Below are 115,343 nucleotides of genomic sequence, written 5' to 3' on the forward strand. Positions count from 1 at the left end.
CGACGGCGCTGGCGGTGTATCGACAGGCAACGGAATGAAAGCGTACTTGAAAGAAAGCAGGATACACCTGCTATCTAACGTAAGAGGACAGTATGAGGCTCGTTAAAACCCTCCCTATTTTGCTCAGTCTGGGCGCAGCACTGGGAAGCGTGAGCGCCTGGGCTCTGCCGAACGATCAAGAGCAGCCAATCCGCATTCAGGCCGACGATGCCCAACTGGACGACAAGAATGGCGTTGCCACCTACAAAGGTGACGTGATCATTACCCAGGGTTCGATGATCGTTAAGGGCAACACCGTGACCATCACGCGTACGCCGGCAGGCGACATCGACGTGGTGACTTCGGTGGGCAACCTCGCCTACTTCGAGCAACTGCAGACCGCTGGCGACACCAAGCCTGTGCAGGGCTGGGGCGTGACCATCCAGTACCACGCCGCGCAAAACCGCGTCGTGCTGATCGACAAGGCAAAAGTTGTCGACAAGGATAACAACACCACCCAGGGCGAGAAAATCGTCTACGACACGGTCAAGAAGCTTGCGAGCGCTGGCCGTGCGACAGGTAACAAGGTCACCGAGGCGCGTCCACGCATCGACATGGTGATCCAGCCGAAGAAGAAAACCGACGAGCAGAAGGCCCAGTAATGGCAACTCTGAAAGCTCAGCATCTGGCCAAGAGCTACAAGAGCCGCCAGGTCGTGCGTGACGTCAGCCTGTCGATCGACAGCGGTCAAATCGTCGGCCTGCTGGGTCCCAACGGCGCCGGCAAGACCACCTGCTTCTACATGATCGTCGGCCTGGTGCAGGCTGATCAGGGCCGCGTACTGATCGACGATCTGGACGTCAGCCACCAGCCCATGCACGGTCGTGCAAAGGCTGGTATCGGCTATCTGCCGCAAGAAGCATCGATCTTCCGCAAACTCTCGGTGGCCGACAACATCATGGCGATCCTCGAGACCCGCAAGGAACTCGACAAGGCCGGGCGTCGCAAAGAGCTGGAAAGCCTGCTGCAGGAATTCCACATCAGCCACATCCGCGACAACCTCGGCATGAGCCTGTCCGGTGGCGAACGCCGCCGCGTGGAGATCGCTCGTGCACTGGCCACCAATCCGAAATTCATCCTGCTCGACGAACCTTTCGCCGGCGTGGACCCGATCTCGGTTGGCGACATCAAGCAGATCATCTACCACCTCAAGGCCAAGGGCATTGGCGTGCTGATCACTGACCACAACGTCCGAGAAACCCTGGATATCTGCGAAACCGCCTACATCGTCAACGATGGCCAGCTGATCGCCGAAGGCGACTCCGCCACTATCCTGGCCAACGACCTGGTTAAAGAAGTTTATCTGGGCCATGAGTTCCGCCTGTAAGCGTTGAGGTGTCTGGCTAGTCGACTGAGCGCTTACGGCGATAAAAATCAACAGGTTTTTATTGTTACAGCGCTCTAGGCAAACACTTCAGTTTCAGGCATATAATTTGCTTATGTTTGGCGCTCCGGCGCCCTGTAGTGGATGGCGCATGTGCGCCGGCGAATAAGGTGTTAAGCCCCTGCCATGAAACCATCGCTAGTCTTGAGAATGGGCCAGCAGCTGACGATGACACCGCAGCTGCAACAGGCCATCCGCCTGCTCCAATTGTCGACCCTGGACCTGCAACAGGAAATCCAGGAGGCCCTGGAGTCCAATCCGATGCTCGAACGCCAGGAAGAAGGCGACGACTTCGACAACGCCGACCCCTTGGCCGACAAAGCCGAACAGCAACCCAATGCCGATGTTTCGGAACCCTCCTACCAGGAAACCGCCCCGACGGTGGACAACCTCGAGGAAGGTGACTGGAACGAGCGCATTCCTAACGAACTGCCCGTCGACACAGCCTGGGAAGACGTCTACCAGACCAGCGCCAGCAGCCTGCCGAGCAACGATGACGACGAATGGGACTTCACCACTCGCACATCGGCCGGCGAGAGCCTGCAAAGCCACCTGCTCTGGCAACTGAACCTGGCACCGATGTCCGACACCGATCGCCTGATCGCCGTGACCCTGATCGACTGCATCAACAATCAGGGCTACCTGGATGAAACCCTCGAGGAGATCCTCGAAGCGTTCGATCCGGAACTGGACATCGAACTGGACGAAATCGAAGCCGTCCTGCACCGCATCCAGCAATTCGAACCGGCCGGCATCGGCGCGCGTAACCTGGGCGAATGCCTGCTGCTGCAATTGCGCCAATTGCCCGTCAAGACACCTTGGCTGACCGAAGCCAAGCGCCTGGTCAGCGACTACATCGATTTGCTCGGCAGTCGTGACTACAGCCAGTTGATGCGCCGCATGAAGCTCAAGGAAGATGAACTGCGCCAGGTTATCGAACTGGTCCAGAGCCTCAACCCGCGCCCCGGCTCGCAGATCGAATCCAGCGAAGCCGAGTATGTCGTCCCCGACGTAATCGTGCGCAAGGATAACGAACGCTGGCTGGTGGAACTGAACCAGGAATCGGTGCCAAGGCTGCGGGTCAACGCCCAATACGCCGGGTTTGTTCGTCGCGCCGACACCAGCGCTGATAACACCTTCATGCGCAATCAGTTGCAAGAGGCCCGCTGGTTCATCAAGAGCCTGCAAAGTCGCAATGAAACCCTGATGAAAGTTGCCACCCAGATCGTCGAGCATCAGCGCGGCTTCCTGGAATACGGCGACGAAGCCATGAAGCCGTTGGTCCTGCATGACATCGCCGAAGCGGTAGGCATGCACGAATCGACGATTTCACGGGTGACCACGCAAAAATTCATGCATACCCCTCGAGGTATTTATGAGCTGAAGTACTTTTTCTCCAGTCACGTCAGCACCTCCGAAGGCGGCGAATGCTCGTCCACGGCGATCCGCGCGATCATCAAAAAACTGGTTGCCGCGGAAAATCAGAAAAAGCCGTTGAGTGACAGCAAGATCGCTGGTTTACTGGAGGCACAAGGCATTCAGGTGGCTCGCCGCACCGTCGCCAAGTACCGCGAATCCTTGGGGATCGCGCCTTCGAGCGAACGCAAGCGGTTGATGTAGAGCCACGCCACAGCGTTCCAGTGGTAGATCATCTGATCTACCGCTTTATGCACTGGCAACGAAGGAGAAGCTGTATGCAAGTCAACATCAGTGGACACCAACTGGAAGTGACCGAACCCCTGCGCACCTACATCGGCGAAAAACTCGAACGATTAGAGCGGCATTTCGACAAGATCACCAACGTGCAGGTCACGATGACGGTCGAGAAGCTGAAGCAGAAAATCGAAGCCACCCTGCATATTCCCGGCAATGAAGTGGTCGCCAACGCGGAACATACCGATATGTACGCGGCGATCGACGCACTGACCGACAAGCTGGATAAACAACTCAAAAAGCATAAGGAAAAGACCCAGAGCCTCCTCCAGGGTGCAACCGGTCGTTAACACTCCCAACCCATGATCCGACTTGAAAACATCCTGACCCCCGGCCGTTCCCTCGTGAACGTGCCGGGCGGCAGTAAAAAGAAAGCCCTCGAACAAATTGCCAACCTGATCGCCCGGGAAGTGCCGGATCTGGAGATGCAAGATGTCTTCGAGGCTTTGATTGCCCGTGAAAAACTCGGCTCGACCGGTTTTGGCAACGGCATCGCCATCCCCCACTGCCGCCTGAAGGGTTGCGAGTCGCCCATCAGCGCCTTGATGCACCTCGACGCCCCTATCGATTTCGACGCCATCGACGGCGCTCCGGTTGACCTGCTGTTCGTATTGCTGGTCCCGCAAGCCGCTACCGATGTGCACCTTGAACTGCTCCGCCAGATCGCCAGCATGCTCGATCGCAAAGAAGTCCGTGATCGTCTGCGCAGCGCCCCGAGCAACGAAGCCTTGTATCAGGTTGTCCTGGACGAGCAAAACGGTCCGTAACCATGCGCTTGATCATCGTCAGTGGCCGTTCCGGCTCAGGTAAAAGTACCGTACTCGATGTTCTCGAGGACAACGGCTACTACTGCATCGACAACCTGCCCGCCGGCTTGCTGCCGGAACTGGCCGAACGCGCACTGATTCATACCGAACTGGCACAGCCGCTGGTCGCCGTGTCCATCGATGCGCGCAACCTGCCGAGCCACCTGTCACGCTTTCCCGAACTGCTCGAAGAAGTCCGTAGCCGGCATATCAAGTGCGATGTGCTGTACCTGGACGCCGACGAAGAAACCCTGCTCAAGCGCTTTTCCGAAACCCGTCGACGTCACCCGCTGAGCACTGCCAACCGTTCATTGGCCGAAGCTATCGAGGACGAAAGCAATCTGCTGGGTCCGATCGTCGATCTGGCCGACCTCAAGATCAATACCACGAACCTGAACCTGTACCAGCTGCGCGACACCATCAAGCTGCGCCTGCTGAACCAGCCGGAAGCCGGTACTGCATTTCTGGTCGAGTCGTTCGGATTCAAGCGTGGCATGCCCGTGGACGCGGACCTGGTGTTCGACGTGCGCTGCCTGCCCAACCCTTACTGGAAGCCGGAGCTGCGTGCGCAGTCCGGGCTCGATCAGCCGGTGGCCGAGTACCTCGCCGCTCAACCGGACGTCGAAGAAATGTTCCAGGACATATCGTCGTATCTGCTCAAGTGGCTGCCGCGCTTTGCCGCCAGCAACCGCGCTTATGTCACCATTGCCATTGGCTGCACCGGCGGGCATCACCGCTCCGTCTACCTGACCGAACGTCTGGGCCAGGTTCTGCAACAATCCCTGAAGAATGTCCAGGTCCGCCACCGCGACCTCAGCTAAAGGATTCACACCGCGATGCCTGCTCTGGAAATCGAAATCATCAACAAGCTGGGCCTGCATGCCCGTGCTTCTGCAAAATTTGTCGGCGTCGCCGGTGAATTCAAGAATTGCACGATCAGAGTAGGACGCACGCCGGAATCCACGGTCGATGGCAAAAGCATCATGGCCATGATGATGCTCGCTGCGGGCAAGGGCACCAAAATCCACCTGAGCACTGAAGGTGAACAGGCTGACGAAGCGATGCAGGCATTGGTGGACTTGATCAACAGATATTTCGACGAAGGTGAATAAACGCTCGCCTAGGCGAGCGCCGTATCCATCACCATCATCAAACAAAACCCGATCAGCAAACCAAGACTCGCCAGTTTGTCGTGACCGTTACGTCGCGACTCGGGGATGACTTCATGGGTGACCACCAGCAACATCGCCCCCGCCGCCAGTGCCAATCCCAAAGGTAACAACAGCTCCGCAAGACTCACCAACCACGCACACAACAGCGCAAATACCGGCTCGACCAAACCTGACGCCGCACCGATCAGGAACGCCTTGACCCGCGACATCCCCGCCCCGGCCAACACCAACGCAATCACCAGCCCTTCCGGGACATCCTGCAACGCGATGCCCATGGCCAGACTGTCCGCTTCCGGCATTCCACCGCCCGCCGAAACACCGACCGCCATGCCTTCAGGAATGTTGTGGGCGATGATGGCAAAGACAAACAACCAGATCCGCGGTGGAATCACTGGCCGCTCCAGCGTCCCGACCAGCATTTCCGGCGATGCGCCAGACACCTTGCGATCCACCAGAAACAATCCGAATGCCCCCAGCATGATGCCGAAGCTGATCAGGCCGCTGGAAGCCCAAGGCGTCAGCCCCAGGCCTTCAGCGGCGGAAATACCCGGGACAATCAACGAAAACGCCGTTGCAGCGAGCATCACCCCGGCTCCAAAACCGAGCAACGTATCGCTGACCACCTGAGGCATCCGACGTATCACCAACACGGGTACCGCACCCAACGCGGTGCCCAAGGCACAAATCGCCCCGCCTTGCAGTGCACGCGACAGTCTTGGTTCGAGGTCCAGCCACGCCAGCCCATGGCTGACCAGCAATGTCATGCCCGCCAGCAGTAACAGCGATCCGAATGCATAACGAAACATCCGTCCACTTCCGATCGCCAGTGTTTCAGTGCCCATAGTCAGCCTTGGAATGTTTTTATAGAGGACTTAAACCAGCGCAGCCTGATAGCGCGCGGCGACTTCAGGCCAATTGATCACGTTGTAGAACGCGTTGATGTATTCAGGACGGCGGTTCTGGTAACGCAGGTAATAGGCGTGTTCCCACACATCCAGACCCAGAATCGGCGTGTTGCCGCTCATCAACGGGCTGTCCTGATTGCCGCTGCTTTCAACGACCAGGGTCTTTTGCGGCGTCACACTCAGCCACGCCCAACCGCTGCCAAAACGGGTCAGCGCAGCTTTGGTGAAGGCTTCCTTGAAACTGGCCAGGCCACCCAGTTGCCAATCAATCGCGTCGGCCAGCGCACCGTCAGGGTTGCCGCCGCCATTGGGCGCCATCACTTCCCAGAACAGCGAATGGTTGGCATGCCCGCCGCCCTGATTGATCACCGCTGCACGAAGGTTTTCCGGCAGTTGCTGAACGGCGGACACCAGTTTCTCCACTGGCCAATCGGCAAATTCAGTGCCTTCGACCGCCGCGTTGAGGTTGTTGATATAGGTCTGGTGATGCTTGGTGTAATGGATTTCCATGGTTTGCGCATCAATGTGCGGTTCCAGGGCATCGTAGGCGTAAGGCAAGGCAGGCAAGGTAAAAGCCATTTCAATGAACTCCATGATGTTGAGGCGCAGGCGAGGCTGCATCGATGTGCAGCAGCCGATGGGTGCGCGGGTATTCACCGTGCTCGCTGATGAAATTCAACAGCTCGACATAGGTCTTGCTGCTTTGGCGTAGCGCAGCATCGCGCAGGGCCGGTGCCAGACGCGGGTTTTGCAGGGTCTGCAACAGCCGTTGATGGATCGCGCACAAATATTCGGCGCTCTCCTCCGGCTGGTTCAGACGCAAATGCAGGTCCGCCAGGTTGTGGTGGGAAATCACGCAGGCCGCCACCGCTTCGTCGGCATCCGCCCAGCGCTCGAACAACACCTGGGCCAGAGCCAGTGCCTGTAAGTAAGCTTCGCGGGCATCGACGTATTCGCCCAGCATGAAACAGCGATTTGCCCGTTCGATCGTGCGTTTCCAATGTTCCATGGTGAGCCTCCAAAGCGGATGCGGTGATTAGATGGACCAGAGAGACGCTGCCCGGCCCGCTCGCTAATGCGATTGATTATTAGATGATAATGAGAACCAAAACAACCCCGGCGACATGCAACGGAATTATTGTGGGAGCGAGCCTGCTCGCGAAATGCGGAGTGCCAGTTGACATGGTGGGTGGATGTTTCACTGCTATCGCGAGCAAGCTCACGCCTACAGGGGCCGGTGCAAGACGCATAAAAAAGGCGCGCCATCCGATGGGATGGCGCGCCTTTTTTGAAGCGGTGAGGTTTAGCTACCCGCCACCGTCATCCGCTCGATCAGCACCGAGCCGGTGCGAATGTTGCTGCGCAGTTCCAGGTCATTACCGACCGCAACAATCTGCTTGAACATGTCGCGCATGTTGCCGGCGATGGTCACTTCCTGCACGGCGAACTGGATTTCGCCATTCTCGACCCAGTAACCCGCCGCCCCACGGGAGTAATCGCCGGTGACCATATTCAGGCCCTGGCCCATCAACTCCGTGACCAGCAGGCCACGGCCCATGCGCCGCAGCAACGCCGCCTGGTCTTCATCACCATGGGTGACGAACAGGTTGTGCACGCCGCCAGCGTTGGCCGTGCTTGGCATACCGAGTTTGCGCCCGGAGTAGGTGCCGAGAATGTAGGAGACCAACTCGCCCTTTTCGACGAACGGTTTGGCGTAGGTCGCCAGGCCATCACCATCGAACGCCGAACTGCCCATGGCGCGCATCAGGTGCGGACGCTCGTCGATGGTCAACCATTCCGGGAACAGCTTCTGACCCAGCGTGCCTTCGAGGAACGACGATTTGCGGTACAGACTGCCGCCGGAAATCGCCGACAGGAAGCTGCCGAACAAACCACCCGCCAACTCGGCGGAAAACAGCACCGGCACCTCGCAGGTCGGCACCGGTCGCGCGCCCAAACGGCTCGCCGCCCGTTGCGCGGCACGCTGGCCGATGCTCTCCGCAGAGGCCAGCAAATTGCCCTGACGGTTCACGTCGTACCAGTAATCACGCTGCATCTGGCCATCGGCCTCGGCGATCATCACGCAGCTCAGGCTGTGGCGGGTCGACGCATAGCCACCGATAAACCCGTGGCTGTTGCCGTACACCCGGCAGCCCTGATGGGTGCTGAGGGTAGTGCCATCAGCATTCTTGATCCGGCTGTCCGTGGCAAACGCCGCGGCTTCGCAGGCCAGCGCTTGTTCGATGGCTTGCTCCGGGGTGATGTCCCATTGGTGGAACAGGTCAAAGTCCTGCAGATCGCGAGCCATCAGCGCGGCATCAGCCAGGCCCGAGGCTTCGTCTTCGGAGGTGTGCTTGGCGATGGCCAGCGCCGCCGCGACGGTTTCGCGAATGGCCTCAGGGCCGCTCGCCGAAGTACTGGCCGAGCCTTTGCGCTGGCCGACGTACAAGGTGATGCCAAAGCCCTGATCGCGGTTGAATTCGACGGTTTCGACCTCACGCTGACGCACCGACGTGGACAGGCCCTGCTCCAGGGACACGGCGACTTCGCAGGCGCTGGCGCCCTGACGCTTGGCTTCAGCGATGATCTGCTCGACTTGTTCTTGCAGTGCCGGCAACGCTTGTGGGCCGACGCTTTCAACTGCACTCATGCTGTTCTCCACTCAAATTCTGCTTTCGGTAAGGCCTTCGAGCGACCGGGCCGGACAAGCGGCCCCCGACTGGTTATCATGGCGGCGTTTCTTTGCGGACGGCCACCATGGTTGATTCTTACGACGACTCCCTCGATACGGGAGAAAAAAGCAAATCCCAGGTTAAACGCGAGCTTCATGCTCTGGTTGACCTTGGCGAGCGCCTTACAACACTCAAGCCTGACTTGCTGGCAAAACTGCCGTTGACCGACGCTATGCGCCGGGCCCTGGCCGATGCGCCGAAGCACACCGCGAATATCGCGCGTAAACGGCACCTTATGTTCATCGGCAAACTGATGCGCGATCAGGACACTGACGCCATTCTGACCTTGCTCGATCAACTCGATGCCTCCACCCGGCAGTACAACGAACGTTTCCATGGCCTGGAACGCTGGCGCGATCGCTTGATCGCGGGCGACGATGCAGTCCTGGAGAAGTTCGTGATCGACTACCCGGAGGCTGATCGTCAGCAATTGCGCTCCCTGATCCGTCAGGCCCAGCACGAACTGGCGACCAACAAGCCACCGGCATCGAGCCGTAAAATCTTCAAGTACATCCGTGAGCTGGACGAGACTCAACGCGGTCTGCGTTAAGTCCCTTCTCGGGTGAGCCGCACGCGGCTCACCCGAAGCTCCATCCCTGCTTACGATCCTGTGCCACCCACAGTGATCGCATCGATTTTCAGCGTTGGCTGGCCGACACCCACCGGCACCGACTGCCCATCCTTGCCACACGTCCCCACGCCGCTGTCCAGCGCCAGATCGTTACCGACCATCGACACCTTGCTCATGGCTTCCGGACCGTTGCCGATCAACGTCGCGCCTTTGACCGGCGCGGTAATCTTGCCGTCTTCGATCAGGTACGCTTCGCTGGTGGAGAACACGAACTTGCCGCTGGTGATGTCCACCTGGCCGCCGCCGAGGTTGGCGCAGTAGATGCCGCGCTTCACCGAGGCGATGATTTCCGCCGGATCGCTTTCGCCCGCCAGCATGTAGGTGTTGGTCATGCGCGGCATCGGCAGGTGCGCGTAGGATTCGCGGCGACCGTTACCGGTACGGGCCACGCCCATCAGGCGCGCATTGAGCTTGTCCTGCATGTAGCCTTTGAGTACGCCGTTTTCGATCAGCGTGGTGCACTCGGTCGGGGTGCCTTCGTCGTCGACGCTCAGGGAGCCACGACGACCGGCCAGCGTGCCGTCATCGACGATGGTGCACAGCTTGGAGGCAACCATTTCGCCCATGCGCCCGCTGTAGGCCGAGCTGCCCTTGCGGTTGAAGTCGCCTTCCAGACCGTGGCCGACCGCTTCGTGCAGCAGCACGCCGGACCAGCCGGAACCCAACACCACTGGCAACGTGCCGGCCGGCGCCGGAATGGCTTCAAGGTTGACCAGTGCCTGACGCAACGCTTCGCGGGCGTAGCCCATGGCGCGGTCATCACTGAGGAAGTAACGGTAATCGGTACGCCCGCCACCGCCATGACCACCGCGCTCGCGACGACCGTTTTGTTCAACGATCACGCTCACATTGAAACGCACCAGTGGCCGTACATCCGCGGCCAGGCTGCCGTCGGTGGAGGCCACGAGGATGCGCTCCCAGACACCGGCCATGCTCACGGTTACTTGCTGGATGCGCGGGTCAAGGGCGCGGGTGGCGACGTCGATACGCTTGAGCAGGTCGACTTTTTCGGCCCGGGTCATCACTTCCAGCGGGTTGTCCGGCCCGTACAACTGGGCGACGTCCTGAGTGGTGAACGCCTGCACCGTGCCGTTCTGCCCGGCGCGGGAGATCGATCGTGCAGCACGGGCCGCGGCACCCAGGGCTTCCAGGGTGATGGCGTTGCTGTAGGCAAAACCGGTTTTTTCACCCGATTGCGCCCGCACGCCGACGCCTTGGTCGAGGTTGAAGCTGCCTTCCTTGACGATCCCGTCTTCCAGCGCCCAGGACTCGGAAATCTGCCCCTGGAAATACAGGTCGGCGGCATCGATGCCCGGGCCGGCCAGATCACCGAGCACGCCTTGCAGGCTCTCGATCGTTACGCCGCCGGGCGCCAGAAGGTGTTCACTGACTGAGGACAACAACTCGCTCATATGCTTTACGCCTTAAATTCATCGTTCTGAGGCAGGTCGCTGAGCGCCCTGCGAGAAAAAGCGCCGGTGACTGGACACCGGCATCCGCGCCCTGATGGACGCCTGTTCGCTGCTATCGCGTTCGGCCAGCAGCACGGCCTCGCCTTGATTCTGCTGTGCCAGCACCCGGCCCCAGGGGTCGACGATTGCGGCATGCCCCCAGGTTTCTCGCGGCCCTGGATGCGTTCCACCCTGAGCGGCCGCCAGCACATAACATTGAGTCTCGATGGCCCTGGCGCGAATCAGCACATCCCAATGCGCCGCGCCGGTCACCGCCGTAAACGCCGACGGCGCGGTAATCAATTGCGCCCCGGCAGCCCGTAATTCGCTGTACAGCTCCGGGAAGCGCAAGTCGTAACACACCGTCAGGCCGACTCGACCGACCGGCGTATCCGCAACCACCACGCCACTGCCATAAGCATAGTCATCGGACTCGCGATAACGCCCGCGATTGTCCGCCACGTCCACATCAAACAAGTGCAGCTTGTCGTAGCGCGCTACCGTTTCGCCATGATCGTTCACCAACAGCGAGCAGGCATGCACCTTTGCCGTCGGTTGATCCACCGGCGGCAACGGCAATGTGCCGGCCACTATCCATAACTTGAGGTCGAGGGCGGTCTGTTTCAACCATGGCAGGATCGGGCCTTCACCCAACGCCTCGGCGCGCCCGATGTCGGCGATGTCGCGACGGCCCATGGCGGCGAAGTTTTCCGGCAGCACGGCGAGTTGCGCACCACCGGCCGCTGCCTGCTCAAGCAGCCGGCGGGCCTGGGCCAGGTTGGCCAGCACATCGCTTTGGCTGACCATTTGAATCACCGCTACGGACATGGAGCGCTCCTGCATCGCATTTCATGAGAACAGGCGCCCATGCTACTCCATCCTTGACGAGTGCTTTTTCAAAAAACGACTTAAAAAGGTTTGTCGTAGGTAATCTGCGGCTCTTTCCACGGGCCCTTGACGGTGTACTTCACGCTGGCAAAACGGGAGACACGGTCACCGATCAGTTTGTCGATCAGGAACAGCGCACCGCCGACAGCCGGCGCACCCACAATCAACGCCGCAATCGGCAAGTTGTTGGTCACAGGCAAGGTCACCAGCAACTTGGCGTCGATCTGATCACCCACCAGGTTCAAGGTGCCATCCAGTTCGACGTTGCTGGACGGACCGGTCATCCGGATCGGCTCGCGGGTGACGTAGACGCCATTGGTCCCGACCAGCAATCCCTTGACCCGGTCATAGCTCAGGCCTTTGCTGAACAGGTCGGAAAAGTCCAGGCGCAGACGGCGGCCGATGGAGTTGAAGTTAAGCAGGCCGAAGACCTTCAGGGCCTGGGCACTGCCCTCGACTTCAACAAACTGACCCTTGGTCAGCGACGCATCAAGGGTGCCGGAGAAACGCTTGCTGGCCAGCCAGGCCGGCGAACCGGGCCAGCGACCGTCAACATCCATATGAAACTCTTCACTGGTGACGCTCGGCGCAAAGCCCCAGCCTTTGAGCACATCAGCGAGATTCTTGCCGCTGATCCGCCCCTTGTACCAACTGCTGGAGTTGCCGGGCATACCTTCCCAGCCGCCACTGCCTTGCAACAAAATCCCTTTGAGGCCCATATCGAGGTTGTTGAGCGCGATACCTTTGGCAGTCGGACGAATTCTCAGCGACCAGCCACCCACCAGGTCCTGGCCCTGGAACAGCTGGTTGATAGTGATGTCCAGTGCCGGAATCTTTGTCGGGTCGACCGTGGCCAGTGGATCGGGCGAGTTCTCGTCGGCCACTACCTTCGGGTCCGGCGCGGGCAGGCGCACGTATTGCAGATTGACCGTGATTGGTGCGCCTTTCGCATCGGGAACACCGACGGTGCCCTTGACCTGCTGGCTGTCGAGTTGCAACGCCCAACTGGCGGGCTTTCGGTTCACCTGTACGGAAGCCTGATCGAGGGTCGTGCCCAGAGCACTGAGCTTGCCAATCTGTAAGTCTGCACTGCTGAAAAACTGCTTGGCACTGCCACCCGGATCCTGACCGGCGTACTTGCTCACCAGATCCTGCCAGGGACCGACATCCAGTTCCGTCAGCGCACCGCGCACCCGCAGGCCTTTGGCGCCGGGCAATACGGCTTCGCCACCACCGAGGAACAACTCACCACGACCTTCGGCAAAACTACCGCTGGGGGCTGCAAACGTGAAGTTTGCCAACTGACCATAGTTGACCCAGTAACGCCGCTCCGGCCCTTGCAAGGTCATGCGGAACGTCGTGTCACGGCTGTCATCGGCCGTCATGCCAAATGGGGCCGGTAGATCGACCTTCACGCCTTTCAGGTTGGAATTGACCATCAACTGGCTGTCAGCGCCGTCCAGGTTCAGTTGCAACTGATACGGGATCACCCCGGAAACCGGCAACGGCTGAGTCACGCTCAACCAGTCCGTGAGTTTCTTGACCTCGACCTGACCGGAAGCCGTAACGCGTGTCTTGATGTTACCCGCGTTGCCGTCGGCGAAAATCCGCGCGGTGACAGGCTTGTCAAAAGCGCGTGCGCTGATGTTCTGTCCGCTCAAGCCCTTGGTGCTGTCAAAGCGAAAATCACCCTTGAGTTGAGTCAACTCCAGCGCTGGATCGGCCAGCTTCAGACGCGCCTTGGCGGTCTTGAAGTCGACGAGAATCTTCGGCTGCTCGCCTTTGGCCAGCGGGATATCCAGATTCAACGTGCCTTGCAGGTCGCCCTCACCTTCCCACTTGGCAAACGTCTCAGCGGTGCCGATCGGCGCTTCCTGGAGAATTTTCAGGCCATCGCCCAAGCCGCCAGCGAATCCGCCGTCGAGAAACAGATGGACATTCTTGCCATCGGGGACATGGGGGATATTGACGTAAATGTCGCGCACCTGGGTGTCGAGCAACTGGCCTTTGCTGGCCAAAACCCGCACGCCACTGTCTTCCACAAACACATCACCGGTGACCTTGCTCACATGCGGCCAGCCCGGCTGGAACGCCAATTCGGCATCGTGCACCTTGAAGAACAGGCTGATGCTGCGGGCGGTATCGGTCGCACCATGGTTCAGCGAGCCCTGATACTGGAAGAAACCTTCATCCACCGCGCCTTTTAGAATGGCCGTACGCAACCATTCGTCGAGCGCCGGGCTGAGCATGCTCGGCAGGTACTTGGCGGTGTAGCGACCGTCCCCCTCGACCATGCCGACCCGCAGGTCCATGTAATCTTCCTGAGTGTGATCGAAATGCAGGCGAATCAGGAAGTCACCGGCAATCTTGCCCTCTTCGCCGAGTACCTTGAGGTACGGCGCAATCAAGGTGAAACCTTCTTTGTCGAGCTTCCAGGTCAGCGTCGCGTTGGCCTGGAGGTATTGCCATGGCTTGGCGAAAATCGGGGCCAGGTGCAGGACAAAGTCCTTGCTGTCCATGCGCAGTTCGCCCTTGCCGAGGTCACCGCTGATGCTGCCGCTGACATTTCGTGCCGCCGGTGCGCCGTGATAGGCATCAAAACCGACCCGGTCGAGGTTCGCGGCGAAGCTGAACTTGCTGTCGTCGGTGGCATTGGGGCGCAAGTCGATCAGCACATTGCGCAGCCCACCGGTCACCTTGAGTTTTTCGACCGCCGTGGCGACACCTTCAGGCAGTGGGCCCAGGGCATTCAGCAACGGCGTGAGCGGGGTGAGGTCGACGCGGTCGGCTTGCAGGTGCCAGAGTTCTTCGACTTTGTCGGTGGCTGAGGTTTGCGTGAGTTGCAGATGCGATTCCCAGCGCGTCTCGCCGAAGTTCATGGCCAGGGAATCCAGCGTCACCACAACGCCTTCAGTGCTGCGCTGGAAATAGCCATTGAGCGCCAGATTGTTGATCTGGATCGGCTTGCGTTCGGCGTAGGCGCCTTTGACTTGCGGGGCGTTCAAGCGAATGGCCGCAGATTGCAGTGCACCCTTGCCCCAGTTGATCCAGAGCTCGCCACCGGCCTTGATCTCGGAAAAATTCCATTGCTGGGTGAGGCGCTCGGGCAGCCATTTCGACCAGTCGCTTTGCGGCAGGCTCAGGTAAGCCTCGGCTTCACCGTCCTGCCACTGGCTGGCCTGGATACGCGTGCGCAGGCTCATGGCCACTGGCTGGCCATCGGGCAAGGTCATTCGCGCATCGAGGCGTTGACGGGAAGCGCCGGTTTTGAGATTGAAGCCGACATAGGTCAAGGTCAGCGGCGGCTGGTCGAGGGGCTGCAAGGTCACCTGACTGTCGATCACCGACAACTGCTGGACCATTTGCATGCGATTGAGCAGTTGTTCCGGATCAAGCGGCTGATCCTTCTGCACCGGCAGTCCTTCCAGCGACCACTTGCCGTCGTCGCCTTCCTTGAGACTGATCTTCAGGCCGTTCAACTCCAGATGAGCGATGCGCACCTGGCGCGCCAACAGGCTTTCCAAAATGTCCGGCACTGCACGCACCTGGTCCAGGCGCAGGGCATTGGCGCCTTCGCCGACGGTCACGTCATGCGCCAGCAGGATCGGCGCAAAACCACTCCAGTTGCCTTCCAGCTTGCCGATTTGCAGCGGCATGCCCAAGGCCTCGGTGGCTTTGGTTTCAACGTCGACACGGTATTCGGCCACCAGAGGCGTCAGCTCTCGGCCGAGGCTGACGTACAACGCCATCAACACCAGTACCAACGCGCACAGGCCCAGACCCCAGCGGGTCAGTGCAACCAAAATGCGTGTCAGACGTTCCATGTCAGGTGGCTCCCATGGCAAAAATGCTGCAAAAAGCTGAGGCCAGCCGTTCTAGTAAGGTTGAAACACCGCGATTCAGAGCAACACCACGTCGTATTGTTCCTGGGAATACATGGTTTCCACCTGGAATCGGATGGTGCGTCCGATAAACCCTTCCAGCTCGGCAACGTTGCCTGACTCTTCATCGAGCAAACGGTCGACGACTTTCTGGTTCGCCAATACACGATAGCCTTCCGCCTGATAGGCGCGTGCCTCGCGGAGGATTTCACGGAAAATTTCGTAGCAGACCGTTTCCGGCGTCTTCAACTTGCCGCGGCCCTGACAGCTGCTGCACGGTTCGCACAGCACTTGTTCAAGACTTTCGCGGGTGCGCTTGCGGGTCATCTGCACCAGGCCCAACTCGGTGATGCCGATGATGTTGGTCTTGGCGTGATCGCGTTCCAGTTGCTTCTCGAGCGTGCGCAATACCTGGCGCTGGTGTTCTTCGTCTTCCATGTCGATGAAGTCGATGATGATGATCCCGCCCAGATTACGCAGGCGCAGCTGACGGGCAATGGCGGTGGCGGCTTCGAGGTTGGTCTTGAAGATGGTTTCTTCAAGATTGCGATGGCCGACGAAGGCACCGGTGTTGACGTCGATGGTACTCATGGCTTCCGCCGGGTCGACCACCAGGTAACCGCCGGACTTGAGCGGGACTTTGCGCTCCAGGGCTTTCTGGATTTCGTCTTCGACGCCATACAAATCGAAAATAGGCCGCTCGCCCGGGTAATGCTCCAGACGATCGGCGATTTCCGGCATCAATTCGGCGACGAACTGCGTGGTTTTCTGGAAGGTTTCCCGGGAATCGATGCGGATCTTCTCGATCTTCGGGCTCACCAGGTCACGCAGGGTGCGCAACGCCAGGCCGAGGTCTTCGTAGATCACACTCGGTGCGCTGATGGTTTTGATCTGTTCGTTGATCTGGTCCCAGAGACGACGCAGGTAGCGGATGTCCATGAGAATCTCATCGGCGCCTGCCCCTTCGGCAGCGGTGCGCAATATGAAACCGCCAGCTTCCTTGATGCCTTCTTTGGCCACGCAATCGGTAACCACTTGCTTGAGGCGCTCGCGCTCGGCTTCGTCTTCAATCTTCAGCGAAATACCGACGTGAGCGGTGCGCGGCATGTACACCAGATAGCGCGATGGAATCGACAGCTGCGTCGTCAGGCGTGCGCCTTTGGAACCGATCGGGTCCTTGGTGACCTGAACCACCAGGCTCTGGCCTTCATGGACCAGGGCGCTGATGCTCTCGACCGCCGGGCCTTCGCGCAGGGAGATTTCCGAGGCGTGAATGAATGCTGCGCGGTCCAGGCCGATGTCGACGAACGCCGCCTGCATGCCTGGTAAAACCCGTACGACCTTGCCTTTATAGATGTTGCCGACGATCCCGCGCTTTTGCGTACGCTCGACGTGGACCTCTTGCAGAACACCGTTTTCGACCACCGCCACGCGCGATTCCATCGGCGTGATGTTGATCAGAATCTCTTCACTCATGGCAGGGTCTCGTTCAGGCATGTTCACGATAATGGCTGCATCTTGTCAGTACGACGCTCAGCGCGCGTTAAGTGTTTGCCAACAGGGTATGCCGAAATGGCCGAGCAGTTCTGCGGTTTCGCACAGCGGCAGCCCGACCACCGCCGAATAACTGCCATTGAGCCCGGCAACAAATACCGCACCCAGGCCTTGAATGCCGTAGCCACCCGCCTTGTCGCATGGCTCGCGGCTGGCCCAGTAGGCTGCCGCTTCGTCGCGACTGATGTTGCGAAACCGCACCAGGCTGCGCACCACCCGAGACTCGCAGCGGTCGGCGTCGAGTACGGCGATGGCGGTCAGCACTTCATGTTCACGACCAGCCAACAGCATAAGCATGGCGCACGCATCCGCTTCGTCCACCGGTTTGCCAAGTATTTTGCCTTCGAGCACCACGGCAGTGTCGGCGCCCAACACACAAAAATCGGCGTCGGACACGACTGCGTCACGCCCGGCCTCGGCTTTGCCGCGCGCGAGGCGCTCGACATAGGCCGACGGGGATTCTTCAGGTAAGGGGGTTTCATCGATGTCCGCGCTGATGGCGGAGAACGGCACGCCGATCTGCGTGAGCAGTTCACGCCGACGCGGCGAGCCTGAGGCGAGGTATAGCTGTTTCATCAAGACATCTCCCTGTCGTGGTGCGGGCTAATGCCTGACCGAATTAATTGATTTTGTAGCGCCGACGCAGACCACGCAAACCGTAGCTGACCCAAGGCCACAACAACGCGCTGACCAGTGCCGGGAGCACCAGCGCCAGGGTTGGCTGACGGTTACCGGTCAAGGCACTCAGCCACAACTGAACCAGCTGCGCGAGGCCGAAGATCACCAGGATCACCAGGCTCTGTTGCCACATCGGGAACATGCGCAAGCGCTGTTGCAGCGACAGGACCAGGAAGGTAATCAACGTCAGGATCAATGCGTTCTGGCCAAGCAACGTGCCGTACAGCACGTCTTCGGCCAAGCCCAGGCACCAGGCGGTGGCCATGCCGACTTTTTGCGGCAGGGTCAGCGCCCAGAACGCGAGCAGCAACGCCAGCCACAACGGGCGGAGGATTTCCATGAATTGCGGCAGCGGTGAAACGCTGAGCAACAGGCCGATGGCGAACGTCACCCAGACAATCCAGCTGTTTCGGGAGGCTTTGACGCCGACCATTATTCTTGTCTCCCAGTGGCAGCCGGTTCGGGGACAGGCGGTTTGGCAGCAGGCTTCACGGCCGGCGGTTTACTGGCGGCAGGTGGCTTGGAAGCCGCGGGTTTGGCCGGTTTGGCCGGGGTTGCAGGAGCCGGCGTTGCTGGAGCCGGTGCAGCGGCCGCCGGCGTGGCGGCAGGTGCAGCATTGGCCGCAGGCACAACGGTGGTGACAGGAACCGGTTTAGGAACGGTGGCGGGAATGATCGGGCCGCCGCCATGCTGATCCAGTGCCTCTTGTGCCTGGGCCGCTTCGTTGGCGCGCTCTTCGGCCGTGCGGCCATCGCTGAACACCAGCAGCAAATAACGGCTGCGGTTCAACGCGGCAGTTGGCACGGCGCGAACAATGGCAAATGGCTGGCCGGAATCGTGAATCACTTCCTTGACCGTCGCCACCGGGTAACCCGCCGGGAACCGCTGACCCAGGCCGGAGCTGACGAGCAGATCACCTTCCTTGATGTCGGCGGTATCCGCTACGTGACGCAGCTCCAGGCGCTCCGGGTTACCGGTGCCGCTGGCAATCGCCCGCAGACCGTTACGGTTCACCTGCACCGGAATGCTGTGAGTTGTATCGGTCAGCAGCAAGACACGGGAGGTGTAAGGCATCAACTCGACCACCTGCCCCATCAGGCCACGGGCATCGAGCACCGGCTGACCAAGGATCACACCGTCGCGCTCACCCTTGTTGATGATGATGCGATGGGTGAAGGGGTTGGGGTCCATGCCGATCAACTCGGCCACTTCGACCTTCTCGTTGACCAGCGCGGAAGAATTGAGCAACTCGCGCAGCCGAACGTTCTGCTCGGTGAGGGCGGCAAGCTTCTGCATGCGACCCTGCAACAGCAGGTTTTCGGTCTTGAGTTTTTCGTTTTCGGCGACGAGCTCGGTACGGCTGCCAAATTGGCTGGCCACACCCTGCCATAGCCGCTGCGGCAGGTCGGTGATCCAGTAAGACTGCATCAGCACCAGCGACATCTGGCTACGCACTGGCTTGAGCAGTGTGAAGCGGGCATCGACCACCATCAGCGCGACCGATAGCACGACCAGCACCAACAAGCGCACGCCCAGTGAAGGCCCTTTGGTGAAAAGCGGTTTAATAAGCCGCTCCTCCCAGGCAAATGTTCTCTTTATTCATACGGCATCAAACCGGCCTGGATGCAGACTGACAGAAGATAAACGCCAACAGGCAGCACTGCAAAGTGCTGCCTGCGCGCCAACAGCATAGATGCAACCGGCGAGATCACTCGCTGGAAAGCAGGTCCATGGTGTGTTTATCCATCATTTCCAATGCACGGCCACCGCCGCGAGCAACGCAGGTCAGCGGGTCTTCGGCAACGATCACCGGCAGACCTGTTTCCTGGGCCAGCAACTTGTCGAGGTCGCGCAGCAAGGCGCCACCACCGGTCAGTACCAGGCCGCGCTCGGCGATATCGGACGCCAGTTCCGGAGGCGATTGCTCCAGTGCACTTTTCACAGCCTGAACGATGGTGGCCAGGGACTCTTGCAGAGCTTCCAGCACTTCATTGGAGTTCAGGGTGAAAGCACGTGGAACGCCTTCGGCCAGGTTACGGCCACGAACGTCGACTTCACGCACTTCGCCGCCCGGGTAGGCCGTACCGATTTCCTGCTTGATGCGCTCGGCGGTGGATTCGCCGATCAGGCTGCCGTAGTTGCGACGCACGTAGGTGATGATCGCTTCGTCGAAGCGGTCGCCGCCAACCCGTACGGATTCGGCGTAAACCACACCGTTCAGGGAGATCAGGGCGATTTCGGTAGTACCGCCACCGATATCGACCACCATCGAACCGCGCGCTTCTTCAACCGGCAGGCCGGCACCGATCGCAGCAGCCATTGGCTCTTCGATCAGGAACACTTCACGAGCACCGGCACCAAGGGCCGATTCACGGATGGCACGACGCTCAACCTGGGTGGATTTGCATGGAACGCAGATCAGTACCCGAGGGCTAGGCTGCAGGAAGCTGTTTTCGTGAACCTTGTTGATAAAGTATTGCAGCATCTTTTCGCAGACGCTGAAGTCGGCAATCACGCCGTCCTTCATCGGACGAATGGCAGCAATGTTGCCCGGCGTTCGGCCGAGCATGCGCTTCGCCTCGGTGCCGACAGCTACGACACTTTTCTGGTTACCGTGTGTCCGAATAGCCACAACCGATGGCTCATTCAGGACGATACCGCGCTCGCGCACGTAAATAAGGGTGTTGGCAGTGCCCAGGTCAATGGAAAGATCGCTGGAAAACATGCCACGCAGTTTCTTGAACATGGGAAAGGGACCCTAGGCAACGCGTGGGTAAAAAAGTGCGGCAAACTCTAACAACGACAGGGATTTTGGGCAAGGCGCCAATATGTTAAATTGGCCGCTTTTCTGTGCACCAACCCCCACAATCGCGGCCTTATGACCGTAGAAATGCGGTAGTGTTCCGACAATCTAACACACGGACGCCGTCCGTTCTGTATTCCACTGGAGAATCGCAATGGCGCTTGAACGCTCCGACGTGGAAAAAATCGCTCATTTGGCCTGCCTTGGCCTGAATGATGCCGATCTTCCACACATTACTTCGGCCCTGAACAGCATTCTGGGCCTGGTCGACGAAATGCAGGCGGTCAATACCGACGGTATCGAGCCGCTGGCCCACCCACTGGAAGCCAGCCAGCGCCTGCGTGCAGACGTCGTGACCGAGACCAATTATCGCGAGGCCTATCAGTCCATCGCACCAGCGGTCGAAAACGGCCTGTACCTGGTTCCGAAAGTCATCGACTAAAGGGAAAGAGCCTGCAATGCATCAAATGACTCTGGCCGAGATCGCCCGCGGACTCGCCGAAAAAAAGTTTTCTTCCGAAGAGCTGACCAAGACCCTGCTGGCGCGTATCGCCCTGCTTGATCCTCAGCTCAACAGTTTCATCAGCCTCACCGAAGACCTGGCGCTCCAGCAGGCGAAAGCCGCTGACGCACGCCGGGCCAATGGTGAGAGCGGCGCCCTGCTCGGCGCGCCGATTGCGCATAAAGACCTGTTCTGCACCCAGGGCATCCGCACCAGCTGCGGCTCGAAGATGCTCGACAACTTTAAAGCACCCTACGACGCCACCGTCGTCGCCAAGCTGGCCGCTGCCGGGACCGTGACCCTGGGCAAGACCAACATGGACGAATTCGCCATGGGTTCGGCCAACGAGTCGAGCTACTACGGCCCGGTGAAAAACCCGTGGAACCTGGAACACGTGCCTGGCGGTTCGTCGGGCGGTTCGGCCGCCGCGGTTGCCGCGCGCCTGCTGCCTGCGGCCACCGGCACCGACACCGGCGGCTCCATCCGTCAGCCAGCGGCCCTGACCAACCTCACTGGCCTGAAACCGACGTACGGTCGTGTTTCGCGCTGGGGCATGATTGCCTACGCCTCCAGCCTCGACCAGGGCGGCCCGATGGCGCGCACTGCCGAAGACTGCGCGATTTTGTTGCAAGGCATGGCCGGCTTCGATCCAAATGACTCCACCAGCATCGACGAGCCGGTGCCGGATTACAGCGCCAGCCTCAACGGGTCGCTGCAAGGCCTGCGCATTGGCGTGCCGAAAGAGTATTTCAGCGCCGGTCTCGACCCGCGCATTGCCGAGCTGATCCACAACAGCGTCAAGGAACTGGAAAAGCTCGGTGCGGTGATCAAGGAAATCAGCCTGCCGAACATGCAGCACGCGATTCCTGCGTACTACGTGATCGCTCCGGCAGAAGCCTCGTCCAACCTGTCGCGTTTCGACGGCGTGCGCTTTGGCCATCGCTGCGAGAACCCGAAAGACCTGATCGATCTGTACAAGCGCTCCCGTGGCGAAGGTTTCGGCCCGGAAGTGCAGCGCCGGATCATGGTCGGTGCCTACGCACTGTCGGCCGGTTACTACGACGCCTACTACCTGAAGGCCCAGAAGATTCGTCGCTTGATCAAGAACGACTTCATGGCTGCCTTCAATGAGGTCGACATCATCCTCGGCCCAACCACGCCGAACCCGGCCTGGAAGCTCGGCGCCAAGAACAGCGACCCGGTGGCTGCTTACCTGGAAGACGTCTACACCATCACTGCCAACCTCGCCGGTCTGCCGGGCTTGTCCATGCCAGCAGGTTTCGTCGATGGTCTGCCGGTCGGCGTGCAACTGCTCGCCCCGTATTTCCAGGAAGGCCGCTTGCTCAATGTTGCGCACCAGTATCAGTTGAACACTGACTGGCACACCCGCACCCCAACCGGCTTCTGAGGAGACACACATGCAATGGGAAGTCGTGATCGGGCTGGAGATTCATACCCAGCTCACCACCCGGTCGAAAATCTTTTCCGGTAGTTCCACCACCTTCGGCTCCGAGCCGAACACCCAGGCCAGCCTCGTAGACCTGGGCATGCCCGGCGTGCTGCCGGTGTTGAACCAGGAAGCGGTACGCATGGCAGTGATGTTCGGTCTGGCGATTGACGCCGAGATCGGCCAGCACAACGTGTTCGCCCGTAAAAACTATTTCTACCCGGACTTGCCGAAGGGCTACCAGATCAGCCAGATGGAACTGCCGATCGTCGGCAAAGGCCACCTGGACATCGCCATGGAAGACGGCACGATCAAACGTGTCGGCGTGACCCGTGCGCACCTGGAAGAAGATGCCGGTAAAAGCCTGCACGAAGAGTTCAACGGTGCCACCGGCATCGACCTGAACCGTGCCGGCACACCGCTGCTGGAAATCGTCTCCGAGCCGGACATGCGCAGCGCCAAGGAAGCCGTGGCCTACGTCAAGACGGTCCACGCGCTGGTGCGTTACCTGGGCATCTGTGACGGCAACATGGCCGAAGGCTCGCTGCGTTGCGACTGCAACGTGTCGATCCGTCCGAAAGGCCAGGTTGAGTTCGGTACTCGCTGCGAGATCAAGAACGTCAACTCGTTCCGTTTCATCGAGAAGGCGATCAACAGCGAAGTGCAGCGCCAGATCGAGCTGATCGAAGACGGCGGCAAAGTGATTCAGCAGACCCGCCTGTACGATCCGAACAAGGACGAAACCCGTCCGATGCGCAGCAAAGAGGAAGCCAACGACTACCGTTACTTCCCCGATCCGGACCTGCTGCCCGTGGTCATCGAAGACTCGTTCCTCGACGACGTGCGCGCGACCCTGCCGGAATTGCCACCGCAAAAACGCGAGCGTTTCCAGGAGCAATTCGGTCTGTCGGTCTACGACGCCAGCGTGCTGGCGACCAGCCGCGAGCAAGCCGATTACTTCGAGAAAGTCGCGAGCATCGGCGGCGACGCCAAACTGGCGGCGAACTGGGTGATGGTCGAGTTGGGCAGCCTGCTCAACAAGCAAGGCCTGGACATCGAAGACTCGCCGGTTTCGGCCGAGCAACTGGGCGGCATGCTGCTGCGCATCAAGGACAACACCATCTCCGGCAAGATCGCCAAGGTCGTGTTTGAAGCGATGGCCAACGGTGAAGGCAGCGCGGACGAGATCATCGACAAGCGCGGCCTCAAGCAAGTGACCGACACCGGCGCTATCTCGGCGGTGCTGGACGAAATGCTCGCGGCCAATGCCGAACAGGTTGAGCAGTACCGCGCGGCAGACGAAGCCAAGCGCGGCAAGATGTTCGGCTTCTTCGTCGGCCAGGCCATGAAAGCTTCCAAAGGCAAGGCCAACCCGCAACAGGTCAACGAACTGCTGAAAAGCAAGCTCGAAGGCTGATGAGAATGGAGCCAGCCCTGGCTACTGGCTCCATTCCCTGTGGGAGCGAGCTTTTGTGGCGAGGGGGCTTGTCGGAACGCCGCATCGCCCCGTTGGGTCGCGAAGCGGCCCCAATTTCCGGATTCGGTTTGTATCTGACAAATCGTGTTTCGAAATTTTGGGACTGCTGCGCAGTCCAACGGGGGCAAGCCCCCTCGCCACATTGGCTCTATCCCACATTTGTTTCGGGAAACCCTTGAATGAAACGTCTGCTCAGCGCCTGCGCCCTGCTCTCTCTGCTGGCCGGTTGCGCCAGTAACGATGTCATCGATCCACACGGCTACGACAAGACCGGCACGGCGTCCTATTACGGCGCCAAACACCAAGGCAAACGCACCGCCAGTGGCGAGCGTTTCGACAAGAATTCCATGACCGCCGCCCACCGCCAGTTGCCCTTCGGCACACGGGTGAAGGTCACCAACCTGAACAACGACAAGTCCTGCGTGGTCCGCATCAACGACCGTGGGCCGCATACCCGCGGACGCCTGATTGATCTGTCCCATGCAGCCGCCGAACGCCTGGGCATGATCAGCAGCGGTACCGCCAAGGTTCGCGTGCAGGCCCTCGACGACTGACAGACGGAGCACCGACCATTTTCGGACTTGCCGATTTACCCCTGATCAGCGTGATTGAACTGCTCAGCGGCCTGGTTCTACTGATCATCGGCGCGGAGCTGATGGTGCGTGCCGCCGTGCGCCTGGCGGCGCGGCTGAATGTGCGGCCACTGATCATCGGCCTGACCATCGTCGCCCTCGGCAGCAGTGCGCCGCAGATGGCCGTCAGCCTGCAAGCCACCCTCGCGGAAAACGCCGACATCGCCGTCGGCAGCGTGATCGGCAGCAGCATCTTCAACATTCTCGTCACCCTCGGACTCTCGGCGCTGATCATTCCGCTGCGGGTTTCACGGCAACTGGTGCGCCTGGATATTCCGCTGATGATCGGCGCCAGCCTGCTGGTGTTCGTGCTGGCCTGGAATGAACAGCTGACCCGCACCGACGGCATGATCCTGCTGGCAGCACTGGCGTTGTATCTGGCCTTGCTGCTGCGCCAATCGCGGCACTCGGCTCGTCCACCATCGAGCGATCCGCACAGTCAGGCCGCGCCCTGGTTCAGCAGCCTGCTGATGATCGTGGCGGGGCTGGCGATGCTGGTCTACGCCGGACATCTGCTACTGGGGGCGGCCGTTGTGGTGGCAACCGACCTTGGATTGTCGGAACGGATCATCGGCCTGACCATCGTCGCCATCAGCACCTCCCTGCCGGAACTCGCCACCTCCTTGATCGCCGCCCTGCGCGGTCAGCGTGACATCGCCGTGGGCAACGTGATCGGCAGCAACCTGTTCAACCTGTTGGGCGTGCTCGGCGTGACGGCGTTGATCGCGCCGTCGCCGCTGTCGGTATCACCCAACGCCCTGGATTTCGACTTGCCGGTAATGCTCGGCGTCGCGGTGTTGTGCCTGCCGCTGTTCTACACCGGCTACCGGGTGACCCGGGCCGAAGGTTTGCTGTGCCTGGGTTTGTACCTGGCTTACGGTCTGCATGTGGTGTCGTTCACCACCGGCATGCCGCTGGCCGGCAAGCTCGAACACCTGATGCTGTTTTTCGTTCTGCCGGCGCTGGTGGCGTTTCTGCTGCTCACGTCGCTGCTCGCCTGGCGTCGCCAACACCACAAGAGGGATGTGCCATGACCGACAATAAAAAACCTGGCGTTGAAGTCCGCCGCCAAGTGATGGGCGACGCTTTCGTCGACCGCGCACTGGGCAATGCCACTGAGTTCACCCAGCCGTTGCAGGACTTCGTCAACGAACACGCGTGGGGCGCGGTGTGGAACCGTGATGGCCTGGCGCTGAAAACCCGCAGCCTGATTACCCTCGCCGCACTGACCGCGTTGAAGTGCCCGCAGGAATTGAAAGGCCATGTGCGCGGTGCATTGAACAATGGCTGCACCGTGGAAGAGATTCGTGAAACGCTGCTGCATTGCGCGGTGTATGCCGGTGCGCCGGCGGCGATTGATGCGTTTCGGGCGGCGCAGGAAGTGATTGAGAGTTATCAGAAGCCGGAATAAAAACCCAACATTTGTATTGGCAGTGAGATGGCTTTCGCGAGCAGGCTCGCTCCCACAGGGGAATGCATTCCAAATGTGGGAGCGAGCCTGCTCGCGAAGAGGCCCGAAAGAACACCGCAAATTCAGAAGCTAAATCCACCCACCCCACTGCAACAAAAAGATCCCGATGTTGGTCGTGATTGCCGCCATCAACGTGGTAATCACGATGATCGCCGCCGCCAGTTCATGATTCCCCTCAGCCTGACGAGCCATCACAAAACTCGCCGCCGCAGTCGGGCTGCCGAAGTACAAAAACAGAATCCCCAATTCCGCCCCACGAAAGCCCCACAGCCACGCCCCAAGGGTCGTCAGCACCGGCAGGCCGATCATCTTCACCAGGCTGGAACTGAGCGCCATATCGCCGCTTTTGCGCAACGCCGCCAGTGACAGCGTGCCGCCAATGCAGATCAACGCCAGAGGCAAAGTAGTCTGCGCCAGGTACTGCCCGGACGTCTCCAGCCACCCCGGCAAGCCGATCTTGAAATAGGCAAACGGCGCCGCCGCAAACACGCTGATGATCAGCGGATTGCCCATCACGCTCTTGCAGATGCTCCACGGATCGGACTTGATCACCGGGCTGTACACCGCCAGCACAATGGTCGACAGCGTGTTGTAGAACAGGATCACCAACGCCGCGAGAATCGCCCCGAGGGAAATCCCGTAGGCGCCGTACATGCTCGCCGCCAGTGCCAGGCCGATCACCCCGTTGTTGCCGCGAAACGCGCCTTGGGTATAAATCCCCCGGTCTTCACGCGGACACTTCCAGATCGCCCAGACCCAGGCGATGGCGAAACTCACCAGCGTGGCAATCGAGAAGTAGATCAGCAGCGCCGGTTGCAGCGCGGCGTGCAGGTCGGCATGCAGGATGCCCAGAAACAGCAACGCCGGCATGGTGACGTTGAACACCAGGGCCGACGCCGTATGAATGAAGTTGTCGTTGATCCAGCCAACGCGCTTGAGCAACACCCCCAGAAACAGCATGGCAAACACCGGCGCGGTGATGTTCAGGGTTTCGAGGAAGATTGCCAGCATGCCGGGGGGAACCTTGGGTGAGCGTCGTTAGGGGGCTAATGATAAGCCACTCAGCCCTTCGGCGTCTGTTAGACCGCTTTCGCGAGCAGGCTCGCTCCCACATTTGTCCTGCGTAAAACACACAATCTGCGCACGACGAAATTCCCTGTGGGAGCGAGCCTGCTCGCGAAGCAGGCGACTCGGTCTCAGGTAATCGGCGCAGGGTTAAACAGGGTGATGTCGTTATGCAGCTTGTGCTGCTCGGCCCACGTCTGTTTCTTGCCGCTGGCCACGTCCAGGTAGTAGTGGAACAACTCCCAGCCAAGGTCTTCGATCGACGCCCGTCCGGTCGCAATACGCCCGGCATCGATGTCGATCAGATCCGGCCAGCGCTGCGCCAGCTCCGTACGGGTCGACACCTTCACCACCGGCGCCATCGCCAAGCCATACGGCGTACCGCGGCCGGTGGTGAACACATGCAGGTTCATCCCCGCCGCCAACTGCAACGTCCCGCAGACAAAGTCACTGGCCGGGGTTGCGCAGAAGATCAGGCCTTTGCGTTTAAAACGCTCGCCAGGGCCAAGCACCCCGTTGATCGCGCTGCTGCCGGACTTGACGATCGAGCCCAGGGATTTCTCGACAATGTTCGACAACCCGCCCTTCTTGTTGCCCGGTGTAGTGTTGGCACTTCGGTCCGCCTCGCCCTTGGCCAGGTAGCGGTCGTACCAGTCCATTTCCCGCACCAGTTCCTGAGCGACTTCTTGAGTCTCCGCACGGGAAGTCAGCAAGTAGATCGCGTCGCGCACTTCGGTGACTTCGGAAAACATCACCGTCGCACCGGCACGCAGCAACAAATCCGAGGCGAACCCCAGCGCCGGGTTGGCGGTGATCCCGGAGAACGCATCACTGCCGCCGCACTGCATGCCCAGAATCAGCTCGGACGCCGGCACGGTTTCCCGGCGACGCTGATCGAGCTTCTTCAAACGGGTTTCGGCCAGCGCCATGATCTGCTCGATCATCTCGGTGAAACCGTGACTCGAATCCTGCAAGCGGTACAACCACGGCTCGCTCAAATCCACCGAGCTGTCGTTCTCGTGCATCACCTGCCCGGCCTGCAATTTCTCGCAGCCCAGGCTGATCACCAACGCTTCGCCACCCAGGTTCGGGTTGCGCGCCAGGTTGCGCACGGTGCGAATCGGGATGTACGCGTCGGCCGCCGTAATTGCCACACCGCAGCCGTAGCTGTGGGTCAGCGCGACCACGTCGTCGACGTTCGGGTACTTTGGCAGCAACTCATCCTTGATGCGCTTGACCGCATGATCCAGCACACCGGTGACGCACTGAACGGTGGTGGTAATCCCCAGAATATTGCGCGTGCCGACGGTGCCGTCGGCGTTGCGATAACCCTCGAACGTATAACCGTCGAGCGGGGCCTGCGCCGCCGGCACTTCGGTGGACAGCGGCAGGCTGTCCAGCGGTGGCGCAGTGGGCATGCGCAGTTGATCTTCCTTGACCCAGCTGCCACGCGGAATCGGCTGCAACGCGTAGCCAATGGTCTGGCCGTAACGAATCACCTGGCCGCCTTCAGGAATGTCTTCCAGCGTGACTTTGTGGCTCTGTGGCACGAAGTCCACGGTCACCAGGCCATCGGGAAACTCGGTGCCGGCTGGCACGCCCTGGTCATTGACCACGATCACTACGTTGTCCCGCTCGTGCAGGCGGATGTAGCGCGGCGAGTCGGAATGTTCAATCAACTGCATGACGCCGCTCCTCAGGAATGCGCTTGTGACAATTTGTTGTTTGTTTCAGGACCGCTGACTGGCGGCTCCTTGAGTACCACACGTTTGATCGGACCAACGATCACCAGGTAGCTGAACACTGCGACCAGTGCGTTGCAACCGACAAACACCAACGCCCATTTGAACGAACCGGTGGAGCTGATGATGTAGCCGATCACGATTGGCGTGGTGATCGACGCGATGTTGCCGAACATATTGAACAGGCCGCCACTCAAACCGGCGATCTGTTTTGGCGAGGTGTCGGACACCACGGCCCAGCCCAATGCGCCCACGCCTTTGCCGAAGAATGCCAGGGCCATGAAGCCCACGACCATCCATTCGATGTCGACATAGTTACAGGCCACGATGCTGCTGGACACCAGCAGGCCCGCGATGATCGGCGCCTTGCGGGCGAAGGTCAGGGAGTGGCCTTTACGCAGCAGATAGTCGGAAATCACACCGCCCAACACACCACCGATAAAACCGCAGATGGCCGGCAACGAAGCAATGAAACCAGCCTTGAGGATGGTCATGCCGCGTTCTTGCACCAGATACACCGGGAACCAGGTCAGGAAGAAATAGGTGATGGCGTTGATGCAGTACTGACTCAGGTAGACGCCGAGCATCATGCGATTGGTCAGCAACTGACGCACGTAGTCCCATTTCGGACCTTCAGCAGGTTTGCCGGCCGCTTGCCCTTTGCCTTTGTCCTGGTCCATATCGACCATGCCGCCGTTCTCGGCGATGTGCTTGAACTCGGCCTCATTGATCATCGGATGTTGACGCGGACTGTGGATAACTTTCAGCCAGATCAGCGAGAACACGATGCCGATGCTGCCCATTACCACGAACACATGCTGCCAGCCGAACGTGTAGACGATCCAGCCCATCAGCGGTGCGAACAGCACGGTGGCGAAGTATTGCGCCGAGTTGAAGATCGCAGACGCGGTACCGCGTTCAGCGGTCGGGAACCAGGCCGCAACGATGCGTGCGTTACCGGGGAAGGATGGCGCTTCGGCCAGGCCGACGAGGAAGCGCAGCATGAACAGCGCAACGATCGCTGTGGACATGCCGAACTCACCGACGTAGCCCTGGAGCACGGTGAACAGCGACCACGTGAAGATGCTCAGTGCGTAGACTTTTTTCGAACCGAAACGGTCCAGCAGCCAGCCACCGGGAATTTGCCCGGCCACGTAGGCCCAACCGAATGCAGAGAAGATGTAACCGAGGGTGACCGCGTCGATGCCGAGGTCTTTTTGCAGGCTGGAGCCCGCGATGGCGATGGTCGCACGGTCGGCGTAGTTGATCGTGGTCACCAGGAAAAGCATGAGCAGGATCAAATAGCGGACATGGGTCGGCTTGGTCGCTTGCATGTAGATGTACTCCCACTGATTATTTTTATGCGGGGTGAATCTTTAGTTGTTTCCTGTGGGAGCGAGCCTGCTCGCGAAGGTGGTCAACGATGACGCGGGGCATCAGATTGAATGCCGCGTCCTCAAGACCTTCGCGAGCAGGCTCGCTCCCACAAGGGTATTGCGTTTAGGAACCGATGTAGCTGGTCTTCACCACGGTGTAGAACTCTTGCGCGTAGCGACCTTGCTCGCGGGATCCATAGGATGAACCTTTACGCCCGCCGAATGGAACGTGGTAATCCACGCCCGCGGTCGGCAGGTTGACCATCACCATCCCGGCCTGGGAGTGGCGCTTGAAGTGATTGGCGTACTTCAGCGACGTGGTCGCGATGCCCGCCGACAGACCGAATTCGGTGTCGTTGGCCATGGCCAGTGCGGCTTCGTAATCGGCAACGCGAACCACGTTGGCCACCGGGCCGAAGATCTCTTCGCGGCTGATGCGCATCGCGGCTTCGCTGTCGGCAAACAGGGTTGGCGCGAGGTAGTAGCCTTCGGTGTCGCAGGTCACCAGACCACCGCCGCTGACCAGTCGTGCACCTTCGGACTGGCCGATGTCGATGTACTTCATGTCTTGTTCAAGCTGAGCCTGGGAAACCACGGGACCAATGTCGGTGCCGGTTTTCAGCGCGTGGCCGACCTTGATCGACTTCATGCGCTCGGCCACGGCTTCGACGAATTTGTCGTGGATGCCGGCGGTCACGATGAAACGGCTGGAGGCGGTGCAACGCTGGCCGGTGGAGTAGAACGCGCTCTGTACCGACAGCTCGACCGCTTGCTTGAGGTCTGCGTCGTCGAGAATGATCTGTGGGTTCTTGCCACCCATTTCCAGCTGAACCTTGGCCTGGCGCGACACACAGCTGACGGCGATCTGACGACCGACACCGACGGAACCGGTGAAGCTGATGCCGTCGACTTTCGGGCTCTGCACCAGCGCATCGCCCACCACACGACCGCTGCCCATCACCAGGTTGAACACGCCAGCCGGGAAGCCTGCGCGGGAGATGATTTCGGCCAGGGCCCAGGCGCAACCCGGTACCAGATCGGCGGGTTTGAGCACGACGCAGTTACCGTAGGCCAGGGCCGGGGCGATTTTCCACGCGGGGATGGCGATCGGGAAGTTCCACGGGGTAATCAGGCCAACCACGCCCAATGCTTCGCGGGTCACTTCAACGTTCACACCCGGGCGTACCGACGGCAAATAGTCGCCGGACAGACGCAGGGTTTCACCGGCGAAGAACTTGAAAATGTTACCGGCGCGAGTCACTTCGCCGATGGCTTCAGGCAGGGTCTTGCCTTCTTCACGGGCCAGCAAGGTGCCGAGTTCTTCGCGACGGGCGAGAATTTCAGTACCGACTTTATCCAGCGAATCGTGACGTGCCTGAATGCCCGAAGTCGACCAGGCCGGGAACGCGGCGCGAGCGGCGTCGATCGCGGCGTGGACCTGAGCCAGATCGGCCTTGGCGTAGTGACCGATGGTGTCGGTCAGTTCGGACGGGTTGATGTTGGCGCAGTAATCACTGCCCGCAACCCATTCACCGTTGATGTAGTTATCAAAACGCTTTGCATCTGCCACAACAATTCTCCTTACGCAAAAGGCCGCTGATCACTCAGCGGCCCTGTTAAATCGGATGTGTTACTGCGCACCTTGCTTGTCGATCAGCGCGGCGAGCATTTCGTACTCTTCGGCCGTCAGATCGGTCAGCGGTGCACGCACAGGACCTGCGTCATAACCGGCAATTTTTGCCCCGGCCTTGACGATGCTCACCGCGTAACCGGCTTTGCGATTACGGATGTCCAGGTACGGCAGGAAGAAGTCGTCGATGATCTTGCCAACGGTGGCGTGATCCTCGCGAGCAATGGCGTGGTAGAAATCCATCGCGGTTTTCGGGATGAAGTTGAACACCGCCGAGGAGTAAACCGGTACGCCCAGCGCTTTATAAGCAGCGGCGTACACTTCGGCGGTCGGCAAACCACCCAGGTAGCTGAAGCGATCGCCGAGGCGACGACGGATCGACACCATCAGTTCGATATCGCCCAGGCCATCCTTGTAGCCGATCAGGTTCGGGCAGCGCTCGGCCAGACGTTCCAGCAAAGGAGCGGTCAGGCGGCAGACGTTACGGTTGTAGACCACCACGCCGATTTTCACCGATTTGCACACGGCTTCAACGTGGGCGGCAACGCCGTCCTGGCTGGCTTCGGTCAGGTAGTGCGGCAGCAGCAACAGGCCTTTGGCGCCCAGACGCTCGGCTTCCTGTGCGTACTCGATGGCTTGACGGGTCGAGCCGCCCACGCCGGCCAGGATCGGCACGCTGGTTTCGCAGGTGTCGACGGCGGTCTTGATGATTTCCGAATATTCGCTGGCCGCCAGAGAGAAGAACTCACCGGTGCCGCCCGCGGCGAACAACGCCGTGGCGCCGTATGGGGCCAGCCATTCGAGACGCTTGATGTAGCCCGCGCGATGGAAATCGCCCTGAGCATTGAAATCGGTAACCGGGAAAGACAACAGGCCGGAAGAGAGGATGGACTTCAGTTCTTGTGGATTCATTATTCGAACACCCTGGGTAGCAACGTATGTGTGTGTGTGAGGAAACCGTTCAGCTTTCGCCGAGTTGTAGGTCATCGTACAACTTAAATAATAACCGTCAACTGCATTTCATCGCCGTCTGCATTTTTATGTAGGAGAGGTTCTTTCCTTGACGTAGGAAATTTCTCGGCTAAGATCGATTTAACTGTATATGCATACAGTTATTTGAAATCCGCCTACGACATATCAAGGAGCTAGAAATGTCAGGTCTACACACTCAATCCCAGGAAAAATCCAAGCAGGTCATTGCCGTTTTCGATGATCTTTTCAGTGAGCACGGCATTGCCATCAGTGGCCATGAATCGCTGGTACTGCACGTGGGCACACCTCACAACCACGTACCGCAACCGCCCGCCTCCCCTTCCGGCAAAGCCTTGAATGGCCAGCCGCAGCTGAGGTTCGAGGGTGGTGAACATACGGCTATCGGCGATGCCACGCTGCTGCGCTTCATCAAAGATGCCCCCGCGATCCCGGCCTCACAGGTCGAACTGCACTTGCCCAACGGGCTGGCGCTGACCTATGGCCAGGTCGTTGCACTGGGCGGGGATTTCTACGGAATTCCCGAGCAACCGATCAGCGAAGGCGCCACCCCCCCGGACAGAATCCAGCGCTTCGCCAACGCGTTCAACTCGCTGGCGGTGCTGCCGGCCGCGAATGCCGAGGCCAAGCTGATTCTGGGTGTCATGCAAAAGGAAATCGCCGCGGTGAAACAGGCGATCCTGGACGGCAAACAGCCCCATGAAGCCTATGACGCCCTCGGAGATACGTTGTCGGAAGAGTGGAACAAGATCACCGGCGGCGGCAGTTTCGTCTCGGCGCTGTTCCCGTTGGGGCGTTACCTGAAACTCGCCGCCAACAATACCGACCACTTTGCCGAAGGAGCCCTGGCGGCCTACATCGCAGGCCACACCGCGGCCGTGCAGCAAGCCGTGCTGGCGAAAAACAGTGGTGATGAAAAGCTGCTGGAAATCGCCTACGCGATGAATGCTTTTGCTGATCACTACCTGACCGACCTGTTTTCCGCAGGTCACCTGCGTGTACCGCGCAAGCAGTTGGCAGCAGTGGTCACCCCCAGTGATCTGGGCTCATTGATCACCCGCTTCATGCATGACGAAGACAGTAAATTCGGTCTCAATGTAAGCAATGGCAACGGCGATCAATGGCGCGCGTATGGCGATAAACGCTACTTCGACGTGATCGACAGCGCCAATCGCGTGCAGGTCAATCAAGCGGTTCAACTGTCTGCAGATGAGATCTTCGCGGCGTACCTCAGCGGAGTCGCTCCTTCGCCGAGTCATTTCAGCGCCTTGAATAAGCTGCCGGACCTGCAAGTTGTACTGAACCCGGCGGGTAATTTCTCGCCGCTGTTCAGGGTCGAGGGCAGCAAAGTGCTGCGACGCAAGGACGTCAATAACCTGAACGATACCGCCACCGTCGACGACTGGTGGGGCTGGAGCACTTACTTGCTGCTCAAGGACTACACACCCACCGGCAACGTTGCCTGATAAGGAGATCCATGATGACGATCAAATTGAAACTGGAACTGGCTTCGGGCCAATCAATGAACGGTGCGCCGTTGGAGTTGCTGTCCAAGGGCGTGGTGATTGCGCGGGCGGTGGTGGATGGGCGTGGGGATGTGGCGTTTGAGGCCAAGCCTGGGGTGACTGGGCTGGCGGTGAGGGTGGATCGGTCGATCCTGCGTTCAGTCTGACCCTTTAGCGCCAAGGCTTCTGGCCCCTTCGCGAGCAGGCTCGCTCCCACACTGAATCGAGGGTGTACACACATTGTGTATCCACTGAAGATCTCTGTGGGAGCGAGCCTGCTCGCGAAGGCATTCCAGAAGGCGCTGGAAAATTCCGAACCCGAAGACTAAACCCGCTGCGCCTCAGCCTCTTCATGCGCATGACGCAACCGTTCACGGCTGTTGGTCAGGTGCAAGCGCATCGCCGCCCGCGCCGCATCGGAATCCTGGCGGGCGATGGCGTCGTAAATTTCTTCGTGTTCACGGCTCAGGCGATTCATGTAGTGCTGCTGGTCGTCATGGGCCAGGCGCGCCGAGTTCAGCCGCGTGCGCGGAATGATGCTGGTGCCGAGGTGGGTCATGATGTCAGTGAAGTAGCGATTACCGGTCGCCAGCGCGATTTGCAGGTGGAACTGGAAGTCCGAGGCGACGGCATCGCTGGCATGCGAAGCGCTTTCGTTGAGGGCGTCCAGCGCGGCTCTCATCAAGCCAAGCTGCTCGTCGCTACGACGTTGCGCGGCGAGGCCGGCGGACTCCACTTCGAGGCTGATGCGCAACTCCAGAATCGCCAACACGTCACGCAGGGTGACCACCGTCGCCGGGTCGATGCGGAAACCGCTCGGGCTCGGGGTATCGAGCACGAAGGTGCCGATGCCATGGCGGGTTTCAACCTGCCCGGCCGCCTGCAAACGGGAAATCGCTTCGCGCACCACGGTGCGGCTGACGCCATGGGCATCCATGATTGCCGACTCGGTGGGCAATTTGTCGCCGCGCTTGAGGTGACCGTCGCGGATCTGCTCGGACAGCACCGTCACCAATTCCTGTGCGAGGCTGCGGCGCTTGCGAGGGAGGCGTGGTGCGTCGATCGGGTTTTCCATGGTGAACATCTGTCTCGAAAATTCGGCTGAAACCGCATCATAGCTCAACGCGGTTGTACGATCACCGTCGGGTTGAACACCGTTCCCCTTGTGGGAGCGAGCCTGCTCGCGAAGGCGTAGTGTCAGACACCTCTAGCTGAATGTCAGACCGCTTTCGCGAGCAGGCTCGCTCCCACAGGGGCGGTGGTGTTCAGGCGGTTACTGTCTGGTCCACCAAATGGCCGTTCTCGATTCGAACATGCCGTGGGTGGAAGCGCTTCAGGCTGCTGCGATGCCCGACGCTGATGATGCTCAGCCCCGGCAACTCATCGATCAACGCTTGATACAGCGAGCCTTCATCCTCTTCATCCATCGCCGAGGTGGCTTCGTCCATGTACAGCCATTGCGGTGCATACAGCAGCGCGCGGGCAAACGCCAAACGTTGCTGTTCACCCGGCGAGAGCATGCGCTGCCAGTGGTTCGCTTCGTCCAGACGTGCAACCAGATGCGGCAAACGGCAGGTTTCCAGCACGTGGACGTAGCGTTCCTGCGAATAGGTATCGCCAGGCTGTGGATAACTCAGCGCCTCGCGCAAGGTCCCAATCGGCAAATATGGCTTTTGCGGCAGGAACAGGTAGCGCGCCGACGGCAGACGGATACTGCCGTGGCCGGCTGGCCACAGATGCCCCATCGCGCGCAACAAGGTCGACTTGCCGCTGCCTGAACGGCCGCTGAGCATCACGCGATCGCCCTCTTCCACTGCCATATTGGCGTTGGTCAGCAGGTGACGACCGTCCGCCAGATCGAGGCCGAGGTTGTGGATGTTCAGTTCATCGCCCTGATTTTGTACGTCGATGGCCGGTTGGCGCTCTTCGTTGTCGGTCATGGCCTGACGGAAACTCAGCAGACGATCACAGGTGGCGCGCCATGAAGCGAGGTCCTGATACGCGCTGATGAACCAGCTGAAACTCTCTTGAACGTTGCCGAACGCCGAACTGATTTGCATCAGTTCACCGAGTTCGATCTTGCCGGCGAAGTAACGCGGCGCGGCGACCATGAACGGGAAAATGATCGCGGCCTGGCTGTAACCGGCGGTGAAGAACGTCAGGCGCTTGGACACTTTCATGATGTCCCAGAAGTTGTGCCAGACCATCCCGAAACGGCTGCTCAAGCGACGATTTTCATTCGGCTCGCCGTTGTACAACGCGATGCTTTCGGCATTCTCGCGAACCCGGACCATGGAGAAACGCAGGTCGGCTTCGAAGCGTTGTTGTTGGTTATTCAGGCCGATCAAGCGACGACCGATCAAATGCGTCAGCCAGCTACCGACCACGGCATACACCAGCACACACCAGAACATGTAGCCGGGAATGGTGAAACCGAACACTTCAATACTGCCCGACACACCCCACAAAATGATCGAGAACGACACCAGGCTGACGACGTTGCGGATCAGCCCGATGCCCAGGCTCAGGGTATTGGCCGTGAAGTTGTTGAGGTCTTCGGAAATCCGCTGGTCCGGGTTATCGGTGTAACCGCCCTGCTCCAGCTGGTAGTAATTTTTGTTGCCGAGCCAGCGGGCAAAGTGTTTCTCGGTCAGCCAGGCTCGCCAACGGATCGTCAGCATCTGCGTCAGGTAGAGCCGGTACACCGCACCGACAATCGCCACGGCGGCAATCGCGCAGAAATACAGAATCAGCTGCCAGAACGCGGCTTCATCCTTCTTCTGCAAAGCGTTGTAGAAATCCTTGTACCAGGTGTTGAACCACACCGAGATCCCGACGCTGATCAGCGACAGGGCAATCACCGCGATCAGCAGCGTCCACGCCTTGACCTTCTCTTCACTTTGCCAATAGGGCGTGATGATCGCCCAGACCTTGCGGAAGAACTGCCCGCGCACGGCATCGTTGACCGCGGAATATTCAGCGTTCTGATTCATGGATAAGGCTCGATAGAGAAAAGAACACACACGAACCGATCATAGTTGATCGGCTCGGGTTATCGCGAGGGTTGGCGATGATCGTTCAGCGCCCGTTCAGCGGCGCACCGGACGTTTCTGCAGTTTGCGCTGCAGGGTACGGCGGTGCATGCCCAGGGCGCGGGCCGTGGCCGAGATGTTGCCTTCGTGCTCGGTCAACACGCGCTGGATGTGTTCCCACTGCAAACGGTCCACCGACATCGGGTTTTCCGGCACCAGGGTGTCGAGGTCGGCGTGCTCGGACAACAGGGCTGCCAGCACATCGTCGGCGTCGGCCGGTTTGCACAGGTAATTGCAGGCGCCACGCTTGATCGCCTCGACGGCGGTGGCAATGCTCGAATAACCGGTGAGGATCACCACGCGCATTTCCGGGTCCAGCTCCAGCAGCTTGGGCAACAAGACCAACCCCGAGTCGCCGTCCATTTTCAGGTCCAGCGCGGCGTAATCCGGCAGATCGGCCTGGGCGATGGTCAGGCCTTCTTCGGCAGAGCCAGCAGTGCTGACGCGAAAACCACGGCGGGCCATGGCGCGGGCCATTACGCGGGTAAAGGTTGCATCGTCGTCGACCAACAGCAAATGCGGCAGTTCTTCGCCTTCAACCTGGATATCGTCACTCATGTTCGTCTCCTCGGGCGACACGAGGCAGGCGCAGCTCGGTGAGCGTGCCACCTTCCTCATGACTGTAGAGTTTCACTGAGCCGCCGGCGCGTGTCACGCTGGCCTTGCTCAAAAACAGGCCCAGGCCGAAACCTTTGCCCTTGGTGGTAAAAAATGGTTTGCCGATCTGTTCGGCGATGGCCAGCGGCACACCGGCACCGTGATCGCGGATGCTGATGGTCAGGTCTTCGGCGTTCCAGTCCAGCGTCACTTGCAGCCCTTCGGGGCATGCATCAGCGGCGTTATTGAGCAAATTCAGCAGCGCCTGGGTCAGGTCCGGTGGCGGCGCCATGCGCGGCACGGTGCCTTGGCCCAGACGCTGGAAGCGGTAACTGGCTTCCGGGCGCATCAGGTGCCAGCGGTTCAGCGCTTCGTCGAGCCAGTCGGTGACGTCCTGCATCTCCACCGCCAAACGCCGATTGGCCTCGGCGGCGCGCACCAGTTGCTGCAAGGTTTCTTTGCAGGCCTTGACCTGATCCTGCAGCACCTTCAGATCATCCTGCAACATCGGGTCTGGATGATCCTGCTGCATCTCTTTGAGCAACACGCTCATGGTCGCCAGCGGTGTGCCCAATTCATGCGCTGCACCGGCGGCTTGCGTCGCTACCGCCAGCAACTGCTGGTCACGCAGGCCTTCTTCACGCCGAATCGCCCGCAGCTCTTCCTGGCGACGCAGCTCTTCGGCCATGCGCGCGGCGAAAAAGGTAATCACCGCCGCCGCCAGCGCGAAGCTCAGCCACATCCCGTAGACCTGCAGGTTTTCCCGGGCAATCGGGAAGGTTTGCAGCGGATAGAAACGTGCGAGCAGCAAGGTGTACATCGTCAACGCGATACCCGACAGAATCACCGAATAACGCCATGGCAACGTCACCGCGGCGATGGTCAGCGGCACCAGGTAATAAGAGACGAACGGGTTGGTCGAGCCACCGGAGAAATACAGCAAGGCACTGTGGATAAACAGGTCGCAGGCCAGTTGCAGCGCATATTCCAGCTCGGTGACCGGCCACGTAGTGCGCAGTCGAACCGCGGTGAATGCGCACAGCAACGTCGAACAGCCGAGGGTCATTGCCAGTTGCACCCATGGCAGCGGCAGCAGGTCGAGCCAATAGGCCAACCCGACGGAACCGGCCTGAGCGGCGAGCACTAACGTGCGGATGAACGTCAGCCGCCAGAGGTTCTGGCGAGTGGCAGAAGTGATTTGAACGGGGGCGAGCATGAGCTCTCCTGATGAGCGCTCCAGGCGGATCGCACGGAGTATAACCAAGCACGGGGGCGGACAGGCAAAAGTGCGGCAAACAGCCACAGCCTGTGCACCCTGTATTTCCCTTGTGGCGAGGGGGCTTGCCCCCGTTGGACTGCGAAGCAGTCCCAAAACAGGCTACCGCGTCGTATCAGTCAAACCGAGCCAATCGATTTGCGACTGCTGCGCAGCCGAACGGGGGCAAGCCCCCTCACCACAGGGTCACCTTCCCTCTATCTGTATAGAAGTTGTAACTGTGCGAACCGGATCATTAAAGCTAGAGTCTGATGGTTTCACGCAGGCTCGGATCTCACACCTGCGCATCGCCCAAGGAGCTTTCATGCACACATTTCGCCGCAGCGCCGCCCTCCTCGCCCTGAGTGCCGGCACCCTCGCCAGCCTCCCGGCCCTGGCCGCCGACGAGCTGCATTACAACCAGATTTCCCTGCGCGCCGAAGTCAGCCAGGAAGTGGCCCGCGACCTGATGATCGTGACCCTCTACACCGAAGACCAAAACACCGACCCGGCCAAACTCGCCGCCGACGTCAGCACCACCATGAACAAAGCGCTGGCCCAGGCCAAACAGGTCAAAGACATCACCCTGCGCCAGGGCAGCCGCAACAGCTACCCGATCTACGACACCAAGGGCCAGAAAATCACCGGCTGGCGTGAACGCGCCGAACTGCGCCTGGAAAGCTCGGACTTCGCCGCCCTGTCGAAACTGACTGGCGAACTGCTCACCGACCTGAAAATGGGCGGCATGGACTTCGCCATCGCCACACCAACACGCAAGGCCAGCGAAGACGCACTGCTTAAAGAAGCCGTGACCGCCTTCAAGGCTCGCGCACAATTGGCGACCGATGCGCTGGGTGGCAAGAGCTACAAGATCGTTAACCTGAACCTGAACAGCAACGGTTATCCACAACCGTACATGCGCGGCCCGATGATGATGAAAGCCGCCTCGATGGATGCTGCACCGGTGACACCGGATGTTGAGGCTGGCACGAGTCAGGTCAGCATGACGGCGGATGGGGCGATTGAAGTGTTGATGCCTTGATTTGATAGTCCGTACATAAAGACGGCGATCACTTGGGTGATCGCCGTTTTTTGTTGCGTGCCAGAAGTCCGGGTGAACTCTTCAGGTTATGTGGTGACTGGTCCACCGCCTTCGCGAGCAGGCTCGCTCCCACAGTTGATCTCCGGTGAGCACATTATTTGCGTACGGCGCAGATCCTGTGGGGAGCCTGCTCGCGAATAACGATAACGCGGTCTACGCCGGATCGACGTTATCCAAGGCGCGGTTCACCGCCAATTCCGCCAGCATGATGATCTGCTGAATCGCCAACACCGTATTGCGCTGCGGGCCGATCAGATTAGCGGCGAAATCGCTGGTCATGACGCTGGCGGAGGCCAGTGATTCGCAGGCTTGGCCCAGCAGACTTTCGGTGTCCGTGTTCGGGGCGATCATATACATCGTGCTGGGGCGGCGCGGTTTTTCGGTGTATTGGGACGGGGGATCGAGGTAGTAGTCGAGGGCGCGTTTTATGGCTTCGCGGTCTTTGAATAATTCTTCAGCGCGCAAGGCGTCTGCGTTCGGATTGATTTTGTTGAAGTTCGATTCGGGATTGTCGTTATCCATTTGTAGCTCCTGAATTCAAATTGGAGCCATCACTTACCGTTGTGGTCGTGAGGGCCTTCGCCCTACCGATTCCAGGTTTCCACTCCTGATCGCTGACTGTGCAGCGACGGTTAAAGATAAAGACACGCCTTCCTACCCGGCAACCTGAAAAATGCGTAGGAAACCTCTGTGTTTTTTACACAAGGCTCAACACAAAAATGGGACGCGGAGCGTCTCGGGTGGCATTCCCACACGGGAGCGTGGGAATGATCAGTTGGGGGGGCATCAGAAAGAGATGTAGCGGTTGTGAGGCCGTCTTCGCGAGCAGGCTCGCTCCCACAGTTGGAATGGGTACATCTGATGTGGATTGGTCGTCTGTCAGGACGCCATCGCTGGCAAGCCAGCGCCCACAGGAAATGATGTACACCTGATAGAGATTGGTCGGCTTTCAGGCCGCCATCGCTGGCAAGCCAGGCTCCTACAATAGATTGGTGTACAGCCGTTGCTTCTCACCACTCATCAGGCCGAGCGTTAGCTCGCCTGCAGCTTTTGATCTGCCCGCCCCTTCGGGAGGCTGAGTGGAGGTGTTCATCCGGGGAGTGGCGCGCAGCGCCGTTCGACGCAGTCGAACACGCTGCATGTAGGTCGTAGCGAAGCAGACCGGAGGGCAGTGTCCCCGGATGGATACCGGAGCGAAGGAACGCCGAGCCTAAGCGAGGGGCCGGACGCTCGGGGCGAGCCTTTTTTTGCTTACTTTTTTTTGGCGTTTGAAAAAAAAGTGAGTCGCCGTAAGGGCGAAACCCTAAGTGGCCGTAACCGCAGGAATGGATATGTACACCAAGGAAGAGATTGGTCGGCTATCAGGCCGCCACCGACAAAAGGCGCTACCAATAAATAGCCACGGTTGCACCCGGTACCACCCATAAACACTCAGCCCACGACCGTGCGCCAACCGTCGCCACAAATGTACTGATTAGATCAACAACCAAGATGTCCACTGACAAACACCTGCCAGTCAAACTGCACCCACCGCCACAACAAACCCGTTAAACAACAAATACCTACCACACGCCCACAAACTCAACAGCAACCCACCCCGGCGCAAAACATTCTCAATCCCAAACAGTCCCCCACCCAACACATTCAGCCCGCAAAGCGTGGGTATAAATAAGTAACACCACGCTCCAACCGGGTGCGCAATCCCCGCCAAATGCCCCGCACCGGTGCGCCGGTTGCACCGAAAAAAACCCGCGCAAACGGTCAAATGCGCGTGAATTTATACAAATGCGACATTAAGGTACGTACGTGCCACTGTTTAACGCCTGTGGTCGCTCTGCATCTTGCATTGGGTACGGCCCCTGCATAAGTATCCGCAGGTCGACTCACGAGGTCGTCCTCTAATTCCAAAAATGACAACAATCATGAGGCCACCATGCTTAAAAACGCGGTCATTCCGTTTTTAGTCGGCGCCAGCTTGTTAGCTAGCGCCCCCTTCGCCCAAGCCGCGACTAACCTGGTGTTCTGCTCCGAAGGGAGCCCCGCCGGTTTCGATCCGGGTCAATACACCACCGGAACCGACTTCGACGCCTCTGCAGAAACCATGTTCAACCGCCTGACCCAGTTCGAGCGCGGCGGCACCGCCGTGATTCCTGGCCTGGCGACCAGCTGGGACATTTCCCCGGACGGCCTGACGTATACCTTCCACCTGCGCGACGGCGTCAAGTTCCACACCACCCCGTACTTCAAGCCGACTCGTGAGTTCAACGCCGACGACGTACTGTTCACCTTCAATCGCATGATTAACAAGGATGACCCGTTCCGTAAGGCTTACCCGACTGAATTCCCGTACTTCACCGACATGGGGATGGACACCAACATCACCAAGATCGACAAAGTCGACGACAAAACCGTCAAGTTCACTTTGAAAGAAGTGGATGCCGCGTTCATCCAGAACATGGCGATGAGCTTCGCCTCGGTGCAGTCCGCCGAATACGCAGCCCAGTTGCTGAAAGAAGGCAAAGCGGCGGACATCAACCAGAAGCCAATCGGCACTGGTCCGTTCGTGTTCAAGAGCTACCAGAAAGACTCCAACATCCGCTACACCGGGAACAAGGACTACTGGAAGCCTGACGACGTCAAGATCGACAACCTGATCTTCGCCATCACTACCGACCCGTCGGTACGTATTCAGAAGCTGAAGAAGAACGAGTGCCAGATCACTCTGTTCCCTCGTCCAGCCGATCTGAAGGCGCTGCAAGAAGACAAGACCCTGAAAGTGCCTAACCAGGCTGGTTTCAACCTGGGTTACATCGCCTACAACGTGATGGACAAGGTAAAGGGTAGCAACGAGGCAAACCCGTTGGCCCAGCTGAAAGTGCGTCAGGCACTGGACATGGCCGTCAACAAGCAGCAGATCATCGACTCGGTTTACCAAGGTGCGGGCCAATTGGCCGTTAACGCCATGCCGCCGACTCAATGGTCCTACGACACCACCATCAAAGATGCCAAGTACGATCCTGAGAAAGCCAAAGAGCTGCTCAAGGAAGCTGGCGTCAAGGAAGGCACCGAGATCGTTCTGTGGGCGATGCCGGTACAGCGTCCGTACAATCCGAACGCCAAGCTGATGGCTGAAATGCTGCAGTCCGACTGGAAGAAAATCGGTCTGAACGTGAAAATCACCAGCTACGAATGGGGTGAGTACATCAAGCGTTCCAAAGGCGGCGAGAACCAGGCCATGCTGATTGGCTGGAGCGGCGACAATGGTGATCCGGACAACTGGCTGAACGTGCTGTTCGGCTGCGACTCGCTGCAAGGCAACAACTTCTCCAAGTGGTGCGACAAGAAGTTCGACGGCATCGTCAAAGAAGCCAAGCGCACAACCGACCAGGCCAAGCGCACCGAACTGTACAAACAGGCGCAACACGTCCTCAAAGATGCAGTTCCAATGACACCTATCGCTCACTCGACGGTGTTCCAACCAATGCGCGACAACGTGCAGGACTTCAAGATCAGCCCGTTTGGCTTGAACTCCTTCTACGGCGTCAGCGTCAGCAAATAAGGTTTTGCAACGGCGACGTTTTTGACGTCGCCGTTGCTTTATCTGCCGAGAAAGTAGGAAAACTCTTACATCCGTTTCCTCCGTGTACTACGGCGGTGGAGTCGGACGCGTTGCCATTTCCTACGAGTCTTTAGGACTCTACGCATTTACTGCCAGATCCACGGGTCATACCGTCGGGTTCTGACCAGCTCATGCGTGGGCTCTCGGTTATTGCTGAAAAGCATGGTTTGAAGTCAATGATCCTCCACGTCCCAGGACGGGACGGCGGCTCATTGTCAAAACACTCGTGATTACAAGAGGGAGCGTCATGCGCCATTCCTTGGTTTTATCCGCATTACTGGGCACCGGCCTGTTGGCCGCCACATCAATCCAGGCCGCCAATAACAGCCTGGTGTTCTGCTCTGAAGGCAGCCCCGCCGGTTTCGACACGGCGCAGTACACCACTGCGACCGATAACGACGCCGCCGAGCCGCTGTACAACCGTTTGGCAGAGTTTGAAAAAGGCGCGACCAATGTCGTACCGGGCCTGGCCACCAGTTGGGATATTTCCGAAGACGGCCTCAAGTACACCTTTCACCTGCGCGAAGGGGTGAAGTTTCACACCACGCCTTTCTTCACGCCGACCCGCGACTTCAATGCCGATGACGTGCTGTTCACGTTTAATCGCATGCTCGATCCGCAACACCCTTTCCGTAAGGCTTATCCGACCGAGTTCCCGTATTTCAACGGGATGAGCCTGAACAAGAACATCGCCAAGGTCGAAAAGACCGGGCCGCTGACCGTGGTCATGACGCTCAACAGCGTCGACGCCGCGTTCATCCAGAACATCGCCATGAGCTTCGCCGCCATTCTGTCCGCCGAGTACGCCGACAAGCTGCTGGCAGGCGGGAAGCCGAGTGACATCAATCAGAAGCCGATCGGCACAGGCCCGTTTGTCTTCAAGAGTTACCAGAAAGACTCCAACATCCGTTACATCGGCAACAAGCAGTACTGGGACCCGAGCCGGGTCAAGCTCGACAACCTGATTTTCGCCATCAACACCGACGCTTCGGTGCGCGTGCAGAAACTCAAGGCCAACGAGTGCCAGATTACCCTGCATCCACGCCCTGCCGATGTGACCGCGCTGAAGAACGACGAAAAACTCAAGCTCATCGAGAAGCCTGGCTTCAACCTCGGCTACATCGCCTACAACGTTCGGCACAAGCCTTTCGACCAGCTCGAAGTGCGCCAGGCGCTGGACATGGCGGTGAACAAGCAAAGCATTCTCAACGCCGTCTACCAGGGTGCCGGGCAGTTGGCCGTCAACGCCATGCCGCCGACCCAATGGTCGTACGACGAAACGATCAAAGACGCCGCCTACAACCCGGAAAAAGCCAGGGAACTGCTCAAGGCTGCCGGCGTGAAGGAAGGCACCGAAATCACCCTGTGGGCGATGCCCGTTCAGCGCCCTTACAACCCGAACGCCAAGTTGATGGCCGAGATGCTCCAGGCTGACTGGGCGAAAATCGGCCTCAAAGTGAAGATCGTCAGCTATGAATGGGGCGAGTACATCAAGCGCACCAAGAATGGCGAGCACGACATCAGCCTGATCGGCTGGACCGGGGACAATGGAGACCCGGACAACTGGCTCGGCACGCTTTACAGCTGCGACGCCATTGGCGGCAACAACTACTCCATGTGGTGTGATCCGGCTTACGACAAGCTGGTCAAGCAGGCCAAGGTCGTCACTGACCAGGGCCAACGCACCGTGCTGTACAAACAGGCGCAGCAGTACCTCAAACAGCAGGTGCCGATCACGCCAGTCGCCCACTCGACGGTTAACCAGCCGTTAAGCGCCAAAGTCGAAGGGTTCAAAGTCAGCCCCTTCGGCCGCAACGTGTTCTCGGGCGTCAGTATCGACCAATAACCGATTAGCCAGAACGCTGGGGGCGTATTACGCCCTCACGCAAGCGTATTGCCGTAATTCGCCAATCCGGCCTGCAGCAAACGTTTGCGATGCCTTGTATGAGTTCTAAACCAATAGCCGGATCACCAATAAGACCGGCATTAAAAAAAGAAAGTAAGGAGCTTCACCCATGAAACTGAGCAGCACCGCGTTATTGGCCTTGGCCATCAGCAGCGTTACCGCCTCGGCGTACGCAGAAACCCAGAGCCAGGAATTCACCCCGGTGACGGTCAACACCAAAAGTGCACAAGCTGATGCAACTGGCTTCGTCGAAGGTCAATCGGTCTCCGGCACTACGCGCAACTGGTACGCCAACGAACAACTGAAACGTGGCGGCAAGTTCACTTACCGCAAAGACGGTGTAGCCACCCCGACTGATCGTCGTATCAACTGGGTTCAAGGCACCATCGTCAAGTACAACTCCGGTTTCACCGAAGGCACTGTAGGTTTCAGCACCGAAGTGGCCGCCTACAACGCTGTTGCGTTGGAGCGTGATCGCGAGAACCTGGCCTCCAATAACGGCGGCGCACCGGGCTCCCGTCCAGGCGCGGGCAACAACCGTACCCTGACCAAAGAAGGCGGCGACGCTCAAGGTCAGTGGAGCAAGGTAGGCCTGGCCAACGTCAAGGCGCGCATCTCCAACACCACCCTGACCGCCGGCCGCATGAACTTCAGCAGCCCGCAGGTCGATGTGATCGGTAACCGTGCCCTGCCTTCGAGCTTCGAAGGTGTGGCGATCCACAGCGAAGAACTTAACAACCTGGCATTCGACCTGGGGACCTTTGACCGCGTTTCGCCGCGTACCGAAGAAAGCCTGAGCAAGTTCCGCTCCGAATACCAAAACATTACTGCTGAAACCGATCACGTTAATACGGCAGGCCTCACCTATACCCCTTTCGCCAGCCTGACCACCAGCCTGTGGGCGACCCAGGCCGAAGACTTCTGGAACCAGTACTACTTCGGCGCCAGCCACGTGTTGGGTGACAGTTCGGTACTGAGCCTGACCACCGGCCTGAACTACTACAAGACCGTCGACGAAGGTAAAAGACTGCTGGGCGAAATCGACAACCAGGCCGGCTCCCTGTCGTTCGGCCTGACTCACCAGGCTCACAGCCTGACCTTCTCGTACCAGGAAATTAACGGTAACGAGTACTTCGACTACCTGCACGAAACCAACGGCATCTACCTGGCCAACTCCCTGCTGTCGGACTTCAACGGCCCGAACGAGAAATCCTTCCAGATCGCCTACGGCCTGAACATGGCTGAATACGGCGTGCCAGGCCTGAAATTCAACATCTACCAGGCTCGCGGCTGGGGCATCGACGGTACTCACTACACCGGTACCGCCTATGACGTGAAAAACATGGACGGCGAGACCCACTACGAATACGGCATCGGTTCGACGTACGCCATTCAGAGCGGCCCACTCAAGGCCACCACTGTTCGCGCGACCTACACCGCTCACCGCGCCAGTGAAAACCAGGGTGATGGCAGCATCAACGAGTTCCGTCTCGTGACCACCATTCCTTTCAACATCCTGTAATGCACCTGCCCAACGGCTGATTCAGTGACGAATCAGCCGTTGGACATTAGTCCTTTAACTGATTGCAGAGGGTTCTTGATGAAAATGCTTCCCCTACGTGCGGCCATCGCTGCCGCGTTGCTGAGTGTTGCTGTTGGCGTCGCTGCCAAACCCCTGGTGGTCTGCACCGAAGCCAGTCCGGAAGGCTTCGATATGGTCCAGTACACGACTGCAGTCACAGCCGACGCCGTGGCTGAAACCATCTTCAACCGTCTGGCGGACTTCAAGCCGGGCACCACTGAAGTGATTCCGGCACTGGCCGATTCCTGGGACATCAGCGAAGACGGTCTGAGCTACACGTTCCACCTGCGCAAAGGCGTCAAGTTTCACACCACCGATTACTTCAAGCCGACGCGCGACATGAACGCCGACGATGTGGTCTGGAGCTTCCAGCGTCAGCTGGACCCGAACCACCCATGGCACAAACTGTCGAGCGTGGGTTTCCCGTACTTTGAAAGCATGGGCTTCAAGGAACTGCTGAAAAGCGTCGAGAAAGTCGACGACAACACGGTCAAGTTCACCCTGACCCGTCGTGAAGCGCCGTTCCTGGCCGACATCGCCATGGCCTTCTCCTCGATCTACTCGGCCGAATACGCCGACCAGTTGCTCAAGGCGAACAAGGCCGGCGACCTGAACAACAAGCCGATCGGCACCGGCCCGTTCGTGTTCCAGCGTTACAACAAGGACGCTCAGGTTCGCTTCAAGGCCAACCCGGACTACTTCCGTGGCAAGCCACCGGCTGACGCGTTGATCCTGGCGATTGCCACCGACAACAACGTGCGTCTGCAAAAGCTCAAGGCCAACGAGTGCCAGATCGCGCTGTATCCGAAACCGGATGACATCCCGAGCATCAAGAAAGACACCAACCTGAAGGTTGATGAGCTGAACGCGATGACCGTTTCCTACATCGCGATGAACACCTCGCACAAATACATGAGCGATGTGCGCGTGCGCAAAGCCATCGACATCGCGTTCGACAAGGCGGCCTATGTCAACGCGCTGTTCGGCAAAGGCAATGCGACGGTGGCGGTCAACCCGTACCCGGACACCCTGCTGGGCTACAACCACAAGCTGACCAACCCGCCGCGTGACCTGGACAAGGCCCGCGCCTTGCTCAAGGAAGCAGGCGTACCGGAAGGCACAACGTTTACACTGTTCACCCGTAACGGCGGCGGGCCGACCAACCCGAACCCGATGCTGGGCGCGCAGATGATGCAGGCTGACCTGGCCAAGGTCGGCATCAAGATCGATATTCGCGTCATGGAATGGGGCGAAATGCTCAAACGTGCGAAAAACGGCGAGCACGACATGGTTTCCGCCGGATGGGCGGGTGATAACGGCGATCCGGATAACTTCCTGACGCCTATGCTGAGTTGCGAAGCAGCCAAGAACGGCGAAAACTACGCGCGCTGGTGCAACGAGAAATTCCAGACGCTGATCGACGAAGCCCGAGCTAAAGTGAACCCGACGGAACGTGCAGCGCTCTACGAGCAAGCCCAGGAGGTTTTCAATCAGGACCAGCCATGGATCAGCATGGCGCACACCCGGATGTTTACTGCAATGCGCAACAACGTAGAGGGCTATCACATTAGCCCGCTTACCACGAATAACTTCGCCACCACCCAGGTGAAGTAAATAAGAAAACTCCCGGTGTCCCTGACTCCAGGGACACCAGGCACGCCTAACCGGCTGATGAGGTACACCACAAGATGTTTAGTTTTATTGCCCGCCGATTGGGGTTATTGATCCCCACGTTCTTCGGCATCACCTTGCTGACTTTCGCGTTGATTCGCATGATTCCAGGCGACCCCGTGGAAGTAATGATGGGCGAACGTCGAGTCGACCCCGAAATGCATGCTCAGGCAATGGAACGCCTTGGTCTGAACAAACCGCTGTATGCCCAATACCTGGACTACGTCGGCAAACTGGCTCACGGCGACCTCGGCGAATCGCTGCGTACCCGTGAAAGCGTGTGGAGCGAATTCAAGTCCCTGTTCCCCGCCACCTTCGAGCTGTCCATGGCCGCCCTGCTGTTCGCTGGCGTCCTGGGACTGCTGGCCGGGGTGATTGCGGCACTCAAGCGAGGGTCCCTGTTCGACCATGGGGTAATGGGCATCTCCCTTGCGGGATATTCGATGCCGATCTTCTGGTGGGGCCTGATTCTGATCATGTTCTTCTCGGTGACCCTGGGATGGACGCCGGTATCGGGGCAAAACGACCTGCTTATCGATATCGAGCGCCCAACAGGTTTCATGCTGATCGATACCTGGCTCAGCGATGAACCCGGCGCCCTGCTCGACTACCTGCACCACCTGATTCTCCCCGCAATCGTATTGGGCACCATTCCGCTGGCGGTGATTGCACGGATGACCCGCTCTTCAATGCTCGAAGTGCTGCGTGAAGACTACATCCGCACCGCCCGCGCCAAAGGCCTGTCGCCAGCACGCGTGGTATTCGTCCACGGCCTGCGCAACGCCCTGATCCCGGTGCTGACCGTGGTCGGCCTGCAAGTCGGCACCCTGTTGGCCGGTGCGGTCCTGACCGAAACCATCTTCTCCTGGCCAGGCATCGGCAAATGGCTGATCGAAGCCATTGGCGCGCGGGATTATCCCGTGGTGCAGAACGGCATCCTGCTAATTGCCTGCATTGTGATTCTGGTCAACTTCATCGTGGACATCCTCTACGGCTTTGCCAACCCACGCATTCGTCACCAGCGCTGAGATCAAGACTAATGAGCACTCCAACCCCCTCAGTAGCAGTCGATCAAAGCCTGCTTTATCCATCGCCGTACAAAGAGTTCTGGCAAGCGTTCTCGAAGAACAAAGGGGCTGTCGCCGGCCTGCTGTTCATGATCCTCGTGGTGTTCTGCGCACTGTTCGCGCCATGGGTTGCCCCGCACAACCCGAGCGAACAATTTCGCGAGTTCCTGCTGACACCGCCGGCCTGGCTGGAAGGTGGGCAGATTCAGTTCCTGTTCGGCACCGATGAGCTGGGGCGTGACCTGCTGTCACGGCTGATCACCGGCTCACGCCTGTCGCTGCTGATCGGTCTGTCGTCGGTGGTCATGTCGCTGATCCCCGGCATCCTGCTGGGTCTGTTCGCCGGTTTCTTCCCGCGCCTGCTCGGCCCGACCATCATGCGTCTCATGGACATCATGCTGGCCCTGCCGTCCCTGCTGCTGGCCGTGGCGATTGTCGCCATCCTCGGCCCTGGCCTGATCAACACCATCATCGCCATCGCCGTGGTTTCGTTGCCGTCCTATGTTCGTCTGACCCGCGCCGCGGTGATGGGCGAGCTGAACCGCGACTACGTGACCGCCGCACGCCTGGCCGGTGCCGGCCTGCCACGCCTGATGTTCGTCACTGTGCTGCCCAACTGCATGGCGCCACTGATCGTTCAGGCGACCTTGAGCTTCTCCTCGGCGATTCTCGATGCCGCGGCACTGGGCTTCCTCGGCCTTGGCGTACAACCGCCAACCCCTGAGTGGGGCACCATGCTGGCTTCGGCTCGCGACTACATCGAACGCGCCTGGTGGGTAGTCAGTCTGCCAGGTTTGACCATTTTGCTCAGCGTGCTGGCAATCAACTTGATGGGCGACGGCCTGCGCGATGCGCTGGACCCGAAACTCAAGAACGCCGCCTGAGGAGATTCAAATGTCACTGTTAGAAATCAAGAATCTCAGCGTTCGTTTCGGCGACGCCAATGCTGTTCCGGTGGTCGACGGCCTCGACATTTCCGTGGACAAGGGCGAAGTTCTGGCCATCGTTGGCGAGTCGGGTTCGGGTAAATCCGTGACCATGATGGCGCTGATGGGCCTGATCGAGCACCCGGGAATCGTTACCGCCGACGCGCTGAATTTCGACGGTACGAACATGCTCAAACTCAGCAACCGTCAACGTCGGAAGATCGTCGGCAAAGACCTGGCCATGGTCTTCCAGGACCCCATGACCGCGCTGAACCCGAGCTACACCGTCGGTTTCCAGATCGAAGAAGTGCTACGCCTGCACCTGAAAATGTCCGGCAAACAAGCGCGCAAGCGCGCCATCGAGCTGCTGGAAAAAGTAGAAATCCCGGGCGCCGCGAGCCGTATGGACGCCTACCCGCACCAACTGTCCGGCGGTATGAGCCAGCGTGTTGCGATCGCCATGGCGATTGCCGGCGAACCGAAACTGCTGATCGCTGACGAACCGACCACGGCACTGGACGTAACGATTCAGGCGCAGATCATGGACCTGCTGCTGGCGTTGCAGAAAGAGCAGAACATGGGCCTGGTGCTGATCACTCACGACCTAGCGGTCGTGGCTGAAACCGCCCAGCGCGTGTGCGTGATGTACGCCGGCCAAGCGGTTGAAGTCGGTCAGGTGCCACAGCTGTTCGACATTCCGGCGCACCCGTACAGCGAAGCACTGCTCAAGGCAATTCCGGAACACAGCCTGGGCGCCACACGCCTGTCGACACTGCCGGGCATCGTTCCCGGTCGTTATGACCGTCCGCAGGGTTGCCTGCTGTCGCCGCGTTGCCCGTACGTGCAGGAAACCTGCCGTCAGCAACGTCCTGCCCTGGACCCGAAAAGCAACAGCCTCGCCCGCTGCTTCTACCCGCTTAATCAGGAGGTGGCGTAATGGCCGTCGTACTTACCGCCCGCGACCTGACCCGTCACTACGAAGTGTCCCGCGGCCTGTTCAAGGGCCATGCGACCGTACGCGCCCTCAATGGCGTGTCGTTCGAACTGGAAGCCGGCAAGACCCTCGCGGTCGTCGGTGAATCGGGTTGCGGCAAATCCACCCTGGCCCGTGCGTTGACCCTGATCGAAGAGCCGTCCTCCGGTTCCTTGAAAATCGCCGGTCAGGAAGTCGCCGGTGCCGACAAGGCCCAGCGCAAGCAACTGCGCAAAGACGTGCAGATGGTGTTCCAGAGCCCGTACGCGTCGCTCAACCCACGGCAAAAGGTCGGTGACCAGCTCGCCGAACCCCTGCTGATCAACACCAACCTGAGTGCGTCCGAACGTCGCGAGAAAGTGCAGGCGATGATGAAGCAGGTGGGCTTGCGTCCCGAGCACTACCAGCGTTATCCGCACATGTTCTCCGGCGGTCAGCGCCAGCGGATCGCTTTGGCCAGGGCAATGATGCTGCAGCCTAAAGTGCTGGTAGCGGACGAACCGACCTCGGCGCTGGACGTGTCGATTCAGGCACAGGTGCTGAACCTGTTCATGGATTTGCAGCAAGAGTTCAACACCGCTTACGTGTTCATCTCCCACAACCTGGCAGTGGTACAACACGTTGCCGATGACGTGATGGTGATGTACCTCGGTCGCCCGGTGGAAATGGGTCCGAAGAACGACATCTACGAGCGTCCGCTGCACCCTTACACCCAGGCGCTGTTGTCGGCGACACCGACCATTCACCCGGACCCGAACAAGCCGAAAATCAAGATCGTCGGCGAATTGCCCAACCCGTTGAACCCGCCGTCGGGTTGCGCTTTCCACAAGCGCTGCCCGTACGCCACCGAGCGTTGCAGCACCGAAGAGCCAGCCTTGCGCCCTCTCGATAACCGCCAGGTGGCTTGCCACTACGCCGAGCAATTCCTCGACGGCGCGGCATAAAAATGTGGGAGCAGATTTGCTCCCACAGCAATACCGGACCTCTTCTACATCGACTGCGCATCAGTTGGAGTAGAAGGGGTTTTCTTTTGCCTGCCGATCAAGACTGGCTGTCACCTTCATCGTCGTCGGTGTCGGGTTCTTCAGTGGTCGAATCGTCATCATCCTTGCTGCCGCCCTGATCCTGGTCCCCAGGTTCGGATTCGGATTTGGCGATCATCATTCCGGCATGTACAACTTGCCCGCTCGACACCTGCTCGCCATGCTCAGGGCATTCCGCCCACGCCGCCGACATGCCCACGGACAACATCACTAAAACCTTAAGCAACAGCACAATGCGTTGAAAAATGCTCATAGCCGAATCCATCCTTTTTGGGTGACGCTTGGGTGCCTGACTGGCACTGAATGAAATCTAGTTCCGATCAGCGTGGTTCACCAGATAGGACGCTAACGATGGGCTGGAAATGCCCGTGATCGGCAGATTGGTTTTGAATAAGGGTTATGGCGAACAGTTATTTCAAGTCATGGAACGCTCCCACAAGGGGAACTACCTCAGGCAATAAAAAACCCCGCAGCTTTCGCAACGGGGTTTTTGGTGTTTCGACTCAGCGCTTAGTGATGCTCACGCGTCGCACGGAATTTCACGTCCGGCCAGCGCTCTTCCATCAATGCCAGGTTGACCCGGGTCGGGGCCAGGTAGGTCAGGTGGCCACCGCCGTCGATCGCGAGGTTTTCCACGGCCTTGTTGGAGAATTCCTCCAGCTTCTTCTTGTCGCTGCAATCGATCCAGCGTGCGGAATAAACGGTGATCGGCTCGTAGGAGCACTCAACCTTGTATTCCTCTTTCAAGCGGCTGGCGACCACATCGAACTGCAGCACACCGACGGCGCCGAGGATGATGTCGTTGCTGCGCTCGGGGAAGAACACCTGGGTCGCGCCCTCTTCCGCCAATTGCTGCAGGCCTTGACGCAGCTGCTTGGATTTCAGCGGATCACGCAGGCGCACGCGACGGAACAGTTCCGGGGCGAAGTGCGGGATACCGGTGAAGCCCAGGACTTCGCCTTCGGTGAAGGTGTCGCCGATCTGGATGGTGCCGTGGTTGTGCAAACCGATGATGTCGCCGGCAAACGCTTCTTCCAGCTGCTCACGCTCGGAGGAGAAGAACGTCAGCGCATCGCCGATCCGTACGTCCTTGCCGGTGCGCACGTGGCGCATCTTCATGCCTTTTTCGTACTTGCCGGAGCAGATACGCATGAAGGCGATGCGGTCGCGGTGCTTCGGGTCCATGTTCGCCTGGATCTTGAACACGAAACCGGCGAATTTCTCTTCAACCGGCTCGACGGTGCGCTCGTTGGCCACACGGGCCAGCGGTTTCGGCGCCCAGTTGACCACGGCATCGAGCACGTGATCGACACCGAAGTTACCCAATGCAGTACCAAAGAACACCGGCGTCAGTTGGCCGTCGAGGAACTCCTGCTGATTGAACTCGTGGCAGGCACCCTGCACCAGTTCCAGCTGATCGACGAAGCGATCGTACTCGTCGCCCAAATGCGCGCGGGCTTCATCGGAATCGAGCTTCTCGATGATTTTCACATCGGTACGTTCGTGGCCGTGACCGGCGGTGTACACGATGATGTAGTCGTCGGCGAGGTGGTACACGCCCTTGAAGTCGCGGTAGCAACCGATCGGCCAGGTGATCGGCGCAGCCTTGATCTTCAGGACCGCTTCGATCTCGTCGAGCAGTTCAATCGGGTCGCGGATGTCACGGTCGAGTTTGTTGATGAAGCTGACAATCGGCGTATCACGCAGACGGCAAACGTCCATCAGCGCGATGGTCCGTGGCTCTACACCCTTACCGCCGTCAAGAACCATCAACGCCGAGTCCACCGCAGTCAGGGTGCGGTAGGTGTCTTCGGAGAAGTCTTCGTGGCCCGGTGTGTCGAGCAGGTTGATCATGTGGTCGCGATACGGGAACTGCATGACCGACGTGGTAATGGAAATACCACGCTGCTTTTCCATTTCCATCCAGTCGGAGGTGGCATGGCGGTCGGACTTGCGAGACTTCACCGTGCCCGCAATCGCAATCGCCTTGCCCATCAGCAAAAGCTTCTCGGTGATGGTGGTTTTACCGGCATCGGGGTGGGAAATAATGGCGAAAGTGCGGCGTTTCGCGACTTCGGCGGCCTGTTTGGTCATGGGAAATCGCCTGGCAGGTGATTCAAAAAAGGGCGGCGAGTATAGCGCAAACCGAGCCTTACGGACCACCGCTCGCCCTGTCGCCAACGGCGATTGACCGACCCGAGGGGACATCAAGGGTGGCTAAATGCTGTTAATTATGGAACCTTTTAAAAGGTGCAGACGTCCACTCCCCTGTTACAGCACTCGTACCAGGGGCTGAAAAATCAGCAAGTTGGCCTGACGAGGCTGCGCTTATGGCTCGATTCATGTCCCTTTGCGGACATAGAACGCGCTGCTTCTCGCGAACGTTATTTCCCGGCAGCCAGGAATGGCATTGCCACTCGGGACTGCGTTCGCCGACAAAAGAAAAAAGGAGTCCGCCTGTGGCTATTCGCTATGGCAAAGGGCTGATAGGAGGAGCGGTTGTCGTCGCCCTTCTGGCCCTGCTGGTCCATTGGATTGGCATCAACACGATCGAACATTACCGCGACGATTTGTTGTTTTACCTGCAAGCTCATCTGATTCTCGTCCTTGTTTCCATGCTGGCCGCCCTTGTTGTGGGCATTCCCGCCGGTATCTTCCTCAGCCGTCCGTCCATGGTGGACCGAGCTGAGCGCTTCATGCAGCTCTTCAACATCGGCAACACCGTGCCGCCTCTCGCCGTACTGGCCATCGCCCTGGGGATTCTGGGCATTGGCAGCGGTCCCGCGATCTTCGCCCTGTTCCTCGCCTCGCTGTTGCCGATCGTGCGCAACACCTATGAAGGCCTGAAAAACGTTCAGGGTTCACTGAAAGAAGCCGCTGTCGGCATCGGCATGACCCCGACCCAAGTGCTGTGGCGAGTCGAACTACCGAACGCGGTACCGATCATCATCGGTGGCGTGCGCGTGGCGCTGGCGATCAACGTTGGCACTGCACCGCTGGCGTTCCTGATCGGCGCCAACAGTCTGGGCAGCCTGATTTTCCCTGGCATCGCCCTGAACAATCAGCCGCAATTGCTGCTCGGCGCGGCCTGCACCGCCCTGCTGGCCTTGCTGCTCGACGGTCTGGTGACACTCGCCAGCCGCCTCTGGCTCGAACGCGGCTTGCGCCCGTCTTAAGCCTCGGCAAAGGAATCTTTATGAAGACATTTAGCTTTTTACTAGGCTGCGCCCTGCTGTTCGCAGGATTTGCCCAAGCCGCTGAAAAACCGGTCATCCGCATCGGCGCGCGGGTGTTCACCGAACAAACCCTGCTGGCGGAAATCACCTCCCAATACCTGCGCACCAAGGGTTACGACACTCAGGTGACCGGCGGACTGGGCAGCAACCTGGCTCGCAGCGCCCACGAAAGTGGCCAGCTGGATCTGATGTGGGAATACACCGGCGTGTCGCTGGTGGCTTACAACCACATCACGGAAAAACTCGACAGCGCCCAGTCCTACGCCAAGGTGAAAGAACTCGACGCGAAAAAAGGCCTCGTCTGGCTGACCCCGTCGAAGTTCAGCAACACCTACGCCCTGGCCCTGCCGGAAAAAACCGCGAAGGCCTATCCACAGATCAACACCATCAGCGAGCTGAACACGGTGTTGCAGGCTGAGCAGAAACAGAATCACCTGGTCGCGCTGGACACCGAGTTCGCCAACCGTTCCGACGGTCTGAACGGCATGGTCGACCTCTACGGCATGAACCTGACGCGCAAAAACATCCGGCAAATGGATGCTGGCTTGGTCTACACCGCCCTGCGCAACGGCCAGGTATTTGCCGGTCTGGTCTACACCACTGACGGTCGATTGAACGCCTTCAAGCTGAAACTGCTCGAAGACGACAAGCACTACTTTCCCGACTACACCGCCGCGCCAGTGGTGCGTCAGGTTTACCTCGACGCCCATCCGAAACTCGCCGAAGAACTCAAGCCGCTGGCCGAACTGTTCGACGACGAAACCATGCGCCAGCTCAACGCGCGGGTCGATGTCGATCACCAAAGCCCGTCATCCGTTGCCGCCGATTTCCTGCGCCAACATCCCATTAAATAAGGAGGAAAAGACATGGAATTTCTGAACGCCTTTTCCCATCTCGACTGGCCATTGGTGCTGCACCTGACCTGGCAACACATCACCCTCGTCGGCATCGCCGTGACGTTGGCGATCGTGGTCGGCGTACCGCTGGGCATTCTGATGACGCGTTTTCCGACGCTCGCCGGTCCCTTGCAGGCCAGCGCCACGGTGCTGCTGACCGTGCCGTCGATTGCGCTGTTCGGCCTGCTGCTGCCGTTCTACTCCAAATTCGGCCAGGGCCTCGGTCCGATGCCGGCGATCACTGCAGTGTTTTTGTACTCGCTGCTGCCGATCATGCGTAACACCTACCTGGCGCTGACCGGTGTCGAACCGGGTATTCGCGAAGCCGCCCGCGGCATCGGTATGACCTTCGGCCAGCGCCTGCGCATGGTCGAACTGCCGATTGCAGTGCCAGTGATCCTCGCCGGCGTGCGCACCGCCGTGGTCATGAACATCGGTGTCATGACCATCGCCGCAACCATCGGTGCCGGTGGCCTCGGTGTACTCATTCTCGCTTCCATCAGCCGCAGCGACATGTCGATGCTGATCGTCGGCGCCGTGCTGGTCAGTCTCCTGGCCATCTTCGCCGACCTGCTTCTGCAATGGCTGCAACGCACGCTGACTCCAAAAGGACTCCTGAAATGATCGAACTTCAAAACCTCAGCAAGACCTTCCAAAGCAACGGCAAAGATGTGAAAGCCGTGGACTCGGTGAGCCTGACCGTCAATGAAGGCGAAATCTGTGTGTTCCTCGGGCCATCGGGCTGCGGCAAAAGCACCACGTTGAAGATGATCAACCGCCTGATCAAGCCGACCTCGGGCAAGATCCTGATCAACGGCGAAGACACCACCGACCTCGACGAAGTGACCCTGCGTCGCAACATCGGTTATGTGATCCAGCAAATCGGTCTGTTCCCGAACATGACCATCGAGGAAAACATCACCATCGTTCCGCGCCTGCTCGGCTGGGACAAACAGAAATGCCACGACCGCGCCCGCGAGTTGATGAGCATGATCAAGCTCGAGCCCAAGCAATACCTGAATCGCTACCCGCGTGAATTATCCGGTGGTCAACAACAACGGATCGGCGTGATTCGCGCACTGGCGGCGGATGCGCCGTTGTTGCTGATGGATGAGCCGTTCGGCGCGGTCGACCCGATCAACCGCGAGATGATTCAGAACGAATTCTTCGAGATGCAGCGTGCGCTGAACAAGACCGTGATCATGGTCAGCCACGACATCGACGAAGCGATCAAGCTGGGCGACAAAATTGCGATCTTCCGCGCCGGCAAACTGCTGCAGATCGATCATCCGGACACGCTGCTGGCGCATCCGGCGGATGATTTCGTCAGCAACTTCGTCGGCCAGGACAGCACGCTCAAGCGTCTGTTGCTGGTCAAAGCCGAGGACGCGGCGGACAACGCACCGTCGGTGAGCCCGGAAACGCCGGTGGCTGAAGCGCTGGAGTTGATGGACGAACTCGACCGTCGTTATGTCGTGGTCACCTGTGCTGACAACAAGGCACTGGGCTATGTGCGTCGTCGTGACCTGCACCGTCAGGCCGGGACTTGCGCGCAGTACCTGCGTGAGTTCAACGCGACGGCGGCGTTCGACGAGCATCTGCGCATCCTGCTGTCGCGCATGTACGAGTTCAACCGTTCGTGGCTGCCAGTGATGGATGCCGAGCGGGTGTTCCTCGGCGAAGTCACGCAGGAGTCGATCGCCGAGTATTTGAGCTCCGGCAAGTCTCGTGGTGGCAAGACCAGCATCGTTTCGCCTGCCGAGGTTGCACTGGCCTGACGGACGCCTTCGCGAGCAGGCTCGCTCCCACAAGGGATCTGTGGTGTGCATGCAATTTGCGCATCAACAAAAATCTCCTGTGGGAGCGAGCCTGCTCGCGAATGGCAACACCATAAATCCCTCTGCCCCCCCTCAAATACCCATCCAGCGGGAACATCACACTGTCATGCAGGTCGGTTACATCAGTAGTTGTCCGGGACCGCACGACGGAAGCGTGCAAAAACGCGACATTTTTTGTTGATCTCAAGCCCCTCACGCCCTAAAGTTCGCGCCGAACGTCCATGCTGGAAACGATCCATCCGGCTCAAGTACTGACGACGAGACAGCAAGGCCAAGGGAAAGCAGCGCTTCCCATGGCCTTTTTGCTTTCGGCGACATGCCTTGGGAAGTAGGCGAACCAAAGTGGGGATACGGAGGACGTTCATTTGCACCCATTGTTAATTTCAGTTTGCCAGTAGGAGTTCCCAGCATGTCGATCAACGTCGAAGACTATTTCGCGCGCGATACCTTCAACAAAATGAAGGCCTTCGCCGACAAACAAGAAACCCCGTTCGTGGTGATCGACACCGCGATGATCAGCCAGGCCTATGACGACCTGCGCGCCGGTTTCGAATTCGCCAAGGTCTACTACGCCGTCAAGGCCAACCCGGCCGTCGAAATCATCGACCTGCTCAAAGAAAAAGGTTCGAACTTCGACATCGCGTCGATCTACGAGCTCGACAAAGTGATGAACCAGGGCGTTGGCCCGGATCGCATCAGCTACGGCAACACCATCAAGAAATCCAAGGACATTCGCTACTTCTACGAGAAGGGCGTGCGTCTGTATGCCACCGACTCCGAAGCCGACCTGCGCAACATCGCCAAGGCTGCACCGGGTTCGAAAGTCTACGTGCGCATCCTCACCGAAGGCTCGACCACGGCTGACTGGCCTTTGTCGCGCAAATTCGGCTGCCAGACCGACATGGCCATGGACCTGCTGATCCTCGCCCGTGACCTGGGCCTGGTGCCTTACGGCATCTCGTTCCACGTCGGCTCGCAACAGCGCGACATCAGCGTCTGGGACGCAGCGATCGCCAAGGTCAAAGTGATCTTCGAGCGTCTGAAGGAAGAAGACGGCATTCACCTCAAGCTGATCAACATGGGTGGCGGCTTCCCGGCCAACTACATCACCCGCACCAACAGCCTGGAAACCTACGCTGAAGAAATCATCCGTTTCCTCAAGGAAGACTTCGGTGACGACCTGCCGGAAATCATCCTCGAGCCTGGCCGCTCGCTGATCGCCAACGCCGGTATCCTGGTCAGCGAAGTGGTACTGGTCGCGCGTAAATCCCGCACGGCGGTAGAGCGCTGGGTGTACACGGATGTGGGCAAGTTCTCCGGCCTGATCGAAACCATGGACGAAGCCATCAAGTTCCCGATCTGGACCGAGAAGAAAGGCGAAATGGAAGAAGTGGTCATCGCCGGCCCGACCTGCGACAGCGCCGACATCATGTACGAGAACTACAAGTACGGTTTGCCGCTGAACCTGGCAATCGGTGATCGTTTGTACTGGCTGTCGACCGGTGCGTACACCACCAGTTACAGCGCGGTTGAATTCAACGGTTTCCCGCCGCTGAAGTCGTTCTACGTGTAAGCAATCCGCTCAATAAAAAAGGCCCATGGAGACATGGGCCTTTTTTTATTTCCGTAGCCATTTTTCAAAATGCGTCATCATCGCCATACATTCATCAGCGCCCTCCAGCGTTGCGCCCAACTTGAAATTCAACTCACCCAGTCTGGAGACACTCTTTGCCATCAATAACTCTTTCATCATGCCATCGATGCGCTGGATCAGTTCCTCGATAAACACCCCCATCGGTGCATTCACGGAAACGAAACTGGCAAACAACACTGCAATATCGGCCTTATATTCTGCGGCCCTGACCAAAGCGTCCCTGGACGAATAAGCGATGTCCCATGCAGGTGCAGTGTTAGTCTCGCGAAACAATTCCTGCACAACCGTCGGTTGTACATGGCAATGACAGGATCGATGGTCCATTGCCTGGGTGAATACCGAACTCAGTCCAAATGCCTCGTTGAACAATTCCGAGGTCGTATATTTCAGTTGTCGTACTGCAGTCTTCAGTTCATCAAATCGAAGAAATAATTCGTGAACCAGATCCTTTACATCCCGAGGTGGAAATAACATCCAGGTCTGCGATCGGGACAAACTGTACAACCTGAAGTCGACTTGACCAACAGGTTGATTCCTCGACATCTGCCGGGTTATTTCCAAGGACTCGTCGGCAAATATTTTAAGATCGCTTACATAAGCACTGCATAAAAGCCGGGTTTGTTCGGTACGCCCCCAAAATTCATGCAGATATCGCTCATTAAACGGGGCATTGTTCAAACGCGAATCCCTGGCCAGAACCGCCAATTGATGCCCGCTGTTTCTTCGACGCTCAAACACAACGGGTATCTTGTTGAACGTAGAGTGCAGCGTACCCAAAAACTGGGTGTAACGATCTAACACGCGCCGCTGCGTCGCGGTAAATTCATAGGTAAGTGTGTTCATCTTCCATGTTAGAAGAGGTGGGCACACGGCCCACCTCCCCCACTCCTTACGACTGCTGAATAGTCTTCATGTATTTAACAACGGTTGCGATCCGGGTAATGGCGGTATCAGTTCGCGACTCGACAGGCAGAGACTTATTTTGCTTAAAGTCGAGAGAAAACCTTTCAAAGTCGGCAACCAGCTTCGACAGTTCATTCACGTAGGCCACCCGGCCATCGTCCAGGTTGTCCAGCGTCTGTACCAATTCAATCTTTCCGCTAATCCGAGTGATCTCTTTGGCATGTTGTTGCGACTGCACTCGTAGATCGCCTGCTCTTTCCTTGAGTCGGTTGTACGCCGCCAACATGTTGAGATAAGAAATAGCCTCGCCAATACCAGAAATCAGTTTTTTAAGCGTATCAATGGCCAACAAGGCGACTTGAACCTGCGGCGGCGCCAGACCCAGCGCTTTCAGATTATCCAGCGACAACTGCACCTCTTGACCGATTTTTTCAATTCCGGCTTTTCCGATCAAGTCAATTGCCTCGGACACAGACTTCATCTTCGCGGTCAGTTCAGCGAGTTTTGCTTCAGCGTGATTTTTTAGCTCTTCAACAAATGTCCGATCCTGTTGCAGCGTAACAGCCCACTTTTCAGAGGCGGCTCTGTCATAAGGAGAGCTGATACTCTTTTGGATATTTTTCAGATCTTCAGATTGTGCAGACATTGTGCTGTATGCAATCTTGAGTTCCGCTTCCATATCTTCATGAATCTCCTCCATGTCGTCCGGAGACTCGAGTTCTGCCTGATAGCCCTTCAGTTTTTTCTCAGTACCCACAAGATTGATGGTGGTTGTCTGAACCTGGCGGCGTAGGTCGGACGTTGTCTTGTTGATAGCGATCGCCAGATTGTTCATCGCGCTGACGGTGCCAGGCAAATAATCGTATTGTTCGAAGAGCATCAATGCAGTGGTGTTGGCTCCTTGCACCGCAGCATTATGACCACGCAGGTCCGTCATATTGAAAGCTGGATTTTCTGAAACATTAGACAGCGAAAACATGTGCGCCCTACCTTTTATCAACAAACGGTCACTCTCATATTCTTTATCAGCCTGTGCGAACACCCCCAGCAACTGATCCGAACTTGTTTTTATCTGCTCCCACGGTTCAATGACACTCAGTATCTGATTTTTGAATCGCCTCAAAGTAGTCGCATCTTCCAGCTTGTCGACTTCTTTGACGGATGCGTTGATATAAGTACTCAGTGCATTCCACACCAGCATAAGGTTCTGAGTTGCAACCTCAGCTTCGATCGCCACGTAGCTCAGATTTTGAAGATCATCACGCACCTTGTTCAAGGAGCTCAATGTCTGACTCTTACTGGCCATTTTTTGATTAGAGACGTGTTGCGCGTCCTTCAGTTTATTGCGTTCACCGCGTATCTTTTCAGCCTTGACACCCTGATAGATGCCGAGAATCAACCCGCCAATATTGAGGGTCGCGGCCGCCTTGATCGCCTCTTGAACCAGGTTATCGTACTGTTTATTGAGTTCATCAATGTCTTTCGAGCGCTGATCAATTTCACCTTGCAGAACTTTGATATCTGCCTGATACGTATTTCGGGAAACAAACTCCAAGCGCAGTTTTATTTCGGGCAGTACCGCCTCACGCATATCAATGCCAAAACTATCCAGCTCTGCTCTTACACTCTCGGCCTTATCATGGCATCGCTTGATTTTCCCCAGCATGTCATTGAGGTGGGCCTTTATTTCCGGAACATCTCCTTCAGGCAAGCCAAGATCTGGAAGATTCGGAATACGGAGTTTCAGTTTCTGATACTCCTCTGGCGTATTGATATTATGTTCTTCCAGGTACTTCGATGACTTGAGATCTTCATAGACCTCTACAATGCCGTTGCCGGTCCTGATAATGCTGCCACCGAAAATTTTAAGATCGGTACCCGTCAGCATTATTTTCTCGCGCAAGGGCGACCAGCGCTTGGCATGGTCATACGTCATAGAGAATGTGCGTAGAAAATCCCTCGCGGCAAGTCCCACACCGCCCGCATCGCCTGCGCCGTAATTGAGATACGCAATAACATCTTGCAGTCGAACAGGAAGCGACAAGCCTAAAGTTTCATACTTCCTCAGACTGACAATCTGCTTTGCCGTCAACTGAATTCCGGTCTCGCGATTATAGTCCGCTCCATCGCCAATCGATGCATCCACAAAAACTTTCGGCGCCTTGGCTGCGGCCTGAACGATCTTATCGTCTATATTGAATTCCATCAGAGACTCCTTGTCTTCTCAGGGCTATTTATAATAATAAATTGTCGTCGATACTGACGAGCTGATCACTCACTGCATTTCAGATATCGCGCAAAAAGACTCTAATACGACGCAACACTTAGCCGCCAGCGCTCAAATATATACAATTAATACAACCCCTCCAAACACCATGAATAGTTACAGACCAATCAATCATCTATTACCCAATTGAAGTTATGCTGCACCCTCACCCATTTGACAAGGATTTCAAGCATGCAACTTAATCAACCGCCAGCACTCAACAACAAAAGCTTCGCTTTTAGTGCCTCTCCGCCGATTGTGACCAAAGGGGATATCACCCGAATTAAAGAATACATCTCAGAAGCAAAGAAACTTCCGATCAACATCGACGATGTTAAAAATCTATTAAAAAGCGAAAACACTGGCATTGCGGGACTGGAGCCTTATGACATCGCAAATACCTGTGCAAAAATCGTCACCAACGCCAATCGCTGGAACGACATCGAACTGTCGATGAAAAGAGTCGCCGGCAGCCTCCAGGCATTCTCTGAAGACCTGCGGTATTTCGGAGACGACATTATCGCGGCCATTGAAACAATGCCCGGCTACAAAAATTACATTGGCACAATTGAAGGCCTGACCGACGAGGAAATTGCCAAACTTCCTGAACTGAAAATTGGACGAGATGAGACAAACAGATTTCCGTCCATCAAAGACTCGATCCATTTCATTGCCAGTTCCATCGAACAAAAGAAATCCAGCAGCACTGACATCCAGCTTCGCCTGAAACACTTCAAAACCGAGTTAACGGACGTGGTCGCGGTGTTGATTGGAGAAAAGCTGAAGCTGGCCGGCAACCACGAATTGAGTGCCGAGATCACTCGAATCAATGCTGAAATTGATGAAGCTCAGCGTCTGGTCGATGAAAAAACCAGGGAAGGCGAGCCCAACTTCTTCGATTACTTTATGGCTTTCACCGACCCGCTGGGCTCGCAGTATCTAAAAGTCAAAGCAGTACTGCAGGATGTCCATGTAGCGCCATTGATCCGACGTCGGGATGAACTCACCGAGCAAGTCCGCAAAAAAAGCGTTCTGACCGGTACCTTGCTGACCCTGCACGACCGTTTGCAAAGCGTCGACGCTTACATCATCGGAGCTACGGAGAGCACCGCACATCTGGAAACCTTGTGGATCACAATATCGGAATACATAAATTCTTCAAAAAACAAAATTGATGGCATTCACGAGTTTCTCACACTCAGAGCTTTTGTTTCGAGCCTGAAAATCGTACTCAGCAACTGGAAAAATATCGAGTCCAACGCCAAGGCCCTCACCAAAGCATTCGACTGAACTAACGACGATCCAAACCATTATAAATAAGGATATTTATGACAACACTATCGTATACCGCGCCGGACATGTCGCTTATTCGCGACAGCCGAGAAACCATTCGTTATCAGGCCATTATCGGCTCTGCTGATTTGTATATTGAGGCGCTGCGGAATGAACTGATCAAACTAAGTTCGGAAATCACCGCTACAGACCTGGTCGCGTCCAAAACATTAACGTCCGCGATTATCAGCCTTGAAACCACGGCACTCAATGAGACGCTCCAGGCGCTGGACACATTGTCAGCAGGCGAAATGAACCCGCCTACCAAAAACGCCATTGAGTCCTATACCAAAATAGCCAGGCAGCTAATCTCGCTGTGCACTGACAAGCTGGATGAAGCTCAAACAGAACTCAGCCAAGCCATTTACAGTGTCAGGTACTCCCCCATCAGTAATAACCGGTTCAGGATTGCCGAACTGATGGAAGCTCGCGAAGTGCTGTCTGCGCAACTGGAAAAAGAAAAGCCTCCTGTGGATGCGCTTCTCGAAGATGAAAGGGTCTTGAACGAAGCAATCCGCCTGTTTGAAAGCCTCAGCATCATTGACCGCGTGAAACCTCTTCTTGAGCAATTGACCGGGATGATCGGTACTCAACCTGAAACACCTCAAACCGCCGCACTGAAAGCCGGCCTGGCGGTGGCGAACAAGTTTCTTGATGAGGCAAACGAACTGATCAAATACCAGGGCTTGATCAACGCTCGAACCACGCTTCGGGTTCGTCTTAAAGATCGGCAAGGTCGCCTGGACTCTCTCGTTACCCAAATGAGCGACAACGACAAGAAAGTCAAACAGCTGACCGATACGAAAAAGGTGATCGAACCGCGCAATACGTATGCGGATGAAACGAGCAACATTGTCGAAGCGGTGTCGCTGTTTCTTGAGGCCATCACCGAGGATACCCAAGGCGATATCGTCAAAAAGGGCCGCAAGCTGATAGCGCAAGCCAAGCCTTTCAAACGCTACCTGGAAAACCTTAAAGGCCAGTGGTTGCGCGGTTAACTCAATGGCTGAGCGAGTTGGGAGGCACGCTGGTGATATTCCTGAGCCATCGCTCGAATCCTGGGGTGTGGGGCGTTGTTCAGCGCCTCACCACTCACCCGCAAAAAGTTCTGGTTACCGGCGGCCAATGCCCGACGTAGCCAAGACAGCGATTCGTCAACATGCCCGTCATCGGCCAGCAGGGCCGCATAACTGAACTGCCCACGAAAATCTCCGCCTTCGGCAGAGCGTCGATACCAGACTCGTGCTGCAAGTGGATCGGCGAGGCAAACCTCACCTTCTTCCAGATAACGCCCCAGCAGGTTCATGGATTTAGCATGGCCCAGTTCGGCCGCCTCTCGATACAGACTCAAGGCTTGCGCCTGATTCACCAGCACTCCCCGTCCGGTGGCGAGCAGGTTGGCGTAGTTGTACATCGCCCAATCCAGCCCGGCTTCTGCTGCGATTCGGTAGTGCCGTGCAGCAACCGAAGCATCCGCCGCACAACCCCAGCCGTGTTCGTGACAACGGCCGAGCATGTTGCGCGCCATCAGGTGCCCGCCACGAGCGGCAATCTCGAACCAGCGCAATGCCAACGGCTGATCCAGCGCGATGCCGTTGCCGTCCAGCAGGATTTGCCCAAGCAGCGCCTGAGCATCGAGTGTGCCTTCGCGAGCCGCGATCAAAATCGCCTGGGCTGCGCGCGCCGGGCTTTCCGCCAGCATGGCCTTGAGCGCATCACCGTCGAGAACTTCCTCGCGGCGCAGTTGATAGCTCATACCTCAACCCAACGACGCAGCAGGTTGTGATACGTGCCGGTGAGGCGGATCAGCGAGGGGTGATCGGGCATGTCCTGGGTCAGTTGCTGGATCGCGCCGTCCATCTCGAACAGCAAGGCGCGCTGACTGTCTTCGCGCACCAGGCTTTGCGTCCAGAAAAATGAAGCGTAACGCGTACCGCGAGTGACGGCGTTGACCTTGTGCAGGCTGGTGCCCGGATACAAAACCATGTCGCCCGCGGGCAGCTTCACCCGTTGTGTGCCGAAGGTGTCCTGGATTTCCAGCTCACCGCCGTCGTAGTCCTCAGGCTCGCTGAAAAACAGCGTTGCCGACAGATCAGTGCGCACTCGCTCGATGCTGTTTTTGGGCTGGCGCACCGCGTTGTCGATATGGAAATCGAAACTGCCGCCGGCCGTGTAACAGTTCAGCAACGGAGGAAACACCTTGTGCGGTAACGCCGCGGACATGAACAACGGATTTTTCCACAGCCGTTCCAGCATCGCCGCGCCGACTTCCTTGGCCAGCGGATGGCCTTCAGGCAGCTGCAAATTGTGCTTGGCCTTGGCCGACTGGTAACCGGCGGTAATCTTGCCGTCCGCCCAATCGGCCTGCTCCAGAGCCTCGCGGATGCGCTGCACTTCTTCTTTCGCGAACAAGCCGGGAACGTGCAGCAGCATGGCAAAGGCACCTGAAACTAAAGGGGCGCTAATGGTATTGATTCTTATTGCTCGTGTAAAACCCTTGCGACGGACGAAACAGCAAAAACCGTAAGGTTAAATTGTAAAGAATGTAAATTCTTCGCGAATAATAACGTTTCGCAATTGATACAAATACGCGTCTACCCTATATTCCGCGGCCTCAAATCCTTGGGGAGGGGAATTCAAATGTCACGTCAACAACCACACGTACCGGTCAGTTCACCACGTTTGCTCGCGTCGGCCATCGGCATGGCGATTACTGCCGGCTCTGCGGGACACATGGTTTTCGCGGCGGAAAAAGCCGACGAAAAGGCACCGAGTAATGTGATTTCGCTGGGCGCAACCGCCATCACTGGTGAGGCCCAGGACGAGACTTCGTACAACGTCGAAAAAGCCTCCTCATCCAAGTACACCGCGCCGCTGGTAGATACCCCGCGCTCGATCACCGTTATTCCGCAACAGGTCCTCAAGGACACCGGCGCCCTCAATATGCAGGACGCGCTGCGCACCGTACCGGGCATCACCTTCGGTGCCGGTGAAGGTGGCAACCCGCAAGGCGATCGTCCGTTCATTCGCGGTTTCGACGCCCAAGGCGACACTTATCTGGACGGCGTGCGCGACACCGGTTCGCAGAGCCGCGAGATCTTCGCCGTCGAATCGATTGAAGTCAGCAAAGGCCCGAACTCGGCCATTGGTGGCCGTGGCGCTGCCGGCGGCAGCATCAACCTGGTGAGCAAAAAAGCCCACTTGGGCAATTCGAATGACGCTGGTTTTACCTGGGGTTCGGACCAGACCCAGCGCTTCACCCTGGACAGCAACTACCAGTTCACCGACACCGCTGCGGGCCGCCTGAACCTGTTGAGCCACGAGAGCAACGTCGCGGGCCGTGACAGCGTCGACTACGACCGCTGGGGCATCGCGCCGTCGCTGGCCTTTGGCCTGGGCACCGACACCCGTGTGAACCTCGATTACTACCATCTGGAAAGTAACGACACCCCGGACTCGGGCATTCCGTACACCATCCCGGTGGCCGGTTCGGCTGCGCGCACCAAGTCCAACCCAGACAAACCAAACGATGGCGGCGACAGCTCAAACTTCTACGGCCTGAACGACCGTGACTTCCGCAAGGGCCGCACCGACACCGCGACCTTCGCCATCGAGCACGACCTGAACGACGCGCTGACCGTCAAGAACACCCTGCGTCACGGCACCAGCATGCAGGATTACATCCTGACCCAGCCGGACGACAGCAAGGGCAACGTCAACAATGGCAGCGTCTGGCGCCGGGCGAATACCCGTGTCAGCAACACCGAGACCACGACCAACCAGACTGATCTTTTCGGTGACATGTACATCGCCGGCTTCAAGAACAGCTTCGCCACCGGTATCGAGTTCACCCACGAGGAAAGTCAGAAATCCTCGTACAACGTCAACACCGACACCACCCCGAGGACAGCAGCAGCCACCACCAACTGCTCCCCGGCCTTGATCGGCGCGCCAAGCGGTTACAACTGCACCTCGCTGTCCAACCCCAACCCGAACGATCCATGGAACGGTGCGATCTCGCGTAACTACGCCGGCACCGACACCAAGGCCAACACCTACGCACTGTATGTGTTCGACACCCTGGAATTGTCCCAGCAGTGGCTGGTAAACATGGGCCTGCGCTACGACCATTTCGACACCGACTACAAAACCTTCAACGGTTCCGACGTGACCACGTCCAAGGGCGATGACACCAGCGAGTTCGTTACCGGCCAGTTCGGCGTGGTGTACAAACCAGCGGAAAACGGCAGCATCTATGCGTCCTTCGCAACGTCTGCCACGCCACCGGGCAACACCCTGGGCGAAGGTTCGGAAGGCAACCCGTTGGGCGGCACGCCGGATCGCAACGGCAACTTGCTGAAAAGCGACCTGGAGCCGGAAACCACCAAGAACTACGAAATCGGTACCAAGTGGGACTTGATGAACGATCGTCTGTCCCTGACCGCCGATATCTTCCGCACCGAGAAAGATAACGCCCGCGTCCAGGTCGACACCACGACCTATGAAAACGCCGGTAAAACCCGCGTGCAAGGTGTCGAACTGTCGGCCACCGGCAAGCTCACCGACAAATGGCAAGTGTTCGCCGGTTACGCCTACATGGACAGCGAGCAAGTCGACGGCGGCCCGCTGGGCGCAGCCAACGATGGCAACGAACTGCCTAACACGCCGAAAAACAGTGCCAGCCTGTGGACGACCTATCAGGTCACGCCGAAGCTGACCATCGGCGGCGGTGCGTTCTATGTCGACGATGTCTTCGGCAGCGTGGCCAACACCACCATGGTTGATTCCTACGTTCGATACGACGCGATGGCGGCCTACAAGCTGAGCAAAAACGTCGACCTGCAACTGAACGTGCAGAACCTGACCGACGAAACGTACTACGACAAGGCCTTCTCGACCCACTTCGCCAACCAGGCAGCGGGCCGTACGGCATTGCTGAGCACCAACTTCCACTTCTGATAGAAGCGGGACGAAAAAGCCCTGCTCATTCGTGAGTGGGGCTTTTGTACGTAAAAAAGAATGTTTCTCGACAACCCACGGCATAATGCGCGCCGTGATGATAATTTTTGAACGAACAAGGCGAGTGACGTGTTGAAGAAAACCCTGTTCCAGTTGCACTGGTTTTTCGGCATCAGCGCCGGGCTGGTCCTGGCCCTGATGGGCATCACCGGGGCGACGGTGTCGTTTCAGGATGAAATCCTGAACGTACTAAACCCTTCCGTGTTGCAGGTCGAGAAGCAGGTCGCCGGCGTCCTGCCGCCCGTCGAACTGGTCGAGCGCATCGAAGCCGCGTCCGGCAAGAAAGTCTCGATGCTCTCCGTCGAGACCGACAGCGGCCACGCGGCCAAGGTGTTTTTCACCCCGCCGCCGGGCCAACGCCGTGGCGAGATGCGCTACTTCGACCCGTATACCGCCGAGCTCATGGGCGATGCCACCGGCCAGGACTTCTTCGGCTTCGTACTGCAACTGCACCGTTTCCTCGCCATCGGCGACACCGGTCGCAACATCACCGGCGCGTGCACGCTGATCCTGGTGTTCTTCTGCCTGTCCGGTCTGTACCTGCGCTGGCCGCGCCAGTGGAACAAATGGCGCGCCTGGCTGACCCTGGACTGGAAGAAAAAGGGTCGCAGCTTCAACTGGGACTTGCACTCGGTAGCCGGCACCTGGTGCCTGGTGTTTTACCTCCTGGCGGCGCTGACCGGGTTGTCCTGGTCGTATGAGTGGTACAACAAAGGCCTGACCCGATTGCTCTCCGACGCCCCGCAAAACGAGCGCGTGCGCGGTGGCCGTGGTCCGGCACCAAGCGGTCCGGCGCCAACTGCCGACTACGCGGCCATCTGGAGCAGCGTCTACAGCGCCGCAGGTCCCGCACTCAGCGCCTACAACATCCGTATGCCGCCCGTGGCCGGCCAGCCGGCGACTGTGTACTACCTGCTGAAAACCTCACCCCACGACCGCGCCCTGAACCAGATCACCCTTGACCCGGCGACCGGCATCGTCAAGCAGCACGATCGCTACAGCGAAAAGAGCCTCAAGGCGCAATTGCTGACCAGCATTTATGCACTGCATGTCGGCAGCTACTTCGGCATTGTCGGGCGCATCATCCTGACAATTACCGCACTGACCATGCCGTTGTTTTTCGTCACGGGCTGGATGCTGTACCTCGATCGTCGGCGCAAGAAAAAGCAGATCAAGGACGCGCGCAAAGGTCTCGAACAACCGGGCAGCGATGCACCGGCATGGCTGATCGGCTTCGCCAGCCAGAGTGGATTTGCAGAGCAATTGGCGTGGCAGACCGCCGGCCAATTGCAGGCCGCCGGCGTGCCGGTGAACGTGCAGCCGCTGGCGAGCGTCAGTGAACAGGATCTGCTGAACTCCACCAATGCACTCTTCGTGGTCAGTACCTTCGGCGACGGTGAAGCACCGGACAGTGCGCGCGGCTTCGAACGCAAGGTGCTGGGTCGGGCGTCGAGTCTTGAGCGTTTGAACTACGCGGTGCTCGGCCTCGGTGATCGCCAATATCAACATTTCTGCGGCTTCGCCCGACGCTTGCACACCTGGCTGGACGAGCACGGCGGCAAAACCTTGTTCGCCCCGGTGGAAGTCGACAGCGGCGACCCGTACGCCTTGCGCCACTGGCAGCAACAACTGGGCCTGTTGACCGGGCAAACGCCGGTCGACACCTGGCAAGCACCGAGCTACGACAACTGGACGCTGACCCGCCGCGAATTGATGAACCCGGACAGCATTGGTTCACCGGTGTACTTGCTCGGCCTCGCCGCCCCGTCCACCAGCAGTTGGCTGGCGGGTGATCTGGTGGAAGTGCTGCCTCGTAACTGCCCGTGGGCCATTGAGCATTTCCTCGACGGCCTGGGAATCGACGGGCGCGCTGCGGTTGCATTGGATGGCTTGTCACAACCGCTGGAGCAAGCCCTCGCCACGCGCCAACTGCCGGAGAACAGAGCCCATCTGGTCGGCCTGCACGCCCAGGCACTGATCGATGCGCTGGTGCCGTTGGCCATGCGCGAATACTCCATTGCTTCGATTGCGGCCGACGGCATTCTGGAACTGATCGTGCGTCAGGAAATGCACGCCGATGGCAGCCTGGGCATCGGCTCCGGCTGGCTCACCGAACACGCCCCCGTAGGTAGCACCATCAGCCTGCGAGTGCGGCGCAACAGCGGGTTCCATCTGCCGGCCGAGCCGGTGCCGATGATCCTGCTGGGCAACGGCACCGGTCTGGCCGGGCTGCGCAGTTTGCTCAAGGCGCGCATTGCCGACGGGCAACAACGGCACTGGCTGTTGTTTGGCGAGCGCAATCGGGAACACGATTACCTGTGCCGCGATGAGCTGGAGGAGTGGTTGATTTCAGGTGACCTCGAGCGACTGGATCTGGCGTTCTCGCGGGATCAGGCCGAGAAGATTTATGTTCAGGATCGCCTGCGTGAGTCGGCGGATGAGTTGAAGAAATGGTTGGCGGATGGCGCCGTCATCTACATCTGCGGCAGCTTGCAGGGGATGGCGTCGGGGGTGGATCACGTGCTCAATGAAGTGCTCGGGATTGCAGAGGTCGATCGCCTGATCGAACAAGGCCGCTACCGCCGCGACGTCTACTGACACCACGCATTCCCTGTGGGAGCGAGCCTGCTCGCGAAGGGGTCATTACATTCAACATCTCGTTGACTGTAAGATCGCCTTCGCGAGCAGGCTCGCTCCCACAGAGGGCGGGTGTACAGACATTAAACCGGCTGCACCTTCTGCTCAAACACCGCCACCCCATCCAGATCCCGCAACACCACGCTCATCTCCCCCGTCTGCCCATCGATATTCACCTCGCCAAAGAACTGGAACCCGGCAAACGGTGAAGTGTTCTGCGCCAGCGGTGCCTTCTCGAATACCACCTGGGGCCCGAACGTCTTATCCAGCGGATTCGGCCCAAAACTCCCCGCATTCAGTGGCCCGGCGACAAACTCCCAGAACGGTTCAAAGTCCTGAAACGCGGCACGATCCGGGTGGTAGTGATGCGCCGCGCAGTAATGCACATCCGCCGTCAAAAACACGAAGTTACGCACCTGCTGCGCCCGCAGGAAACCCAGCAACTCAGCGATTTCCAGTTCCCGCCCTTGAGCCGGTCCCGGATCGCCATTGGCCACCGCTTCCCAGCGCGCCACACCCGGGCTGACTTCACCGTCGGGCACGCCCAGACCAATCGGCATGTCAGCGGCGATGACTTTCCACTGGGCTTGCGAGCCTTTCAATGCCTGCTTGAGCCAGTCCAGTTGCTCGCGCCCGAGAAAGGGTTTGGCCGCGCCGAGGTTGTCGTCGTTGGCGCCACGGTAACTGCGCATGTCGAGCACAAACACATCGAGCATCGGCCCATAGCTGAGCTTGCGATAGATCCGCCCGCCGTTGTCGGCGCTCTGCAAACGCATCGGTGCATATTCGAGCCAGGCCTGTCGCGCGCGGCCGACGAGGGTGTGGATATCTTTCTCCTGATAGCGCGCATCGAGTTGCTTGCCCGGCGACCAGTTGTTCACCACTTCGTGGTCGTCCCATTGCCAGATTTGCGGGACTTCGGCGTTGAAGCGGCGGATGTTTTCGTCCATCAGGTTGTAGCGGTAGTTACCGCGAAAATCGTCGAGGTTTTGCGCGACCTTGCTCTTGGCTTCAGTGGTGATGTTGCGCCACACCCGACCGCTTTCGGTGGGCAGTTGCGCGGGCACCGGGCCGTCGGCGTAGATGGTGTCGCCGCTGTGGATAAAGAAGTCCGGCAGGCGCAATCGCATGGCTTCGTAGATGCGCATACCGCCGATGTCCGGGTTGATGCCGAAGCCTTGGCCAACGGTGTCGCCACTCCAGACAAAACGAATGTCGCGACGGGTTTGCGGCACGCTGCGCAAATGGCCAAACCAGGGTTCGCTGGCGACACCGCTTTGGGCATCTTCGAAGGTCACGCGATAAAAAATCGCCTGATCGGCGGGCAGGCCGGTGAGTTCGACCCGCGCGGTGAAATCGGTGCGCGCATCGGCCAGCGGCGAGACCAATCGGCGCGGGTTGCTGAACAGGCTGCGGGTGTCCCATTCCACGACCATTCGCGCGGGGCGGTCGCTGCGGCTCCAGACCATCGCCCGGTCGCCCAGCAGGTCGCCGGACTGCACGCCGTCGGTGAGTAGCGGACGATCCTTGACCGAAGCAATCACGGCCGGCGCCAGCGCCGGCAACAACAGCCCGACGCCCACCGCTTGCATGACCCGACGGCGACCGAGGTCGAATTCGCTCATGGTGTTCTCCCTGAAAAGGAAAACTAAAGCACATACGCATGAAATGACTGTGACATAGCCCCTTGTGGGAGCGAGCAGGCTCGCTCCCACAAGGGTTGATGGGGTGTCAGGCCTTGGCGGGTTCCAGTGCCAGCTCGGCCGCTTCAGGCCGTTTGAGCAGCGCATACGCCACGGCCGTCAGCAAACTCCCGGCGACAATCGCCAGCAAGTACAGCAGCGCATGATTGATCGCATTCGGGATCGCCAGCACAAACAAACCACCGTGCGGCGCCATCAGCTTGCAGCCGAAATACATCGACAACGCCCCGGTCAGCGCACCACCGGCAATGCTCGCCGGAATCACCCGCAGCGGGTCTTTCGCGGCAAACGGTATCGCGCCTTCAGAGATGAAGCACAACCCCAGCACCAACGCCGCTTTACCGGCCTCGCGCTCGGCTTGGGCAAACTTGCGCCGTGCGATGAACGTGGCGATGCCCAGGCCAATCGGCGGCACCATGCCGGCGGCCATGGTCGCGGCCATCGGTGCATAACTCTGTGACGCTAGCAGCCCCACCGAGAACGCGTAAGCGGCCTTGTTGATCGGCCCGCCAAGGTCGACGCACATCATGCCGCCCAGCAACACACCCAGCAGAATCGCGTTGGTGGTGCCCATGCTGTCGAGGAAATGCGTCAGCCCTTCGAGCATCCCGGCCACCGGTTTGCCGACCACGTAAATCATCACCAGGCCGGTGAACAGGCTCGCCAGCAAGGGGATGATCAAGATCGGTTTCAGCGCCTCGAGACTCTGCGGCAAACGCGCGTAGCGGTTGATCGCCTGCGCCGCGTAACCGGCGATAAAACCGGCAATGATCCCGCCGATAAAACCGGCCCCGAGGGTGCTCGCCAGCAGACCGCCAATCATCCCGGGCGCCAGGCCCGGACGGTCGGCAATCGAGTAGGCGATGTAACCCGCCAACAGCGGCACCATCAACTTGAACGCGGTCTCGCCGCCGATCTGCATCAGCGCTGCCGCCAACGTGCCCTGCTCCTTGAAGGCGGTGATGCCGAACACAAAGGACAACGCGATCATCAAGCCGCCCGCCACCACCATCGGCAGCATGAACGACACACCGGTCAACAGGTGTTTATAGACGCCAGTCTTTTCTTGCTTGGCCGGGCCTTGGGCACCGCTGGCAGCGGTTTCCTGCCGACCTTCGGCCAGCGCTTTGTTCAGCGTCGCTTCGGCCTGTTTCAGCGCAATGCCGGTGCCGCAGCGGTAAATCTTCTTGCCGGCGAAACGCTCGGTGGCGACCTCGATATCACAGGCCAGCAGCACCACATCGGCATCGGCAATCGCCGCCGCGCTCAACGGATTGCGCGCGCCCACCGAGCCCTGGGTTTCCACTTGCAGGTCATAGCCCAGACGCTTGGCCGCTTGCTGCAAGGCTTCGGCGGCCATGAACGTGTGCGCGACGCCGGTCGGGCACGCGGTGATCGCGACCAGTCGTGGCGCGTTTTTTGTGGGAGCGACGGGCTCGGCGACCGCTTCGGGGGCCACGTACACCTGAGCCTCTTCAGCACCGCGCCGCAGCACCGCTTCAACTTCTTGCAGGGCTTGCGCCGGGGTGCTCTGAAACACGCGTTTGCCGACGAATCGCGTCATGTCCACCGGCACGCTGCTCACCAGCAACACCCACTCGGCGCCTTCGATCGTGGCCGCCGACAACTGACGCTCCGGATGCGTCGCATCCACCACTTCGACACACGTCATCCAGCCCTGACGCTGAGCCGCCGCATCGAGCAAACGGGCGCACAGCACACTGGTGACCATGCCGTTCGGGCAGGCCGTAACAATGGCTAACTTCATCACAATCCCTCTTATTGTTCTGTCAGGGGGCGCACGCGCACACCCTGTTCGAGCTGCGCCAATTGCGTGGCATCGCCAATGCCGAAACCGATCTGGGTGACCGCCATCGCGGCAATCGCCGTGGCGGTGCGTAGGGTCTGTTCAGGCGTGTCGGCACTGAGCAAACCATGGAGCATGCCGGCCAGTAACGAATCGCCCGCGCCCACCGTGCTGGCGACGCTGACCTTGGGCGGCGTGGCATGCAGCGCCGAGCCGACACTGAACCAGTTCACGCCCTCGGCACCGTGAGAGATCACCACATGCTCGATGCCTTGAGCGTGCAAGCGGCTTGCAGCCTCGGCTTGTGCCGCGACCGAAACAACCTCGCAGCCGAGTGCATCGGCCAGCTCTTCGGTGTTCGGTTTGATCAGCCACGGGCCGGCCTTGAGCGCGGCACGCAACGCTTCGCCGCTGGTGTCGAGGGCGACGTTCAGACCGAGTTTTTTCAAGCGCACAATCAACGCCTGCAACCAGCGCGCACTGACGCCCAGCGGCAGGCTTCCGGCGACGACCACGGCGTCATGCCCCGGGGCGATTTGCTCGAGACGATCAAGCAACGCCTGCTGCGCCGCTTCACTCACCCGCGGTCCCGGGCCGTTGACGTCGGTGATGCGCCCGTCGCTTTCCGCCAGCTTGATGTTGCTGCGAATCTCGCCGGGAACACGGATAAACGCGTCGACAAAACCGCGTTTGGCAAACAGGGTTTCAAACGCCTGCAGATTGTCCTCCCCGAGGAAACCGCTGACGGTCAGTTCATGCCCAAGGTCCGCCAGCACTTGCGCCACGTTCACGCCTTTGCCGGCGGCGTGGGTGTGCATGGCGTCGCTGCGGTTGACCTGACCGGGTTCAAGGCGCGGCAACTGGACGGTCAGGTCCAATGCCGGGTTGAGGGTCAGGGTTAAAATCCGGGCCATTACAAAGCCTCCACTAATGCGCGCACTTCATTGGCGCTGCCCACGGCCAAGGCCTCTTGGGCGAGAATTTGCGTCTGGGCGAGGCTGAGTTCGCGAATACGCGCCTTGACCTCGGCAATGCTGCGCCCCGACACGCTGAGTTCGTCCACGCCCAGCCCGACCAGCACCGGCACCGCCAGCGGATCGGCCGCCAATTCGCCGCACACGCCGACCCATTTGCCATGGGCATGCGCCGCACGCACGGTGATGTCGATCAGTTGCAGGACTGCCGGGTGCAAACCGTCGGCCTGGGCGGACAAGGTCGGATGACCACGGTCGATGGCCAGGGTGTATTGGGTCAGGTCGTTGGTGCCGACGCTGAAGAAGTCGACCTCTTTGGCCAACACCGGCGCCAGCAAGGCAGCCGACGGCACTTCGATCATGATCCCCAGTTGCAGATCGGTGACCGGGATTTCCAGGCGCAGGCGCTCGGTCATGTCCCGCGCCTGGCGCCATTCATCGACACTGCCGACCATTGGAAACATGATCCGCAGCGGACGGTTGTCGGCGGCCCGCAGCAAGGCACGCAATTGCGCTTCCATGATTTTCGGACGTTGCAGCGTCAGGCGAATACCGCGCACGCCGAGGAACGGGTTTTCTTCTTTTTCGATCGGCCAATACGGAAGCGGTTTGTCGCCGCCGACGTCGAGGGTGCGCACCACCAGCGGCCGACCGGCCAGACCGTCGAGAACGCGACGGTATTCGACTTCCTGGGTGGCCTCGTCCGGGGCTTGTGTATGGGCCATGAAAATCAGTTCGGTGCGCATCAAGCCAATGCCTTCGGCGCCCTGCTCTACCGCACTGACTACACCGGCGCTCTCGCCAATGTTGGCGAACACTTCGACCGCGTGACCGTCGGTGGTCAGCGCCGGGTGATGACGTTGTTCGGCAGCCACTTTCAGCCGCTGTTCGCGGGTATCGCGTTCTTCGGTGGCGCGCTGCAAGGTCAGCGCATCGGCGTCCACATGCAGGCGCCCGCGCTGGCCATCAATCAGCAACGGCGTGCCCGGCGCCAGCAGCAACACGGCTGCCCCGGCACCGACCAGCGCCGGAATGCCCAGCGCCCGCGCGACAATCGCGCTGTGCGCCGTGGCGCCACCGCGAGCGGTGAGAATGCCGGCGACGCGGGCCGGGTCGAGACGCGCAACGTCGGACGGCCCGACTTCGTCCATCACCAGAATGTAAGGCTGGTCTGGCTCGCTCGGCGTTTCGACGCCGCTCAGTTGCGCCAGCACGCGCCGGCCGATGTCACGCAAGTCCGCCGCACGCTCGGCGAGCAACGCGTCCTGCAACGATTCCTGTTGTTTAGCCGCCGCTTCGATCACCGCCATCCACGCCGCTTCGGCGCTTTCGCCTTGCTTGAGGCGAGTGTCGACTTCATCGGTCAATTCCGGGTCGTCGAGCATTTCCTGATGGGTGATGAAGATCTCGCGGATCGCCTTGGACGTGCTGCGTTCAATCAGGCCTTCGATGTCGCGACGTACCTGCGCCAGCGCCTGTTTCAGACGCTCGCGCTCGATCGCTGCAGACTCACCGCGCAGCGGGTATTCGATGGTTTGCAGCACTTGAACATGCGCCGGGCCGATGGCAATGCCTGGGGCTGCAGCGATGGCTTGAATCAGGCTGCCGGACGCCGGGGCGAGTAGCACTTCGGCGATCTCTGCGATTTCTTCGCGCTGTTGGCTCACGGACGGCAAAGGCTCGACTTCTTCGCCGAGGCCTTCTTCGATGGCGGCCAACAAGGCCGGCAAGGCATCGGCGGCGATGCTCGGCTCGGCAATGAATTCCAGCACCTGACCCCGACGGGCGCCGAGGCTGAGCAGTTTGCTCAAGCTCTTCACCGACACCGCGCTGTCCTGGCCGTCGACGATGCGTACGCGAATTTCGCCTTCAAAACTTTTCGCTAACTGGGCGAGGATCTTCGCCGGGCGCGCGTGCAAACCGTGGGCGTTGGCCAGTGCGATGCGCCCGCTCGGCCAGTCCGCCGGCAGTTCACCGCCAAGGACTTCGAGCACTTTGCGGCTGCTGGTGGCGCGGCCCAATTCGTGGCCACGGCCTTCAATCAGCAACGCACACAGACGTTCGAGCAAGGCCTGATGGGCTTCACCGAGGCTGGCCAGGCAGAACAAGCCGCTAAGCGGCTGGCCGAGGTAGCGCATAGGTTTGTCCGGGGTGACGAAGGCCAGGCCCGGACGCTTGACCGTTTGTTCGCTGTGCAGCCACCACAAGCCATCGCCCAGCGGCAACGCTTCGACCTGTTGCAACACAGCGGAGAAACCGTTGCTCACGCAATCGGCCTGGCGCAGCAAGCGAGCACCACGCCAGACCAGTTCTTCGAAGTCATCGGCAGACACACCCAAGCCGATCATCTGCGCATCCAGCGCCAATTCCTGCGGCGCGCCTTGCAGCAGTTTCAACAAGGCTTCGGCGGAGCTCGCACGACGCAACGCCTGGCCCAGGTCGGTTTCGCCGAGGGCGCGGGTCAACAGTTGCAGCAAGCGTAAATGTTCATCGGACTTGGCCGCGATGCCGATCGCCAGGTACACGATCTGACCGTCGCCCCAATCCACGCCCTCGGGGAACTGCATCAGCCGCACGCCAGTGGAAAACACCAGGTCGCGGGTTTGCGGTGTACCGTGGGGGATGGCAATACCCTGACCGAGAAAGGTCGAGCCCTGAGCCTCACGCGCCTGCAACCCGGCGAGGTACCCGTCGGCGACCAGGCCATCGGCGACCAGATGCTCGGCCAGTAGCTGCAACGCAGCGGACTTATCCACAGCCGACTGGCCCATGGATATCTGCTCTAGAGTGAGCTCGAGCATGCTTTCTCCTTTTTGGCGTCTGAGGGCGCCAGGTATTGTTTTGAATGAATCAGCTTAAGCGCTTAACCGTCACTTTTGGCGGTTTCACGGCAGAACCGGCCAAGGGTGCGTATAACCCTGAAAATACGCTTGCTGAAACGTTTAATCTAGAACACTTGGCACGTTACTCGATAATGTCGCATCCTTGAAGCCCAACTTGTCGGATGTGCTTGGACAATAGTCGCCTGCCGGATTCGGGTAGGATTGGCGAAAATGTCGGGGCAAGCTCGAAAAAACAAGGAAATCCCGAGTTGAAACTCAGTGATATCGCACAGCTGGCCGGTGTGTCCGTAACCACCGCCAGTTATGTCATTAATGGCAAGGCCGAACAGCAACGCATCAGCAGTGCCACCGTCGAGCGCGTGCGCGCGGTCGTCGAACAGCATGGCTTTACGCCCAACCCTCAAGCGGCCGGGTTGCGCAGTCGGCATACGCGCACCTTGGGTTTTATTCTGCCGGACCTGGAAAACCCCAGTTACGCGCGAATCGCCAAACTGCTGGAACAAGGCGCCCGGGCGCGCGGCTATCAGTTGCTGATCGCCAGCTCCGACGATGCGCCTGACAGTGAGCGGCAATTGCTCAAACTGTTCCGCGCCCGGCGCTGCGACGCGCTGATCGTCGCCAGTTGCCTGCCGACGGATGACGACAGCTATCGCCAGTTGCAGGCCAAAGGCATGCCGATCATCGCCATCGACCGGGTCATGGAGCCCGAGCACTTTTGCTCGGTCATCAGTGACGACCGTGAGGCCAGCCTGCAATTGACCCGCAGTCTACTGGACCCATTGCCCAAGCAGATCGCCTTGATCGGCGCGCGCCCCGAGTTGAGCATCAGCCAGGAACGCGCGGCCGGCTTCAAAGAAGCGCTGGACGGGTTCAAAGGCGAGGTACTAATCGAGCACGGCGAATCGTTCAGCCGCGAGTGCGGTAAACAGTTGATGGAAGAAATGCTCCAGCGTCTGGGCCATCTGCCGGACGCCCTGGTGACCACTTCCTACGTGTTGCTTCAGGGGGTGTTCGATGCCTTGCATGACTTCCCGCTGAAAACCCGTCCGTTGCGCCTCGGGACGTTCGGTGACACGCAGTTGCTGGACTTCCTGCCATTGCCGGTCAACGCCATGGCCCAGCAGCATCAGTTGATCGCCGATAAAGCCCTGGCGCTGGCGCTGGCCGCCATCGAGCAGTCCGATTACCAACCCGGCGTACAGGCCATCGCGCGGACCTTCAAGCAGCGTATTCACCGGGACTGAACCGTGGAGCTGATCGACAGCCACACTCATCTGGATTTTCCGGATTTCGACGCGGATCGTCAGGCGCTGCTGGCCGAAAGCCGCGCCCTGGGCGTGCGTCGAATGGTGGTGCTGGGGGTGTATCAGGCGAACTGGCAGCGTGTCTGGGACCTGGTGCAAAGCGATCCCGACTTGCATGCGGCATTCGGTTTGCACCCGGTGTATCTGGAGGATCATCGACCTGAAGATCTACTGGAACTCGGTGATTGGCTGACGCGCCTGTCCGGCCATCGGCAGTTGTGCGCCGTGGGCGAGATCGGTCTGGACTACTTCATCGAAACCCTGGACCGCGAGCGCCAGCAGGCGCTGTTCGAGGCGCAACTGCAACTGGCGGCGGACTTCAATCTGCCGGCGCTGATCCATGTGCGGCGCAGCCATGCGGCGGTGATTGCCACGCTGAAACGCTTTCGATTGAAACGTGCCGGGATTATCCACGCCTTCGCCGGCAGCAAAGAAGAAGCGCGCGAGTACATCAAGCTCGGTTTCAAACTGGGTCTGGGCGGCGCCGCCACCTGGCCGCAGGCGCTGCGCATGCACCGCGTGCTCGCCGAACTGCCGCTGGAGTCCGTGGTGCTGGAAACCGACTCACCGGACATGGCACCGGCCATGTTTGCCGGCCAACGCAACAGCCCGGCGCACCTGCCGGCGATCTGCTCGGCACTGGCGCAGATCATGGCGATCAGCCCCGAGCAGTTGGCCGCCGTCAGCACGGCCAATGCCTGCGAGCTGTTCAACTGGTAATTAGTCGGCGTGGGCCTTGGCGGCTTCCAGAATCAGCGTGATGTGTTGCCGGTGATGGGCGAACTGTATAACGACGAAGTAAACCAGAATCGCGGCCAGCGAAAAATTCAGCTGTTCGACGACGCTGAGCATGCCGATCCATTCCATGACCAACGCCACCAGGACTGCCGTGCACACCATCACCAGCGTGCTCGCCCGCAGCAAGCCGAGTGAGTCGAGCGATTTGAAGCGTTTGATCTGTTTCGGGTCGCTCAATTGCAAGGCTTTGTGGCAGTGCGTACAGGCGAATGATTCGTTGATTGCAATCGCGTTGAGTTGCCAGGCTTCCAGCCGCAGGGTGTTCCCGCAGTGCGCGCAGTGCCCCTGTATTCCCATTGTTGCAACAGACATAACCGCGCCTCCTCAGGGCTGGCCAGAGTGAATGATCTTCCTTCATTGAAGACGAAAAATCAGAGCACGGAGGAAAACAGGACATTGCCTGCCTGAGAATGGAAAAAGTACTACAGATTTTGCGTAAAACCTGTGGGAGCGAGCCTGCTCGCGAAAGCGGTGTAACAGTCAGCAAATGTGTTGAAAGTTAAACCGCTTTCGCGAGCAGGCTCGCTCCCACAGAGATATTCTTACACCCGGAAGGCGCTGATCAAGTGCTTGAGTTCTACCACCTGGGCCGACAACGCGCGGCTGGCATCCTCGGTCTGGTGCGCCCCTTCGGCGGTACGCTCGCCAGCGCGGTTGATCTCGACGATGTTCTGATCGATGTCGTGGGCGACGGCGGTCTGCTGCTCGACTGCCGCAGCGATCTGCTGGTTCTGGTCCACGATCATGCCGACAGCGCCGAGGATATTTTCCAGCGCCTGCTGGACCTTTTCCGACTGCCCAACCGTGCCATCGGCCACCTGATGGCTGATGCCCATAGCCTTCACCGCCGCGCCGACGCCGCTGTGAAGCTTGCTGATCATCTGCTCGATTTCTTCGGTCGATTGCTGAGTGCGCTTGGCCAGCGTGCGGACCTCATCGGCCACCACCGCAAACCCGCGCCCCTGCTCACCGGCCCGAGCGGCTTCGATGGCCGCGTTGAGGGCCAGCAGATTGGTCTGCTCGGCGATGCTCTTGATCACTTCCAGCACACGGCTGATGGACCGACTGTCGCTGGCCAGTTGGTTGATTACGATCACTGATTGATCAATCTCACTGGCCAACTGCGCGATGCTGCCCTGCTGGGACGCCACCAGACCGCGCCCGCTGATGGTCTCGTCGTTGACGCTGTGGGCGCTGCTGACGGCGGCAGCGGCACTGCGCGCCACCTCAAGGGAGGTCGCCGACATCTGGTTCATGGCCGTGGCGACCTGCTCGATCTGCGAACGTTGCCCCGCCACCGCCTGGTTGCTTTGGGTAGAAACGCTTTGCACCTGCCCGGCCTGGCGCTCGACCTCATTGACGGTCTTGCCGACGCGCTCGATCAGGTCATGGATTTTCTTCACGGTGCCGTTGAACACCTCACCCAACTCGCCGAGCTCATCACGGCTTTCCGCGCGGAAGGTCACCGTCATGTCGCCCGCAGCGACCGTGTCCATCATCGCGCCAAGACGCTTGAGCGTGGTGCGGGTCGACGCGTAGAAGCCGCCGTACAGGTAGAAAATCAACACGAACACCACCGACAACGCCACAGCCTGCAAAACCATGTGGGTGCGGTTCTGTTCCAGTCGCTGCTGCAACTGGGTGCCGAGGAACTTCAGGGTGGCTTCGTTGAGTTGGTAAGTCTGGTCCATCAGGCCGGTGACCTGATCGTAAAAGCCCTGCCAGGGTGCATCGAGGGTGTCGGCCATCACCACTTTTTCTTCGAACAGCTCACTGGCTTTTTTCAGCGATGCCTTGCTGCTGTCGGCTTGAGCGGCCAGGGTTTCACGCGCCGCTTTGCTGGAACCCAGTGCGTCCTGCAACTTCAGGCCGTATTCGCCCTGGAGCTTTTCGATCTGCGCCAACAGCTCATCGAATCGAGTGCTCGATGCCGAGTTGAGAAAGCCTTGCCCAAGGGAAAAGGAACCCATCGCCCGGCCTTCGCCCAGCAGTTGAGTCACCGGTGGGGTGACGTTGGTAATCAGCTCGCTCAGTTGACGCATGTCGCTTTGGCTGTCGCGACTGAGGCCGGCCTGGGTGGCGATGATCTGGCTGAAAATCTGCGCGTTCCCCAGCAGTTTGCCAATCATTCCACTTTTGCTTTGCAGGGAAGTTTCCGTTTGCTGGGCCTTGAACGCGGCGATCATTTCATCGCGTTTGCCGTCGAAAACCGTGATCTGCTCAGGATCGGTGGTCATCGCGGTCAGCCCTTGCAGGCGCGCCAGAATACTTTGCTCCAACGTGCCGATCTTCGACTCGACGTTGCCGGCCTTGCCGGACTGGCCGAGCGTGACGTTGATCTGCACCAGATTGTTCAGGGTCTCCAGGTCACGCCGCAGCGTCAGGCCGCTGCCCAGCAGGTCGAGGCTTTGCAGCTCGACTTGCGTGCCCTGAAACTCGCGATAGGAGTCACGCACCAGATAAAAGTTGGTGACCAGCATGGGCACAAGGAACAGCACGCTGATCAAGCTGAACTTCATGCCGAAGCTCAGGCGGTTCATCAGTGCGACGGCGGGATAGAGCAAGCTCTTCACTGGAAGTCTCCCATTGCATTCTTATTTTTATTTGGCAGGCGCGGCTCAGCGGCAGATAGCCACTATTCAGCGCTATCCCTGTATATCTTAAATCGGCAGGGGGTTTTGTAACTTAAGGTTAACGAGGGCAGGCAAATCCCCGTAGCCACTGGCGCAGGCTGCACCAGCGGCTACAGGGATCGGTGTGTTAAGGGAGGACCGTCCACAGCGCAAAACCGGCGTACCAGAGCACTGCCGCCCGCAACAGTAGCTCCCAGATCCGGTCCAGGCTGTTGATGCCATCCGGTCCGACGACCGGTGCCGGGATTTCACCGGCCACCATCCCGACCTTCTCGATCAACTGAGCGGCGCTGATGTTCCAGTTCAGCAATTCATGCAACATCACCCGGCCGACCGCCACAAAGTTGCCGACCAGTGCAAAACTCGCCGCCAGCAACCGCACTGGCACCCAATCAAAGGCGTGACGCAATTGTGCCGCGCGTTCGACCACGGCCGGATTCTGTCCGTGCTCTTCGGCCAGCGCCAGCAAGCGATAGCTCAGGGCGGCCACCGGACCCAGCAGGAAGTACCAAAAAATGACCGCAAAGAAACTCTGGTAAGCCTCCCAGAGCAGGTGCGCTTCGACCCGTTCCAGCAATTGCTCGCCGCTTTCGGCGCAAATATCCAGGTCTCGTTTGGCCACATGCGCGGCGGCTTGCAGGTCCTCGCGGCGCCAGGCATCGCGAAACGGCCCCAGTCCGGCCAGCAGATCGCCGCGTCCGAGGCTGTAAATCACCACCAGCAAATGCACCGGCAGTGCCAGCAGACCGTAGGCCACCGGCTCCAGCACCACCAGCAGCAATCCCAGCAGCGCGACCGGCAACAACACCATAATGACCAAAACCAGCCAAGGCCGGTTGATCAGGCGTGGCATGACCTCAAGCTTGTTCAGCTCGCGTACCCAACCGCCATCACGCTGAACCCGATGGCGCAGTGCCGAGAACTTCTCGATCCATACCGCCAACAGCAACACCAGAAAACTCATTGTCCTTCCTCTTTTGCCAAGGCCGCGCGATAGCGTGCCCAATCGAACGCCGGTCCTGGATCGGTCTTGCGCCCCGGGGCAATGTCGCTGTGCCCGCAAATGCGCTGCGCAGTGATGCCGGTGTAGGCGTTTTGCAGCTGTCGGGTCAAGGCCGTCAGCGCGTGATACTGAGCATCGGTGAACGGCAGATCATCCGTGCCTTCAAGTTCGATGCCCACGGAAAAATCGTTACAGGTTTCCCGGCCCTCGAAAGTCGAGACACCGGCATGCCAGGCGCGCTCAAGACAAGAGACAAACTGAGTGACCGTGCCGTCACGCTCAATCAGAAAGTGCGCTGACACCCGCAAGTCAGCAATACCTTCAAAATAAGGATGCTCCGTGACATCCAGACGATTCTGGAAGAATTCCTGCACTTTGCCGGTCGCGAACTGCGCTGGCGGCAAGCTGATGTTGTGGATCACCAGCAGGGAAATTTCGCCCGAGGGGCGCGCATTGAAGTTGGGTGAGGGGCATAAACGCACGTCCTGGCACCAACCGCTCGCGGGGTCCAACTGCATACAGGTTCCTTCAGCAACGACTGTGTTGGCGCCCAGTATGCCGCGATAGCCCATCGGGACGCGATCACTTGCCGCGATTGAGGCGGCGCAAGTCACCGAGCACCGAGGCCAGCGCCCGGTCAAACAGCAAGGTAGTGTCCAGCGTGCGCACCGCGCCGCGACGAAATTCCAGCGCGAGGCCAGTGCGGCAGCGCTCCAGGACTTTCAGGCCGGTGCGATTGACGAAGATGTAGTTGCCGGTGCCTTCAATGATCGCGGCCAGCTTGCAGCGCAGAGTGTTTTCGTCGTCTTCCTGAAACTCGACCCAGCAACCGGGATGCAGTTTATCCACTTGCAGCAAGCTGGCGTCGTCCACCGGTAAACGGGCGAATGGCGTCTCGACCGGTCCTTCGTCGGCGGTTTGCAGGGCGATTTCCTGCGTCATCCGGACCATCACCGGCGCCTCGAAAGACCCGTCGTTTGCCTGCTCCGGATACGTGAACAGTTGAACGTGCAAGGTTTCCAGCGCGCTGAAAAACTCGCTGGTGGCGAAAGGATCGAATGCCGAACTGTTCAGCCCGTCACGCAATGACTTCAGTAGCCCAGGCACCAGCGCCAGCAGGCGCTGGCTCGAATCGGGCTCCTCGTGGCGTTGCACACTCCAGATCAGTTGCTCCATGGTGTGGACATCCGCTCGCCATTCAGCCGACTGATCACCGTGTTTGAGGCAGGTCAACAGCAGCACTTTGCTCCAGGCCTCCTGGACAAACACCACCACCGCTTGCGGCAACACTTTGCCCAACAACGCCTGATTCAGCGCCTGCTCGACGCGCTGGCGAGCCAGTTCGGTCCTGGCACGGCCCTCTTCGGCGTCGCGGGTGCGCTGCTCCAACAATTCACTGCGACGGCGCTCATCACTGGTAAAAGCGAGAAAATCCGCCAGCAGCTCGGAAAAAATCGCCGGGTCGTCAGCAAAGTCATTCAACAGACGCTGCACCACCTGCTCGATGCGCAGGTACAGGCTGTCGCGTTCATGGTCATCGCACTCGCCCCAGCCCATGGCCGCGGCGGCGATTTCATTGAGCAAGCGTCGGGCGGGATGACTGCTTCGGCTGAAAAAACTCTTGTCGAGCACCGCCACTTTCAGCATCGGGATCTGCAGACGACCGATCAGCGCCTTGAGCGAATCCGGCAGGTTGCGGTCATCAAGCATGCATTCAAACAGCATGGCGATCAGGTTGATCACGTCCTCATCAGCGACTCCGACCACGCGCGACTTGCCGCTTTTGACGCTGACCCGCGTTAGCAGTTGTTCAAGCTGGTTACGCAGATCGAAATCGTCCTGAGCCGCCAGTGCCGGCACGTGTTGCTGCAGGTGCGAGAGCATGCGCAACAAGTCCTGCGTGGAAATGGGTCGTGTCTCGGCGCTGGCCTCAAGGGTCGGCGCGACACTGCCGCGCACAGGCAGCAGCAGCTCCTGCAACGCAGCGAACACCTCGTCGATCTGTGCCGAGTCCGAGCGCACGTTCGCCGGTGAAGGCTCATCATCCGCAACGGACATCGTGCGATCTGTCGCACGCCGTGTGGGCGCAGGCTTGAGCTCGGGCAATACGCCGGTGGCGACGAGTAATTGATTGGATTGAGCGTAGAGCTGATCGGCGCTACTGAGTACATAGCGCTCGAACAACTTGAGGATGATCAGCTTGACCTTGATCTCCACCCCGAGATTTCGCCCGGCCTGCAAGAAATACTCGCACAGCATCGCCGGCCCCACGGGGTTGCGCTGATCGTCCAGCGGCTTACCGAGCAACACACCGAGCCGAGCGGTGAGCTGACCAAGGCCAACGCCTTCACGGTTCAGCACTTTATTGACCATCGCCTCCACCGCGACGCTGCGCTCAATGTCGTCGTTGGGGCGTTGTGTCGAGGCGTCAAGGGTCAATGCCTGGGGCAAGGCAGGATGAGTGGTGTCGTATTGAGTGAGGCTGACAAACGCCTCGAAGAAGTGCTCGAGGAACCCGCGCTCGATACTTTTACGCTTGAGGCGCAAGTCGCGCATGGCTTCGAAATAGAGGTTCTGCTCAACGTCATTGCGGGCCCGATCGGCCATTTCGAACAAGGTGTCGTCGGCGTTATCGAACAGATCCTGCAATCCCTGCCGCAGCTGCAGTGCAACCTTGTCGCGAACCTGAAGCAGAATCACAGGCAGGCGGGCGAGCGGCGAGTGCGTCGCCTGATCGGTAGCGCCTTTGTGCAAAGGCACTACATTCCCGTCGTTGTGCATCCAAGCCTCCTGAAAGGGTCATTTCCGGACAGAAAACCATCCAATAAGCACGTCAAAGCCATGACGTCAAAAGCAAGGCGAATTATCTTGCAAGATGTGCCTGCTGTGCCAGCAGACTCTTCATCTCCCCTTCAAATAGACGCAACGGACGGGCGCCGACTTAGGCGATAAATCGACCAAATGCAGGGTTCAGCGCAAACGGAAAGCCTCTGACGCCTTGGGTTGGCTGGTGCCATACCCCTATAATCGGACCACTTTGTTTGTGGAGTCCGTTATGCCGAATCTACGTCTCGCCGACTTGACCGCCGAAATCGAAGCCAACGTACGCCGTGCGCTGCTCGAAGACGTCGGCAGCGGCGATATCACCGCACAGTTGATCCCGGCCGAACGCCTGGCAAAAGCCACCATCATCACGCGTGATGCCGCCGTCATTGCCGGCACGGCGTGGGTCGATGCAGTGTTCCGGCAACTGGACCCGCGGGTCGCAGTGCATTGGCAGGTGCGTGATGGCGAACGGGTGCAACCCAATCAGGCGCTGTTTCACCTCGAAGGTCCGGCGCGCTCGCTGCTCACGGGCGAACGCAGTGCATTGAACTTCCTGCAAATGCTGTCGGGTGTGGCCACGCGTGCGCAGCATCTGGCGGACTTTGTCGCCAGCACCCAGGTCAAGTTGCTCGACACCCGCAAAACCCTGCCGGGCCTGCGCCTGGCGCAGAAGTACGCGGTGACGTGCGGCGGCTGCCACAACCACCGCATCGGTCTCTACGATGCCTTCCTTATCAAGGAAAACCATATCGCCGCCAGCGGTGGCATCCCTGAAGCCATTAATGCCGCGCACAAGATTGCCCCGGGCAAACCGGTGGAGATCGAAGTGGAAAGCCTCAAGGAGCTCAAGGAAGCGCTGGCAGCGGGCGCTGACATCATCATGCTCGATGAGTTGAGCCTGGATGACATGCGTGAAGCCGTGCGCCTGAACGCGGGCAAGGCCAAACTCGAAGCCAGTGGCGGGATCAACGAAAGTACGCTGCTGCCGATCGCTGAAACCGGGGTGGATTACATCTCGATTGGCGCGATGACCAAGGACGTGAAGGCTGTCGATCTGTCGATGCGGTTAAGCCTCTGATCAAGCGTTGTAGAACGAAAAACGCCAGCCTTGTTCAGGCTGGCGTCTTTGTCAGACCACCAGATTGTTCATCTCGCAGTACTCTTCCCACTCGACGCCCAGCACCTCGGCTGCCTCTTTGTGCAGCACCAGGCGCGCAGCCTCGAACTCTTCCGGGGTCGAGGTGTACTTGAGCGTCAATTCCCACGGCTGCAAGCCCTGGGACTCTGCCTCATCCTCGAACGCCCATTGAATCTGGTCTTTCTGATCGTCGGCCGGCAGGTCCTTGATCTCTCCGGCGAGCTGGGGCGAATCCAGCAAGTACTTTTTGAGCGCTTCTTCGTGTCTGGCTTCTTGGGTCAATTCTTTAACGGTCATGTCGTTCTCGCTGATCTGGGGAATGGAAGATGGATCTGGATCATCAAGGATCTCTCTGACGCAAAAAACCGTGTGAAGCCCGGTTTGTCTGGCCTTCAGAACCATTCGGGGATCATCTGAAAACTGCAAGGTGATGCGTGTGCAGGCTCCGAATATAGGACGTTTGGTTGGCGATTTATACGGACTTTTACATCAAATCTACAAAAAAACGCTGGAGGGTCCTTTTTGAAAATATTGTCTCGCGTCGCAGGAACAACGCGATAAAGGCAAAGTCATAGCGATGTGCCATCTAAGCACTTCACAAGGAACCCTAGTGATGTCCAGTCTTGCAAAGCGTTCGTCAGCCCTTCTCGCAACCAGCACGGCGGTCGTTCTTCTCGGCAGCCTGGCACTGTCCAGTACCGCCCAGGCCGGTTTGGAGTTCAGCTCCGACAGTTCCAGTTCCAGCGACAAATTCCTCACCTTTCACAATCTGTACGGCAAAGATGTGATGACGAGAAGCGATATCAGTATCGACATGGTGACCCAATTACAGAGCACCGCTAAAACCAACACGGCTGACATCGAGAACCTTGAGAAAACCGTCAAGGAGCAAACCAGACTCATCGAAGAGCTCAAGAAGAATACGGGGTCCAGTTCAAGCTCGAGTGCCAGCGAAGTGAGCGACCTCAAGCGAACTGTCAGTGCACAGAACAGCGAGCTGAAAAGGCTCGCCAGCCAGGTGGAAGACCTCAAGCGCAGTGCCGGATCGAGTTCCAGCTCAAGCTCCAGTGACCTGTCCAGCCTGAAGCGCGAAGTCAGCGATCAGGACAAGCAGCTGGATCAGCTCAAACGTACCGTGGATGACCTGAGCAGAAAGGTGAAATAACAGGGGATGGTGCCCGAGACAGGAGTCGAACCTGCGACCTTCGCGTTACGAGTGCGCTGCTCTACCAACTGAGCTACACGGGCAGTGGGCTAAACCTAGCACCGGGTTCGAGGGCCAGCAACTTCACACCCTGTTTCGCAGACAAAAAAATGCCCCGTAGCGTTCACTGCGGGGCATTTTTTATAACGTTGAAGCAGTCAGGCGTGGGGAGTGATTAAACGCCCGAAGCCTTGGCTGCTGCTACGTCTTTGATGGACAGCTTGATACGGCCGCGGTTGTCCACGTCCAGTACCAGTACTTCCACTTCCTGGCCTTCTTTCAGGATGTCGGTCACTTTCTCAACACGAGCGTCGCTCAGCATCGAGATGTGAACCAGACCGTCCTTGCCTGGCAGGATGTTGACGAATGCGCCGAAGTCGACGATGCGCTCAACCTTACCCACGTAGATTTTGCCGATTTCAGCTTCTGCGGTGATGCCCAGAACGCGCTGACGTGCTGCTTCAGCCGCTTCCTTGGTTTCGCCGAAGATCTTGATCGAGCCGTCGTCTTCGATGTCGATCGAAGCCTTGGTCTCTTCACAGATCGCACGAATGGTCGCGCCGCCTTTACCGATGACATCACGGATTTTGTCGGTGTCGATTTTCATCGCGATCATGGTCGGAGCGTTTTCCGACAGTTCGGTACGCGACTGGCCAATGATCTGGTTCATCTGACCGAGGATGTTCAGGCGCGCTTCCAGGGCTTGGCCCAGAGCGATTTCCATGATTTCTTCGGTGATGCCTTTGATCTTGATGTCCATCTGCAGCGCGGTAACACCTTTAGCGGTACCGGCTACTTTGAAGTCCATGTCGCCGAGGTGGTCTTCGTCACCCAGGATGTCGGTCAGGATGGCGAATTTCTCGCCTTCTTTAACCAGACCCATGGCGATACCGGCAACCGGTGCCTTCATCGGGACGCCAGCGTCCATCAGGGCCAGGGAAGCGCCGCAGACCGAAGCCATGGAGCTCGAACCGTTGGATTCGGTGATTTCCGATACAACACGGATGGTGTACGGGAACACGTCGGCGGCAGGCAGCATGGCTGCAATCGAACGACGGGCCAGACGGCCGTGACCGATTTCGCGACGACCAGCGCCACCCATGCGACCACACTCACCTACCGAGAACGGTGGGAAGTTGTAGTGCAGCATGAACGGGTCTTTTTTCTCGCCTTCCAGGGTGTCCAGCAGTTGTGCGTCACGGGCGGTGCCCAGAGTTGCAACAACCAGAGCCTGGGTTTCGCCACGGGTGAACAGAGCCGAACCGTGGGTCTTTGGCAGAACACCGACTTCGATGTTCAGAGGGCGTACAGTCTTGGTGTCGCGGCCGTCGATACGTGGCTTGCCGTTTACGATGTTTTCGCGAACGGTGCGGTATTCGATTTCGCCAAACGCTGCTTTGACTTCGCTGGAAGAAGGCTGGCCTTCTTCACCGGACAGCTTGGCAACCACCTGGTCTTTCAGCTCACCCAGGCGAGCGTAACGATCGGCCTTGATGGTGATGGTGTAAGCCTGGGAGATCGCGTCGCCGAACTCGGCACGGATAGCGCCCAGCAGAGCCGTGGCTTCAGGCGCAGGAGCCCAGGTCCAGGTCGGCTTGGCAGCTTCAGCGGCCAGTTCTTTAACGGCTTGGATCACAACCTGGAACTCGTCGTGAGCAAACAGTACCGCGCCCAGCATCTGGTCTTCGGTCAGCTCTTTGGCTTCCGATTCAACCATCAGAACGGCTTCCGAAGTACCGGCAACGACCATGTCCAGGCTCGAAGCTTTCTGTTGTTCGTAAGTCGGGTTCAGCAGGTAACCGGTGCTTTCGTGGAACGCAACGCGGGCAGCGCCGATCGGGCCATCGAAAGGAATGCCGGAGATGGCCAGGGCCGCCGAGGTACCAATCATCGCAGCGATGTCCGGATCGGTCTTCTTGCTGGTGGAAACGACGGTGCAGACAACCTGCACTTCGTTCATGAAGCCTTCTGGGAACAGCGGACGGATCGGACGGTCGATCAGTCGGGAAGTCAGGGTTTCTTTCTCGGAAGGACGGCCTTCGCGCTTGAAGAAACCGCCAGGGATCTTACCGGCAGCGTAAGTCTTTTCCTGGTAGTGAACGGACAGAGGGAAGAAGCCCTTGCCTGGATCGGCTTGTTTGGCACCGACTACGGTCACCAATACGCTGACGTCGTCGTCAACGGTGACCAATACTGCGCCGGAGGCCTGACGGGCGATACGGCCAGTCTCGAGGGTAACGGTCGACTGACCGAACTGGAATTTTTTGATTACCGGGTTCACGGTGTCCTACCTTCTTTTGTGGCTCTTGGGGAACTTGTCTTCTTGCGAAATTCTTGGGCAATGTCGGGAGTCGGCCCAACGCCTGTCCAGGGTAAAACGTGTATCCAGATAAAACTTGAGGCTGGGAGCCTGCCATGCGCCAGCGGGAAACCCGCTGACGCACGACAGACAACCAACCTCTAGCGCAATCGCTTATTAGCGACGCAGACCCAGGCGACCGATCAGAGCCTGATAACGACCCAGATCCTTGCCTTTCAGGTAGTCCAGCAGCTTACGACGCTGGTTTACCATGCGGATCAGACCACGACGGGAGTGGTGATCTTTACCGTTGGCCTTGAAGTGACCTTGCAGCTTGTTGATGTTGTGGGTCAGCAGTGCAACTTGCACTTCTGGCGAACCAGTGTCACCAACAGCTTGCTGGTAGTCAGCTACGATTTGAGCTTTTTCTTGAACGTCGAGAGCCATGAGGCAATCCTTTTATCAGGAAACTGTTTCAGAAAAACAGTTTCAACAGGCCAGGGACAAATCCCTGTATCTAAAAATGAGTAGTGACCGTGCCTGTTGACAGCCACCCTCGTCCGGTCATTCTGACCGAATCAGTCGACGTGGCGCGATGCGCCCGTCTTCGCTCACTTCACCGATACCGATGAAGCGACCATTGTGATCCTGTACCCGTACCATGCCGAACTTCGGTGCATCCGGGGCTCGAACCGGCTGGCCGTTAAGCCAGTAGAACGAGCTGTGCTCCGAGAACTGCAACAGTGGCCAATCCAGCAGGCCGCTGTCCGATGGCATCAGGAAGCGATCAACCGCTTCATTGCCGCCTTCGGCATGTACCGCTTCCAACTCTTCCAGCGTGACCGTCTGCGCCAAGGTGAAAGGCCCGGCCTGGGTACGTCGCAATTCAGCAACGTAAGCACCACAACCGAGTTTCTCACCGATATCCTCCACCAGGGTGCGGATATAGGTGCCTTTGCTGCAATCCACCGCAAGCCGCGCAGTATCACCCTCGAAGGCCAGCAATTCCAAGCGCGCAATAGTAACAGAACGCGGTTCGCGCTCCACTACTTCGCCAGCACGGGCCAGCTTGTATAGCGGCTGCCCGTCACGCTTGAGCGCCGAGTACATCGGCGGTATCTGACTGATTTGCCCACGAAAACCGGGCAAAACAGCTTCGACATCGACGCGACCAACGGTCACCGGGCGTTCCTGCAAAACTTCACCCTCGGCGTCCGCCGTGGTGGTGGTTTTGCCCAATTGCGCCAGGGTTTCATACGCCTTGTCAGAGTCGAGCAGATACTGCGAGAACTTGGTCGCCTCACCGAAGCACAACGGCAACACGCCGGTGGCCAGCGGATCAAGACTGCCGGTGTGCCCGGCCTTCTCGGCGTTCAGCAACCAGCGAACCTTCTGCAACGCGGCGTTGGAGGTGAACCCCAGCGGCTTGTCGAGCAGGATAATGCCGCTGACGTTACGACGGATACGTTTGACCTGAGCCACCGATTACTCCTTGGCGTCTTCGGGTTCAGCCGCTACCGGGTGCTGATTGTCTTCAGCCACCGCACGCTCGATCAGGGCCGACAGGTGCGCACCACGCACGACGCTTTCGTCGTAGTGGAAGTGCAACTGAGGAACGCTGCGCAACTTCATTTCGCGAGCCAGCTGCATACGCAGGAAACCGGCGGCGGAGTTGAGCACCTTGATGCTTTGTGCAATGTCTTCGGCGCTGTCCTGCCCCATCACGGTGATGAAGATCTTGGCGTGACCGACGTCACGGCTGACTTCAACAGCAGTAATGGTGACCAGGCCGACGCGCGGGTCTTTGACTTCACGACGGATCAGTTGTGCCAGCTCACGCTGCATCTGATCGCCGATACGTTGGGTACGGCTGTATTCTTTTGCCATGTCTTGTTACCTGTTACTGCCCCACGGTGAAACCCGAGGGGTCTGAAAGCGGCAAACGCCCGGCCTGACAAAAGCCAGACCGGGCGTTGCGTTTAGAGTCCTGACGCCGTGCCGCGCACTTGCATGCGGCGGCTCGCCGTGGCCCTTGAAGTGCGCGAGTCAGAGGCTGCGAGCAACCTGAACCTTCTCGTAAACTTCGATCTTGTCGCCAGGTTTGACGTCGTTGTAGCTCTTGACGCCAATACCGCATTCCATGCCGGCACGTACTTCGGAAGCGTCATCCTTGAAGCGGCGCAGGGATTCCAGCTCGCCTTCGAAGATAACGATGTCTTCACGCAGTACACGGATTGGACGGTTACGGTGAACAACACCTTCGATAACCATGCAACCGGCGATCGCGCCAAACTTCGGCGAACGGAACACGTCACGCACTTCAGCGATACCCAGGATGTTCTCGCGAACATCGCTGCCCAGCATACCGGTCAGGGCTTTCTTGACGTCTTCGATGATGTCGTAGATCACGTTGTAGTAACGCATATCCAGACCTTCCTGCTCGACGATCTTGCGAGCGCCAGCATCGGCACGCACGTTGAAGCCGAACAGTACAGCGTTGGAGGCCAGTGCCAGGTTAGCGTCGGACTCGGTGATGCCACCCACGCCGCCGCCGACAACACGCACTTGCACTTCGTCGTTACCCAGGCCGTTCAAGGCACCGTTCAACGCTTCCAGCGAACCACGGACGTCGGATTTGAGGACGATGTTGAGCGTCTTCTTCTCTGCCTGGCCCATGTTTTCGAAGATGTTTTCCAGCTTGCCGGCGTGAGCACGGGCCAGCTTGACTTCGCGGAACTTGCCTTGACGGAACAGAGCCACTTCACGGGCTTTCTTCTCGTCCGACAGCACGCTCATCTCATCGCCAGCGTCCGGGGTACCGTCCAGGCCGAGGATCTCGACAGGGATGGAAGGACCGGCTTCCTTGATCGGCTTGCCGTTCTCGTCGAGCATGGCACGCACACGGCCATAGTTCGAACCGACCAGCACCATGTCGCCTTGGCGCAGGGTACCGTCTTGAACCAGAACGGTTGCAACAGGGCCACGACCTTTGTCGAGACGCGATTCAACCACGACGCCACGGCCAGGAGCCGATGGAGTCGCTTTCAGTTCCAGAACTTCGGCTTGCAGCAGAACAGCTTCGAGCAACTCGTCCACACCAGTACCGACTTTCGCCGAAACCGATACGAACGGGGTGTCGCCGCCCCACTCTTCCGAGGTCACGCCGTGAACCGACAGTTCGCTACGGATGCGATCGAGATCAGCGCCCGGCTTGTCGATTTTGTTCACGGCAACAACCAGTGGTACACCGGCAGCCTTGGCGTGCTGAACGGCTTCAATGGTCTGCGGCATCACGCCGTCGTCCGCTGCAACCACCAGGATCACGATGTCGGTCGCCTTGGCACCACGGGCACGCATTGCGGTAAACGCGGCGTGACCCGGGGTGTCGAGGAAAGTGACCATGCCGCGATCAGTTTCAACGTGGTACGCACCGATGTGCTGGGTGATACCGCCGGCTTCGCCAGCAGCGACCTTGGCACGACGGATGTAGTCGAGCAGCGAGGTTTTACCGTGGTCAACGTGGCCCATTACGGTCACAACCGGTGCACGGGAGAACGTCTCACCTTCAAACTTCAGGGACTCGGCCAGGGAATCTTCCAGGGCGGTGTCGCTGACCAGGGTCACTTTGTGGCCCAGTTCTTCGGCTACCAGTTGAGCAGTTTCCTGATCAAGCACCTGGTTGATGGTCGCTGGAGTACCCAGTTTGAACATGAACTTGATGATTTCAGCAGCCTTGACCGACATCTGATTGGCGAGATCGCCAACAGTGATGGTCTCGCCAATCTGCACATCACGCACGACAGGGCCGGTTGGGCTCTGGAAACCGTGGGCGTTGCGTTTCTTCAGCTTGGCCTTGCCGCGACCACCACGACGGAAGCCATCGCTTTCTTCGTCGGTAGTACGTGGCGCAACACGTGGCGCAGGCGCTTTCTCTTTGACCGAAGCACGATGCGGAGCGTTTTTGCGCTCGCCATCACCACCGCCGCTGCGACGATTGTTATCGTCGGCACGTGGTTTGTCCGGACGGCGCTGTTCGTTCTGCTTGTTGCGAACGTCAGCAGACGGTGCTGGTGCAGCCGCTACAACCGGCGCGCTTTCACGCACAGGTTCAGCAACTGCAGCAGGCGCTGCAACAGCGTCAGTCGAACCGTTTTGCGCAGCAGCAGGCTGGCGACGCGCTTCTTCTTCGGCGCGACGCTTGGCTTCTTCTTCAGCCTTCTGACGGGCAGCATTTTCTACTGCGCGGCGTTCATCCAGTTCGCGTTTGCGCTCGGCTTCGATTTCTTCCGGGCTGCGCTGTACGAAAACTTTCTTTTTGCGGACTTCAACGCTGATGCTTTTGCTGCCAGCAACACGCAGGGTGCTGGTGGTTTTACGCTGCAGCGTGATCTTGCGTGGTTCTTCCACTTTCGCCTTGTGGCTGCTTTTCAAGTGAGTCAGCAACGATTGCTTCTCACTGTCAGTCACACTTTCTTCGGCGGCGGTGTGCGGCAGACCTGCCTCACGCATCTGCTGCAACAGGCGCTCTACCGGTGTTTTGACCTCATCGGCCAGTTGTTTCACCGTGACTTGCGTCATGCACTTCTCTCCTCAGGCCGCGCCTAATTACTCGAACCAGTGGGCTCGGGCGGCCATGATCAACTTGCCGGCACGATCATCGTCAATGCCGTCGATGTCGAGCAGGTCGTCAATAGACTGCTCGGCCAGGTCTTCGCGGGTAATTACGCCGCGCACCGCCAGTTCCATCGCCAAATCCTTGTCCATGCCCTCAAGCGAGAGCAGGTCTTCGGCCGGATGGGCGTCTGCCAGCTTTTCCTCAGTAGCGATGGCTTTGGTCAACAAACGATCCTTGGCACGAGCGCGAAGCTCGTTGACGGTTTCTTCGTCAAAGCCGTCGATGTTGAGCATTTCTTCCAACGGTACGTAGGCAATCTCTTCCAGGCTGGTGAAGCCTTCATCTACCAGCACCTGTGCCAGGTCTTCGTCGACTTCCAGCTCGTCGATGAAGTTGCGCAGGATGTCGCCGGTTTCTGCTTGCTGCTTAGCCTGGATGTCCGATTCGGTCATCACGTTCAGGGTCCAGCCAGTCAATTGGCTAGCCAGACGCACGTTCTGACCACCACGACCGATGGCCTGAGCCAGATTGTCTGCGCCAACGGCGATGTCCATTGCATGGGCATCTTCGTCAACGATAATTGCCGCCACTTCAGCCGGCGACATTGCATTGATCACAAACTGAGCCGGGTTGTCGTCCCACAGGACGATATCTACACGCTCACCGCCCAACTCACCCGACACTGCCTGGACGCGCGAACCGCGCATACCGATGCAAGCGCCCTGCGGATCGATGCGTTTGTCCTTGGAGCGGACCGCGATCTTGGCACGCGAACCCGGATCACGGGACGCAGCCATAACTTCGATCAGGCCTTCAGCGATTTCCGGCACTTCGATGCGGAACAACTCGATCAGCATTTCCGGCGCGGTACGCGACAGGATCAGCTGCGGGCCGCGGTTCTCGGTGCGGATTTCCTTGAGCAGCGCACGCAGACGCACGCCGACACGGAAGGTTTCGCGAGAAATGATGTCTTCACGAGCCAGCAACGCTTCAGCGTTGTTGCCCAGGTCGACGATCACGTTGTCGCGAGTCACTTTCTTCACGGTGCCGGAGATGATTTCCCCCAGGCGCTCGCGATAGGCGTCAACGACTTGAGCGCGCTCGGCTTCACGAACTTTTTGCACGATGACTTGCTTGGCAGTCTGTGCAGCGATACGGCCGAACTCGATGGATTCGATTTTTTCTTCGACTACATCGCCAACCTTGGAACCAGGATGCGTCTCGGCAACCTTGCTCGGCCAGGTTTCAATGGCCGGATCGTCCAGGTCTGCTTCTTCGACGACCGTCCAGCGACGGAATGTCTCGTAAGCACCGGTGTGGCGATTGATTTCCACACGCAGATCGACTTCGTCCTCAAAACGCTTTTTGGTAGCAGTGGCCAGAGCCAGCTCCAGCGCTTCAAAAATTACGTTTGCCGGTACGCCCTTTTCATTGGATACCGACTCAACAACCAGCAGTACTTCTTTGCTCATCGTACGCCTCGCCTTTCGCAAGCCATTGGATCCGCGGGATCCGCGTCTCAGTCAAAACTGGGAATAATGTTGGCCTTGTCGATCATATCGATCGGCAACAGGAACTCATGGTCTTCTACCTGCACCACGACGTCCTGCTCTTCTACACCGCGCAGAAGGCCCTGAAAGTTGCGTCGTCCTTCAAAAGGCGAGCGCAGCTTGATCTTCACTTGTTCACCGGCAAATTTTGCAAACTGCTCAATAGTGAACAGTGGGCGTTCCATGCCAGGCGAGGAAACTTCAAGGGTGTATTCAACGGCGATCGGATCTTCAACATCCAGGACACCGCTGATCTGACGGCTGACAATGGCACAATCGTCCACCAGCACACCGCCCTCTTTATCGATATAAACGCGCAACATCGAGTGACGACCTTGAGCCGAAAACTCAATACCCCAGCATTCATAGCCCAGGGCCACGACCACCGGGGCCAACAAGGCCTGCAACTCTTCTAGCTTGCTCGACACCTGAACCCCCTCGTGCATGTATGTGCATGCTATGCAAAATAAAAAAATGGGCGAAACGCCCATCCTTGAAACGCCGTCGAACAGCGGCGTAGAAAGTATCCAGCTAACAAAAAGCCCCTTAAAAGGGGCTCCTTAAACTGGTTGCGGGGGCCGGATTTGAACCGACGACCTTCGGGTTATGAGCCCGACGAGCTACCAGACTGCTCCACCCCGCGACAAAGCTGGGGCGGAAGTATACGACCGATCCCTAACAGGGTCAATGTAACCTTCCACCTACAAGAAAGCCCGCAACAGCGGGCTCTCCTGATAATTGGTACCGAGAAGGGGACTCGAACCCCTACACCCTATGGGCACAACCACCTCAAGGTTGCGTGTCTACCAATTCCACCACCTCGGCAATACTACGTTTGAAACCCTTCTTACTTTTGCTCTTGAGCTGGAGGCACGTCAGTCGCTGGAGTAGCCGACTTTTGCTCTTGAAGCACCGGGACATCATCAGAAGCCGGTTGTTGCTTTGGAACTTCCAACACTGCTGGATTTGGGAGACCTACTTGAGTCAGCTGGTGAGCTTTCTCTTTAGCAAAGTAACCTAACCCTAAGCTGGTTATGAAGAAACCTGCGGCAAGTATAGCAGTAAACTTACTAAGAAAGGTAGAGGAACCTTGGCTTCCGAACACAGTATTTGAAGCACCTGCTCCGAAAGACGCGCCAGCATCCGCACCTTTACCCTGCTGCAGCAATACGAGAGCAACTACGCCCAATGCACCCAGCAGATGAAAAACGACTACGACTGTTTCCAGCATTTTTTCAGTTTCCCGCGGCGCGACAGATCGCACCGAACTCATCTGCATTCAGGGAAGCCCCACCAATGAGGCCCCCATCGATATCCGGCATGCCGAACAGTTCGACCGCATTGGCCGCCTTCACGCTGCCGCCGTATAGAAGCCGCACACCTTGTGCGACTTCAGAATTCTTTGCCGCCAACTGCGCGCGAATGGCTGCATGCACATCCTGCGCCTGTTGCGGCGAAGCAGTCAGTCCGGTGCCAATGGCCCAAACCGGCTCGTAAGCGATCACTGCCTTTGCAAACACACCGACACCCAGCTCATCGATGATGCTGTCCAGCTGAGCCGAGACAACCTCAATCGTTTTCCCGGCTTCGCGCTGCTCAAGGGTCTCCCCTATGCACAACACCGGAATCAAGCCAGATGCCTGTGCCGCTGCGAACTTGCGGATCAGCACTGCGTCCTGCTCGCCCAAAATCTGACGGCGTTCGGAGTGCCCGACAAGCACCAGGGAACAACCTGCATCCACCAACTGACTCGGTGCAATTTCACCGGTCAATGCGCCTTGCATGGCTTCCACCGCAGAATTCTGCGCGCCGACCGAAATCGACTTGCCTTGCACGCCATCAATCACTTGATTGATGAACAAGCTAGGCGGGAATACCGCTACATCAACACCGCTCGGCAAGGCCAGATGACTAAGGCCGTTGATCAGCTCAGCGACGCTGGCGCGGGTACCGTGCATCTTCCAGTTACCAGCTACCATAGGGCGACGCATGCTGTACCTCGTCGGTCAAAGTGGGCGCAGATGTTACCCAACACAATCAAGGCTGGCAAGCCGAATTCAGGCAGAAACTTCAGTAACGAGTTTTGCCAGCTCTTCGGCGTAACCGCGAACCTGTGTTTCGTCCTCGCCTTCAACCATGACACGCACCAACGGCTCTGTCCCGGACTTGCGCAACAGCACCCGACCACGACCCGCCATCGCCTTGGTAACACGGTCGCTGGCTTCCTTGACCGCAGGATGATCGAGCGGGCTCGCACCACCACCAAAACGGACATTGATCAGCACTTGAGGGCACTTGCGCAGCGCTTGGCGGGCCTGAGCCAGCCCTTCGGAGCGAGTCTTCAACGCCATCAGCACCTGCAGCGCAGCAATGATCGCATCACCGGTCGTGGTGTGATTGAAGCAAACGATATGCCCCGAGTTCTCACCACCCACCAGCCAGTTGCGCTCAAGCAAGTCAGCGATGACATAGCGGTCGCCAACGTTGGCACGTACAAAAGGAATCGACAGATCCGCCAGGGCCAGTTCCAGCCCCAGGTTACTCATCAACGTGCCGACCACACCGCCTTGCAACTTGTCACGCTCATGCAGATCACGAGCAATGATGTAAAGCAGTTCGTCACCGTCAACAATGGCGCCCGTGTGATCGACCATCAGGACACGATCACCGTCACCATCGAAGGCGATACCCAGGTCTGCGTGTTCGGCCAATACGGCAGCCTGCAATTGACCCATATGGGTCGAACCACAATTGTCGTTGATGTTCAGACCGTTCGGCTGAGCGGACAGCACAACGACTTCAGCTCCCAACTCACGGAATACGCTCGGGGCAACCTTGTAGGTCGCACCGTGGGCGCAGTCGATCACGATCTTCAGGCCCGCGAAACTGGTGCCGGTCGGAACGCTGCTTTTGCAGAATTCGATGTAACGGCCAGAAGCGTCGTTGATGCGCGACACTTTGCCGATCTTGCTCGACTCAACCACGGTCATCGGGGTGTCGAGCAACTCTTCAATCATCAGTTCGACTTCATCCGGCAGCTTGGTGCCCTTTCCGGAGAAGAACTTGATGCCGTTGTCATCATGAGGATTGTGCGAGGCACTGATCACGATACCGGCTTCGGCGTGAAAGGTACGCGTCAGGTAGGCGATCGCCGGAGTCGGCATCGGCCCCAGGAGCATGACGTCAGCACCTGCCGACGTCAGACCGGCCTCAAGTGCAGACTCAAACATGTAGCCCGAAATCCGGGTGTCCTTGCCGACCAATACCTTGCAAGCGCCCATTTTGCGGAACGCCATGCCCGCTGCCCAGCCGAGCTTGAGCATGAAGTCAGGAGTTATCGGGTATTCACCAACGCGACCACGAATACCGTCAGTGCCAAAATATTTTTTGCTCATAAGTGCTCCATCATTCTTATTCGGATGATTCCACTGCGGCGATCATCCGCACAACGTCCACTGTTTCGGCTACATCATGGACGCGCAATATACGCGCCCCCTTGGCTGAAGCCAGCGCTGCGAGCGCAAGACCACCAAAAAGACGCTCACCAACCGGCCGATTCAAGGCCTGACCAATCATGCTCTTTCGCGAAACCCCGACCAACAGGGGCCGCCCCAAGGCATGCAAGGCTTCCATATGCTTAAACAAGCTTAGATTGTGCTGCAAGGTTTTCGCGAAGCCAAAACCCGGATCAAGAATTATCCGCTCCGGCGGGATACCCACCAACGCGCACTCAGCCATTCGTTCAGCGAGAAATTCGCCGACTTCTTTGGTGACGTCCTCGTAGTGCGGATTGTTCTGCATGTCGCCCGGCTCACCAAGCATATGCATCAGGCACACGGGCAACCCGGTGGCTGCAGCCGCATCCAGGGCACCGTCTCGACGCAGCGAGCGCACGTCGTTGATCAAGCCCGCACCCAACCGCGCAGTTTCGCGCATGACCGCTGGCGTGGAGGTATCGACAGAAATGATCACATCGAGTTCGCGATGGATACGTTCAACGATAGGCGCTACGCGCTCCAGCTCCTCAAGCGGTGAAACCGCCCGGGCACCTGGGCGGGTTGATTCGCCACCGACATCAATCAGTGTCGCACCAGCCATGACCATCGACTCGGCGTGGCGCAGGGCCGCATCGAGCTGGCTGTATCGGCCGCCGTCAGAAAAGGAATCAGGAGTGACATTGAGAATGCCCATGACATGCGTCTGGGCCAAATCAAGAACCCGGTTGCCGCAAGGCAACCGGGTCGAGGACTGAACAGAAGTCATTTCAAACCTTATACGTCAGCAGCCGGACCGCCGATCGGTGTTTCCGGACGCTCATCCTGCACCACCGGAGGTGTCCCGGAAGTACCGGTGCCACCTGACCAGTCACGAGGCTCGCGAGGCGCACGACCGGCCATGATGTCATCGATCTGATCAGCATCGATCGTCTCGTACTTCATCAGGGCGTCCGCCATGGCATCAAGCTTGTCGCGGTTGTCCGTGAGGATCTGCTTGGCCGTGCCGTAGCACTGGTCAATGATGCTGCGTACTTCGGAGTCGATCAGCTTGGCTGTCTCACCGGAGAAGCTTGCACTCTGACCACCGCCGCCGCGACCGAGGAACACTTCACCCTCTTCTTCGGCATACATCAACGGACCGAGTTTTTCCGACAGGCCCCATTTGGTCACCATGTTCCGCGCAATCTGGCTGGCACGCATGATGTCGTTGGACGCACCGGTGGTGACGCCATCGAAGCCCAGGGTCATTTCTTCAGCGATACGGCCACCGTACAGCGAGCAAATCTGGCTGATCAGTGCACGCTTGGACAGGCTGTAGCGATCCTCTTCCGGCAGGAACATGGTCACACCCAGCGCACGGCCGCGCGGAATAATCGAGACCTTGTACACCGGATCATGCTCTGGCACGACGCGACCCACGATAGCGTGGCCGGCTTCGTGATAAGCGGTGTTCTGCTTTTCCTTCTCGGACATGACCATCGACTTGCGCTCGGCGCCCATCATGATCTTGTCTTTCGCCAGCTCGAACTCTTTCATTTCGACGATGCGCTTGCCGGCACGTGCGGCGAACAAAGAAGCTTCGTTCACCAGGTTGGCCAGGTCAGCACCGGAGAAACCGGGCGTACCGCGAGCAATCACCGCTGGAGCAACGTCGTCGCCCATTGGCACTTTGCGCATGTGAACTTTAAGAATCTGTTCACGACCACGAATGTCTGGTAGACCGACCACAACCTGACGGTCGAAACGGCCTGGACGCAGCAATGCAGGGTCCAATACGTCCGGACGGTTGGTTGCAGCGATAACGATGATGCCGTCATTCATTTCGAAGCCGTCCATCTCTACCAGCAACTGGTTGAGAGTCTGCTCGCGCTCATCATGACCACCGCCCATGCCGGCGCCACGGTGGCGACCAACGGCGTCGATTTCATCGATGAAGATGATGCACGGCGCGTGCTTTTTAGCCTGTTCGAACATATCGCGAACACGGCTGGCACCGACACCGACGAACATTTCAACGAAGTCGGAACCGGAGATGGTGAAGAACGGGACCTTCGCTTCGCCGGCAATCGCCTTGGCCAGCAAGGTTTTACCGGTACCCGGAGGACCGACCATCAGTACGCCGCGAGGAATACGACCGCCCAGGCGCTGGAACTTGCCCGGATCACGGAGGAACTCGACCAGTTCGCCGACTTCTTCCTTGGCTTCGTCGCAACCGGCAACGTCACCCAGAGTGGTTTTCACCTGATCTTCGGAGAGCAGGCGCGCCTTGCTCTTGCCGAAGCTCATCGGCCCGCCCTTCCCGCCAGCACCGCCCTGCATCTGCCGCATGAAAAACATGAACACGGCAATGATCACGAGGATCGGGAAGCTTGCGACCAGGAGCTGAGTCCAGATGCTTTGCTGCTCAGGCTGCTTGCCTTCGACCACCACATGGTTGTCCACGAGGTCGCCGATCAGACCGTTGTCCTGGATAGCCGGACGAATGGTCTTGAAGCTGTCGCCATCGTTGCGTTTACCGGTAATCACGTAGCCGTCAACCGCTACGCGCTCGACCTTGCCATCCTTGACCTGCTGGATGAAGTCGGAATAGTTGAGGGTCTGCGGCTCGTTAGGGCTGGAGAAGTTGTTCATCACTGTCACCAGGACAGCCGCGATGATCAACCACAGGATCAGATTCTTTGCCATATCGTTCAATTAACTACCCTCTGAAGCAAGCTCCGCTAATGGCGCGCGCTTCGCATGATATTCACCGGCCTAACTTACTACATTACCTACGGCTCTGGCAGGCGCCGTCTGTAACCCTTTGTGAAACACTTTCTACACAATATTCGCTAATGCTCACGGGGCGAAATACGAAAAACCTATCGCCCCGCCAAAAAACCTCGTTTTACTCACTACGCCCGCGGTAACCCCAAGCCAGCATGTATTGCTCGCGGGAACTGCCGCGAGACGAGTCTGGCTTGATCATCTGGATCTTGTCGAATTTCCGACGAGTATCCTTCAGGTAAACATCAAACCCTTCGCCCTGAAAAATCTTGATCACGAAATTACCACCCGGCTTGAGTATCCGCTCCGCCAAATCAAGCGCCAGCTCGCAAAGGAACATGGCTTTCGGCATGTCCACTTCAGGCGTACCACTCATATTGGGGGCCATATCGGAAATCACAAGGTCCACCTGCGAATTACCCACGGCTTCAAGGATCCGCGCGAGCACTTCGTCCTCGGTGAAGTCACCCTGGATGAAAGTCACGTCCGGAATGCTGTCCATTTCCAGAATGTCCGAGGCGATCAGACGCCCCTCACCACCGATCAGGCGGCTGGTCACCTGCGACCACCCCCCGGGCGCCGCACCCAGGTCGACAACGCTCATGCCGGGACGGATCAGCTTGTATTTCTCCTGGACCTCCAGAAGCTTGTAACTCGCACGCGAGCGGTAGCCATCCTTCTGCGCCTGCTTCACATAGGGATCGTTGACATGTCGTTTCAGCCAACCAAGGCTTGTCTTGGAACGCGCCATTGGGCACCTCGATAATAAGGGTCGTGATTAATTGGGCGGATCCACGAGCCCTCGGGTAAAATGGCCGCCATTTTACAGAATCCAGACGAAAGGGTCAGATTATGCCGCTCACTCAAGAGCAGAAGAAACAGTACAAATCCATTGGCCACCATCTGAAACCAGTTTTGATTGTGGCTGACAACGGTTTGACTGAAGGTGTGTTAGCCGAACTTGAACGCGCTCTGGCGGATCACGAGCTGATTAAAATCAAGCTCAACATCCTCGATCGCGAATCGCGCCTGGCGTCCATTGCAGAACTCTGCAAGGTCGGCAAAGCGGATCTGGTTCAAGTCATCGGCAAGATGGCACTGATTTACCGCAAGAACTTCAGCGTCAACAAGCAGCTGTCGAACGTCCATCGCTTCAAGTGATGGCAAGGGTCAAGGGTGTGCTTCGCGCACCCTGCCGCTCCATCCCGGCACCGGTTGCAACACCAACACCAGCCCGGAAAACCCCAGGATCAGATAGCTGAACATCTGCCACCGCACCGCCTCCGGCCAACCAAAGCGCACCGCAAAAAACATCGCGCACGCATACAGCGCCATCAGCAGCATTTGCCCACGAATATCGCGCCATAGACTGGTAAGGCCATCGGCCTGTACCAGCACCAAAGCCTGAAAAATCACACACGCTGCGGCAAACCCCGCCATCAGCGCATTCAGCATGCCTGTTATTTCGTCGATCAGCAGCGGCGCCAGACCTATTTGGCCCAGCGCCGGCACCAGGCCGATGTGTAACAGCCACAAGCCGCCAACCCACAACATCTGAGTCAGTTGCCAAACCATGGCGCCCGCACGCAGCGGGCGCGGGCCTTTAGATGTGGCGGACTTCGACAATCTCGTACTCGATCACGCCACTCGGCGTTTTCACGGCAACCACATCACCCTCTTCCTTGGCAATCAAGGCGCGGGCCAGCGGCGAACCGACGGAAATCTTGCCGAGTTTGAAATCAGCCTCATCCTCACCCACGATGTGGTAAGTGACGCGCTCATCCGTCTCGACGTTGGCGATTTCAACGGTGGTGCCGAAAATCACTTTGCCGGTGTGAGGAATGGTCGTGACGTCGATGATGACCTGATTCTGAATCCGGCCTTCGATGTCACGAATCCGCGCTTCAACCATCCCTTGCTGCTCACGGGCAGCATGGTATTCGGCGTTTTCCTTCAAGTCACCCAACTCGCGGGCCGTTCCGATGTCCTGGCTAAGCTTCGGACGAACGACCTTGGTCAGGTGAGCGTGTTCCTCTTCCAGGGCTTTCGCGCCCTGGACGGTCATAGGGTATTTGATCATGCCTTCAATCCTGCGTGTAGATCCTGCAAGCGGCGCACGGTCTTCTCGGGACCGAACTTCAGCGCTTCGCAGATGGCTTCGCCAGCAGCAATAGTCGTGGTGCAGTAGATCTTGTGCTGCAGGGCATTACGACGAATGGAGTACGAGTCGGCGATCGACTGGCGACCTTCGGTGGTGTTGATGATCAGGGTGACTTCGTCATTCTTGATCATGTCGACCACGTGCGGACGACCTTCGGTCACCTTGTTCACACGGCGCACTTTCAGGCCTGCGGCTTCGATCAGCTTGGCAGTACCGGCAGTGGCAACCACTTCGAAGCCCAAGTTGATCAGATCACGGGCTACGCCCGCAACCAGCGGCTTGTCGTCGTCACGCACGCTGATGAACGCGGTACCGCCGGTCGGCAGTACTTCGCTGGCGCCCATCTGGGCCTTGGCAAATGCTTCGCCGAAGGTGTCGCCCACGCCCATCACTTCACCGGTGGACTTCATCTCTGGGCCCAGGATCGGGTCCACGCCAGGGAATTTGGCGAATGGGAACACCGCCTCTTTCACGCTGTAGAAGTTCGGGATGATTTCTTTGGTGAAACCGATTTCCTTCAGGGTTTTACCGGCCATGACGCGAGCCGCGATCATTGCCAGGGAAACACCGATGCACTTCGACACGAACGGTACGGTACGGGAAGCGCGCGGGTTGACTTCGATGACGTAGATGTCTTCGCCTTGCAGCGCCAACTGAACGTTCATCAGGCCGACCACGCCGAGCTCCAGGGCCATTTTCTTGACCTGTTCGCGCATCTCGTCCTGGATGTGGCCAGGCAGCGAGTACGGCGGCAGGGAGCACGCGGAGTCACCGGAGTGAACGCCTGCCTGCTCGATGTGCTGCATGATCGCGCCGATCACCACGTCGGTGCCGTCGCAAACCGCATCCACGTCCATTTCGATGGCACAGTTGAGGAAGTGGTCGAGCAGCACAGGGCTGTCGTTCGACACTTTCACCGCGTCACGCAGGTAGCGCTTCAGCTCGTCTTCTTCGTAAACGATTTCCATCGCACGACCGCCCAGTACGTAGGACGGACGAACCACCAGCGGGTAACCGATCTTCGCAGCAGCACGAATCGCTTCGTCTTCGCTGCGCACGGTGGCGTTTGGTGGCTGACGCAGATTCAGGCGCTCAACCATTTGCTGGAAGCGCTCACGGTCTTCAGCACGGTCGATGGCGTCAGGGCTGGTGCCGATGATCGGCACGCCGGCTTCTTCCAGGGCGCGAGCCAGTTTCAGCGGGGTTTGGCCGCCGTACTGGACGATCACGCCTTTCGGCTTCTCGACGCGGACGATTTCCAGCACGTCTTCGAGGGTCACTGGTTCGAAGTACAGGCGATCGGAGGTGTCGTAGTCGGTGGACACGGTTTCCGGGTTGCAGTTGACCATGATGGTCTCGTACCCGTCTTCGCGCAGGGCCAGTGCCGCGTGTACGCAGCAGTAGTCGAACTCGATACCCTGGCCGATACGGTTAGGACCGCCGCCCAGAATCATGATCTTGTCGCGACCCGATGGCGCGGCTTCGCACTCTTCCTCGTAAGTCGAGTACATGTAGGCGGTGTCGGTGGCGAACTCGGCCGCGCAGGTGTCAACGCGCTTGTAGACCGGGTAAACCTCGAGCTTGTGACGGTGGCGACGCAGCGCTTTCTCGGTCACGCCCAGCAGCTTGGCCAGACGCATGTCGGAGAAGCCTTTGCGCTTGAGGCGGAACATCACGTCGCGGTCGATGCTGGCCAGACCCAGGGTCTTGACCTTCTCTTCTTCCTTGATCAGATCTTCGATCTGGACCAGGAACCACGGGTCGATCATGTTCATGCCGAAGATGTCTTCGACCGACAGACCGGCGCGGAAGGCGTCAGCCACGTACCAGATACGCTCGGCGCCCGGCACGGTCAGTTCGCGCTTGAGCACGCTCATGCTTTCCGGGTTGCTCAGATCGAGTTTCTCGTCCAGGCCGCAAACGCCCACTTCCAGACCGCGAAGGGCTTTCTGCAGGGATTCCTGGAAGGTCCGGCCGATGGCCATGACTTCACCGACCGACTTCATTTGAGTGGTCAGGCGTGCGTCGGCTTTCGGGAATTTCTCGAAGGCGAAACGTGGCAGCTTGGTCACGACGTAGTCGATGGACGGCTCGAAGGACGCAGGCGTAGCGCCGCCGGTAATTTCGTTCGACAGTTCGTCGAGGGTGTAGCCGATCGCCAGCTTGGCGGCGATACGCGCAATCGGGAAACCAGTGGCTTTCGAGGCCAGTGCCGAAGAGCGGGATACACGCGGGTTCATCTCGATCACGACCATACGGCCAGTGTCCGGGCAGATGCCGAACTGAACGTTGGAGCCGCCGGTTTCCACGCCGATCTCACGCAGTACCGCCAACGAGGCGTTACGCATGATCTGGTATTCCTTGTCCGTCAGGGTCTGCGCTGGCGCAACAGTGATCGAGTCACCGGTGTGCACGCCCATCGGGTCAAAGTTTTCGATCGAGCAAACGATGATGCAGTTGTCCTTCTTATCGCGGACAACCTCCATCTCGTACTCTTTCCAGCCGATCAGGGATTCGTCGATCAGCAGCTCTTTGGTTGGCGACAGGTCCAGACCACGGGCGCAGATTTCTTCGAATTCTTCACGGTTGTACGCAATACCGCCACCGGTGCCGCCCATGGTGAAGGACGGACGGATGATGCACGGGAAGCCCAGGCGCTCGAGAACGGCGTTGGCTTCTTCCATGCTGTGGGCGATACCCGAACGCGGGCAGTCGAGGCCGATGGATTTCATCGCCTTGTCGAAGCGCGAACGGTCCTCAGCCTTGTCGATGGTGTCCGCGTTGGCACCGATCATCTCTACGCCGAACTTCTCCAGAACGCCTTCGCGCTCCAGGTCCAGTGCGCAGTTCAGAGCGGTCTGGCCACCCATGGTTGGCAGCAGCGCGTCCGGACGCTCTTTCTCGATGATCTTGGCAACGGTCTGCCATTTGATCGGCTCGATGTACGTGGCGTCGGCCATGTCCGGGTCGGTCATGATGGTGGCCGGGTTGGAGTTCACCAGGATGACGCGGTAACCCTCTTCGCGCAGGGCTTTGCAGGCCTGGGCGCCGGAGTAGTCGAATTCGCAGGCCTGGCCGATAACGATCGGGCCAGCGCCGAGAATCAGGATGCTTTTAATGTCTGTACGTTTTGGCATGGGTTTGTCACTCAAATCCGCAGGTCAGTCGGCAAGCCGTCTTGTTCAATCTTTGAAGCCTTGAGGGGGTCGCCGGTGTCGGGACCGCCCTCAAGCCTTGCACCATCAAGGCGAGCGATCAGCGTCGCTTGGCCATCTCGTTGATGAAGCGATCGAACAATGGCGCTACGTCGTTCGGGCCAGGGCTGGCTTCCGGGTGACCCTGGAAGCTGAAGGCGCTCTTGTCGGTACGCTCGATGCCTTGCAGGGTGCCGTCGAACAGCGATTTGTGGATCGCGCGAACGTTGGCTGGCAGGGTCGCTTCGTCTACGGCAAAACCGTGGTTCTGGCTGGTGATCATCACCACACCGCTGTCCAGATCCTGGACCGGGTGGTTGGCACCGTGGTGGCCGTGCCCCATTTTCAGGGTCTTGGCGCCGGAGGCCAGGGCCAGCAGTTGGTGACCGAGGCAGATGCCGAACACCGGGATCTCGGTTTCCAGCACATCCTTGATCGCCTGGATCGCGTAGTCGCATGGCTCCGGGTCACCCGGGCCGTTGGACAGGAACACGCCGTCCGGCTTCATTGCCAGCACATCGGCAGCAGGCGTTTGTGCAGGCACCACGGTCACGCGGCAACCGCGCGCGACCAGCATGCGCAGGATGTTCAGCTTGACGCCGTAGTCGTAGGCAACCACGTGGTACGGCAGCTCGGAAGCTTCGATGGTTGCGTGGCTGTCGGTTTTCAGATCCCAGACAGTCGAGCGCCATTCGTACTGCTCTTTGGTGCTGACGACTTTTGCCAGGTCCATGCCTTTCAGGCCAGGGAAACCCTGTGCGGCGGCGATGGCGGCGGCTTCGGAAATGTTGTCACCGGCCATGATGCAGCCGTTTTGAGCGCCTTTCTCACGCAGGATGCGCGTCAGGCGGCGGGTGTCGATACCGGCGATAGCCACAACGTTGTTGGCTTTCAGGTAGTCGGACAGGGACATCGTGTTACGCCAGTTGCTCGCAACCAGTGGCAGGTCACGGATGACCAGGCCAGCGGACCAGACGCGGTCGGACTCGGCATCTTCCGGCGTGGTGCCGGTGTTGCCGATGTGCGGATAGGTCAGGGTAACGATCTGTTGGGCGTAGGAAGGATCGGTAAGGATTTCCTGATAGCCGGTCATTGCGGTGTTAAACACCACCTCACCAACGGTTTGACCGTCGGCTCCAATGGCTTCGCCGCGAAAAATGCTGCCATCAGCAAGGGCGAGTATGGCTGGCTTAGTCAAGAAGACCTCCCGTAAATAAAGCCTGAAAGGGCGATCGCAGGTTGTAAAAAAGCGGAGTGACGTATGGACACGTCACCCCGCTTCTTCACCGAATAATTCTGCGCGCTTTTAGTGGACACACTAAAGCTGTAGCTTACAGAAAAAGGCCTTTTTGGTCTACCGCCAATGAGCCCGAAAGGCTGGAGAATGCGACAGGTCGTCGCTTGGCGGTGTAAAACCGGGCTCAAACGCTGGGTCTGAGCCCGATTTCGGGCACATCTTAACGCAAATCGAGCACGTCTTGCATGTCGTAAAGACCCGGCTCATGACCATCGAGCCACAACGCAGCACGCACCGCACCCTTGGCGAAGGTCATGCGGCTGGACGCTTTATGGGTGATTTCCAGACGCTCACCTTCGCAGGCGAACAGCACCGTGTGATCACCGACCACATCACCGCCGCGAACCGTGGCAAAGCCGATCGTTTCACGCTCACGCGCGCCGGTATGGCCTTCACGACCATAGACCGCAACCTTCTGCAGATCACGATCCAGGGCACTGGCGATCACTTCACCCATGCGCAACGCGGTACCTGAAGGCGCATCGATCTTGTGCCGGTGATGCGCCTCGATGATTTCGATGTCCGCCTCATCACCCAGCACGCGCGCCGCCATGTCGAGCAACTTCAGTGACAGGTTGACCCCCACACTGAAATTGGCCGCGAACACGATCGGTATGTCTTTGCCCGCCTCGGCCAGCAACTGCTTCTGCGCAGCGTCCAGGCCTGTCGTACCGATGACCATGGCCTTGCCGGTCTTGCGGCAGAACGCGAGGTTTTTCAGCATGACTTCCGGCAGCGTAAAGTCGATCAACACATCGAACTCGTCAGCGACCGATTCCAGGTTGCCGGACAACGGCACGCCGATTCGACCCAGCGAGGCCAGCTCGCCGGCATCCACACCAATCAGCGTGCTGCCGGGGCGCACGATGGCCGCCGTCAGACCGGTCAGCGGCGCGCGCTGTTGCACGGCCTCGACCAGAATCTTGCCCATGCGCCCGGCAGCGCCCATCACAGCTATACGTCGCATGCCGACTCCTTACAAATCGCCGAAGAAGCGCTTCACGCCTTCAAACCAACCGGTGGTTTTCGGCGAATGGCTGTTGTCGTCCGCCAAAGAGCTGCGGAATTCTTCCAGCAGTTCACGCTGACGACGACCCAGGTTGACCGGGGTTTCGACCGCCACACGGCACATCAGATCACCGGCACCGCCGCCCCGCACTGGCGCAACGCCTTTGCCGCGAACGCGGAACTGCTTGCCGGTCTGGGTCCCCTCAGGGATCTTCAGTTTGACTCGACCATCAAGGGTCGGAATCTCCAGCTCGCCGCCCAACGCCGCATCGACAAAGCTGATCGGCACTTCGCAGAACAAATGCTTGCCGTCGCGCTGGAAGATCGCGTGCTCGCGCACATTGATCACCACATACAGGTCGCCCGTCGGGCCACCCTGAGCGCCCGCCTCGCCTTCGCCGGACAGGCGAATGCGGTCACCGGTATCGACACCGGCCGGCACTTTGACGGAAAGGGTTTTGTACTCTTCGACACGACCTTCGCCGTTGCAGGAGTTGCACGGGTCGGAAATGATCTTGCCTTGGCCATGGCAACGCGGGCAGGTTTGCTGCACCGAGAAGAAGCCTTGCTGCATACGGACCTGGCCGATACCGCCACACGTCGGGCAAGTGACTGGCGAGGAGCCTTTCTTGGCACCCGAACCGTCGCACGGCTTGCAGTTGACCAGTGTCGGAACGCGGATATTCACGGTGGTACCGCGCACCGCTTCTTCCAGGTTCAGCTCCAGGGTGTAACGCAGGTCGCTGCCACGCTGGGCGCCGCCACGGGAACCGCCGCGACCGCCACCGAAGAAGTCACTGAAGACATCGCCAAAGATGTCGGAGAAGTTCTGACCGCCAAAACCGGCACCGCCGCCGCCCATGCTCGGGTCGACACCGGCATGACCGTATTGGTCGTAGGCCGCGCGCTTGCTGGAATCGGACAATACTTCGTAGGCCTCGTTGGCCTCCTTGAACATCTCTTCCGACGCTTTGTCATCGGGATTACGGTCCGGGTGATGCTTCATCGCCAGGCGACGGTAGGCCTTCTTCAGGTCTGCTTCGCTTGAGCCACGCTCAACACCCAATACTTCGTAATAGTCACGCTTTGCCATATGTCTTTGCACTCTTGAGGACGTTCGGCAAACCTCTCCTGAGCCTTGCCAAACTCGTTGAGCCCCAATACAGGCCCGGACCCAACTCACGTCAATTCAACGATCCTGGTCTTTGATTCATTGCGGTACTTTCGGCTCGAAAAGCAGGAGCATTCCCGGCCATACCAACAGCGCGCGAGCGTTGTCGCATGCTGTAAAAATTCGCATGTTCCAGACACGCCAACGCGGGAGCAAGCTCCCGCGCGGCGACATCCTACCAGTCACCGCCTAAAGGCAGTCAACCGGGCGACCAACAACTTACTTGTGGTCTTTGACTTCTTCGAACTCGGCATCGACAACGTCGTCAGCCTTTTCAGCTTTTTCGTCGTGCGGTGCCGCGCCTTCAGCAGGCTGGGCCTGTTCGGCGTACATCTTCTGCGCCACTGGAGCAGAGACTTTCGACAGCTCTTCAACCTTGGCTTCGATTGCAGCTTTGTCGTCGCCTTTGACAGCGGCTTCCAGAGCAACAACAGCAGCTTCGATTGCAGTCTTCTCTTCAGCCG

General features: G+C 58.8%; 99 protein-coding genes, 3 tRNA genes and 1 pseudogene (2 of these 103 only partly in view). 41 read left to right on the forward strand and 62 right to left on the reverse strand.

Annotated elements, in window-relative coordinates; genetic code table 11:
* The 8 genes from lptC to AC07N8_RS12190 form a co-directional block, all read left to right on the forward strand.
* Nucleotides 1-106, forward strand: the final stretch of a protein-coding gene (lptC, locus tag AC07N8_RS12155) for an LPS export ABC transporter periplasmic protein LptC (RefSeq protein WP_483842553.1). 467 nt of this gene lie to the left of the window's left edge; 106 of the gene's 573 nt are visible here — the last part of the coding sequence; its start codon lies beyond the left edge, outside the window; the stop codon is at nt 104-106.
* Nucleotides 93-641, forward strand: coding sequence for a lipopolysaccharide transport periplasmic protein LptA (gene lptA / locus AC07N8_RS12160; protein WP_027924533.1), 549 nt, complete (start codon nt 93-95; stop codon nt 639-641). The genes lptC and lptA overlap by 14 nt, the downstream gene beginning before the upstream one ends.
* Nucleotides 641-1,366: an LPS export ABC transporter ATP-binding protein gene (lptB, locus tag AC07N8_RS12165; RefSeq protein ID WP_027924532.1), complete on the forward strand. Its 726-nt coding sequence runs from the start codon at nt 641-643 to the stop codon at nt 1,364-1,366. The genes lptA and lptB overlap by 1 nt, the downstream gene beginning before the upstream one ends.
* A 183-nt stretch (nt 1,367-1,549) precedes the next feature.
* Nucleotides 1,550-3,043 (forward strand): RNA polymerase factor sigma-54, encoded by a 1,494-nt coding sequence (locus AC07N8_RS12170; protein ID WP_483842552.1) that lies wholly within the window; start codon nt 1,550-1,552, stop codon nt 3,041-3,043.
* Between the two features lie 74 nt (nt 3,044-3,117).
* Nucleotides 3,118-3,426, forward strand: a complete 309-nt coding sequence (hpf, locus tag AC07N8_RS12175) for a ribosome hibernation-promoting factor, HPF/YfiA family (protein WP_007941242.1) — start codon at nt 3,118-3,120, stop codon at nt 3,424-3,426.
* Nucleotides 3,427-3,438: 12 nt separating this feature from the next.
* Nucleotides 3,439-3,903 (forward strand): PTS IIA-like nitrogen regulatory protein PtsN, encoded by a 465-nt coding sequence (ptsN, locus tag AC07N8_RS12180; RefSeq protein WP_493143749.1) that lies wholly within the window; start codon nt 3,439-3,441, stop codon nt 3,901-3,903.
* Between the two features lie 2 nt (nt 3,904-3,905).
* Nucleotides 3,906-4,763, forward strand: a complete 858-nt coding sequence (rapZ, locus tag AC07N8_RS12185; protein ID WP_140666776.1) for an RNase adapter RapZ — start codon at nt 3,906-3,908, stop codon at nt 4,761-4,763.
* A 15-nt stretch (nt 4,764-4,778) separates the two neighbouring features.
* Entirely contained in the window at nt 4,779-5,054 is a 276-nt protein-coding gene (locus tag AC07N8_RS12190) for an HPr family phosphocarrier protein (protein ID WP_483842551.1), read from the forward strand.
* An 8-nt stretch (nt 5,055-5,062) separates the two neighbouring features.
* On the opposite strand, the gene AC07N8_RS12195 is transcribed toward AC07N8_RS12190, so the two are convergent.
* The 4 genes from AC07N8_RS12195 to pmbA all read right to left on the reverse strand — a co-directional run bounded on the left by AC07N8_RS12195 (nt 5,063) and on the right by pmbA (nt 8,669).
* The gene (locus tag AC07N8_RS12195; protein ID WP_493143752.1) at nt 5,063-5,956 is read right to left on the reverse strand and encodes a ZIP family metal transporter; all 894 of its coding nucleotides are present in this window, start codon (nt 5,954-5,956) and stop codon (nt 5,063-5,065) included.
* A gap of 30 nt (nt 5,957-5,986) precedes the next feature.
* Nucleotides 5,987-6,598 carry a superoxide dismutase gene (locus AC07N8_RS12200; RefSeq protein WP_483842549.1) on the reverse strand — a complete coding sequence of 204 codons (612 nt, stop codon included), beginning with the start codon at nt 6,596-6,598 and terminating at the stop codon, nt 5,987-5,989.
* Nucleotide 6,599: 1 nt separating this feature from the next.
* Nucleotides 6,600-7,028, reverse strand: a complete 429-nt coding sequence (locus AC07N8_RS12205; RefSeq protein ID WP_493143755.1) for a DUF2753 family protein — start codon at nt 7,026-7,028, stop codon at nt 6,600-6,602.
* Between the two features lie 294 nt (nt 7,029-7,322).
* Entirely contained in the window at nt 7,323-8,669 is a 1,347-nt protein-coding gene (gene pmbA, locus AC07N8_RS12210; protein ID WP_493143757.1) for a metalloprotease PmbA, read from the reverse strand.
* A gap of 107 nt (nt 8,670-8,776) precedes the next feature.
* On the opposite strand from pmbA, the gene yjgA reads away from it, so the two are divergent.
* On the forward strand, nt 8,777-9,301 hold the full coding sequence (gene yjgA / locus AC07N8_RS12215; RefSeq protein ID WP_123405273.1) for a ribosome biogenesis factor YjgA: 525 nt from the start codon (nt 8,777-8,779) through the stop codon (nt 9,299-9,301).
* Nucleotides 9,302-9,351: 50 nt separating this feature from the next.
* Here the strand turns inward: yjgA and tldD are convergent, their stop codons facing one another.
* The 8 genes from tldD to mreB all read right to left on the reverse strand — a co-directional run bounded on the left by tldD (nt 9,352) and on the right by mreB (nt 20,580).
* Complete coding sequence (gene tldD / locus AC07N8_RS12220) at nt 9,352-10,794, reverse strand: metalloprotease TldD (protein WP_493143759.1); 1,443 nt, start codon at nt 10,792-10,794, stop codon at nt 9,352-9,354.
* Nucleotides 10,795-10,812: 18 nt separating this feature from the next.
* Entirely contained in the window at nt 10,813-11,661 is an 849-nt protein-coding gene (locus AC07N8_RS12225; RefSeq protein WP_493143761.1) for a carbon-nitrogen hydrolase family protein, read from the reverse strand.
* Between the two features lie 80 nt (nt 11,662-11,741).
* Nucleotides 11,742-15,545 carry a YhdP family protein gene (locus AC07N8_RS12230; protein ID WP_493143763.1) on the reverse strand — a complete coding sequence of 1,268 codons (3,804 nt, stop codon included), beginning with the start codon at nt 15,543-15,545 and terminating at the stop codon, nt 11,742-11,744.
* A 75-nt stretch (nt 15,546-15,620) separates the two neighbouring features.
* Entirely contained in the window at nt 15,621-17,078 is a 1,458-nt protein-coding gene (rng, locus tag AC07N8_RS12235; protein WP_008008603.1) for a ribonuclease G, read from the reverse strand.
* Nucleotides 17,079-17,135: 57 nt separating this feature from the next.
* Nucleotides 17,136-17,732 carry a Maf family protein gene (locus AC07N8_RS12240; protein WP_483842543.1) on the reverse strand — a complete coding sequence of 199 codons (597 nt, stop codon included), beginning with the start codon at nt 17,730-17,732 and terminating at the stop codon, nt 17,136-17,138.
* Between the two features lie 43 nt (nt 17,733-17,775).
* Nucleotides 17,776-18,267, reverse strand: coding sequence for a rod shape-determining protein MreD (gene mreD, locus AC07N8_RS12245; RefSeq protein ID WP_483842542.1), 492 nt, complete (start codon nt 18,265-18,267; stop codon nt 17,776-17,778).
* A complete protein-coding gene (gene mreC / locus AC07N8_RS12250; RefSeq protein WP_493143889.1) occupies nt 18,267-19,352 on the reverse strand; it encodes a rod shape-determining protein MreC in 1,086 nt (361 codons plus the stop codon). Before mreC ends, mreD begins: the two co-directional genes overlap by 1 nt.
* Nucleotides 19,353-19,542: 190 nt before the next feature.
* Nucleotides 19,543-20,580 (reverse strand): rod shape-determining protein MreB, encoded by a 1,038-nt coding sequence (mreB, locus tag AC07N8_RS12255; RefSeq protein ID WP_002555108.1) that lies wholly within the window; start codon nt 20,578-20,580, stop codon nt 19,543-19,545.
* Nucleotides 20,581-20,791: 211 nt separating this feature from the next.
* Here mreB and gatC point away from each other — a divergent pair, with 211 nt between their 5' ends.
* The 6 genes from gatC (at nt 20,792) to AC07N8_RS12285 (ending at nt 26,106) form a co-directional block, all read left to right on the forward strand.
* Nucleotides 20,792-21,079, forward strand: coding sequence for an Asp-tRNA(Asn)/Glu-tRNA(Gln) amidotransferase subunit GatC (gene gatC, locus AC07N8_RS12260; protein WP_493143766.1), 288 nt, complete (start codon nt 20,792-20,794; stop codon nt 21,077-21,079).
* Nucleotides 21,080-21,095: 16 nt separating this feature from the next.
* Entirely contained in the window at nt 21,096-22,547 is a 1,452-nt protein-coding gene (gene gatA / locus AC07N8_RS12265) for an Asp-tRNA(Asn)/Glu-tRNA(Gln) amidotransferase subunit GatA (RefSeq protein WP_493143768.1), read from the forward strand.
* A gap of 10 nt (nt 22,548-22,557) precedes the next feature.
* Entirely contained in the window at nt 22,558-24,003 is a 1,446-nt protein-coding gene (gene gatB, locus AC07N8_RS12270; protein WP_223523715.1) for an Asp-tRNA(Asn)/Glu-tRNA(Gln) amidotransferase subunit GatB, read from the forward strand.
* A 239-nt stretch (nt 24,004-24,242) separates the two neighbouring features.
* Nucleotides 24,243-24,617, forward strand: coding sequence for a septal ring lytic transglycosylase RlpA family protein (locus tag AC07N8_RS12275; protein WP_483842540.1), 375 nt, complete (start codon nt 24,243-24,245; stop codon nt 24,615-24,617).
* 50 nt (nt 24,618-24,667) lie between these two features.
* The gene (locus AC07N8_RS12280) at nt 24,668-25,729 is read left to right on the forward strand and encodes a calcium/sodium antiporter (RefSeq protein WP_493143770.1); all 1,062 of its coding nucleotides are present in this window, start codon (nt 24,668-24,670) and stop codon (nt 25,727-25,729) included.
* The gene (locus tag AC07N8_RS12285) at nt 25,726-26,106 is read left to right on the forward strand and encodes a carboxymuconolactone decarboxylase family protein (RefSeq protein WP_452624944.1); all 381 of its coding nucleotides are present in this window, start codon (nt 25,726-25,728) and stop codon (nt 26,104-26,106) included. The genes AC07N8_RS12280 and AC07N8_RS12285 overlap by 4 nt, the downstream gene beginning before the upstream one ends.
* A gap of 129 nt (nt 26,107-26,235) precedes the next feature.
* Here the strand turns inward: AC07N8_RS12285 and AC07N8_RS12290 are convergent, their stop codons facing one another.
* The 5 genes from AC07N8_RS12290 to kdgD form a co-directional block, all read right to left on the reverse strand.
* Nucleotides 26,236-27,177, reverse strand: a complete 942-nt coding sequence (locus AC07N8_RS12290; RefSeq protein WP_493143773.1) for an AEC family transporter — start codon at nt 27,175-27,177, stop codon at nt 26,236-26,238.
* 185 nt (nt 27,178-27,362) lie between these two features.
* Nucleotides 27,363-28,916 (reverse strand): galactarate dehydratase, encoded by a 1,554-nt coding sequence (garD, locus tag AC07N8_RS12295; protein WP_483842537.1) that lies wholly within the window; start codon nt 28,914-28,916, stop codon nt 27,363-27,365.
* 11 nt (nt 28,917-28,927) lie between these two features.
* Nucleotides 28,928-30,307, reverse strand: coding sequence for an MFS transporter (locus AC07N8_RS12300; RefSeq protein WP_483842536.1), 1,380 nt, complete (start codon nt 30,305-30,307; stop codon nt 28,928-28,930).
* A 166-nt stretch (nt 30,308-30,473) separates the two neighbouring features.
* Nucleotides 30,474-31,919: an aldehyde dehydrogenase family protein gene (locus tag AC07N8_RS12305; protein WP_123435297.1), complete on the reverse strand. Its 1,446-nt coding sequence runs from the start codon at nt 31,917-31,919 to the stop codon at nt 30,474-30,476.
* Nucleotides 31,920-31,979: 60 nt separating this feature from the next.
* Complete coding sequence (gene kdgD, locus AC07N8_RS12310) at nt 31,980-32,891, reverse strand: 5-dehydro-4-deoxyglucarate dehydratase (RefSeq protein ID WP_027924508.1); 912 nt, start codon at nt 32,889-32,891, stop codon at nt 31,980-31,982.
* Between the two features lie 239 nt (nt 32,892-33,130).
* Between kdgD and AC07N8_RS12315 the strand changes: the two genes are divergently transcribed.
* The gene (locus AC07N8_RS12315) at nt 33,131-34,435 is read left to right on the forward strand and encodes a phospholipase (protein ID WP_493143776.1); all 1,305 of its coding nucleotides are present in this window, start codon (nt 33,131-33,133) and stop codon (nt 34,433-34,435) included.
* 14 nt (nt 34,436-34,449) lie between these two features.
* Nucleotides 34,450-34,641 carry a hypothetical protein gene (locus AC07N8_RS12320; protein WP_493143778.1) on the forward strand — a complete coding sequence of 64 codons (192 nt, stop codon included), beginning with the start codon at nt 34,450-34,452 and terminating at the stop codon, nt 34,639-34,641.
* Nucleotides 34,642-34,799: 158 nt separating this feature from the next.
* Here the strand turns inward: AC07N8_RS12320 and AC07N8_RS12325 are convergent, their stop codons facing one another.
* From AC07N8_RS12325 to AC07N8_RS12340, 4 genes are all read right to left on the reverse strand, one after another.
* On the reverse strand, nt 34,800-35,549 hold the full coding sequence (locus tag AC07N8_RS12325; protein ID WP_483842534.1) for a FadR/GntR family transcriptional regulator: 750 nt from the start codon (nt 35,547-35,549) through the stop codon (nt 34,800-34,802).
* Nucleotides 35,550-35,739: 190 nt separating this feature from the next.
* On the reverse strand, nt 35,740-37,467 hold the full coding sequence (locus tag AC07N8_RS12330; RefSeq protein WP_483842533.1) for an ABC transporter ATP-binding protein/permease: 1,728 nt from the start codon (nt 37,465-37,467) through the stop codon (nt 35,740-35,742).
* A 96-nt stretch (nt 37,468-37,563) separates the two neighbouring features.
* On the reverse strand, nt 37,564-38,124 hold the full coding sequence (locus AC07N8_RS12335; RefSeq protein ID WP_027924503.1) for a response regulator transcription factor: 561 nt from the start codon (nt 38,122-38,124) through the stop codon (nt 37,564-37,566).
* Nucleotides 38,117-39,379 (reverse strand): ATP-binding protein, encoded by a 1,263-nt coding sequence (locus tag AC07N8_RS12340; RefSeq protein WP_483842532.1) that lies wholly within the window; start codon nt 39,377-39,379, stop codon nt 38,117-38,119. Before AC07N8_RS12340 ends, AC07N8_RS12335 begins: the two co-directional genes overlap by 8 nt.
* A 364-nt stretch (nt 39,380-39,743) precedes the next feature.
* Here AC07N8_RS12340 and AC07N8_RS12345 point away from each other — a divergent pair, with 364 nt between their 5' ends.
* Complete coding sequence (locus AC07N8_RS12345; protein WP_493143782.1) at nt 39,744-40,460, forward strand: SIMPL domain-containing protein; 717 nt, start codon at nt 39,744-39,746, stop codon at nt 40,458-40,460.
* 213 nt (nt 40,461-40,673) lie between these two features.
* Here AC07N8_RS12345 and AC07N8_RS12350 read toward each other — a convergent pair whose 3' ends face one another.
* A complete protein-coding gene (locus AC07N8_RS12350; RefSeq protein ID WP_493143784.1) occupies nt 40,674-41,042 on the reverse strand; it encodes a DUF6124 family protein in 369 nt (122 codons plus the stop codon).
* A gap of 1,411 nt (nt 41,043-42,453) precedes the next feature.
* Between AC07N8_RS12350 and AC07N8_RS12355 the strand changes: the two genes are divergently transcribed.
* The 8 genes from AC07N8_RS12355 (at nt 42,454) to AC07N8_RS12390 (ending at nt 53,208) form a co-directional block, all read left to right on the forward strand.
* Nucleotides 42,454-44,079, forward strand: coding sequence for an ABC transporter substrate-binding protein (locus tag AC07N8_RS12355; RefSeq protein ID WP_483842529.1), 1,626 nt, complete (start codon nt 42,454-42,456; stop codon nt 44,077-44,079).
* Between the two features lie 307 nt (nt 44,080-44,386).
* Entirely contained in the window at nt 44,387-45,985 is a 1,599-nt protein-coding gene (locus tag AC07N8_RS12360; RefSeq protein WP_483842528.1) for an ABC transporter substrate-binding protein, read from the forward strand.
* Nucleotides 45,986-46,154: 169 nt separating this feature from the next.
* Complete coding sequence (locus AC07N8_RS12365; RefSeq protein ID WP_483842527.1) at nt 46,155-47,567, forward strand: OprD family porin; 1,413 nt, start codon at nt 46,155-46,157, stop codon at nt 47,565-47,567.
* Between the two features lie 78 nt (nt 47,568-47,645).
* On the forward strand, nt 47,646-49,241 hold the full coding sequence (locus AC07N8_RS12370; RefSeq protein WP_483842526.1) for an ABC transporter substrate-binding protein: 1,596 nt from the start codon (nt 47,646-47,648) through the stop codon (nt 49,239-49,241).
* Between the two features lie 74 nt (nt 49,242-49,315).
* A complete protein-coding gene (locus AC07N8_RS12375) occupies nt 49,316-50,326 on the forward strand; it encodes an ABC transporter permease subunit (RefSeq protein WP_483842525.1) in 1,011 nt (336 codons plus the stop codon).
* A gap of 11 nt (nt 50,327-50,337) precedes the next feature.
* Nucleotides 50,338-51,249: an ABC transporter permease subunit gene (locus tag AC07N8_RS12380; protein ID WP_483842524.1), complete on the forward strand. Its 912-nt coding sequence runs from the start codon at nt 50,338-50,340 to the stop codon at nt 51,247-51,249.
* 10 nt (nt 51,250-51,259) lie between these two features.
* Complete coding sequence (locus AC07N8_RS12385) at nt 51,260-52,228, forward strand: ABC transporter ATP-binding protein (protein WP_483842523.1); 969 nt, start codon at nt 51,260-51,262, stop codon at nt 52,226-52,228.
* On the forward strand, nt 52,228-53,208 hold the full coding sequence (locus AC07N8_RS12390; RefSeq protein WP_493143787.1) for a peptide ABC transporter ATP-binding protein: 981 nt from the start codon (nt 52,228-52,230) through the stop codon (nt 53,206-53,208). Before AC07N8_RS12385 ends, AC07N8_RS12390 begins: the two co-directional genes overlap by 1 nt.
* Nucleotides 53,209-53,305: 97 nt before the next feature.
* On the opposite strand, the gene AC07N8_RS12395 is transcribed toward AC07N8_RS12390, so the two are convergent.
* Together AC07N8_RS12395 and AC07N8_RS12400 are read right to left on the reverse strand one after the other, a co-directional pair.
* Nucleotides 53,306-53,560 carry a hypothetical protein gene (locus AC07N8_RS12395; RefSeq protein ID WP_483842521.1) on the reverse strand — a complete coding sequence of 85 codons (255 nt, stop codon included), beginning with the start codon at nt 53,558-53,560 and terminating at the stop codon, nt 53,306-53,308.
* Nucleotides 53,561-53,817: 257 nt separating this feature from the next.
* Nucleotides 53,818-55,401, reverse strand: coding sequence for a peptide chain release factor 3 (locus AC07N8_RS12400; protein WP_483842520.1), 1,584 nt, complete (start codon nt 55,399-55,401; stop codon nt 53,818-53,820).
* Nucleotides 55,402-55,766: 365 nt separating this feature from the next.
* Between AC07N8_RS12400 and AC07N8_RS12405 the strand changes: the two genes are divergently transcribed.
* The 5 genes from AC07N8_RS12405 to AC07N8_RS12425 all read left to right on the forward strand — a co-directional run bounded on the left by AC07N8_RS12405 (nt 55,767) and on the right by AC07N8_RS12425 (nt 60,850).
* The gene (locus AC07N8_RS12405) at nt 55,767-56,483 is read left to right on the forward strand and encodes an ABC transporter permease (protein WP_483842519.1); all 717 of its coding nucleotides are present in this window, start codon (nt 55,767-55,769) and stop codon (nt 56,481-56,483) included.
* Between the two features lie 20 nt (nt 56,484-56,503).
* Nucleotides 56,504-57,397: a glycine betaine ABC transporter substrate-binding protein gene (locus AC07N8_RS12410; protein WP_483842518.1), complete on the forward strand. Its 894-nt coding sequence runs from the start codon at nt 56,504-56,506 to the stop codon at nt 57,395-57,397.
* A gap of 12 nt (nt 57,398-57,409) precedes the next feature.
* Nucleotides 57,410-58,063, forward strand: a complete 654-nt coding sequence (locus AC07N8_RS12415; RefSeq protein ID WP_123435280.1) for an ABC transporter permease — start codon at nt 57,410-57,412, stop codon at nt 58,061-58,063.
* Nucleotides 58,060-59,217 (forward strand): osmoprotectant ABC transporter ATP-binding protein OsmV, encoded by a 1,158-nt coding sequence (locus AC07N8_RS12420; protein ID WP_483842517.1) that lies wholly within the window; start codon nt 58,060-58,062, stop codon nt 59,215-59,217. Before AC07N8_RS12415 ends, AC07N8_RS12420 begins: the two co-directional genes overlap by 4 nt.
* A gap of 469 nt (nt 59,218-59,686) precedes the next feature.
* Complete coding sequence (locus tag AC07N8_RS12425) at nt 59,687-60,850, forward strand: type III PLP-dependent enzyme (RefSeq protein WP_027924486.1); 1,164 nt, start codon at nt 59,687-59,689, stop codon at nt 60,848-60,850.
* Nucleotides 60,851-60,895: 45 nt separating this feature from the next.
* Here AC07N8_RS12425 and AC07N8_RS12430 read toward each other — a convergent pair whose 3' ends face one another.
* Both AC07N8_RS12430 and AC07N8_RS12435 read right to left on the reverse strand, forming a co-directional pair.
* On the reverse strand, nt 60,896-61,774 hold the full coding sequence (locus AC07N8_RS12430; protein ID WP_493143790.1) for a hypothetical protein: 879 nt from the start codon (nt 61,772-61,774) through the stop codon (nt 60,896-60,898).
* 46 nt (nt 61,775-61,820) lie between these two features.
* The gene (locus tag AC07N8_RS12435; protein ID WP_493143792.1) at nt 61,821-64,040 is read right to left on the reverse strand and encodes an alpha-xenorhabdolysin family binary toxin subunit A; all 2,220 of its coding nucleotides are present in this window, start codon (nt 64,038-64,040) and stop codon (nt 61,821-61,823) included.
* Nucleotides 64,041-64,292: 252 nt separating this feature from the next.
* Here AC07N8_RS12435 and AC07N8_RS12440 point away from each other — a divergent pair, with 252 nt between their 5' ends.
* A complete protein-coding gene (locus tag AC07N8_RS12440) occupies nt 64,293-65,390 on the forward strand; it encodes an alpha-xenorhabdolysin family binary toxin subunit A (RefSeq protein ID WP_493143794.1) in 1,098 nt (365 codons plus the stop codon).
* Nucleotides 65,391-65,428: 38 nt separating this feature from the next.
* Nucleotides 65,429-66,430 (forward strand): alpha-xenorhabdolysin family binary toxin subunit B, encoded by a 1,002-nt coding sequence (locus AC07N8_RS12445; RefSeq protein ID WP_493143796.1) that lies wholly within the window; start codon nt 65,429-65,431, stop codon nt 66,428-66,430.
* Here AC07N8_RS12445 and AC07N8_RS12450 read toward each other — a convergent pair.
* Together AC07N8_RS12450 and AC07N8_RS12455 are read right to left on the reverse strand one after the other, a co-directional pair.
* Nucleotides 66,427-67,188, reverse strand: a complete 762-nt coding sequence (locus AC07N8_RS12450) for a tetratricopeptide repeat protein (RefSeq protein ID WP_483842512.1) — start codon at nt 67,186-67,188, stop codon at nt 66,427-66,429. The two genes, AC07N8_RS12445 and AC07N8_RS12450, sit on opposite strands and share 4 nt — an antisense overlap.
* Entirely contained in the window at nt 67,185-67,865 is a 681-nt protein-coding gene (locus AC07N8_RS12455; protein WP_483842511.1) for a Fe2+-dependent dioxygenase, read from the reverse strand. The genes AC07N8_RS12450 and AC07N8_RS12455 overlap by 4 nt, the downstream gene beginning before the upstream one ends.
* A 207-nt stretch (nt 67,866-68,072) precedes the next feature.
* On the opposite strand from AC07N8_RS12455, the gene AC07N8_RS12460 reads away from it, so the two are divergent.
* A complete protein-coding gene (locus tag AC07N8_RS12460; protein ID WP_483842510.1) occupies nt 68,073-70,391 on the forward strand; it encodes a TonB-dependent receptor in 2,319 nt (772 codons plus the stop codon).
* Between the two features lie 129 nt (nt 70,392-70,520).
* Nucleotides 70,521-73,049 carry a PepSY domain-containing protein gene (locus AC07N8_RS12465; RefSeq protein WP_493143799.1) on the forward strand — a complete coding sequence of 843 codons (2,529 nt, stop codon included), beginning with the start codon at nt 70,521-70,523 and terminating at the stop codon, nt 73,047-73,049.
* A gap of 122 nt (nt 73,050-73,171) precedes the next feature.
* On the opposite strand, the gene AC07N8_RS12470 is transcribed toward AC07N8_RS12465, so the two are convergent.
* The 4 genes from AC07N8_RS12470 to ptsP all read right to left on the reverse strand — a co-directional run bounded on the left by AC07N8_RS12470 (nt 73,172) and on the right by ptsP (nt 80,373).
* Entirely contained in the window at nt 73,172-74,713 is a 1,542-nt protein-coding gene (locus tag AC07N8_RS12470; RefSeq protein ID WP_493143800.1) for an alkaline phosphatase D family protein, read from the reverse strand.
* A 106-nt stretch (nt 74,714-74,819) separates the two neighbouring features.
* Complete coding sequence (locus tag AC07N8_RS12475; RefSeq protein WP_493143802.1) at nt 74,820-76,559, reverse strand: PTS fructose-like transporter subunit IIB; 1,740 nt, start codon at nt 76,557-76,559, stop codon at nt 74,820-74,822.
* Between the two features lie 11 nt (nt 76,560-76,570).
* Complete coding sequence (gene pfkB / locus AC07N8_RS12480) at nt 76,571-77,512, reverse strand: 1-phosphofructokinase (protein ID WP_493143804.1); 942 nt, start codon at nt 77,510-77,512, stop codon at nt 76,571-76,573.
* On the reverse strand, nt 77,512-80,373 hold the full coding sequence (gene ptsP, locus AC07N8_RS12485; protein ID WP_493143806.1) for a phosphoenolpyruvate--protein phosphotransferase: 2,862 nt from the start codon (nt 80,371-80,373) through the stop codon (nt 77,512-77,514). Before ptsP ends, pfkB begins: the two co-directional genes overlap by 1 nt.
* Nucleotides 80,374-80,417: 44 nt before the next feature.
* Between ptsP and AC07N8_RS12490 the strand changes: the two genes are divergently transcribed.
* The 3 genes from AC07N8_RS12490 to AC07N8_RS12500 all read left to right on the forward strand — a co-directional run bounded on the left by AC07N8_RS12490 (nt 80,418) and on the right by AC07N8_RS12500 (nt 82,439).
* Nucleotides 80,418-80,561, forward strand: a complete 144-nt coding sequence (locus AC07N8_RS12490) for a hypothetical protein (RefSeq protein ID WP_185045199.1) — start codon at nt 80,418-80,420, stop codon at nt 80,559-80,561.
* Between the two features lie 102 nt (nt 80,562-80,663).
* Nucleotides 80,664-81,659, forward strand: a complete 996-nt coding sequence (cra, locus tag AC07N8_RS12495; protein ID WP_123435268.1) for a catabolite repressor/activator — start codon at nt 80,664-80,666, stop codon at nt 81,657-81,659.
* A gap of 3 nt (nt 81,660-81,662) precedes the next feature.
* A complete protein-coding gene (locus AC07N8_RS12500) occupies nt 81,663-82,439 on the forward strand; it encodes a TatD family hydrolase (protein WP_483842503.1) in 777 nt (258 codons plus the stop codon).
* On the opposite strand, the gene AC07N8_RS12505 is transcribed toward AC07N8_RS12500, so the two are convergent.
* The 6 genes and pseudogenes from AC07N8_RS12505 to AC07N8_RS12530 form a co-directional block, all read right to left on the reverse strand.
* On the reverse strand, nt 82,440-82,829 hold the full coding sequence (locus AC07N8_RS12505) for a hypothetical protein (RefSeq protein WP_483842502.1): 390 nt from the start codon (nt 82,827-82,829) through the stop codon (nt 82,440-82,442).
* A 230-nt stretch (nt 82,830-83,059) separates the two neighbouring features.
* Nucleotides 83,060-83,989: a methyl-accepting chemotaxis protein gene (locus tag AC07N8_RS12510; protein WP_493143893.1), complete on the reverse strand. Its 930-nt coding sequence runs from the start codon at nt 83,987-83,989 to the stop codon at nt 83,060-83,062.
* Nucleotides 83,966-85,057, reverse strand: a pseudogene (locus tag AC07N8_RS12515) (methyl-accepting chemotaxis protein); the annotation flags it as partial. The pseudogene AC07N8_RS12515 and the gene AC07N8_RS12510, both read right to left, overlap by 24 nt.
* A gap of 220 nt (nt 85,058-85,277) precedes the next feature.
* Nucleotides 85,278-86,114, reverse strand: a complete 837-nt coding sequence (gene ampE / locus AC07N8_RS12520; RefSeq protein ID WP_483842501.1) for a regulatory signaling modulator protein AmpE — start codon at nt 86,112-86,114, stop codon at nt 85,278-85,280.
* Nucleotides 86,111-86,671, reverse strand: coding sequence for a 1,6-anhydro-N-acetylmuramyl-L-alanine amidase AmpD (gene ampD, locus AC07N8_RS12525; RefSeq protein ID WP_483842606.1), 561 nt, complete (start codon nt 86,669-86,671; stop codon nt 86,111-86,113). The genes ampE and ampD overlap by 4 nt, the downstream gene beginning before the upstream one ends.
* Before the next feature lie 64 nt (nt 86,672-86,735).
* Nucleotides 86,736-88,934 carry a DUF1631 domain-containing protein gene (locus tag AC07N8_RS12530; protein WP_493143810.1) on the reverse strand — a complete coding sequence of 733 codons (2,199 nt, stop codon included), beginning with the start codon at nt 88,932-88,934 and terminating at the stop codon, nt 86,736-86,738.
* 274 nt (nt 88,935-89,208) lie between these two features.
* On the opposite strand from AC07N8_RS12530, the gene nadC reads away from it, so the two are divergent.
* Nucleotides 89,209-90,057 (forward strand): carboxylating nicotinate-nucleotide diphosphorylase, encoded by an 849-nt coding sequence (nadC, locus tag AC07N8_RS12535; RefSeq protein WP_483842499.1) that lies wholly within the window; start codon nt 89,209-89,211, stop codon nt 90,055-90,057.
* 51 nt (nt 90,058-90,108) lie between these two features.
* Here the strand turns inward: nadC and AC07N8_RS12540 are convergent, their stop codons facing one another.
* The gene (locus AC07N8_RS12540; RefSeq protein ID WP_483842498.1) at nt 90,109-90,414 is read right to left on the reverse strand and encodes a DUF6388 family protein; all 306 of its coding nucleotides are present in this window, start codon (nt 90,412-90,414) and stop codon (nt 90,109-90,111) included.
* Nucleotides 90,415-90,730: 316 nt separating this feature from the next.
* On the opposite strand from AC07N8_RS12540, the gene AC07N8_RS12545 reads away from it, so the two are divergent.
* Nucleotides 90,731-91,282 (forward strand): hypothetical protein, encoded by a 552-nt coding sequence (locus AC07N8_RS12545; RefSeq protein WP_483842605.1) that lies wholly within the window; start codon nt 90,731-90,733, stop codon nt 91,280-91,282.
* 7 nt (nt 91,283-91,289) lie between these two features.
* On the opposite strand, the gene AC07N8_RS12550 is transcribed toward AC07N8_RS12545, so the two are convergent.
* From AC07N8_RS12550 to rlmE, 16 genes are all read right to left on the reverse strand, one after another.
* Nucleotides 91,290-91,365 (reverse strand) — tRNA-Thr (locus AC07N8_RS12550).
* Between the two features lie 131 nt (nt 91,366-91,496).
* Nucleotides 91,497-93,602 carry a polyribonucleotide nucleotidyltransferase gene (gene pnp / locus AC07N8_RS12555; protein ID WP_123435259.1) on the reverse strand — a complete coding sequence of 702 codons (2,106 nt, stop codon included), beginning with the start codon at nt 93,600-93,602 and terminating at the stop codon, nt 91,497-91,499.
* 195 nt (nt 93,603-93,797) lie between these two features.
* Nucleotides 93,798-94,067, reverse strand: a complete 270-nt coding sequence (gene rpsO, locus AC07N8_RS12560) for a 30S ribosomal protein S15 (protein ID WP_003176135.1) — start codon at nt 94,065-94,067, stop codon at nt 93,798-93,800.
* 117 nt (nt 94,068-94,184) lie between these two features.
* On the reverse strand, nt 94,185-95,102 hold the full coding sequence (gene truB, locus AC07N8_RS12565) for a tRNA pseudouridine(55) synthase TruB (protein WP_483842497.1): 918 nt from the start codon (nt 95,100-95,102) through the stop codon (nt 94,185-94,187).
* Nucleotides 95,103-95,105: 3 nt separating this feature from the next.
* A complete protein-coding gene (rbfA, locus tag AC07N8_RS12570; RefSeq protein WP_030128077.1) occupies nt 95,106-95,507 on the reverse strand; it encodes a 30S ribosome-binding factor RbfA in 402 nt (133 codons plus the stop codon).
* Nucleotides 95,508-95,666: 159 nt separating this feature from the next.
* Nucleotides 95,667-98,198 (reverse strand): translation initiation factor IF-2, encoded by a 2,532-nt coding sequence (infB, locus tag AC07N8_RS12575; RefSeq protein ID WP_483842496.1) that lies wholly within the window; start codon nt 98,196-98,198, stop codon nt 95,667-95,669.
* A 27-nt stretch (nt 98,199-98,225) separates the two neighbouring features.
* Nucleotides 98,226-99,707 (reverse strand): transcription termination factor NusA, encoded by a 1,482-nt coding sequence (gene nusA, locus AC07N8_RS12580; protein ID WP_007942874.1) that lies wholly within the window; start codon nt 99,705-99,707, stop codon nt 98,226-98,228.
* A gap of 47 nt (nt 99,708-99,754) precedes the next feature.
* Entirely contained in the window at nt 99,755-100,213 is a 459-nt protein-coding gene (gene rimP / locus AC07N8_RS12585; protein WP_010463487.1) for a ribosome maturation factor RimP, read from the reverse strand.
* 138 nt (nt 100,214-100,351) lie between these two features.
* Nucleotides 100,352-100,428: transfer RNA gene (locus AC07N8_RS12590), tRNA-Met, on the reverse strand.
* 96 nt (nt 100,429-100,524) lie between these two features.
* Nucleotides 100,525-100,610: transfer RNA gene (locus AC07N8_RS12595), tRNA-Leu, on the reverse strand.
* Between the two features lie 22 nt (nt 100,611-100,632).
* Nucleotides 100,633-101,016 carry a preprotein translocase subunit SecG gene (secG, locus tag AC07N8_RS12600; protein WP_017336473.1) on the reverse strand — a complete coding sequence of 128 codons (384 nt, stop codon included), beginning with the start codon at nt 101,014-101,016 and terminating at the stop codon, nt 100,633-100,635.
* A gap of 4 nt (nt 101,017-101,020) precedes the next feature.
* Nucleotides 101,021-101,776: a triose-phosphate isomerase gene (gene tpiA, locus AC07N8_RS12605; RefSeq protein ID WP_483842495.1), complete on the reverse strand. Its 756-nt coding sequence runs from the start codon at nt 101,774-101,776 to the stop codon at nt 101,021-101,023.
* 66 nt (nt 101,777-101,842) lie between these two features.
* A complete protein-coding gene (glmM, locus tag AC07N8_RS12610; protein ID WP_123435255.1) occupies nt 101,843-103,180 on the reverse strand; it encodes a phosphoglucosamine mutase in 1,338 nt (445 codons plus the stop codon).
* Nucleotides 103,181-103,196: 16 nt separating this feature from the next.
* Nucleotides 103,197-104,048: a dihydropteroate synthase gene (gene folP / locus AC07N8_RS12615; protein WP_483842494.1), complete on the reverse strand. Its 852-nt coding sequence runs from the start codon at nt 104,046-104,048 to the stop codon at nt 103,197-103,199.
* A gap of 8 nt (nt 104,049-104,056) precedes the next feature.
* Nucleotides 104,057-105,967 carry an ATP-dependent zinc metalloprotease FtsH gene (gene ftsH, locus AC07N8_RS12620; protein ID WP_483842493.1) on the reverse strand — a complete coding sequence of 637 codons (1,911 nt, stop codon included), beginning with the start codon at nt 105,965-105,967 and terminating at the stop codon, nt 104,057-104,059.
* 202 nt (nt 105,968-106,169) lie between these two features.
* The gene (gene rlmE / locus AC07N8_RS12625; RefSeq protein WP_027924458.1) at nt 106,170-106,799 is read right to left on the reverse strand and encodes a 23S rRNA (uridine(2552)-2'-O)-methyltransferase RlmE; all 630 of its coding nucleotides are present in this window, start codon (nt 106,797-106,799) and stop codon (nt 106,170-106,172) included.
* 101 nt (nt 106,800-106,900) lie between these two features.
* Here rlmE and AC07N8_RS12630 point away from each other — a divergent pair, with 101 nt between their 5' ends.
* Complete coding sequence (locus tag AC07N8_RS12630; protein WP_007942889.1) at nt 106,901-107,209, forward strand: YhbY family RNA-binding protein; 309 nt, start codon at nt 106,901-106,903, stop codon at nt 107,207-107,209.
* Nucleotides 107,210-107,218: 9 nt separating this feature from the next.
* Here AC07N8_RS12630 and AC07N8_RS12635 read toward each other — a convergent pair whose 3' ends face one another.
* The 7 genes from AC07N8_RS12635 to dnaK all read right to left on the reverse strand — a co-directional run.
* On the reverse strand, nt 107,219-107,623 hold the full coding sequence (locus tag AC07N8_RS12635; protein WP_493143895.1) for an MFS transporter: 405 nt from the start codon (nt 107,621-107,623) through the stop codon (nt 107,219-107,221).
* A gap of 28 nt (nt 107,624-107,651) precedes the next feature.
* Nucleotides 107,652-108,128 (reverse strand): transcription elongation factor GreA, encoded by a 477-nt coding sequence (greA, locus tag AC07N8_RS12640; RefSeq protein ID WP_310264040.1) that lies wholly within the window; start codon nt 108,126-108,128, stop codon nt 107,652-107,654.
* The gene (gene carB / locus AC07N8_RS12645) at nt 108,125-111,346 is read right to left on the reverse strand and encodes a carbamoyl-phosphate synthase large subunit (protein ID WP_123435251.1); all 3,222 of its coding nucleotides are present in this window, start codon (nt 111,344-111,346) and stop codon (nt 108,125-108,127) included. The genes greA and carB overlap by 4 nt, the downstream gene beginning before the upstream one ends.
* 118 nt (nt 111,347-111,464) lie before the next feature.
* Nucleotides 111,465-112,601, reverse strand: a complete 1,137-nt coding sequence (carA, locus tag AC07N8_RS12650) for a glutamine-hydrolyzing carbamoyl-phosphate synthase small subunit (RefSeq protein ID WP_483842491.1) — start codon at nt 112,599-112,601, stop codon at nt 111,465-111,467.
* 259 nt (nt 112,602-112,860) lie between these two features.
* Nucleotides 112,861-113,667, reverse strand: a complete 807-nt coding sequence (gene dapB, locus AC07N8_RS12655) for a 4-hydroxy-tetrahydrodipicolinate reductase (RefSeq protein WP_483842490.1) — start codon at nt 113,665-113,667, stop codon at nt 112,861-112,863.
* 9 nt (nt 113,668-113,676) lie between these two features.
* Entirely contained in the window at nt 113,677-114,801 is a 1,125-nt protein-coding gene (gene dnaJ / locus AC07N8_RS12660) for a molecular chaperone DnaJ (RefSeq protein ID WP_109627906.1), read from the reverse strand.
* 297 nt (nt 114,802-115,098) lie between these two features.
* Nucleotides 115,099-115,343: the end of a molecular chaperone DnaK gene (dnaK, locus tag AC07N8_RS12665; protein ID WP_493143818.1), read on the reverse strand. The gene runs 1,672 nt beyond the window's last position; 245 of the gene's 1,917 nt are visible here — the last part of the coding sequence; its start codon lies beyond the right edge, outside the window; it ends in the stop codon at nt 115,099-115,101.

It is taken from the genome of Pseudomonas sp. GW821-FHT10C09, assembly GCF_059415465.1.

Coding starts and splice junctions, on each gene's coding strand:
- AC07N8_RS12530 (WP_493143810.1), bottom strand. CDS start 88,934: ATGCACAACGACGGGAATGTAGTGCCTTTGCACAAAGGCGCTACCGAT.
- AC07N8_RS12390 (WP_493143787.1), top strand. CDS start 52,228: ATGGCCGTCGTACTTACCGCCCGCGACCTGACCCGTCACTACGAAGTG.
- AC07N8_RS12410 (WP_483842518.1), top strand. CDS start 56,504: ATGAAGACATTTAGCTTTTTACTAGGCTGCGCCCTGCTGTTCGCAGGA.
- glmM (WP_123435255.1), bottom strand. CDS start 103,180: ATGAGCAAAAAATATTTTGGCACTGACGGTATTCGTGGTCGCGTTGGT.
- AC07N8_RS12325 (WP_483842534.1), bottom strand. CDS start 35,549: ATGGAAAACCCGATCGACGCACCACGCCTCCCTCGCAAGCGCCGCAGC.
- AC07N8_RS12455 (WP_483842511.1), bottom strand. CDS start 67,865: ATGCTGCTGCACGTTCCCGGCTTGTTCGCGAAAGAAGAAGTGCAGCGC.
- AC07N8_RS12400 (WP_483842520.1), bottom strand. CDS start 55,401: ATGACCAAACAGGCCGCCGAAGTCGCGAAACGCCGCACTTTCGCCATT.
- ampD (WP_483842606.1), bottom strand. CDS start 86,671: ATGCAGTTGGACCCCGCGAGCGGTTGGTGCCAGGACGTGCGTTTATGC.
- AC07N8_RS12195 (WP_493143752.1), bottom strand. CDS start 5,956: ATGGGCACTGAAACACTGGCGATCGGAAGTGGACGGATGTTTCGTTAT.
- AC07N8_RS12430 (WP_493143790.1), bottom strand. CDS start 61,774: ATGAACACACTTACCTATGAATTTACCGCGACGCAGCGGCGCGTGTTA.
- AC07N8_RS12380 (WP_483842524.1), top strand. CDS start 50,338: ATGAGCACTCCAACCCCCTCAGTAGCAGTCGATCAAAGCCTGCTTTAT.
- AC07N8_RS12170 (WP_483842552.1), top strand. CDS start 1,550: ATGAAACCATCGCTAGTCTTGAGAATGGGCCAGCAGCTGACGATGACA.
- AC07N8_RS12415 (WP_123435280.1), top strand. CDS start 57,410: ATGGAATTTCTGAACGCCTTTTCCCATCTCGACTGGCCATTGGTGCTG.
- AC07N8_RS12440 (WP_493143794.1), top strand. CDS start 64,293: ATGCAACTTAATCAACCGCCAGCACTCAACAACAAAAGCTTCGCTTTT.
- rbfA (WP_030128077.1), bottom strand. CDS start 95,507: ATGGCAAAAGAATACAGCCGTACCCAACGTATCGGCGATCAGATGCAG.
- AC07N8_RS12450 (WP_483842512.1), bottom strand. CDS start 67,188: ATGAGCTATCAACTGCGCCGCGAGGAAGTTCTCGACGGTGATGCGCTC.
- AC07N8_RS12315 (WP_493143776.1), top strand. CDS start 33,131: ATGTCAGGTCTACACACTCAATCCCAGGAAAAATCCAAGCAGGTCATT.
- AC07N8_RS12510 (WP_493143893.1), bottom strand. CDS start 83,989: ATGACGGTGACCTTCCGCGCGGAAAGCCGTGATGAGCTCGGCGAGTTG.
- pfkB (WP_493143804.1), bottom strand. CDS start 77,512: ATGGCCCGGATTTTAACCCTGACCCTCAACCCGGCATTGGACCTGACC.
- greA (WP_310264040.1), bottom strand. CDS start 108,128: ATGATCAAATACCCTATGACCGTCCAGGGCGCGAAAGCCCTGGAAGAG.
- lptB (WP_027924532.1), top strand. CDS start 641: ATGGCAACTCTGAAAGCTCAGCATCTGGCCAAGAGCTACAAGAGCCGC.
- AC07N8_RS12630 (WP_007942889.1), top strand. CDS start 106,901: ATGCCGCTCACTCAAGAGCAGAAGAAACAGTACAAATCCATTGGCCAC.
- gatA (WP_493143768.1), top strand. CDS start 21,096: ATGCATCAAATGACTCTGGCCGAGATCGCCCGCGGACTCGCCGAAAAA.
- AC07N8_RS12635 (WP_493143895.1), bottom strand. CDS start 107,623: ATGGTTTGGCAACTGACTCAGATGTTGTGGGTTGGCGGCTTGTGGCTG.
- AC07N8_RS12420 (WP_483842517.1), top strand. CDS start 58,060: ATGATCGAACTTCAAAACCTCAGCAAGACCTTCCAAAGCAACGGCAAA.
- tpiA (WP_483842495.1), bottom strand. CDS start 101,776: ATGCGTCGCCCTATGGTAGCTGGTAACTGGAAGATGCACGGTACCCGC.
- AC07N8_RS12335 (WP_027924503.1), bottom strand. CDS start 38,124: ATGAGTGACGATATCCAGGTTGAAGGCGAAGAACTGCCGCATTTGCTG.
- nadC (WP_483842499.1), top strand. CDS start 89,209: ATGCCGAATCTACGTCTCGCCGACTTGACCGCCGAAATCGAAGCCAAC.
- tldD (WP_493143759.1), bottom strand. CDS start 10,794: ATGAGCGAGTTGTTGTCCTCAGTCAGTGAACACCTTCTGGCGCCCGGC.
- AC07N8_RS12425 (WP_027924486.1), top strand. CDS start 59,687: ATGTCGATCAACGTCGAAGACTATTTCGCGCGCGATACCTTCAACAAA.
- rng (WP_008008603.1), bottom strand. CDS start 17,078: ATGAGTGAAGAGATTCTGATCAACATCACGCCGATGGAATCGCGCGTG.
- ampE (WP_483842501.1), bottom strand. CDS start 86,114: ATGAGTTTTCTGGTGTTGCTGTTGGCGGTATGGATCGAGAAGTTCTCG.
- AC07N8_RS12505 (WP_483842502.1), bottom strand. CDS start 82,829: ATGTCTGTTGCAACAATGGGAATACAGGGGCACTGCGCGCACTGCGGG.
- AC07N8_RS12435 (WP_493143792.1), bottom strand. CDS start 64,040: ATGGAATTCAATATAGACGATAAGATCGTTCAGGCCGCAGCCAAGGCG.
- AC07N8_RS12240 (WP_483842543.1), bottom strand. CDS start 17,732: ATGAAACAGCTATACCTCGCCTCAGGCTCGCCGCGTCGGCGTGAACTG.
- AC07N8_RS12395 (WP_483842521.1), bottom strand. CDS start 53,560: ATGAGCATTTTTCAACGCATTGTGCTGTTGCTTAAGGTTTTAGTGATG.
- ptsN (WP_493143749.1), top strand. CDS start 3,439: ATGATCCGACTTGAAAACATCCTGACCCCCGGCCGTTCCCTCGTGAAC.
- secG (WP_017336473.1), bottom strand. CDS start 101,016: ATGCTGGAAACAGTCGTAGTCGTTTTTCATCTGCTGGGTGCATTGGGC.
- AC07N8_RS12320 (WP_493143778.1), top strand. CDS start 34,450: ATGACGATCAAATTGAAACTGGAACTGGCTTCGGGCCAATCAATGAAC.
- garD (WP_483842537.1), bottom strand. CDS start 28,916: ATGCAGTTGATTGAACATTCCGACTCGCCGCGCTACATCCGCCTGCAC.
- AC07N8_RS12375 (WP_483842525.1), top strand. CDS start 49,316: ATGTTTAGTTTTATTGCCCGCCGATTGGGGTTATTGATCCCCACGTTC.
- AC07N8_RS12345 (WP_493143782.1), top strand. CDS start 39,744: ATGCACACATTTCGCCGCAGCGCCGCCCTCCTCGCCCTGAGTGCCGGC.
- AC07N8_RS12225 (WP_493143761.1), bottom strand. CDS start 11,661: ATGTCCGTAGCGGTGATTCAAATGGTCAGCCAAAGCGATGTGCTGGCC.
- AC07N8_RS12290 (WP_493143773.1), bottom strand. CDS start 27,177: ATGCTGGCAATCTTCCTCGAAACCCTGAACATCACCGCGCCGGTGTTT.
- AC07N8_RS12190 (WP_483842551.1), top strand. CDS start 4,779: ATGCCTGCTCTGGAAATCGAAATCATCAACAAGCTGGGCCTGCATGCC.
- gatC (WP_493143766.1), top strand. CDS start 20,792: ATGGCGCTTGAACGCTCCGACGTGGAAAAAATCGCTCATTTGGCCTGC.
- yjgA (WP_123405273.1), top strand. CDS start 8,777: ATGGTTGATTCTTACGACGACTCCCTCGATACGGGAGAAAAAAGCAAA.
- AC07N8_RS12470 (WP_493143800.1), bottom strand. CDS start 74,713: ATGAGCGAATTCGACCTCGGTCGCCGTCGGGTCATGCAAGCGGTGGGC.
- AC07N8_RS12200 (WP_483842549.1), bottom strand. CDS start 6,598: ATGGCTTTTACCTTGCCTGCCTTGCCTTACGCCTACGATGCCCTGGAA.
- rpsO (WP_003176135.1), bottom strand. CDS start 94,067: ATGGCTCTCGACGTTCAAGAAAAAGCTCAAATCGTAGCTGACTACCAG.
- carB (WP_123435251.1), bottom strand. CDS start 111,346: ATGCCAAAACGTACAGACATTAAAAGCATCCTGATTCTCGGCGCTGGC.
- nusA (WP_007942874.1), bottom strand. CDS start 99,707: ATGAGCAAAGAAGTACTGCTGGTTGTTGAGTCGGTATCCAATGAAAAG.
- AC07N8_RS12460 (WP_483842510.1), top strand. CDS start 68,073: ATGTCACGTCAACAACCACACGTACCGGTCAGTTCACCACGTTTGCTC.
- AC07N8_RS12445 (WP_493143796.1), top strand. CDS start 65,429: ATGACAACACTATCGTATACCGCGCCGGACATGTCGCTTATTCGCGAC.
- AC07N8_RS12285 (WP_452624944.1), top strand. CDS start 25,726: ATGACCGACAATAAAAAACCTGGCGTTGAAGTCCGCCGCCAAGTGATG.
- AC07N8_RS12275 (WP_483842540.1), top strand. CDS start 24,243: ATGAAACGTCTGCTCAGCGCCTGCGCCCTGCTCTCTCTGCTGGCCGGT.
- AC07N8_RS12490 (WP_185045199.1), top strand. CDS start 80,418: ATGAATCAGCTTAAGCGCTTAACCGTCACTTTTGGCGGTTTCACGGCA.
- AC07N8_RS12385 (WP_483842523.1), top strand. CDS start 51,260: ATGTCACTGTTAGAAATCAAGAATCTCAGCGTTCGTTTCGGCGACGCC.
- AC07N8_RS12540 (WP_483842498.1), bottom strand. CDS start 90,414: ATGACCGTTAAAGAATTGACCCAAGAAGCCAGACACGAAGAAGCGCTC.
- hpf (WP_007941242.1), top strand. CDS start 3,118: ATGCAAGTCAACATCAGTGGACACCAACTGGAAGTGACCGAACCCCTG.
- AC07N8_RS12545 (WP_483842605.1), top strand. CDS start 90,731: ATGTCCAGTCTTGCAAAGCGTTCGTCAGCCCTTCTCGCAACCAGCACG.
- infB (WP_483842496.1), bottom strand. CDS start 98,198: ATGACGCAAGTCACGGTGAAACAACTGGCCGATGAGGTCAAAACACCG.
- AC07N8_RS12360 (WP_483842528.1), top strand. CDS start 44,387: ATGCGCCATTCCTTGGTTTTATCCGCATTACTGGGCACCGGCCTGTTG.
- gatB (WP_223523715.1), top strand. CDS start 22,558: ATGCAATGGGAAGTCGTGATCGGGCTGGAGATTCATACCCAGCTCACC.
- AC07N8_RS12230 (WP_493143763.1), bottom strand. CDS start 15,545: ATGGAACGTCTGACACGCATTTTGGTTGCACTGACCCGCTGGGGTCTG.
- AC07N8_RS12340 (WP_483842532.1), bottom strand. CDS start 39,379: ATGCTCGCCCCCGTTCAAATCACTTCTGCCACTCGCCAGAACCTCTGG.
- mreD (WP_483842542.1), bottom strand. CDS start 18,267: ATGGTCGGCGTCAAAGCCTCCCGAAACAGCTGGATTGTCTGGGTGACG.
- AC07N8_RS12475 (WP_493143802.1), bottom strand. CDS start 76,559: ATGAAGTTAGCCATTGTTACGGCCTGCCCGAACGGCATGGTCACCAGT.
- mreB (WP_002555108.1), bottom strand. CDS start 20,580: ATGTTCAAGAAACTGCGTGGCATGTTTTCCAGCGATCTTTCCATTGAC.
- ptsP (WP_493143806.1), bottom strand. CDS start 80,373: ATGCTCGAGCTCACTCTAGAGCAGATATCCATGGGCCAGTCGGCTGTG.
- AC07N8_RS12370 (WP_483842526.1), top strand. CDS start 47,646: ATGAAAATGCTTCCCCTACGTGCGGCCATCGCTGCCGCGTTGCTGAGT.
- kdgD (WP_027924508.1), bottom strand. CDS start 32,891: ATGAATCCACAAGAACTGAAGTCCATCCTCTCTTCCGGCCTGTTGTCT.
- rlmE (WP_027924458.1), bottom strand. CDS start 106,799: ATGGCGCGTTCCAAGACAAGCCTTGGTTGGCTGAAACGACATGTCAAC.
- pmbA (WP_493143757.1), bottom strand. CDS start 8,669: ATGAGTGCAGTTGAAAGCGTCGGCCCACAAGCGTTGCCGGCACTGCAA.
- dapB (WP_483842490.1), bottom strand. CDS start 113,667: ATGCGACGTATAGCTGTGATGGGCGCTGCCGGGCGCATGGGCAAGATT.
- AC07N8_RS12330 (WP_483842533.1), bottom strand. CDS start 37,467: ATGAATCAGAACGCTGAATATTCCGCGGTCAACGATGCCGTGCGCGGG.
- ftsH (WP_483842493.1), bottom strand. CDS start 105,967: ATGGCAAAGAATCTGATCCTGTGGTTGATCATCGCGGCTGTCCTGGTG.
- AC07N8_RS12355 (WP_483842529.1), top strand. CDS start 42,454: ATGCTTAAAAACGCGGTCATTCCGTTTTTAGTCGGCGCCAGCTTGTTA.
- folP (WP_483842494.1), bottom strand. CDS start 104,048: ATGACTTCTGTTCAGTCCTCGACCCGGTTGCCTTGCGGCAACCGGGTT.
- AC07N8_RS12365 (WP_483842527.1), top strand. CDS start 46,155: ATGAAACTGAGCAGCACCGCGTTATTGGCCTTGGCCATCAGCAGCGTT.
- rapZ (WP_140666776.1), top strand. CDS start 3,906: ATGCGCTTGATCATCGTCAGTGGCCGTTCCGGCTCAGGTAAAAGTACC.
- dnaJ (WP_109627906.1), bottom strand. CDS start 114,801: ATGGCAAAGCGTGACTATTACGAAGTATTGGGTGTTGAGCGTGGCTCA.
- AC07N8_RS12300 (WP_483842536.1), bottom strand. CDS start 30,307: ATGCAAGCGACCAAGCCGACCCATGTCCGCTATTTGATCCTGCTCATG.
- AC07N8_RS12350 (WP_493143784.1), bottom strand. CDS start 41,042: ATGGATAACGACAATCCCGAATCGAACTTCAACAAAATCAATCCGAAC.
- AC07N8_RS12205 (WP_493143755.1), bottom strand. CDS start 7,028: ATGGAACATTGGAAACGCACGATCGAACGGGCAAATCGCTGTTTCATG.
- lptA (WP_027924533.1), top strand. CDS start 93: ATGAGGCTCGTTAAAACCCTCCCTATTTTGCTCAGTCTGGGCGCAGCA.